This window comes from Bradyrhizobium frederickii, assembly GCF_004570865.1.
GTDB classification, from domain to species: domain Bacteria; phylum Pseudomonadota; class Alphaproteobacteria; order Rhizobiales; family Xanthobacteraceae; genus Bradyrhizobium; species Bradyrhizobium frederickii.
Map to the genome: position 1 here is coordinate 108690 of NZ_SPQS01000010.1, position 110732 is coordinate 219421.

General features: G+C 63.8%; 117 protein-coding genes, 3 tRNA genes and 1 pseudogene. 65 read left to right on the top strand and 56 right to left on the bottom strand.

Annotated features, from left to right (window positions below; all coding sequences use genetic code 11):
• Positions 1-189: 189 nt before the first annotated feature.
• Positions 190-387, bottom strand: coding sequence for a hypothetical protein (locus tag E4K64_RS41160; protein ID WP_135164869.1), 198 nt, complete (start codon positions 385-387; stop codon positions 190-192).
• A 114-nt stretch (positions 388-501) separates the two neighbouring features.
• Between E4K64_RS41160 and E4K64_RS18895 the strand changes: the two genes are divergently transcribed.
• The 3 genes from E4K64_RS18895 to hmuQ all read left to right on the top strand — a co-directional run bounded on the left by E4K64_RS18895 (position 502) and on the right by hmuQ (position 3743).
• Positions 502-2049, top strand: coding sequence for a DUF1800 domain-containing protein (locus E4K64_RS18895; RefSeq protein ID WP_135164870.1), 1548 nt, complete (start codon positions 502-504; stop codon positions 2047-2049).
• A gap of 2 nt (positions 2050-2051) precedes the next feature.
• Complete coding sequence (locus E4K64_RS18900; RefSeq protein WP_167772117.1) at positions 2052-3272, top strand: DUF1501 domain-containing protein; 1221 nt, start codon at positions 2052-2054, stop codon at positions 3270-3272.
• 147 nt (positions 3273-3419) lie between these two features.
• Complete coding sequence (gene hmuQ / locus E4K64_RS18905) at positions 3420-3743, top strand: heme-degrading protein HmuQ (protein ID WP_126259095.1); 324 nt, start codon at positions 3420-3422, stop codon at positions 3741-3743.
• A 187-nt stretch (positions 3744-3930) separates the two neighbouring features.
• Here hmuQ and E4K64_RS18910 read toward each other — a convergent pair whose 3' ends face one another.
• From E4K64_RS18910 to E4K64_RS18925, 5 genes are all read right to left on the bottom strand, one after another.
• Entirely contained in the window at positions 3931-4386 is a 456-nt protein-coding gene (locus E4K64_RS18910) for a GNAT family N-acetyltransferase (RefSeq protein ID WP_126259096.1), read from the bottom strand.
• A 277-nt stretch (positions 4387-4663) separates the two neighbouring features.
• Positions 4664-5473: a PAS-domain containing protein gene (locus E4K64_RS18915; RefSeq protein WP_135164872.1), complete on the bottom strand. Its 810-nt coding sequence runs from the start codon at positions 5471-5473 to the stop codon at positions 4664-4666.
• Between the two features lie 125 nt (positions 5474-5598).
• The gene (locus E4K64_RS18920; protein WP_167772103.1) at positions 5599-5745 is read right to left on the bottom strand and encodes a hypothetical protein; all 147 of its coding nucleotides are present in this window, start codon (positions 5743-5745) and stop codon (positions 5599-5601) included.
• 85 nt (positions 5746-5830) lie between these two features.
• Positions 5831-6007, bottom strand: a complete 177-nt coding sequence (locus tag E4K64_RS40390) for a hypothetical protein (protein ID WP_164718788.1) — start codon at positions 6005-6007, stop codon at positions 5831-5833.
• Between the two features lie 160 nt (positions 6008-6167).
• Positions 6168-6818, bottom strand: a complete 651-nt coding sequence (locus E4K64_RS18925) for a glutathione S-transferase family protein (protein ID WP_135164873.1) — start codon at positions 6816-6818, stop codon at positions 6168-6170.
• Between the two features lie 658 nt (positions 6819-7476).
• Between E4K64_RS18925 and E4K64_RS18935 the strand changes: the two genes are divergently transcribed.
• The 7 genes from E4K64_RS18935 (at position 7477) to E4K64_RS18970 (ending at position 15861) form a co-directional block, all read left to right on the top strand.
• A complete protein-coding gene (locus E4K64_RS18935; protein ID WP_135164874.1) occupies positions 7477-8679 on the top strand; it encodes a pyridoxal phosphate-dependent aminotransferase in 1203 nt (400 codons plus the stop codon).
• Between the two features lie 368 nt (positions 8680-9047).
• Positions 9048-9527, top strand: coding sequence for a DUF992 domain-containing protein (locus tag E4K64_RS18940; protein WP_135164875.1), 480 nt, complete (start codon positions 9048-9050; stop codon positions 9525-9527).
• Between the two features lie 198 nt (positions 9528-9725).
• Positions 9726-11774: an elongation factor G gene (locus E4K64_RS18945; RefSeq protein ID WP_135164876.1), complete on the top strand. Its 2049-nt coding sequence runs from the start codon at positions 9726-9728 to the stop codon at positions 11772-11774.
• A gap of 322 nt (positions 11775-12096) precedes the next feature.
• A complete protein-coding gene (locus E4K64_RS18955) occupies positions 12097-12369 on the top strand; it encodes a helix-turn-helix domain-containing protein (protein WP_135164878.1) in 273 nt (90 codons plus the stop codon).
• Between the two features lie 105 nt (positions 12370-12474).
• The gene (locus E4K64_RS18960) at positions 12475-14217 is read left to right on the top strand and encodes a SulP family inorganic anion transporter (protein WP_135164879.1); all 1743 of its coding nucleotides are present in this window, start codon (positions 12475-12477) and stop codon (positions 14215-14217) included.
• A gap of 112 nt (positions 14218-14329) precedes the next feature.
• Positions 14330-15169: a shikimate dehydrogenase gene (locus E4K64_RS18965; RefSeq protein ID WP_135164880.1), complete on the top strand. Its 840-nt coding sequence runs from the start codon at positions 14330-14332 to the stop codon at positions 15167-15169.
• Between the two features lie 65 nt (positions 15170-15234).
• Positions 15235-15861: a hypothetical protein gene (locus E4K64_RS18970; protein WP_135164881.1), complete on the top strand. Its 627-nt coding sequence runs from the start codon at positions 15235-15237 to the stop codon at positions 15859-15861.
• A 115-nt stretch (positions 15862-15976) separates the two neighbouring features.
• Here E4K64_RS18970 and E4K64_RS18975 read toward each other — a convergent pair whose 3' ends face one another.
• Positions 15977-17113 carry an alpha-hydroxy acid oxidase gene (locus tag E4K64_RS18975; RefSeq protein ID WP_135164882.1) on the bottom strand — a complete coding sequence of 379 codons (1137 nt, stop codon included), beginning with the start codon at positions 17111-17113 and terminating at the stop codon, positions 15977-15979.
• A gap of 133 nt (positions 17114-17246) precedes the next feature.
• Between E4K64_RS18975 and E4K64_RS40395 the strand changes: the two genes are divergently transcribed.
• From E4K64_RS40395 to E4K64_RS19025, 11 genes are all read left to right on the top strand, one after another.
• Entirely contained in the window at positions 17247-17414 is a 168-nt protein-coding gene (locus E4K64_RS40395; protein ID WP_167772118.1) for a hypothetical protein, read from the top strand.
• 220 nt (positions 17415-17634) lie between these two features.
• Entirely contained in the window at positions 17635-18978 is a 1344-nt protein-coding gene (gene glmM, locus E4K64_RS18980; RefSeq protein WP_135164883.1) for a phosphoglucosamine mutase, read from the top strand.
• 256 nt (positions 18979-19234) lie between these two features.
• Positions 19235-20482 carry an MFS transporter gene (locus E4K64_RS18985; RefSeq protein ID WP_135164884.1) on the top strand — a complete coding sequence of 416 codons (1248 nt, stop codon included), beginning with the start codon at positions 19235-19237 and terminating at the stop codon, positions 20480-20482.
• 237 nt (positions 20483-20719) lie between these two features.
• Positions 20720-21550 carry an outer membrane protein gene (locus tag E4K64_RS18990; RefSeq protein ID WP_135164885.1) on the top strand — a complete coding sequence of 277 codons (831 nt, stop codon included), beginning with the start codon at positions 20720-20722 and terminating at the stop codon, positions 21548-21550.
• 167 nt (positions 21551-21717) lie between these two features.
• Positions 21718-22545, top strand: a complete 828-nt coding sequence (locus tag E4K64_RS18995) for an outer membrane protein (RefSeq protein WP_209311972.1) — start codon at positions 21718-21720, stop codon at positions 22543-22545.
• 75 nt (positions 22546-22620) lie between these two features.
• Positions 22621-23211, top strand: a complete 591-nt coding sequence (locus tag E4K64_RS19000) for a glutathione S-transferase family protein (RefSeq protein WP_135164886.1) — start codon at positions 22621-22623, stop codon at positions 23209-23211.
• A gap of 16 nt (positions 23212-23227) precedes the next feature.
• The gene (locus tag E4K64_RS19005; protein WP_135164887.1) at positions 23228-23686 is read left to right on the top strand and encodes a GNAT family N-acetyltransferase; all 459 of its coding nucleotides are present in this window, start codon (positions 23228-23230) and stop codon (positions 23684-23686) included.
• 174 nt (positions 23687-23860) lie between these two features.
• On the top strand, positions 23861-24052 hold the full coding sequence (locus E4K64_RS19010) for a hypothetical protein (RefSeq protein ID WP_235884705.1): 192 nt from the start codon (positions 23861-23863) through the stop codon (positions 24050-24052).
• A gap of 79 nt (positions 24053-24131) precedes the next feature.
• Positions 24132-25304, top strand: a complete 1173-nt coding sequence (locus E4K64_RS19015) for a phosphoserine transaminase (protein ID WP_135164889.1) — start codon at positions 24132-24134, stop codon at positions 25302-25304.
• Between the two features lie 218 nt (positions 25305-25522).
• Positions 25523-27112, top strand: coding sequence for a phosphoglycerate dehydrogenase (gene serA / locus E4K64_RS19020; protein WP_135164890.1), 1590 nt, complete (start codon positions 25523-25525; stop codon positions 27110-27112).
• 307 nt (positions 27113-27419) lie between these two features.
• Entirely contained in the window at positions 27420-28592 is a 1173-nt protein-coding gene (locus E4K64_RS19025) for a thiolase family protein (RefSeq protein ID WP_135164891.1), read from the top strand.
• 50 nt (positions 28593-28642) lie between these two features.
• Here the strand turns inward: E4K64_RS19025 and E4K64_RS19030 are convergent, their stop codons facing one another.
• Positions 28643-29632: a LysR family transcriptional regulator gene (locus E4K64_RS19030; protein WP_135164892.1), complete on the bottom strand. Its 990-nt coding sequence runs from the start codon at positions 29630-29632 to the stop codon at positions 28643-28645.
• 170 nt (positions 29633-29802) lie between these two features.
• Between E4K64_RS19030 and E4K64_RS19035 the strand changes: the two genes are divergently transcribed.
• Entirely contained in the window at positions 29803-30282 is a 480-nt protein-coding gene (locus tag E4K64_RS19035) for a YybH family protein (RefSeq protein ID WP_235884706.1), read from the top strand.
• Positions 30283-30288: 6 nt separating this feature from the next.
• Here E4K64_RS19035 and E4K64_RS19040 read toward each other — a convergent pair whose 3' ends face one another.
• Entirely contained in the window at positions 30289-33774 is a 3486-nt protein-coding gene (locus E4K64_RS19040; RefSeq protein ID WP_135164893.1) for a PAS domain-containing sensor histidine kinase, read from the bottom strand.
• A gap of 613 nt (positions 33775-34387) precedes the next feature.
• On the opposite strand from E4K64_RS19040, the gene E4K64_RS19045 reads away from it, so the two are divergent.
• The 8 genes from E4K64_RS19045 (at position 34388) to E4K64_RS19080 (ending at position 40525) form a co-directional block, all read left to right on the top strand.
• Entirely contained in the window at positions 34388-34822 is a 435-nt protein-coding gene (locus E4K64_RS19045) for a phasin (protein ID WP_126259121.1), read from the top strand.
• 339 nt (positions 34823-35161) lie between these two features.
• Positions 35162-35238, top strand: a tRNA-His gene (locus E4K64_RS19050).
• A gap of 77 nt (positions 35239-35315) precedes the next feature.
• Positions 35316-35537 (top strand): hypothetical protein, encoded by a 222-nt coding sequence (locus tag E4K64_RS19055; RefSeq protein ID WP_135164894.1) that lies wholly within the window; start codon positions 35316-35318, stop codon positions 35535-35537.
• Positions 35538-35539: 2 nt separating this feature from the next.
• A complete protein-coding gene (locus tag E4K64_RS19060) occupies positions 35540-36025 on the top strand; it encodes a hypothetical protein (RefSeq protein ID WP_135164895.1) in 486 nt (161 codons plus the stop codon).
• A gap of 119 nt (positions 36026-36144) precedes the next feature.
• Positions 36145-36882, top strand: coding sequence for a DUF2924 domain-containing protein (locus E4K64_RS19065; protein WP_167772119.1), 738 nt, complete (start codon positions 36145-36147; stop codon positions 36880-36882).
• Positions 36883-36909: 27 nt separating this feature from the next.
• Entirely contained in the window at positions 36910-38004 is a 1095-nt protein-coding gene (locus tag E4K64_RS19070; RefSeq protein WP_235884707.1) for a DNA adenine methylase, read from the top strand.
• The gene (locus tag E4K64_RS19075) at positions 38004-38843 is read left to right on the top strand and encodes a DpnII family type II restriction endonuclease (RefSeq protein ID WP_135164897.1); all 840 of its coding nucleotides are present in this window, start codon (positions 38004-38006) and stop codon (positions 38841-38843) included. The genes E4K64_RS19070 and E4K64_RS19075 overlap by 1 nt, the downstream gene beginning before the upstream one ends.
• Positions 38840-40525, top strand: coding sequence for an AIPR family protein (locus E4K64_RS19080; RefSeq protein WP_135164898.1), 1686 nt, complete (start codon positions 38840-38842; stop codon positions 40523-40525). The genes E4K64_RS19075 and E4K64_RS19080 overlap by 4 nt, the downstream gene beginning before the upstream one ends.
• Before the next feature lie 31 nt (positions 40526-40556).
• Here E4K64_RS19080 and E4K64_RS19085 read toward each other — a convergent pair whose 3' ends face one another.
• Positions 40557-41204 carry an SLATT domain-containing protein gene (locus E4K64_RS19085; protein WP_135164899.1) on the bottom strand — a complete coding sequence of 216 codons (648 nt, stop codon included), beginning with the start codon at positions 41202-41204 and terminating at the stop codon, positions 40557-40559.
• A 28-nt stretch (positions 41205-41232) separates the two neighbouring features.
• Positions 41233-41454 carry a helix-turn-helix domain-containing protein gene (locus E4K64_RS19090; RefSeq protein ID WP_135164900.1) on the bottom strand — a complete coding sequence of 74 codons (222 nt, stop codon included), beginning with the start codon at positions 41452-41454 and terminating at the stop codon, positions 41233-41235.
• A 99-nt stretch (positions 41455-41553) separates the two neighbouring features.
• On the opposite strand from E4K64_RS19090, the gene E4K64_RS19095 reads away from it, so the two are divergent.
• Complete coding sequence (locus tag E4K64_RS19095; protein WP_135164901.1) at positions 41554-42402, top strand: hypothetical protein; 849 nt, start codon at positions 41554-41556, stop codon at positions 42400-42402.
• Positions 42403-42486: 84 nt separating this feature from the next.
• Here the strand turns inward: E4K64_RS19095 and E4K64_RS19100 are convergent, their stop codons facing one another.
• Complete coding sequence (locus E4K64_RS19100) at positions 42487-42795, bottom strand: hypothetical protein (RefSeq protein WP_135164902.1); 309 nt, start codon at positions 42793-42795, stop codon at positions 42487-42489.
• Between the two features lie 146 nt (positions 42796-42941).
• On the opposite strand from E4K64_RS19100, the gene E4K64_RS19105 reads away from it, so the two are divergent.
• Both E4K64_RS19105 and E4K64_RS19110 read left to right on the top strand, forming a co-directional pair.
• Positions 42942-43490, top strand: a complete 549-nt coding sequence (locus tag E4K64_RS19105; RefSeq protein ID WP_135164903.1) for a recombinase family protein — start codon at positions 42942-42944, stop codon at positions 43488-43490.
• A 60-nt stretch (positions 43491-43550) separates the two neighbouring features.
• Complete coding sequence (locus tag E4K64_RS19110) at positions 43551-44249, top strand: DNA-binding transcriptional response regulator (RefSeq protein ID WP_135164904.1); 699 nt, start codon at positions 43551-43553, stop codon at positions 44247-44249.
• Here E4K64_RS19110 and E4K64_RS19115 read toward each other — a convergent pair.
• The 11 genes from E4K64_RS19115 to E4K64_RS19165 all read right to left on the bottom strand — a co-directional run bounded on the left by E4K64_RS19115 (position 44246) and on the right by E4K64_RS19165 (position 51111).
• Entirely contained in the window at positions 44246-44572 is a 327-nt protein-coding gene (locus tag E4K64_RS19115; RefSeq protein ID WP_135164905.1) for a hypothetical protein, read from the bottom strand. The genes E4K64_RS19110 and E4K64_RS19115 overlap by 4 nt on opposite strands.
• 161 nt (positions 44573-44733) lie before the next feature.
• Positions 44734-46500: a DNA primase family protein gene (locus tag E4K64_RS19120; protein WP_135164906.1), complete on the bottom strand. Its 1767-nt coding sequence runs from the start codon at positions 46498-46500 to the stop codon at positions 44734-44736.
• 360 nt (positions 46501-46860) lie between these two features.
• Entirely contained in the window at positions 46861-47220 is a 360-nt protein-coding gene (locus E4K64_RS19125) for a hypothetical protein (protein ID WP_135164907.1), read from the bottom strand.
• Between the two features lie 6 nt (positions 47221-47226).
• Positions 47227-47505 carry a hypothetical protein gene (locus E4K64_RS19130; protein ID WP_135164908.1) on the bottom strand — a complete coding sequence of 93 codons (279 nt, stop codon included), beginning with the start codon at positions 47503-47505 and terminating at the stop codon, positions 47227-47229.
• Positions 47498-47683 (bottom strand): hypothetical protein, encoded by a 186-nt coding sequence (locus E4K64_RS19135; protein WP_135164909.1) that lies wholly within the window; start codon positions 47681-47683, stop codon positions 47498-47500. Before E4K64_RS19135 ends, E4K64_RS19130 begins: the two co-directional genes overlap by 8 nt.
• A 2-nt stretch (positions 47684-47685) precedes the next feature.
• Positions 47686-48141 (bottom strand): hypothetical protein, encoded by a 456-nt coding sequence (locus E4K64_RS19140; protein WP_135164910.1) that lies wholly within the window; start codon positions 48139-48141, stop codon positions 47686-47688.
• On the bottom strand, positions 48138-48365 hold the full coding sequence (locus E4K64_RS19145) for a hypothetical protein (RefSeq protein ID WP_135164911.1): 228 nt from the start codon (positions 48363-48365) through the stop codon (positions 48138-48140). The genes E4K64_RS19140 and E4K64_RS19145 overlap by 4 nt, the downstream gene beginning before the upstream one ends.
• The gene (locus E4K64_RS19150; RefSeq protein ID WP_135164912.1) at positions 48349-48714 is read right to left on the bottom strand and encodes a hypothetical protein; all 366 of its coding nucleotides are present in this window, start codon (positions 48712-48714) and stop codon (positions 48349-48351) included. Before E4K64_RS19150 ends, E4K64_RS19145 begins: the two co-directional genes overlap by 17 nt.
• Before the next feature lie 155 nt (positions 48715-48869).
• Positions 48870-49280, bottom strand: a complete 411-nt coding sequence (locus E4K64_RS19155; protein WP_135164913.1) for a DUF3102 domain-containing protein — start codon at positions 49278-49280, stop codon at positions 48870-48872.
• A gap of 223 nt (positions 49281-49503) precedes the next feature.
• Entirely contained in the window at positions 49504-49701 is a 198-nt protein-coding gene (locus E4K64_RS19160) for a helix-turn-helix transcriptional regulator (RefSeq protein WP_135164914.1), read from the bottom strand.
• A 153-nt stretch (positions 49702-49854) separates the two neighbouring features.
• On the bottom strand, positions 49855-51111 hold the full coding sequence (locus tag E4K64_RS19165; RefSeq protein WP_135164915.1) for a tyrosine-type recombinase/integrase: 1257 nt from the start codon (positions 51109-51111) through the stop codon (positions 49855-49857).
• Between the two features lie 364 nt (positions 51112-51475).
• Here E4K64_RS19165 and parS point away from each other — a divergent pair, with 364 nt between their 5' ends.
• From parS to E4K64_RS41170, 4 genes are all read left to right on the top strand, one after another.
• A complete protein-coding gene (gene parS / locus E4K64_RS19170) occupies positions 51476-52249 on the top strand; it encodes a type II RES/Xre toxin-antitoxin system antitoxin (RefSeq protein ID WP_135164916.1) in 774 nt (257 codons plus the stop codon).
• 9 nt (positions 52250-52258) lie between these two features.
• Positions 52259-52732, top strand: coding sequence for an RES family NAD+ phosphorylase (locus E4K64_RS19175; RefSeq protein WP_135164917.1), 474 nt, complete (start codon positions 52259-52261; stop codon positions 52730-52732).
• 62 nt (positions 52733-52794) lie between these two features.
• Positions 52795-53037 carry a GNAT family protein gene (locus tag E4K64_RS41165; protein WP_235884708.1) on the top strand — a complete coding sequence of 81 codons (243 nt, stop codon included), beginning with the start codon at positions 52795-52797 and terminating at the stop codon, positions 53035-53037.
• The gene (locus E4K64_RS41170; protein ID WP_235884709.1) at positions 53034-53243 is read left to right on the top strand and encodes a GNAT family N-acetyltransferase; all 210 of its coding nucleotides are present in this window, start codon (positions 53034-53036) and stop codon (positions 53241-53243) included. The genes E4K64_RS41165 and E4K64_RS41170 overlap by 4 nt, the downstream gene beginning before the upstream one ends.
• A gap of 75 nt (positions 53244-53318) precedes the next feature.
• On the opposite strand, the gene E4K64_RS19185 is transcribed toward E4K64_RS41170, so the two are convergent.
• Positions 53319-53621, bottom strand: a complete 303-nt coding sequence (locus E4K64_RS19185) for an AEC family transporter (protein WP_235884710.1) — start codon at positions 53619-53621, stop codon at positions 53319-53321.
• A gap of 205 nt (positions 53622-53826) precedes the next feature.
• On the opposite strand from E4K64_RS19185, the gene tenA reads away from it, so the two are divergent.
• Positions 53827-54501 carry a thiaminase II gene (gene tenA, locus E4K64_RS19190; protein ID WP_135164918.1) on the top strand — a complete coding sequence of 225 codons (675 nt, stop codon included), beginning with the start codon at positions 53827-53829 and terminating at the stop codon, positions 54499-54501.
• A gap of 362 nt (positions 54502-54863) precedes the next feature.
• On the opposite strand, the gene E4K64_RS41175 is transcribed toward tenA, so the two are convergent.
• From E4K64_RS41175 to E4K64_RS19205, 3 genes are read right to left on the bottom strand one after another with little or no spacing between them, the layout of a single operon-like run.
• On the bottom strand, positions 54864-55208 hold the full coding sequence (locus E4K64_RS41175) for a hypothetical protein (protein WP_235884711.1): 345 nt from the start codon (positions 55206-55208) through the stop codon (positions 54864-54866).
• Positions 55209-55214: 6 nt separating this feature from the next.
• Positions 55215-56138, bottom strand: a complete 924-nt coding sequence (locus E4K64_RS19200; protein WP_135164919.1) for an HpcH/HpaI aldolase/citrate lyase family protein — start codon at positions 56136-56138, stop codon at positions 55215-55217.
• A gap of 2 nt (positions 56139-56140) precedes the next feature.
• Entirely contained in the window at positions 56141-57307 is a 1167-nt protein-coding gene (locus tag E4K64_RS19205) for a CaiB/BaiF CoA transferase family protein (RefSeq protein ID WP_135164920.1), read from the bottom strand.
• 445 nt (positions 57308-57752) lie between these two features.
• On the opposite strand from E4K64_RS19205, the gene E4K64_RS19210 reads away from it, so the two are divergent.
• Together E4K64_RS19210 and E4K64_RS19215 are read left to right on the top strand one after the other, a co-directional pair.
• The gene (locus E4K64_RS19210) at positions 57753-58097 is read left to right on the top strand and encodes a hypothetical protein (RefSeq protein WP_135164921.1); all 345 of its coding nucleotides are present in this window, start codon (positions 57753-57755) and stop codon (positions 58095-58097) included.
• A gap of 354 nt (positions 58098-58451) precedes the next feature.
• Positions 58452-59129 (top strand): ParA family protein, encoded by a 678-nt coding sequence (locus E4K64_RS19215; RefSeq protein WP_025032179.1) that lies wholly within the window; start codon positions 58452-58454, stop codon positions 59127-59129.
• A gap of 75 nt (positions 59130-59204) precedes the next feature.
• Here the strand turns inward: E4K64_RS19215 and E4K64_RS19220 are convergent, their stop codons facing one another.
• The 5 genes from E4K64_RS19220 to trxB form a co-directional block, all read right to left on the bottom strand.
• A complete protein-coding gene (locus E4K64_RS19220) occupies positions 59205-59369 on the bottom strand; it encodes a hypothetical protein (protein WP_167772104.1) in 165 nt (54 codons plus the stop codon).
• Positions 59370-59502: 133 nt separating this feature from the next.
• Positions 59503-59649, bottom strand: coding sequence for a hypothetical protein (locus E4K64_RS40400; RefSeq protein ID WP_167772120.1), 147 nt, complete (start codon positions 59647-59649; stop codon positions 59503-59505).
• A 287-nt stretch (positions 59650-59936) separates the two neighbouring features.
• Positions 59937-60845: a 4-hydroxy-tetrahydrodipicolinate synthase gene (gene dapA / locus E4K64_RS19225; protein ID WP_135164922.1), complete on the bottom strand. Its 909-nt coding sequence runs from the start codon at positions 60843-60845 to the stop codon at positions 59937-59939.
• Between the two features lie 463 nt (positions 60846-61308).
• The gene (locus E4K64_RS19230) at positions 61309-62232 is read right to left on the bottom strand and encodes a LysR family transcriptional regulator (protein WP_063197141.1); all 924 of its coding nucleotides are present in this window, start codon (positions 62230-62232) and stop codon (positions 61309-61311) included.
• 5 nt (positions 62233-62237) lie between these two features.
• On the bottom strand, positions 62238-63203 hold the full coding sequence (gene trxB / locus E4K64_RS19235; protein WP_126259127.1) for a thioredoxin-disulfide reductase: 966 nt from the start codon (positions 63201-63203) through the stop codon (positions 62238-62240).
• Between the two features lie 264 nt (positions 63204-63467).
• Between trxB and E4K64_RS19240 the strand changes: the two genes are divergently transcribed.
• Complete coding sequence (locus E4K64_RS19240; protein WP_027547667.1) at positions 63468-63947, top strand: Lrp/AsnC family transcriptional regulator; 480 nt, start codon at positions 63468-63470, stop codon at positions 63945-63947.
• A gap of 344 nt (positions 63948-64291) precedes the next feature.
• On the opposite strand, the gene greA is transcribed toward E4K64_RS19240, so the two are convergent.
• The 4 genes from greA to E4K64_RS19255 all read right to left on the bottom strand — a co-directional run bounded on the left by greA (position 64292) and on the right by E4K64_RS19255 (position 69551).
• Positions 64292-64765 carry a transcription elongation factor GreA gene (gene greA, locus E4K64_RS19245; protein WP_018643807.1) on the bottom strand — a complete coding sequence of 158 codons (474 nt, stop codon included), beginning with the start codon at positions 64763-64765 and terminating at the stop codon, positions 64292-64294.
• A 204-nt stretch (positions 64766-64969) separates the two neighbouring features.
• The gene (gene carB, locus E4K64_RS19250) at positions 64970-68434 is read right to left on the bottom strand and encodes a carbamoyl-phosphate synthase large subunit (protein ID WP_126259129.1); all 3465 of its coding nucleotides are present in this window, start codon (positions 68432-68434) and stop codon (positions 64970-64972) included.
• 285 nt (positions 68435-68719) lie between these two features.
• Positions 68720-68795: transfer RNA gene (locus E4K64_RS40405), tRNA-OTHER, on the bottom strand.
• Between the two features lie 54 nt (positions 68796-68849).
• Complete coding sequence (locus tag E4K64_RS19255; RefSeq protein WP_135164923.1) at positions 68850-69551, bottom strand: class I SAM-dependent methyltransferase; 702 nt, start codon at positions 69549-69551, stop codon at positions 68850-68852.
• Positions 69552-69665: 114 nt separating this feature from the next.
• Here E4K64_RS19255 and E4K64_RS19260 point away from each other — a divergent pair, with 114 nt between their 5' ends.
• Positions 69666-70190 (top strand): Dps family protein, encoded by a 525-nt coding sequence (locus E4K64_RS19260; RefSeq protein WP_126259131.1) that lies wholly within the window; start codon positions 69666-69668, stop codon positions 70188-70190.
• A gap of 113 nt (positions 70191-70303) precedes the next feature.
• On the opposite strand, the gene E4K64_RS19265 is transcribed toward E4K64_RS19260, so the two are convergent.
• The gene (locus tag E4K64_RS19265) at positions 70304-70825 is read right to left on the bottom strand and encodes a cupin domain-containing protein (protein WP_135164924.1); all 522 of its coding nucleotides are present in this window, start codon (positions 70823-70825) and stop codon (positions 70304-70306) included.
• A gap of 145 nt (positions 70826-70970) precedes the next feature.
• On the opposite strand from E4K64_RS19265, the gene E4K64_RS19270 reads away from it, so the two are divergent.
• Positions 70971-71186 carry a hypothetical protein gene (locus tag E4K64_RS19270; protein WP_024340377.1) on the top strand — a complete coding sequence of 72 codons (216 nt, stop codon included), beginning with the start codon at positions 70971-70973 and terminating at the stop codon, positions 71184-71186.
• 46 nt (positions 71187-71232) lie between these two features.
• On the opposite strand, the gene carA is transcribed toward E4K64_RS19270, so the two are convergent.
• A complete protein-coding gene (gene carA, locus E4K64_RS19275; RefSeq protein WP_135164925.1) occupies positions 71233-72423 on the bottom strand; it encodes a glutamine-hydrolyzing carbamoyl-phosphate synthase small subunit in 1191 nt (396 codons plus the stop codon).
• Between the two features lie 146 nt (positions 72424-72569).
• Here carA and E4K64_RS19280 point away from each other — a divergent pair, with 146 nt between their 5' ends.
• The 7 genes from E4K64_RS19280 (at position 72570) to E4K64_RS19310 (ending at position 78156) form a co-directional block, all read left to right on the top strand.
• Complete coding sequence (locus tag E4K64_RS19280; protein ID WP_135164926.1) at positions 72570-73280, top strand: alpha/beta fold hydrolase; 711 nt, start codon at positions 72570-72572, stop codon at positions 73278-73280.
• Positions 73281-73331: 51 nt separating this feature from the next.
• Positions 73332-73787, top strand: a complete 456-nt coding sequence (locus E4K64_RS19285) for a GatB/YqeY domain-containing protein (RefSeq protein ID WP_135164927.1) — start codon at positions 73332-73334, stop codon at positions 73785-73787.
• 129 nt (positions 73788-73916) lie between these two features.
• Positions 73917-75053, top strand: coding sequence for an epoxide hydrolase family protein (locus E4K64_RS19290; protein ID WP_135164928.1), 1137 nt, complete (start codon positions 73917-73919; stop codon positions 75051-75053).
• 120 nt (positions 75054-75173) lie between these two features.
• Positions 75174-76784 (top strand): acyl-CoA synthetase, encoded by a 1611-nt coding sequence (locus tag E4K64_RS19295; protein WP_135164929.1) that lies wholly within the window; start codon positions 75174-75176, stop codon positions 76782-76784.
• Positions 76785-76792: 8 nt separating this feature from the next.
• Positions 76793-77260: a MarR family winged helix-turn-helix transcriptional regulator gene (locus E4K64_RS19300; RefSeq protein ID WP_135164930.1), complete on the top strand. Its 468-nt coding sequence runs from the start codon at positions 76793-76795 to the stop codon at positions 77258-77260.
• Positions 77261-77341: 81 nt separating this feature from the next.
• Positions 77342-77710 carry a nuclear transport factor 2 family protein gene (locus tag E4K64_RS19305; protein ID WP_135164931.1) on the top strand — a complete coding sequence of 123 codons (369 nt, stop codon included), beginning with the start codon at positions 77342-77344 and terminating at the stop codon, positions 77708-77710.
• Between the two features lie 2 nt (positions 77711-77712).
• Entirely contained in the window at positions 77713-78156 is a 444-nt protein-coding gene (locus tag E4K64_RS19310; protein ID WP_135164932.1) for a hypothetical protein, read from the top strand.
• On the opposite strand, the gene E4K64_RS19315 is transcribed toward E4K64_RS19310, so the two are convergent.
• Positions 78157-80382, bottom strand: coding sequence for an ATP-binding protein (locus E4K64_RS19315; RefSeq protein WP_135164933.1), 2226 nt, complete (start codon positions 80380-80382; stop codon positions 78157-78159).
• Positions 80383-80626: 244 nt separating this feature from the next.
• Here E4K64_RS19315 and E4K64_RS19320 point away from each other — a divergent pair, with 244 nt between their 5' ends.
• On the top strand, positions 80627-81397 hold the full coding sequence (locus E4K64_RS19320) for a DUF2189 domain-containing protein (protein WP_135164934.1): 771 nt from the start codon (positions 80627-80629) through the stop codon (positions 81395-81397).
• A gap of 145 nt (positions 81398-81542) precedes the next feature.
• On the opposite strand, the gene E4K64_RS19325 is transcribed toward E4K64_RS19320, so the two are convergent.
• The 3 genes from E4K64_RS19325 to E4K64_RS19335 are packed head-to-tail and all read right to left on the bottom strand — an operon-like array spanning position 81543 to position 82829.
• Positions 81543-82055 carry an SRPBCC family protein gene (locus E4K64_RS19325; protein WP_135164935.1) on the bottom strand — a complete coding sequence of 171 codons (513 nt, stop codon included), beginning with the start codon at positions 82053-82055 and terminating at the stop codon, positions 81543-81545.
• Positions 82052-82522: an SRPBCC family protein gene (locus E4K64_RS19330; RefSeq protein WP_135164936.1), complete on the bottom strand. Its 471-nt coding sequence runs from the start codon at positions 82520-82522 to the stop codon at positions 82052-82054. Before E4K64_RS19330 ends, E4K64_RS19325 begins: the two co-directional genes overlap by 4 nt.
• Positions 82515-82829 carry an ArsR/SmtB family transcription factor gene (locus E4K64_RS19335; protein WP_135165033.1) on the bottom strand — a complete coding sequence of 105 codons (315 nt, stop codon included), beginning with the start codon at positions 82827-82829 and terminating at the stop codon, positions 82515-82517. Before E4K64_RS19335 ends, E4K64_RS19330 begins: the two co-directional genes overlap by 8 nt.
• 116 nt (positions 82830-82945) lie before the next feature.
• On the opposite strand from E4K64_RS19335, the gene E4K64_RS19340 reads away from it, so the two are divergent.
• On the top strand, positions 82946-84391 hold the full coding sequence (locus tag E4K64_RS19340; RefSeq protein ID WP_135164937.1) for an LVIVD repeat-containing protein: 1446 nt from the start codon (positions 82946-82948) through the stop codon (positions 84389-84391).
• 250 nt (positions 84392-84641) lie between these two features.
• Positions 84642-85262, top strand: coding sequence for a LysE family translocator (locus tag E4K64_RS19350; RefSeq protein WP_209311973.1), 621 nt, complete (start codon positions 84642-84644; stop codon positions 85260-85262).
• Positions 85263-85265: 3 nt separating this feature from the next.
• Here E4K64_RS19350 and E4K64_RS19355 read toward each other — a convergent pair whose 3' ends face one another.
• Positions 85266-86081 carry an N-formylglutamate amidohydrolase gene (locus tag E4K64_RS19355; RefSeq protein WP_135164938.1) on the bottom strand — a complete coding sequence of 272 codons (816 nt, stop codon included), beginning with the start codon at positions 86079-86081 and terminating at the stop codon, positions 85266-85268.
• A 75-nt stretch (positions 86082-86156) separates the two neighbouring features.
• On the opposite strand from E4K64_RS19355, the gene E4K64_RS19360 reads away from it, so the two are divergent.
• Positions 86157-86555 carry a gamma-glutamylcyclotransferase family protein gene (locus tag E4K64_RS19360; RefSeq protein ID WP_135164939.1) on the top strand — a complete coding sequence of 133 codons (399 nt, stop codon included), beginning with the start codon at positions 86157-86159 and terminating at the stop codon, positions 86553-86555.
• 56 nt (positions 86556-86611) lie between these two features.
• Here the strand turns inward: E4K64_RS19360 and E4K64_RS19365 are convergent, their stop codons facing one another.
• Positions 86612-87175: a chlorite dismutase family protein gene (locus E4K64_RS19365; protein ID WP_135164940.1), complete on the bottom strand. Its 564-nt coding sequence runs from the start codon at positions 87173-87175 to the stop codon at positions 86612-86614.
• A gap of 250 nt (positions 87176-87425) precedes the next feature.
• Here E4K64_RS19365 and dnaG point away from each other — a divergent pair, with 250 nt between their 5' ends.
• Positions 87426-89441: a DNA primase gene (gene dnaG, locus E4K64_RS19370; protein WP_135164941.1), complete on the top strand. Its 2016-nt coding sequence runs from the start codon at positions 87426-87428 to the stop codon at positions 89439-89441.
• 377 nt (positions 89442-89818) lie between these two features.
• The gene (gene rpoD / locus E4K64_RS19375) at positions 89819-91954 is read left to right on the top strand and encodes an RNA polymerase sigma factor RpoD (protein WP_126259148.1); all 2136 of its coding nucleotides are present in this window, start codon (positions 89819-89821) and stop codon (positions 91952-91954) included.
• Positions 91955-92106: 152 nt separating this feature from the next.
• On the opposite strand, the gene E4K64_RS19380 is transcribed toward rpoD, so the two are convergent.
• The 3 genes from E4K64_RS19380 to E4K64_RS19390 all read right to left on the bottom strand — a co-directional run bounded on the left by E4K64_RS19380 (position 92107) and on the right by E4K64_RS19390 (position 93927).
• Positions 92107-92343 carry a hypothetical protein gene (locus E4K64_RS19380; protein WP_135164942.1) on the bottom strand — a complete coding sequence of 79 codons (237 nt, stop codon included), beginning with the start codon at positions 92341-92343 and terminating at the stop codon, positions 92107-92109.
• A 490-nt stretch (positions 92344-92833) separates the two neighbouring features.
• Complete coding sequence (locus E4K64_RS19385) at positions 92834-93175, bottom strand: hypothetical protein (RefSeq protein ID WP_135164943.1); 342 nt, start codon at positions 93173-93175, stop codon at positions 92834-92836.
• Positions 93176-93399: 224 nt separating this feature from the next.
• Positions 93400-93927 (bottom strand): hypothetical protein, encoded by a 528-nt coding sequence (locus tag E4K64_RS19390; RefSeq protein ID WP_135164944.1) that lies wholly within the window; start codon positions 93925-93927, stop codon positions 93400-93402.
• 160 nt (positions 93928-94087) lie between these two features.
• On the opposite strand from E4K64_RS19390, the gene E4K64_RS19395 reads away from it, so the two are divergent.
• Complete coding sequence (locus E4K64_RS19395) at positions 94088-94894, top strand: lytic murein transglycosylase (protein WP_135164945.1); 807 nt, start codon at positions 94088-94090, stop codon at positions 94892-94894.
• Between the two features lie 142 nt (positions 94895-95036).
• Here E4K64_RS19395 and E4K64_RS19400 read toward each other — a convergent pair whose 3' ends face one another.
• Positions 95037-95867 (bottom strand): SDR family NAD(P)-dependent oxidoreductase, encoded by an 831-nt coding sequence (locus tag E4K64_RS19400; protein WP_135164946.1) that lies wholly within the window; start codon positions 95865-95867, stop codon positions 95037-95039.
• A gap of 119 nt (positions 95868-95986) precedes the next feature.
• Between E4K64_RS19400 and E4K64_RS19405 the strand changes: the two genes are divergently transcribed.
• The 4 genes and pseudogenes from E4K64_RS19405 (at position 95987) to E4K64_RS19420 (ending at position 99686) form a co-directional block, all read left to right on the top strand.
• Positions 95987-96361: a response regulator gene (locus E4K64_RS19405; protein ID WP_135164947.1), complete on the top strand. Its 375-nt coding sequence runs from the start codon at positions 95987-95989 to the stop codon at positions 96359-96361.
• A 260-nt stretch (positions 96362-96621) separates the two neighbouring features.
• A pseudogene (locus tag E4K64_RS19410) lies at positions 96622-97232 on the top strand (LysE family translocator).
• A gap of 581 nt (positions 97233-97813) precedes the next feature.
• On the top strand, positions 97814-99025 hold the full coding sequence (locus tag E4K64_RS19415; RefSeq protein ID WP_167772121.1) for a GGDEF domain-containing protein: 1212 nt from the start codon (positions 97814-97816) through the stop codon (positions 99023-99025).
• A gap of 34 nt (positions 99026-99059) precedes the next feature.
• Positions 99060-99686 (top strand): peptidoglycan recognition protein family protein, encoded by a 627-nt coding sequence (locus E4K64_RS19420; RefSeq protein WP_135164949.1) that lies wholly within the window; start codon positions 99060-99062, stop codon positions 99684-99686.
• 9 nt (positions 99687-99695) lie between these two features.
• Here the strand turns inward: E4K64_RS19420 and E4K64_RS19425 are convergent, their stop codons facing one another.
• The 3 genes from E4K64_RS19425 to E4K64_RS19440 form a co-directional block, all read right to left on the bottom strand.
• Entirely contained in the window at positions 99696-100034 is a 339-nt protein-coding gene (locus tag E4K64_RS19425; protein WP_135164950.1) for a hypothetical protein, read from the bottom strand.
• 341 nt (positions 100035-100375) lie between these two features.
• Positions 100376-101275 carry an RNA polymerase sigma factor RpoH gene (rpoH, locus tag E4K64_RS19435; RefSeq protein WP_126259159.1) on the bottom strand — a complete coding sequence of 300 codons (900 nt, stop codon included), beginning with the start codon at positions 101273-101275 and terminating at the stop codon, positions 100376-100378.
• A gap of 216 nt (positions 101276-101491) precedes the next feature.
• Positions 101492-102622 carry an RluA family pseudouridine synthase gene (locus tag E4K64_RS19440; RefSeq protein WP_430642513.1) on the bottom strand — a complete coding sequence of 377 codons (1131 nt, stop codon included), beginning with the start codon at positions 102620-102622 and terminating at the stop codon, positions 101492-101494.
• Between E4K64_RS19440 and E4K64_RS19445 the strand changes: the two genes are divergently transcribed.
• Positions 102513-102857 (top strand): hypothetical protein, encoded by a 345-nt coding sequence (locus E4K64_RS19445; protein ID WP_135164953.1) that lies wholly within the window; start codon positions 102513-102515, stop codon positions 102855-102857. The genes E4K64_RS19440 and E4K64_RS19445 overlap by 110 nt on opposite strands.
• Positions 102858-102914: 57 nt before the next feature.
• Positions 102915-102989: transfer RNA gene (locus E4K64_RS19450), tRNA-Glu, on the top strand.
• A gap of 251 nt (positions 102990-103240) precedes the next feature.
• Here E4K64_RS19450 and E4K64_RS19455 read toward each other — a convergent pair.
• Positions 103241-103660 carry a CBS domain-containing protein gene (locus tag E4K64_RS19455; protein ID WP_135164954.1) on the bottom strand — a complete coding sequence of 140 codons (420 nt, stop codon included), beginning with the start codon at positions 103658-103660 and terminating at the stop codon, positions 103241-103243.
• 182 nt (positions 103661-103842) lie between these two features.
• Positions 103843-104313: an aminoacyl-tRNA deacylase gene (locus E4K64_RS19460; RefSeq protein WP_135164955.1), complete on the bottom strand. Its 471-nt coding sequence runs from the start codon at positions 104311-104313 to the stop codon at positions 103843-103845.
• Between the two features lie 545 nt (positions 104314-104858).
• Here E4K64_RS19460 and E4K64_RS19465 point away from each other — a divergent pair.
• Entirely contained in the window at positions 104859-107642 is a 2784-nt protein-coding gene (locus E4K64_RS19465; RefSeq protein ID WP_135164956.1) for a UPF0182 family membrane protein, read from the top strand.
• A 379-nt stretch (positions 107643-108021) separates the two neighbouring features.
• On the opposite strand, the gene E4K64_RS19470 is transcribed toward E4K64_RS19465, so the two are convergent.
• Entirely contained in the window at positions 108022-108267 is a 246-nt protein-coding gene (locus tag E4K64_RS19470; protein ID WP_135164957.1) for a hypothetical protein, read from the bottom strand.
• A gap of 344 nt (positions 108268-108611) precedes the next feature.
• Here E4K64_RS19470 and E4K64_RS19475 point away from each other — a divergent pair, with 344 nt between their 5' ends.
• Complete coding sequence (locus tag E4K64_RS19475) at positions 108612-109145, top strand: 2'-5' RNA ligase family protein (protein ID WP_135164958.1); 534 nt, start codon at positions 108612-108614, stop codon at positions 109143-109145.
• Positions 109146-109203: 58 nt separating this feature from the next.
• On the opposite strand, the gene E4K64_RS19480 is transcribed toward E4K64_RS19475, so the two are convergent.
• Positions 109204-110187 carry an alpha/beta hydrolase gene (locus E4K64_RS19480; RefSeq protein ID WP_209311974.1) on the bottom strand — a complete coding sequence of 328 codons (984 nt, stop codon included), beginning with the start codon at positions 110185-110187 and terminating at the stop codon, positions 109204-109206.
• 157 nt (positions 110188-110344) lie between these two features.
• Complete coding sequence (locus E4K64_RS19485) at positions 110345-110653, bottom strand: hypothetical protein (RefSeq protein ID WP_235884712.1); 309 nt, start codon at positions 110651-110653, stop codon at positions 110345-110347.
• Positions 110654-110732 lie beyond the last annotated feature (79 nt).

Below are 110732 nucleotides of genomic sequence, written 5' to 3' on the forward strand. Positions count from 1 at the left end.
GCTTCGTAGGGTGGGCAAAGGCGCCCTTGCGCCGTGCCCACCATCTCTCTCGATCGCAAAAATGCGTGGGCACGCTGGGCTTTGCCCACCCTACGGTACTGCCGTTGCCGCCGCCTTGCGCAAACACTTGCGGCCCAGGCAATCCTCGCCCGCGACCGATCGGCATCGTAGCGCTGCGCTTTGCCCACCCTACGATACTGCCGTTGCCGCCGCCTTGCGCAAACACTCGCGGCACAGACAATCCTCGCCCGCGACCGGCATCGGTAGTTTCGCAACTTCTTCCGCGCACCAGCATGTGCCCGAGAGATCGCAAGCAAACTCGGTGCCGCAGCGCGCGCAGGCCAGGCGGCGCGGTTCCGGCTTCGAGGATTCTTTCGGATTTGTCATGATTTGCGTCGAAGCTTCGCCGTGATTTTCATGTCGGGTTCATCGGTCGTTGCGGTATACTAGGCGTCGCGCGCGGACTCGGAAAGCGGCTCCCGGCACGCGAAGGACAAATTGATGGCCCGCGATTCGCAAGCCGCGCTCGTTGCGCTCAACCGTTTCGGCTTCGGTGCCCGCGGCGGCGCCTCGGGCGATCTCATCAACGCAAGCTCGGATCCGCGCGGCTTCGTGAAGGCGGAGCTCGCGCGCGCGAGCGGCGTGCTGCTGGAGGCGCCCGGTCTGCAATCGACGCAGCAGCTCGGGCAGGCCGTCTTCGCCTATCAGGATCAGGTCAAGCAGGCGCGCGAGGCGGCGAAGGCCGCCGCGCCCGCCGACATGCCGGCGCCGACCGAACAGAAGCCCGCGCTGCGCCGCAATCTCTCGCTGAATGCGGCCGCGACGGAGGTCGCCGGCCAGATGGCGGAGACCAAGCCCGCCGACAGTCCGGCGAAGGCTGAGACCATGCAGCAAGGCTCCACGCCGCCTTCAGCAAAGCCCGCGCCGCAGCCGCTCAACGTGATCCAAAAGACCTTCCGCGCTGAGGCCCTGGCGCGGTTGCAGCGCGCGACGCTGGCGGAGTGCGGCTTCACCGAACGGCTCGTCGTGTTCTGGTCCAACCATTTCTGCATCTCCGCGAGCAAGGGCGAGCTGGCGCGGATCTGGGCCGGCGCGTTCGAGCGCGAGGCGATCAGGCCGCACGTGCTCGGGCGCTTCGCCGACATGCTGAGGGCGGTCGAGCAGCATCCGGCGATGCTGTTCTTCCTCGACAACCAGCAATCGCTCGGCCCGGACTCGCGCGCAGGCCAGAATCGCAAGCGCGGCCTGAACGAAAATCTCGCGCGCGAGATCATGGAGCTGCATACGCTCGGCGTCGGTGGCGGCTATACGCAGGACGACGTCACCTCGCTCGCCCGCATCATCACCGGCTGGACCTTCGCCGGACGGCAGGGCCAGCTCGGGCCCCCCGGCTCCTTCGTGTTCAACGCCAATGCGCACCAGCCGGGGCCGCAGATGCTGCTCGGCAAGACCTACGAGCCGGCAGGGCTCGCGCAGGGCGAGGCCGCGCTCGCCGACATCGCGCGGCATCCCTCGACCGCGAACTTCATCGCCACCAAATTCGTTGGTCACTTCGTTGCCGACGATCCGCCGCCGGCGCTGGTTGCGCGGCTGCGCGACGTCTTCGTCAGGACCGACGGCGATCTCAAGGCGCTTGCGACCACGCTGGTCGATTCCGACGAGGCCTGGAAGGCGCCGCTGACCAAGATGCGCAGCCCGTACGATTTCCTTGTCGCGAGCGGACGGCTGCTCGCGCGGGTGCCGGAGGACCCCGGCGCCTATCTCAACAGTCTCAATCTGCTCGGACAGCCGCTGTGGTCGCCGGCAGGGCCGAACGGTTTCCCGGACACCAGCGCCGCCTGGGCCGCGCCCGAAGGGATCAAGCTCAGGCTCGATATCGCCGCGCAGCTCGGCGCGCGGCTCGGCAACAACATCGATCCGCTCGACCTCCTCGAATTCGCCGCGGCCGATGCGGCCTCGATCGAAACCCGCAGAACCGTCGAGCGGGCGGAGTCGCGGCAGCAGGCGCTGGCGCTGCTCTTGATGTCGCCGGAAATGCAGAGGAGATGATCATGATCGACTGTGTCGAGAACCGGCTCCTCACCTCGCGCCGCGGCCTCCTGCTCGGCGGCGCCTCGTTCGCGGCCTGGGCTTACCTGCCGAAATTCGCACGCGCAGCCGATGGGCGCGATCCCCGGCTGATCGTGGTGATCCTGCGCGGGGCGCTCGACGGACTTTCGACCGTCGCGCCGATCGGCGATCCCGACTATGCCGGCCTGCACGGTTCGATCGCGCTCGCCGCGGACGGCGCCCATCCCGCGATTCCGCTCGATTCCTTCTTCGCGCTGCATCCGGCCATGCCGGAATTCTCGCGCATGTATCGCGACAAGCACGCCGCGGTGATCCATGCGGTGTCGACTCCCTATCGCGATCGCTCGCATTTCGACGGTCAGGACGTGCTCGAAAGCGGCTATGCCGGGCCGGGCCGCGTGCAGTCCGGCTGGCTGAACCGTGCGCTGGACGCGCTGCCGCGCGGCGAGCGCGTATCGAGCGGTCTTGCGGTCGGGCCCACCACGCCGCTGGTGCTGCGCGGCAACGCCCCGACCGTGGGATGGGCGCCGGTGGCGCTGCCGCAGGCGGACGACGACACCGCGATGCGTCTCGTCGATCTCTACCGTCACCGCGATCCCGCACTGGCGACGGCGCTGTCGCAGGGCTTGCAACTCGACAAGGCCGCCAGCGGCGATGACATGAAACGCAAGCCCGGCAATGCGGTGGCGCAGATGCGCCAGGTCGCGCGCGGCGCGGCCAAGCTGATGGCGGCGGACGACGGCCCGCGCATCGCCGCGCTCGCCTTCGACGGCTGGGACACCCATGCCAATGAAGGCGGCCCGGTCGGTCGCCTCGCCTTCCTGCTCGGCGGGCTCGACGGCGCACTCGCCGAATTCGAAGGCGGCCTGGGAGAGCGCTGGCGCGACAGCGTCGTCGTCGTCGCCACCGAATTCGGCCGCACCGCGCGCATCAACGGCACCGACGGCACCGATCACGGCACCGGCACGATCGCGCTGCTCGCCGGCGGCGCCGTGAGGGGCGGCCGCGTCATCGCGGACTGGCCGGGCCTCAAGCTTGCGAACCTCCACGAAGGCCGCGACCTCAAGCCCACCACGGATCTGCGCTCGGTGATCAAGGGCGTGCTGCAAGGACAGTTCGGCCTGTCCGATCGCGTGCTGGCGGAAACCGTGTTCCCGGATAGCGCGAGCGCGAAGCCGATGCAGGGATTGGTGGCATCATAGCAGCGGCCGTCATTCCGGCGCGCGCAAGACGCGAGCCCGGAATCCATCTCACCATACTTTCTGCTGCAAAATGGATTCCGGGCCCGCGCCTTGCGGCGCGTCCCGGAATGACGACATGATGGGCCGAGCATCAGGAGAACCGCACCCATGTACATCGCCATGAATCGCTTCCGCGTCGCCAAGGGCTCCGAGGCCGCCTTCGAGCAGGTCTGGCTTTCGCGCGACACGCACCTGGACAAGGTGCCGGGCTTCGTCGAATTCCATCTGCTGCGCGGACCGGAAGCCGAGGACCATACGCTCTACGCCTCGCACACTGTCTGGGCGAACCACGCGGCGTTCGAGGCCTGGACCAAGTCGGAGGCATTTCGCGCCGCGCATCACAAAGCAGGCGACAACAAGCCGCTCTATCTCGGCCATCCCCAGTTCGAAGGTTTTGAGGTGATGCAGACGGTGGGACGCGGCGCCAGATAGCGCCGCGCTGCTGCCAGGCTGACGAGGCCGACAAAAAATGCGGCCCCAGTCAGACGCGGCGACTGACGGGGACCGCTTTGAGGCGCTTGACCGGTGACGGGGGGCCTGATCAGACGCAGCTGCACCGTAGTCCCGCTATGTTACGCGCGGGTGACAGGGGTAGTTATCCACAGGGTGTGCGCGGGGATCAGAAGATCTTGCGATAGACGATGAAGCCGGAGCGCTCTGCGACCTTGTCGTACAGGCGCTGCGCCGTGAGGTTGGTCTCGTGCGTCTGCCAATAGACGCGTGGCGATCCCGCCAGCTTTGCGCGTTCGTAGACGCCATGGATCAGGGCCGAGGCGACGCCCTTGCCGCGCGCGGATTCGAGCGTGAACAGGTCCTGCAGATAGCAGGATGGCTCGATCGCCGTGGTGCTGCGATGGAACAGGTAGTTCGTCATGCCGAGCAGCTTGCCGTCGCTCTCCGCGACGAGGCCATGCACAGGCTCATAGGCATCGAAGAAGCGCTGCCACGTCATGCGCGTGATCTCGGGAGCGAGCGCGGTCGGGCCGGAGCGGCCGTAGAAGGCGTTGTAGCCGTCCCACAGCGGCAGCCATTGATCATAGTCCTGCCTGGTGACGGAGCGAATGGTGAGCGACATGTGGATATCCGCGATCTCGGGGAAGGAGAACTTCGTGAGGGATGATCGGTGTGCCGACCGATTTCTCTTACCAGACGGAAGGATATTCAGTCTTGGCAAAAGCGTGCCATGCCACTCACCCGGATCGCTTGTGCGATCCAACCTCTCCCCGCAGAAGTGCGGGGAGAGGTTGAAGTCAGGGGCGCACCGCTCTCTCGCTCCCTCGCCCCGTTCTTACGGGGAGAGGGTGGGGTGAGGGGCTGTCTCCGCGACTTCGACTTACCTAACTCGGCAGGGACTACTCCGCGACGCGCAGATACCGGATCAGCCTGCGGCCGGTGGGATCGCGCAGCGAGCGGTAGTAGTCGGCGCGCGACGGCGCATCGGTGTGACGCACGAGGTCGGTCACCGGGGTGTAGCTGAGCATCCGTCCGCCGTCCGGCAGCGCCGCGCAGACGAAGCGCAGCACTTCGCCGCTGCGCAGGGCGATGTTGATCGGCGTGGCATCGCCGGTCCGCACCATCTCCATGCGCTGCGCGATGAAGGTGCCCAGTTCGTCTTCGGGCAGCTCGAACGCACCGGTGTCGCGGCCGTGATACATCAGTGCGACGAACGGCGGCTTGCCGTCGGCGATCTCGTCCGGCAAGGCGAAATAATCGCGAAACGCGCGGTTGATGAACTCGGCCCGTGTCTCGGCATCAAGCAGCACGATGCCGATATCGACCTGGTCGAGCGCGGCCGACAGCCGCGCGGCGGTGGCGTGGCTTCGGCGCTCGGCCGCGAACGTGCCGAGCAGCCGCTCGCGCATCAGGCCGGTGATGCCGGCGGTGCCGGCAGCGGTGATGGCCAGGACGCCGAGCTGGATCAGGTCTGCGATGGAGGCGGAAACGCCGTGGCGGCCGAGCACGAGCAGCGTTGCACCGATCACCGCGATGGCTGCGCTGGTGAGGGCGGAGGCGAGACCCGACAATGCGCCGGCGAGCGCCACGATGCCGACGAGCAGCGGCGCCGGCGAGGACGCGGGGATCAAGCGATCGAACAGCATCGCCAGCAGCAGGGTTGCTGCCGTCAGCACCGGACCGGAGATCGCACGCCATCCGAAGCGCATGGACAGTCTCGCCCTCACGAAGGAGGTAAGCCGCAAGTCTGACGGATCGTTGCACTGCTGCGATGCGTTTTCGTGCGGTATGCTTAGGGCGCGCTTGCTCGCAACCGTAAGGCTTTCGGATGATTTTAAGCCAAGTGCGCGTGCTTGAGCGGCTGTTGCAGCGCAGGCGCATTCAGCGTCGACGTCCCCGGACCCTTGCGGGTGCCGACGACGATCAACAATGACGCCGCGACCAGGATGGCCGCAGTCAATGTGATTGCAACGACTACCACAGGTGATTTCATCAACGTCCTGTCGCCATGCGGGCCGACGCGGGGCATGCGGCGCCTTGAAGACTGGACCGGGATGAAACGGGAATCAGACCGGCAGGCCCATCGCCATGGTCGCCTTGGTCGACAGCACCGTCAGGGTGACGATCAGGCACAGCGAGAGTGCGGCGACGGCGAGCGAGGCCGCAACCGCATTGGTCAGCCGGGAAGACGCGACGGTAGCGGGATGGCCCTGAAAGCCGGCCGTGCCGGACGCCCGTGTCATGGTCTAAATCCTTCAACGCGCGAGCGAATCACCCGCGACTTTCCACAATTTCCCAGTTTCAGCCGGCAAGATTGCGGCGGCTATCCTGCTGAAAATGGCCACATTGCGGCAAATAATACCTTTATACCCGCTATTCCCGGGAGCAGGGGGGCAGGGCCGGTCATGCACTGGCCGCGATGCTGGCGGGGGCGTCGACGTCGGCCGGCCGCCAGTCCATCGACACGAAGCCGGGCGCGGCTTCCACCCGCTTCAGCCAGTCCCGGATCGCCGGGAAGGTCGAAAGATCGAAGTCGCAGCGGTCGGCCAGGTGGGTGTAGCCGTACAGCGCGATGTCGGCGACCGTGAGCTGGCGCGCGGCGAAATAGGCGTTGGTCCTCAGGTGATTCTCCATCACCTGAAGCGCGCCATAGCCGCGCTCCATCCAGTCCTCCAGCGAATGGGTTTGCAGGTCGCGGCCGCCCTTGACCAGCGACAGCCAGAAATAGGCGGCACCGATATTCGGCTCGAGCGCGTGCTGCTCGAAGAACATCCATTGCAGCGCCTCGGCGCGGTCGATGCGATTCTCGGGCGCAAGCGGGGTGCCGACGGCGACGTACCAGAGGATGGCGTTGGACTCGGCGAGATAACGGTCGTCGCCAACCTCCAGCAGCGGCACCTGTCCCGACGGGTTCTTGCTCAGAAAGTCCGGGGTGCGGCTCTCGCCGCGCAGAATGTCCACCTCGATCGCTTCGTAAGGCAGGTTGAGCAGCGCCAGCGCAAGGCGGACCTTGTAGCTGTTGCCCGAGCGTTGCATCGAATAGAGCTTGTACATTCTGGAGTTCGATTCCGAAAGACGGGAGACGCGGCGCTCGTTGCCCCGCAGCGCGGCTAAACAATGATGCCGATGCGAATCCGCCGCAAGGGTCAGCCGATAGAAAAACTCGAAAACCCTACCGCATTGCAATGCGGCGGAAGATCATTTCCGCGTGGCCATGCAAATCAGTTCACGCTTGCGTCAACGCGAGGGCGCATCTTCGCGCGCGTTTGTGTGAATGGCTGAGCGGCAGTGATAAGGGCGCTGAAATCTGCCATCGTGATGGCCGGGCTTGACCCGGCCATCCACGTCTTCAACCGCGGCACGAGGAACGTGGGTGCCTTAGGACCCGGGTCACGCCAAGGTTGCGCCGGCCACTTGGTGTCGGGCCGGCGAAGCTCCAGCGAAGATGGCAAGCCCGGGCATCATGACCTTCTGCTCGATCGTGAACGGCCTGAAATTGCTCCGAGGACAAGCCTTGCCGGATATGAGGGGTTTGCGCGGCATGTTTGCGGAAAATTGCGGGAATCCTGCCTCGACCCGCTCCAGATCCGTAAACTTTCTCGGATCGGGCCGAAGTTTCTTGCGGTGCAGCGGCTCACGTTTTAGGGTGGCTGCATTCCCACAATCGGAGTCGTGAAGCGAATGGTTTCACGACGCTTGTCAGGAGATGACGATGTCCTTCCTTGCCGCTGCGCTCGACCGTGTGAAGCCGTCCGCGACCATCGCGGTCACGGATAAAGCACGCGCGCTGAAAGCGGCGGGCCGCAATGTCATCGGCCTCGGCGCCGGCGAGCCCGACTTCGACACGCCCGCCAACATCAAGCTGGCGGCGATCCGCGCCATCGAAGCCGGCAAGACCAAGTACACCGCGGTCGACGGCATTCCCGAGCTGAAGGAGGCGATCATCGCCAAGTTTCAGCGCGAGAACGGCGTCACCTACAAGCCGAACCAGATCATCGTCGGCACCGGCGGCAAGCAGGTGCTCTACAACGCACTGATGGCCACCATCAATCCGGGCGACGAGGTGATCATTCCCGCGCCGTATTGGGTCAGCTATCCCGAGATGGTGGCGCTCGCCGGCGGCGAGCCGGTGCCGGTGGTCTGCACCGCCGCGGCCGGTTTCAAGCTGCAGGCCGAGGCGCTCGAGCGCGCGATTACGCCGAAGACCAAATGGGTGATCCTGTGCTCGCCGTCGAACCCGACGGGAGCCGCCTACACGCGTTCGGAACTGAAGGCGCTCACCGACGTGCTGGTGAAGCATCCCCATGTCTGGGTGATGACCGACGACATGTACGAGCACCTCGTCTATGACGACTTCCAGTTCACTACGGTCGCGCAAGTGGAGCCGAAGCTCTACGACCGCACCCTCACCGTGAACGGCGTGTCGAAGGCCTATTGCATGACCGGCTGGCGGATCGGCTATGCCGGCGGCCCGGCGCAGCTGATCAAGGCGATGTCGACGATCCAGTCGCAGTCGACCTCGAACCCGTGCTCGATCGCGCAATGGGCCTCGGTCGAGGCGCTGAACGGTCCGCAGGACTTCATCCCCGCCAACAACAAGATGTTCAAGGAGCGGCGCGACCTCGTCGTCTCCATGCTCAACCAGGCCAAGGGGATCGAGTGCCCGCGTCCCGAGGGCGCCTTCTACGTCTATCCGTCCTGCGCCGGCACGATCGGCAAGACCGCGCCGTCGGGCAAGGTGATCGGCAATGACGAGGACTTCGTCACCGAGCTGCTCGAGACCGAGGGCGTCGCGGTGGTGCAGGGTTCGGCCTTCGGCCTCGGACCTGCGTTCCGCATCTCCTATGCGACCAAGACGTCGGACCTCGAAGACGCCTGCAAGCGCATCCAGCGCTTCTGCGGCAATCTGCGGTAAGCCTGTCGCGGCAATCGGTGTCCTCTTCTCGCTCTTGTGGGATGGGAGTTCTCTCCGCGAGTCTGGAATCGTAGGGTGGGCAAAGGCGCACTAGCGCCGTGCCCACCATCTCTCTCGATCGCAAAAACTCTCTCGATCGCAAAAAATGCGTGGGCACGCTTCCGCCGTCGCTCTTCGAGCTTTGGCGGACAAGTCGCTTTGCCCACCCTACGATATCTGCGAAAAGGCCCGCCACCGGCGGGCCTTTCATTGTTTGCACGCTAATCCCCCGTGCTCGATCTGGCACCTCCAGCACTCTTGTGGCATAGACGCGCAACGCGGGTGGGGCGCTCTCTCCGCTCGCATCATCATCGCCGGAGATATTTTTCATGCGCCGTTCATTCCTCCTCGCAGGGCTCACCGCCGTCAGCCTCCTTGCCTCCGTCGCGAACAGTGAAGCGCAGCAGCGGATGGCGCGGGTCGGCGTGCTCGAATGCCGCGGAGGCGCCAGCGTAGGCTTCATCGTGGGATCGGTGACCCATCTCGGCTGCGTGCTGCGCGCTGATGGCTTGCCCGAGGACCGCTACGTCGCGACGATCCGCAAGGTCGGCCTCGACATCGGCATCACCCAGGAGACGGCCTTGGCCTGGGGTGTGTTCGCACCGGTTGACCGGCTCGGCCCGGGCGACCTCGCCGGCAATTATGCCGGTGCGCAGGGCAGCGCTTCGGTCGGCGTCGGCCTGGGCGGCAACGTGCTGGTCGGCGGCTCCAACAATTCGATCGCGCTCCAGCCGCTCAGCGTGCAGGGCCAGGTCGGCCTCAACATCGCCGCCGGCCTCGAGAGCCTGGAACTCCGCCCGGGGCGTTGAGCGGCCAGCGGAGCGTGTTTGTTCGCCTCTCCCGCCGGGGAGAGGCGGAACACGGACTGCATCAGGCACTATAAGACTTGATCTAACTGCCGACGCAGCGCAGCGACGTTTGCTGCTTGCCAAATCTCGGGGAGGGGCAGAGCATCTGCGTTTGCCGACCCAATCATGGGCCGAGCTCCACATCAAAGGAGGCGGCGAATGGGACAAGACGTCAGAAGTCCCCGAGGTCCACGGTGCATCGCGCTGGTGGGCCCTTTCCAAAGCGGTAAAACCACACTTCTCGAAGCCATATTGGCGCGAACGGGCGCAATCCCGCGCGCCGGCAGCGTCGATGCCGGAACTTCCGTCGGCGACGCCACGCCAGAGGCCCGTCATCACAAGATGACCGTCGGGCTGACTGCCGCCACCACGAGTTTCATGGGCGACAGCTACACCTTCCTCGATTGTCCCGGGTCCGTCGAATTCGCCCACGACATGCGCGCCGCGCTGCCCGCGATCGATGCGGCGATCGTGGTCTGCGAGGCCGACGAGAAGAAGCTGCCGCAGCTTCAGATCATCCTGCGCGAGCTGGAGGAGCTGAAGATCCCGCGTTTCCTGTTCCTCAACAAGATCGACCGCGCCAGCCAGCGCATCCGCGAGACGCTCGCGATGCTGCAGCCCGCCTCCCGCGTGCCGCTGGTGCTGCGCCAGATTCCGATCTGGAAGGACGAACTGATCGAGGGCTTCGTCGATCTCGCGCTGGAGCGCGCCTTCATCTATCGCGAGCACAAAGCCTCCGAGGTGGTCGCGCTCGAAGGCGGCGATCTCGATCGCGAGAAGGAAGCCCGCTTCTCGATGCTGGAGAAGCTCGCCGATCACGACGATGCGCTGATGGAGCAACTGCTCGAAGACATCCAGCCGCCGCGCGATGCCGTGTTCGACGATCTCGCCCGCGAATTGCGCGACGGGCTGATCTGTCCGGTGCTGCTCGGCGCCGCCGCGCGCGAGAACGGCGTGCTGCGCCTGATGAAGGCGCTGCGTCACGAGGCGCCCGGCATCGCCGAGACCGCAAAGCGCCTCGGTGTGCCCGAGACCAAGGACGCGCTCGGCTATGTGTTCAAGACGCTGCATTCGCAGCATGGCGGAAAGCTGTCGCTGACGCGGCTGCTCGCCGGCCATCTCGACGACGGTGCCACGCTGCAATCGTCCTCCGGCGGCGTGGGGCGGATCTCAGGCATCCTCGCCGTCAACGGTGCCTACGACACCAAGCGCGCCGCGGCAGATGCCGGCGACACGGTGGCGCTTGCCAAGCTCGATCCGATCAAGACCGGCGACACGGTCTCGAACGGCAAGGCGCCGCCCGCGGCATTGATCACGATCGAGCCGACGCCGCCGGTGCTCGCGATTTCGATCGCGGCCACCGATCGCAAGGACGATGTCAAGCTCGGCCAGGCGATGGCGCGGCTGCACGAGGAGGATCCCTCCCTGGTCGTCGTGCAGAATGCCCAGACCCACGACACTGTCTTGTGGGGGCAGGGCGAAATGCATTTGCGCGTCGCCGGCGAACGGCTGCGCGACCGCTTCGGCGTCAAGGTCACCTCGCATCCGCCCGGGATCGGCTACCAGGAGACGATCCGCAAGTCGATCACCCAGCGCGGGCGTCACAAGAAGCAGTCCGGCGGCCACGGCCAGTTCGGCGATGTCGTGCTCGACATCAAGCCGCTGCCGCGCGGCGACGGCTTCAGGTTCGCCGAGAAGGTGGTGGGCGGCGCCGTGCCGCGCAACTACATCCCGGCGGTCGAAGAAGGCGTCGTCGACGGATTGGCGCGCGGTCCGCTCGGCTTCCCCGTCACCGACGTGGAGGTGACGCTGACGGACGGCTCCTATCACAGCGTCGACTCCTCCGACCTCGCCTTCCGCACGGCGGCGCGGATCGGGCTCAACGAAGGCCTGCCGCAATGCCAGCCGGTGCTGCTGGAGCCGATCCACGTGGTCGAGATCGTCTGCCCGACCGAAGCCACCGCCAAGATCAACGCGATCCTGTCGGCGCGGCGCGGCCAGATCCTCGGCTTCGACACCCGCGAGGGCTGGAGCGGCTGGGACTGCGTCCGCGCCATGATGCCGGAAGCCGAGATCGGCGAACTGATCGTGGAGCTGCGCTCGGCCACCGCTGGCGCCGGCAGCTTCACGCGCCAGTTCGATCACATGGCCGAAGTCACCGGCCGCGCCGCCGACCAGATTATCGCCGCGCATCAACACGCGGCGTGAAGCTGTCGCTCGCGCGGTGAGGACCGCGCATTAAGGGAGGCACCGCTCTCTCACGCCCTCTCCCCGTTCGTGCGGGGAGAGGGTGGGGTGAGGGGCTGCCTCCGCGAGCGCGGCGTCTCAATCAGGCCGGCGCCCAGACCACCGTCATTGCGAGCGAAGCGATCCCTCCGCGGAGAGACTCTGGATTGCTTCGTCGCAAGAGCGCCTCGCAATGACGGAGGAGTCAGACGGGCAGCCACTTGCGCTCGCCGCTGGATGATGTATTTTGTATCATTGTATACATCTCAGATATCATTTATAACTGCTGGTAAGTGAGGCCGCGGTGATCACGTCATTCCAGATGCGGGCAGCTCGCGCGCTGCTCGGCATTGACCAGAAAACCCTGGCCGAGCTTGCCGGTGTGTCGTTGCCGACCATCCAGCGGATGGAGGCCTCGACCGGCAATGTGCGTGGCGTGGTCGAGACCCTGATCAAGGTGGTCGAGGCGTTCGAGCGGGCCGGCGTCGAGCTGATCGGCGAGCAGGTTCGCAGCGACAGCGGCGGGCGTGGCGTTCGCCTGAAGGAGTCCGGACCGCCGCGCCGTGTCGGAGCATGATCGGGGCGTTGATCGTGCTCGGGATCAAGATCGGCTAGCGCAACGTCGCAACACGGGACGCACGATGCTTAGGAGCATCGAGGGGCAGCGGAGCAATTTGCTGAGATGAGCATCACAAGCGATCACGCGGGCCGGCTGCACCAGCCGCGTCAGCCGACCTTTGCCGAACTGTATCTGCCGAAGCTCGTCACCGTCTGGCGTGAAGGCTACGGCCTCGAGGATTTCCGCGCCGACGTCTTCGCGGGCCTGACGGTTGCGATCGTGGCGCTGCCGCTGTCGATGGCGATCGCGATCGCCTCGGGCGTGACGCCGGACCGCGGCCTCTACACCGCCGTGGTCGGCGGCTTCATCGCCTCGCTGCTCGGCGGCAGCCGGTTCCAGATCGGCGGCCCCGCCGGCGCGTTCATCGTATTGGTCGCCGCGACCGCGGAGCGCCATGGCGTCGACGGTGTCGTCCTCGCCACCATGATGGCGGGCCTGTTCCTGATCGCCGCGGGCCTGTTGCGGATCGGCACCTACATCAAATTCATTCCCTATCCGGTGACGGTCGGCTTCACCGCCGGCATCGCCGTGATCATCTTCGCCAGCCAGCTCCGCGACCTCTCGGGCATCACGCTCGCGGGCAAGGAGCCCAGCGAATTCGTGCCGAAGCTGCTCGCGCTCGCCGGCGGCCTCGATACCCTCAATCCATCCGCGGTCGCGGTCGCCGTCGTCAGTATCGCCATGATCGCGGCCTTGCGGATCTGGCGGCCGTCCTGGCCCGGTATCCTGATCGCGGTCGTGTTCGCGGCCGTCGCGTGCGCGGTGTTCTCGCTGCCGGTCGAGACCATCGGCTCGCGCTTCGGCGGCATTCCGCGCGAATTGCCCTCGCCAGCCTTGCCCGCGTTCTCGGTTGCGAAGGCGACCGCCGTGCTGCCGGACGCGATCGCGTTCGCGCTGCTGGCCGCGATCGAATCGCTGCTGTCTGCGGTGGTCGCCGACGGCATGACCGGACGCCGTCACCGCTCCAATTGCGAGCTGGTGGCGCAAGGCGCGGCCAATATCGGCTCGGCGCTGTTCGGCGGCATCTGCGTCACCGGCCTGATCGCGCGCACCGCCACCAACATCCGCGCCGGCGCCCGCGGGCCGCTCGCGGGCATGCTGCACGCGGTCTTCCTGCTGCTGTTCATGCTGATTGCGGCGCCGCTTGCGAGCTACATCCCGCTCGCCGCGCTCGCCTCGGTGCTGGTCGTGGTGGCCTGGACCATGGCGGAGAAGCATGAGTTCGGCACTTTGCTGCGCTCGTCATGGGGCGATGCCGTCGTGCTGCTCGCGACCTTCCTGCTGACGATCTTCCGCGACCTGACCGAAGGCATCCTGGTCGGCTTCGCGCTCGGCGCGGTGCTGTTCATCCATCGCATGGCGGAGATGGCGGGCATCGAGGAACGCACGCCGCTGGCTGCGGCCGATCGTCCCGACGACGGCAATGGCGACCGCGTTCCCTACGATTCCGCGCTTGCGGTCGACCGCGACGTGCTGGTCTATCGCATCACCGGTGCGTTCTTCTTCGGCGCGGCCTCCGCGATCGGAGAGGTGCTCGACGCCGTCGCCGACAAGCGCAAGGCCTTTGTGGTCGACTTCGCCGCGGTGCCGTTCCTGGATTCGACGGCGGCCAATGTGCTCGGCCGCGTCGCCGCCAAGGCGCACCGCGAGGGCATCAAGCTGTTCATCACGGGCGCTTCGCCCGCGGTCCGCCGCGTGCTGCTCACCCATGGCGTGACGCCGCCGCGTGCGCGCTATCGCACGAGCCTCGAGCGCGCCATCGCCGACATCAAGGGCGGCGCAAGCGCGGAGGCTGCCGCGAGCTGACGGCACGCCGTTCCCGCGCCGGCCGGCCTGAGCGGCGCTGTGGCGCCCGTGCGCTTGACAGAGCGGGCGCGACGCGAAATGGATCGCTTCGGAATACGACCCCGAGGGAAAAATGACCGCGCCCAGGACGCCTGCAGCCTGTCTGATCGGATGGCCGGCCGCGCATTCGCGCTCGCCGCTGATCCATCGTTACTGGCTGCGCACGCTGGGCATCGAAGGCGGCTACGTCATCGAGGCGGTTCCGCCCGAGGACCTGCGCGATTTCGTGCTGCGGCTGTCGCTGCGCGGCTTCGTCGGCGCCAACGTCACCATCCCGCACAAGGAGGGTGTGCTGGCGCTGTCGACGCCCGACGCCCGCGCCAGGGCCGTGGGCGCGGCCAACACGCTGTGGTTTGCCGATGGCGAGCTGCGCTCGACCAATACCGACGTCGAAGGCTTCATTGGCAATCTCGACGCCAGCGCGCCCGGCTGGGAGGCGGCCGAGGAGGCGCTGGTGCTGGGCGCCGGCGGCTCCTCGCGTGCGGTCGTGTTCGGGTTGCTCGAACGCGGCATCAATCGCGTGCATCTTGCCAATCGCACCGTCGCGCGGGCCGAGGCGCTGGCAAGGCAGTTCGGGCCCAACGTGCATGCCGTAAAATGGGATGGCATCAACGACGTCCTGCCGCGCGCAAAACTTCTCGTGAACACGACCTCGCTCGGCATGCACGGCCAGCCGTCACTCGATGTCGATGTCGCGCGCCTGCCGCAGGTGGCCGTCGTTGCCGACCTCGTCTATGTCCCGCTGGTGACGCCGCTGCTCGCTGCCGCAGCAGCGCGCGGCCTGAGGACCGCCGACGGGCTCGGCATGCTGCTGCATCAGGCGGTGCGCGGCTTCGAACTGTGGTTCGGCCGGAGGCCCGAGGTCACGGCCGAGCTGCGCGCGTTGGTCGAGGCCGATCTCACAAAGACTTGAGAGGGACGCAGCGAATAGCACCCCATCTCCGGAGTTCCACCCCGTAGGGACAATCGGAGACCGAAATGACCATTCAACGCGCAACCTTCACCCGTCCGCTGATCGCCGTCGCGATGGTGGCCATATCGACTTACTGCGCCTTCGCCCAGAGGGCGCCGGTGCCGACGCGGGTGCGCGGCACCATCGAAGCCGTCAACGGCGACACGATGCAGGTCAAGTCGCGCAGCGGCGAGGACGTCAAGCTCCGCATCGCTCCCGACCTGAAGGTGTCAGGGATCACGAAGATCTCGCTCGCCGACATCAAGGTCGGCTCCTTCGTCGGCGCGACCACGGTGCCGGGACCGGACGGCGGCCAGAACGCCGTCGAGGTGCATGTGTTTCCGGAGAGCATGCGCGGCACCGGCGAGGGCTCGCGGCCCTATGACCTCAAGCCCAACTCCAGCATGACCAATGCGACGGTGGCGGAAAGCGTCGTCGGCAATGACGGTCATACGCTGCTGGTCAAGTACAAGGACGGCGAGAAGAAGGTGTTCGTCGCCGACGGCACACCGGTGGTGACCTTCGTGCCCGGTGACAAATCCGACCTGAAGGCCGGAGCCAAGGTCATCGCCTTCGTGCAGCAATTGCCGGATGGCTCGTTCGAGACCAACCGCGTCAGCGTCGGCCGCGACGGCCTGACGCCGCCGATGTGAGAGGGGGCAATCGTAGGGTGGGCAAAGGCGCGCCAGCGCCGTGCCCACGTCTTTCTTGTTCGGCGAAAGGTGGTGGGCACGCTTTCGCTTTGCCCACCCTACGGCACCGTCGCGCTCACACCGCAATGATATGATCGTCGATCTCGTCGATCCGGTTGACGCCGCACAGGCCCATGGTGGTGAGCAGCTCCTTCTGGATGATGTCGATCGCCTTGGCGACGCCGGCCTGGCCGCCGGCGCCGAGGCCATAGGCATAGGCGCGGCCGATCATGCAGGATTTTGCGCCGAGCGCGAGCGCGCGCATCACGTCCTGGCCGGAGCGGATGCCGCCGTCGAACATGATCTCCATCTTGTCGCCGACCGCATCGGCGATCTCGGGCAGCACCTCGATCGAGGACGGCGCGCCGTCGAGCTGACGGCCGCCATGGTTGGACACGACGAGGGCCTGCGCGCCGGTCTTGGCGGCTTCCTCGGCGTCCTCGACGTCGAGGATGCCCTTGATGATCAGCTTGCCCGGCCAGATGCTGCGGACCCACTCGACGTCCTTCCAGCTCAGCGACGTGTCGAACTGCGAGGCGGTCCATTCGGCAAGGCGGTTGAGATCCTCGGTGTTCTTCACGTGACCTGCAATGTTGCCGAAGGTGCGGCGCTTGCCCTGCAGCACGCCGGAGACCCAGCTGGGCTTGCTGGCGAAATCCAGCAGCTTCGACAGCGACCATTCGGGGGGCACCGTCATACCGTTCTTGATGTCGGCGTGGCGCTGGCCGATCACCTGCAGGTCCACGGTCAGCACCAGCGCGCTGCACTTGGCCGCGACCGCACGCTGGATCAATTCCTTGATGAAGCCGCGGTCCTTCATGACGTAGAGCTGAAACCAGAACGGCTTCTCGACGCTGGCGGCGATGTCCTCGATCGAGCAGATCGACATGGTCGATTGCGTGAACGGGATACCGGCGGCCTGTGCGGCGCGGCAGGCGTGGATCTCGCCGTCGCCGTGCTGCATGCCGAGCAGGCCGACGGGCGCGAGCATCAGCGGCATGGTCGAGGGCTCGCCGAGGATCGTGGTCGAGGTGTCGCGCTTGGAGACGTCGACCAGGATGCGCTGGCGGAACTTGATCGCCTGCATGTCCTCGCGGTTGGCGCGCAGCGTCTCCTCGGCATAGGAGCCGCGGTCGCAATAGTCGAAGAATGCCTTCGGCACGCGGCGCTTATGCAGGGCGCGAAGATCGTCGATACAGGTGATATGTTTCATGCTCGTTTCCCCGGCCCGTCTTGTATCCAAAAGTCTTGCTACCTAAGAGGCTTGCATCGGAAGATTTCGAGGTCATCTAGCATGGTTGGATGCACAGCCAAATCGTTTGCGGAAGGTTTTGCAGGAGGCCGCCATGACCAAGCCGCACGCCGGACCTTCACCGGAAGAGATCAAGGAAAAGCATGATCTCGAGGAAGCGCTGGAAGAGGGGCTGGAAGAGACCTTTCCGGGCTCCGACCCCGTCAACGTCACCCAGCCGGCGCCGAGCCGGGAGGATGGCCACGTCAAACGCAGCAGCTAGCGCCGGTTCCGCCTTGTCGGCACTCTCTCGGGAACTGGAGTGTTAACAAGACGTTATTGGAATCGCGGCGGGCCTGGTTCCGTAATGATTTATCATATTTCTTGAAGCCAAGTTAGCCGTGCAGGCATTATAAGACCCCAGCAAATCAGGGATGCGGGGCCTGTTCGGGCAGCCCGTGGTTGTCGAGGGGACTCCCTGATCGTTGCGTTGGGGGACGATTATGAGCCGCAAATATTTCGGGACTGACGGGATTCGGGGCCGCGCCAACGGACTGATCACGCCGGAGCTCGCGCTCAAGGTCGGCCAGGCCGCAGGCCTTGCGTTTCAGCGCGGTGACCACCGCCACCGTGTCGTGATCGGCAAGGACACCCGCCTCTCGGGCTACATGATCGAATACGCGATGGTCGCCGGCTTCACCTCGGTCGGCATGGACGTGCTGCTGGTCGGCCCGATGCCGACGCCGGCGGTCGCGATGCTGACCAAGTCGATGCGCGCCGATCTCGGCGTCATGATCTCGGCGTCGCACAATCTGTTCGAGGACAACGGCATCAAGCTGTTCGGCCCGCAGGGCTTCAAGCTCTCCGACGACGTCGAGAGGCAGATCGAGCAGCTGCTCGACGAATCGCTCGACAAGAGGCTGGCACAGAGTGCGAGCTTGGGCCGCGCCCGCCGTATCGACGGCGTGCACGACCGCTACATCGAATTCGCCAAGCGCACGCTGCCGCGCGATCTGTCGCTCGACGGCCTGCGCGTCGTGGTCGATTGCGCCAACGGCGCCGCCTACAAGGTGGTGCCGGAAGCGCTGTGGGAGCTCGGCGCCGACGTCGTGCCGATCGGTGTCGAGCCCGATGGCTTCAACATCAACAAGGAATGCGGCTCGACCTCGCCGGAAGCGCTGTCGAAGAAGGTGCGGGAGATGCGCGCCGACATCGGCATCGCGCTCGACGGCGATGCCGATCGCGTCATCCTGGTCGATGAGCGCGGCCATATCGTCGACGGCGACCAGCTGCTCGCGGTCATTGCACAGAGCTGGAAGGAAGACGGCCGGCTGTCGCGGCCGGGTATCGTCGCCACCGTGATGTCCAATCTCGGGCTCGAGCGCTTCCTGAACGGGCAGGGGCTCGATCTCGTCCGCACGCCGGTCGGCGACCGCTACGTGCTCGAGCAGATGCTGAGCGGCGGCTACAATCTCGGCGGCGAGCAGTCCGGCCACATCATCCTGTCCGACTACGCCACCACCGGCGACGGCTTCGTGGCGGCGTTGCAGGTGCTGGCGGTGGTGCAGAAGCTGCGCCGCCCCGTGTCCGAGGTCTGCCACCGCTTCGATCCGCTGCCGCAGATCCTCAAGAACGTCCGCCACAAGGGCGGCAAGCCGCTCGACGATTCCGACGTCAAGTCGGCGATCTCCGACGGCGAGAAGCGGCTCAACGGCCACGGCCGCCTGCTGATCCGCTCCTCCGGCACCGAGCCGGTGATCCGCGTCATGGGCGAGGGCGAGGATCGCAACCTGGTCGAGGACGTCGTCGACACCATCGTCTCCGCGCTGGGCCAGGCCGCGGCGTAAGCCACATATCGCAGGGTGGGCAAAGCGACTTGTCCGCCGTAGCTCGAAGAGCGAAGGCGGAAGCGTGCCCACGCTTCTGTTTCCGTATCGGACAGATGGTGGGCACGGCGCGTTGCGCCTTTGCCTATCCTACGATAGCGGACTCGCGGAGAAGGTAGGACGCGCGCATCCCAGCTATCGAGGATTGGTGGTGGTTCGGCCGCCGTCGGCATCGTAGTTAGGCGTTGCGGCGGTTCGCCGCGCCGGGATCGCTGCATTGAACAAGCCTGTCGTCGTCTCAGAGGAAACGCTGACCGAGCCCGTCGTCGTCGCTGAGATGGCGCCGGCCGCCAAGGCCGCGGGGCCGGCTTATATCGTGCTCGCCGGCATCAGCTTCTCGCACTTCCTCAACGACACCATGCAGTCGCTGATCGCCTCGGTGTATCCGATCCTGAAGGACACCTACGCGCTCGATTTCGCGCAGATCGGCATGATCACGCTCGCCTTCCAGTTCACGGCCTCGCTGCTGCAGCCCGTGGTCGGGCACTACACCGACAAGAAGGCGCAGCCTTACTCGCTGGCGATCGGCATGGCCTCGACCTTCTTCGGCCTGCTGCTGCTCAGCGCCGCGCAGCAATATCTCGTCATCCTCGTCGCCGCCGCGCTGGTTGGCCTCGGCTCGGCGGTGTTTCACCCGGAGTCCGCGCGCATCGCGCGGCTCGCCTCCGGCGGCCGCTACGGCTTTGCGCAATCGGTGTTCCAGCTCGGCGGCAGCTTCGGCACCTCGATGGGGCCGGTGCTGGCGGCGCTGATCGTGGTGCCGTTCGGGCAGGGCAGCATCGCCTGGTTCTCCTCGATCGCGTTCCTGGCGATCCTCATCCTGTGGCGCATCGGCCGCTGGTACGCGCCGCAGATCAAGGCGAAGAAGATGGCGGCGGTTCAAGCCCATCCCGACGCGCCGAGCTCGCGCCGCGTCGCCGTCGCGCTGCTCGTGCTGGTGGCGCTGCTGTTCTCGAAACAGCTCTACGTCTCGAGCCTGTCGAGCTACTACATCTTCTATTTGATCGACCGCTTCGGCGTGTCGACGCAGGCCGCGCAGATCTACCTGTTCATCTTCCTGGCGGCGAACGCGGTCGGCGCGTTTCTCGGTGGCCCGCTCGGCGATCGCTTCGGCCGCAAGATCGTGATCTGGATGTCGATCCTCGGCGCGCTGCCGTTCACGCTGGCATTGCCCCATGCCGGGCTCGCTGCCAGCGCGGTGCTCAGTATCGTCATCGGCCTGATCATCTCCTCGACGACGTCGTCGATCATCGTGTTCGCGCAGGAGCTGGTGCCGCATCGCTTCGGCATGATCTCCGGCGTGTTCTTCGGCGTTGCCTTCGGCATCGGGGGCCTTGGGGCCGCCGTGCTCGGCAAGCTCGCCGACCACACCTCGATCGAGTTCGTCTACCAGGTCTGCGCTTATCTGCCGGCGATCGGCCTGCTTGCGGTGTTCCTGCCCAAGCTGCCGCGGCACACGCGTTAACGCGCCCTCTCTCGCTGCAGCGCACGTTCACGGATCGTTAGCAATTGCGGCCAAGTCGCCGCACTTGATGCGGCATTCCTGCAACGCTCACGCGCCGTGCACGCGAGCGGTGAGAAAAAATCAACCTTAAAAATTAGGGTTAAGTGGCGCTTAAACATTTGCTGGCATCGTCCGCTCCGTGAGTTTCCAGAACGTGAGGCCTGCGTATTTGCCTCACCGGCCAAAAGGACGAAGCCAATGCGTAGCGTTAAGTCTCTCCTTGCCGCGGGTGCGGCAACCCTGATCTCGTCGATGGCTTTCGGCGCGGACATGCCGATCGCGGCGCCCCCGCCCATGTACGCGCCGCCCGCTCCGCCGGCCGACTTCGGCGGCTGGTATCTGCGCGGCGACATCGGCATGACCAACCAGAGCGCCAAGCGCATCGAGAGCGCCCTGCCGGCCGGGTATTCGAAGACGACGGAAGGCATCGGCTTCGACTCCTCGCCGCTGTTCGGTCTCGGCGTCGGCTATCGCTTCAACAACTGGTTCCGCGGCGACGTGATCGGGCAGTATCGCGGCAAGGCCAACCTGCACGGTGCCGACAACGTCATCGGGCCCGGCTTCGTCGGCTCCAACAATTACAGCGGCAGCAAGTCCGAATGGGTCGTCATGGCCAACGCCTATGTCGATCTCGGCACCTGGTGGTGCATCACTCCGTTCATCGGCGCGGGTGTCGGCGGTTCCTATAACAAGATCAGCGGCTTCCGCGACGACGGCGTGTCGTACAGCCCGTTGCTCAACAACAGCGTCGCCTACTTCGCCGACAACGGAAAGTGGAATTTTGCCTGGGCCGCTCACGCGGGCCTCGCCTACAAGGTCAATCCCGGGTTCACGGTCGAACTGGCCTACAGCTACATGAACCTCGGCGACGCAGCGCCCGGCAATTACCGCCTTTTCGACAACAGCGCCTCGGGCCCGACCACGATCAAGATCAAGGAGCTCACCTCGCACGACGTCAAGCTCGGCGTGCGCTGGGATCTCAACAGCCCGCCGGTCTACGCGCCGCCGCCGCTCGTCACCAAAGGCTGATCGCAAGCCTCATCACTTAAGCTTTCTTAACGGCGCGGGAGCAACCCGCGCCGTTTTGCTTTGCGTATTTTTCATGGCGAGCAGCGGCGAAGGCGGCTCACGCAACCATTGGTTAAGGTTAACGGGCCATGATCATCGCAACAGTTCGAGTCCGATGGAGCGTTGCGATGCGTGGGCTTTTGTTGGCGGCAGCGATGTTGGGGACGGTGTCTGCCGCGCACGCGGCCGATATGCCTGACCTGCCGATCCTGCGCGGCAGCTTCACCGACGGGCTGACGAGATCGGCCGTCAACTGGCAGGGCTCGTATATCGGAGCGCAGGCCGGCTATGGCTCGTCCGACGAGAACTTCAACGGCTCGACCAGCAACATGATGGCCGCCTTGTTGGCGGATACGCTGATCGAGAGCTCGATGGGCGTGTCCCAGTGGAATCTCGGACTGGGCAAAGCCTCGCAGCGCACGACCGGTTACGGCGCCTTCGTCGGCTACAACGCGCAATGGGACGATGTCGTGATGGGCATCGAAGTGAGCTGGCTGCACGGCAAGTTCGGGGGGATGACGTCGGCCAGCGAAAGGCGCGTCAGCGCCACCGCTCTGTCAGACGGCAATTTCCATGATGTCACGGCGACGTCCACGTCTTCGATCAGCATCAGCGACATCGGAACGTTCCGCGGCCGCGCCGCTTACGCATGGGGATGCTTCCTGCCCTACATGTTCGGGGGTCTCGCGCTCGGCAATGCCGATATCATACGTACCGTCAACGTGCAGGATCGCGTCAGTCCGACCCAGTTTGGGATTTACACGCCGCTGGCGCCGTTGAGCTCGACCGATGCCCAGCATAGTCACCTGATCTACGGCTACACGGCCGGTGTCGGTGTCGATGTCAATCTGGTCGGCGGCCTGTTCGTGCGCGCGGAGTATGAATACATTCGCTTCGCCGCCCAGGTCGACACCAGCATCAACACCGTCCGCGCCGGCCTCGGCTACAAGTTCTGACGCAAGGTCGCCGCGCCGCAGTTGACAGTTTCGCTCCGTCCTGATGCTCTGTCGCTCCATAGCGGGGCGGCGGCGATGAAGGTCTACGGCGACAGCAATTCCGGAAACTGTCTGAAGGTGAAGTGGGTCTGCGATCATCTCGCATTGCCCTACCAGTGGGTCGAGATCGACACCCGCAAGGGCGAGACGCGCACGGCGCAATTCCTCGAGATGAACGGCGCCGGCCAGGTGCCCACGGTCGCGTTCGACGACGGCCGCACGCTGGCGCAGTCCAACGCCATCATCCGCTATCTCGCCCGCGACAGCGCGCTCGTTCCGCGCGACGCCTTTGTGGCCGCGAAGATGGATGAATGGCTGTTCTGGGAGCAGTACAGCCACGAGCCCTATATCGCGGTGTGCCGCTTCCTGCTCGTCTATCTCGGCAAGGACGCATCCGAGCTCGACCCCGAGAAGGTCAAGCGCGGCTATGCGGCACTCGACCGCATGGAGCAGCATCTGGCGGCCAGCCGTTTCTTCGCCGGCGAAGCGGTTTCGCTCGCCGACGTCTCGCTGCTCGCTTATACCCGCGTGGCGCACGAAGGCGGCTTCGACCTCGACCGCTATGCTTCCGTCCGCCGCTGGATCGGCGACGTCGAAGCGTTTCTTGGTCTTCCGCCGGCGCGCTGAGGTTGGAGTTTTCGACATGAGCACCGTCTCGATTCGCGGCGCCCGCCGCGACGACGTTCCCGCGATCGTGGCGATGCTGGCCGACGATCATCTCGGCCGCGCGCGCGAGCGCGTCGAGGATCCGTTGCCCGCCGCTTATTACGACGCGTTCGCGCGGATCGAGCGCGATCCGAACCTCGCGCTCGTGGTGGCCGAGAGCGAGGGCAGGGTGGTCGGCTGCCTGCAACTCGCGATCCTGCCGGGCATCAGCTCGCAAGGCGGCAGTCGCGGTCTGCTCGAGGACGTGCGCGTTGCCACCGATTGTCGCAGCCGCGGCATCGGCGAGCAATTGGTGCAATGGGCGGTGGCGGAGGCCAAGGCACGCGGCTGCAATCTGGTTGAATTGCTGACGCACCACACGCGAACCGACGCGCAGCGCTTCTACAAGCGGCTTGGATTCACGGCGAGTCACGTCGGTATGACCGTCCGCTTTTGAGGCAGCATCGCGCGCGAGCGTTGCACAATCAGTAAATTCAGAGCGCGCATTCGTTCGTGTTAAGAGCCGGTAAACTACCCGCCGGTCGTTCACGTTGATGAAGGAACGAACGGTGCTAGGCAGCGTCAGAAACCGGGCTCGGTCGGTTCGGGGATTTCGATGACAAGCTATTCCATGATCAAGGTCGGCAACGATTACGTCGTGCAGGCCAACGACAAATGCATTTTGAAAGTCGGCAGCCGCCGCCGGGCCGCGCAATTGATCAGCGAGGCCACGGACTTGCTGAATGCGCTCGCGGTCGTGGAATCCCCCGATATCGCACCGGAAGCGCCTACACCCCAGCGTGAGACGCCGGAACTTCCTTGACTGCTCTGCCCGATTCCCGTATCAGCCGCGGCGGGACACCTCCCCCCAACGGGAGGCTTACTATCTGGAAGGGTAGACGATGACTGTAGCGAAGCCCGCTTCGCGGCCGACCGTGCCGCATTTCTCCTCCGGCCCCTGTGCCAAGCGCCCCGGCTGGAACGCCCAAAATCTCAAGGAGGCAGCGCTCGGCCGCTCGCATCGCGCGAAGGTCGGCAAGGCCAAGCTCAAGCTCGCGATCGATCTGACGCGCGAAGTGCTCGAGGTGCCCGCCGATTACCGCATCGGCATCGTGCCGGCCTCGGATACCGGCGCGGTCGAGATGGCGTTGTGGTCGCTGCTCGGAGCAAAGCCCGTCACCACGCTCGCCTGGGAATCCTTCGGCGAAGGCTGGGTCAGCGACATCGTCAAGGAATTGAAGCTCAAGGACGTCACCAAGCTCAACGCAGCCTATGGTGAAATCCCCGATCTCTCCAAGGTCGATCCCAAGAGCGACGTCGTCTTCACCTGGAACGGCACCACCTCCGGCGTACGGGTGCCGAACGCCGACTGGATCAGCGCGACCCGCGAAGGCCTGACCATCTGCGACGCGACGTCCGCAGCCTTTGCGCAGCCGCTCGACTGGGCCAAGCTCGACGTCGTCACCTTCTCCTGGCAGAAGGCGCTCGGCGGTGAAGCCGCGCACGGCATGCTGATCCTGTCGCCCCGCGCGGTGGAACGGCTCGAGACCTACAAGCCGGCCTGGCCGCTGCCGAAGATCTTCCGCATGACCAAGGGCGGCAAGATCAACGAGGGCATCTTCGTCGGCGAGACCATCAACACGCCGTCGATGCTCTGCGTCGAGGATTATCTCGATGCGCTGAACTGGGCCAAGTCGATCGGCGGCCTCAAGGCGCTGATCGCGCGTGCCGACGCCAACACCAAGGTGCTCGCCGACTGGAAGGCGAAGACGCCCTGGATCGACTTCCTGGCCAAGGACGCTTCGATCCGCTCCAACACCTCGGTGTGCCTCAAGTTCACCGATCCCGCGATCACCTCGCTGTCCGAGGACGCGCAAGCCGAGTTCTCCAAGAAGCTGGTCGCCCTCGTCGAGAAGGAAGGCGCCGGTTACGACTTCGCCTATTACCGCGATGCGCCGGCCGGCCTGCGCATCTGGTGCGGCGCCACGGTCGAAGCAAAGGACGTCGAACTGCTGACGCAGTGGATCGACTGGGCCTTCGCCGAGACCAAGGCCGCTCTGCCCAAGGCGGCGTGAGTTCTCTTCGCCTCTCCCCGTTCTTACGGGGAGAGGCCGGGTCGCGCAGCGATCCGGGTGAGGGGCTCTCTCCACGAGCACTTCGCCTGTGGCTGCCCCTCACCCCAGCCCTCTCCCCGTAAGAACGGGGAGAGGGAGAGCAAGACGCTTCCAAGTCACTCAGGCATTTCCGGCCCTCGGGCCGATCCTCTCTCAGGGACGGTGAAGGACACATCCCCATGACCAAACCCAAAGTTCTCATCTCCGACGCGCTCTCGCCCGCTGCCGTTCAGATCTTCAAAGACCGCGGTGTCGAGGTCGATTTCCAGCCCAATCTCGGCAAGGACAAGGACAAGCTCGCCGAGATCATCGGCAATTATGACGGGCTTGCGATCCGCTCGGCGACCAAGGCGACCGCCAAGATCCTGGAGAGGGCGACCAACCTCAAGGTGATCGGCCGCGCCGGCATCGGCGTCGACAACGTCGAGATCCCCGCCGCCACGGCCAAGGGCATCATCGTGATGAACACGCCGTTCGGCAATTCGATCACGACCGCCGAGCACGCCATCACCCTGATGCTGGCGCTCGCCCGCGAGATCCCGCAGGCCGATGCCTCGACCCAGGCCGGCAAGTGGGAGAAGAACCGCTTCATGGGCGTCGAGATCACCGGCAAGGTGCTGGGCGTCGTCGGCTGCGGCAATATCGGCTCGATCGTCGCCGACCGCGCGCTCGGCCTGCGCATGAAGGTGATCGCGTTCGACCCGTTCCTGTCGCCGGAGCGCGCCAAGGACATCGGCGTCGAGAAGGTCGAGCTCGACGACCTGCTCAGGCGCGCCGACTTCATCACGCTGCACACGCCGCTGACCGAGAAGACCAGGAACATCATCGACGCGGCGGCGATCGCCAAGATGAAGAAGGGCGTGCGCCTGATCAACTGCGCCCGCGGCGGTCTCGTCGACGAGCAGGCGGTGGTCGATGCGCTCAACTCCAAGCACATCGCCGGTGCCGCCTTCGACGTCTTCGTCGAGGAGCCCGCGAGCAAGAACGTGCTGTTCGGCCATCCCAACGTGATCTGCACGCCGCATCTCGGCGCCTCCACCACCGAGGCGCAGGAGAACGTCGCGCTGCAGGTCGCCGAGCAGATGTCGGATTATCTGCTCACCGGCGCGATCTCGAACGCGGTCAACTTCCCCTCGATCACGGCGGAAGAAGCGCCGAAGCTGAAGCCGTTCATCTCGCTCGCCGAGAAGCTCGGCTCGTTCGCCGGCCAGCTCACCGAGAGCGGCATCCTCAAGGTCGAGATCACCTATGAGGGCCACGTCGCCGAGATGAAGATCAAAGCGATCACCTCGGCCGTGCTGTCCGGCCTGCTGCGCCCGATGCTGGGCGAGGTCAACGTCGTGTCCGCGCCCGTCGTCGCCAAGGAGCGCGGCATGGTGGTGGACGAGATCGTGCGCGCCGCCCAGAGCGACTATGAGAGCCTGATCACCGTCACCGTCACCACCGAGCGGCAGGAGCGGTCGGTCTCGGGCACCGTCTATGCCGACGGCAAGCCGCGCCTCGTCGACATCAAGGGCATCCGGGTCGACGCCGAGTTCGGCAAGTCGATGATCTACGTGACCAACGAGGACAAGCCGGGCTTTATCGGCAGGTTCGCGAGCCTGCTCGGCGACGCCAAGCTCAACATCGCCACCTTCCATCTCGGCCGCGTCGCGCCCGGCAGCGATGCCATCGCCCTCGTCGAGGTCGACGGCGCGGTGCCGGCCGACCTGCTCGCCAAGGTGCAGGCGCTGCCGCAGGTCAAGCAGGTCAAGGCGCTGACGTTCTGAACGCTCACCGTCGTCATGGCCGGGCTTGTCCCGGCCATCCACGCCTTCCCACGCATGACCAAGAACGTGGATGCCCGGGCCTTCGCCGCGCCGAAGCGGCTACGGCCGCGCAGGCGGGACAAGCCCGGGCATGACGTGTGGATAGAGTGGCGCTCACATTGATATTCCGACCCGCGGAACAACGCCGCCTCCGTCACCGGGGGCGGCGTTTTTATTTTCCCGCGATCTGCTGACTTTGTGTACCAATGGCGCCCAGAACGCCTCGTAACTACGCTCCGTTCAAAATCGTTCGATCAGGGAGAAACACATGCGTGAAGCCGTCATCGTTTCCTATGCGCGCACGGGCCTCGCAAAATCCGGCCGCGGCGGGTTCAACATCACGCCGCCGATGTCGCTGGCGGCCCACGCCATCAAGCACGCGGTCGACCGCGCCGGCGTCGACAAGGACTATGTCGAGGATTGCTATCTCGGCAATTGCGCCCATGGCGCGCCCAACATCGGGCGCCAGGCCGCGCTGCTCGCCGGCCTGCCGAAGACCACGGCCGGCGTCTCGGTCAACCGCTTCTGCTCCTCGGGGCTGCAGACCATCGCGATGGCCGCCAACTCGATCCGCTCCGACGGTGCCGACTGCATCGTCGCCGGCGGGGCCGAGAGCATCTCGATCCCCGGCGGCGGCACGCCGAAGGAATCGGTCGATCCTGATCTGCTCAAGGTCGCTCCCGATATCTTCATGGCGATGATCGACACCGCCGACATCGTCGCCGAGCGCTACAAGCTCAGCCGCGAATACCAGGACGAGTTCTCGCTGGAATCGCAGCGCCGCATGGCCTCCGCGCAGCAGGCGGGCAAGTTCAAGGACGAGATCGTCCCGATGAAGACCAGGATGAAGGTCGTCGACAAGCAGACCAAGGCCGAGAGCATCGTCGACTACGTCGTCGACCGCGACGAGTGCAACCGGCCCGAGACCACGCTGGAAGGTCTCGCCAAGCTGGAGCCGGTGAAGGGGCCCGGCAAGTTCGTCACCGCCGGCAATGCCAGCCAGCTCTCCGACGGCGCCGCCGCCGTGGTGCTGATGGAAGCCAAGGACGCGGAGAAGCGCGGGCTGAAGCCGCTCGGCCGCTTCGTCGCCTGGGCCACCGCCGGCTGCGAGCCAGACGAGATGGGCATCGGCCCGGTGTTCGCGATTCCGAAGCTGTTGAAGCGCACCGGCCTGAAGATCGACGACATCGATCTGTGGGAGCTCAACGAAGCCTTTGCCAGCCAGTGCCTGTACTGCCGCGACCAGCTCGGCATCGATCCCGCCAAGTACAACGTCAACGGCGGCTCGATTGCGATCGGCCATCCCTTCGGCATGACCGGCGCCCGTCTCACCGGCCACCTCTTGCAGGAAGGCGCCCGCCGCAAGGCCAAGTGGGGCGTCGTCACCATGTGCATCGGCGGCGGCCAGGGCGGCGCCGGCCTGTTCGAGATCTACAGCTGAGACCAGGCGACAGGAATGCGAAAGGGCACGGCGCAAGCCGTGCCCTTTCGTTATCGGGCATAGGCGGAGACGCGACGCCTGGGCGCTGTCGGCGTCGGCGGACCCAAGCAGCGCGCCACTGTCTCGAACAGCCAGGCGACACCGGCATCCGCCATCGCGGCTTGTGAGGCGACGACACGCACAGGGTCGGGCGTCCACGGAAACGGCACGGGACGCATCACCAGGTCGAAACGCGCGGCATGGCGTTCGACCAGATGACGCGGCAAGGTCGCAATGAAATCGCTCTCGGCGAGCTGCGCGAGGGCCATCATGAAGTTGGGCACGGTCAGCGCCACGCGCCGGGGATGGCCCCGTTCGGCAAGCCTGACGTCGACGATCCCGAGCGCATCACCGGTCGCCGAGACCAGCATGTGCCGTGCCGCCAGATAGGTCGCGAGCGTGACCTTGCGGGCCATCGTGTGGCCCTTGCGCATGGCGACGACGAAGTCTTCCTCGAACAGCAAACGTTCGGCGTAGCGTGACGGCAACGGACCGACCGGCAGCACGGCGAGGTCGAGCCGGTGCGAATCGAGCTCGGAGAGCGTCTCCTGCCACACCTCGCCCGACGCCTTGCCATGACGTTGCGGCATCAGCTGCAGCAGCCGGATGTCGATTCCCGGGCCTTCCCGGGCCAGCATCTCGAGGAGAGAAGCGAGAAACACCGCGGCCAGCGCATCCGGTGTGCCGATCGTGAACGAGCGCCTCGCCGTTCGCGCGTCAAAGGGCCCGGCGGCCGACACGATCGCATCGAGGCGCGACAGGAGTTCGGCGACGGGACCTGCAAGCGCGAGCGCACGCTCCGTCGGCTTCACGCCGCTCGGCGTCTTCAGAAACAGCGGATCGTGGAAGATGCGCCGCAGCCGGGCCAATCCGTGGCTCACCGCCGAGGGCGTGAGCTTGAGCTTGTCCGCCGCACGCGAGACCTGACGCTCCTCCAGCACGGTGCTGAACACGACGAGGAGGCTGACGTCGACCCGGGCAAGCTGAGCAGGATTCAGCATGGTCTTGAGATCTTATCACTGGATTCATCACGGTCAAAGCGGCATGCAGCGACCTGTGCAACCGCATGAACCGTCAACACCGGAGCCCTCGGATGAAGAACGATCAAGACTCTCGCGCAGCCGCACCCGCGGCGGTGTCCAGGCGTCACACGCTCGCAGGGATGGCATGCATGCCGCTCGTCGTCGCCGAGGCGGCCACGGCCGACGACGTGATCGCGAAACTCATCGACCATACGCAGCAATCGAATGCGGCGCTGATGCGCGGCGACGTCGGCACCTACCGGCAGATGGTCTCCCTCACCGACGATTTCGTGCTGATGTCGCCGTTCGGCGGTGTCCCGTCAAAGGCCGCGGAGTACACGCCCGAAAGGTGGGAGCGGATGGGCCGGTTCTTCAGGAACGGCACGCACAGGCAGGAGGTCGTGCAGACCTATGGCTCGCAGGACATGGTCGTCCTGGCACTGATCGAGCGCGACAGCGTCGAGGTCGGAGGGCTGCCGGCGCAGGAATGGGCTCTGCGCGTGACGCTCGTCTACCGGCGCGTGGGCACCGAGTGGCGCCTGGCGCATCGCCACGCCGACCCGCTGGCCAACGGCATCAGCCTGCAGCAGGCGGCGGCGCTGGCGCGCGGCCTGCCCGCAAGCCAGTGAGCGGCCTCACGCCCCCGCCAGCGCCGGTGCGAACACCACTTCGATCAGCGTGCCGTGGCCCGCGCTCTTGATGTTGAAGCGGGCGCGGTTGGCCTCGACCAGGGCCTTGGTCAGCGACAGGTTCAGCGCCGCGCTGTCCGCGGCATCGCCCGGCGGCGGGGTGCGGAACGGCTCCATCGCCGCGGCGACCTCGCGCTCGGACAGGCCATGGCCGGTGTCGCGGATGCGTAACGCGATCTCGCCGCGGTCGGTCGTGGCGGTGGAGACGATGACCTGGCCGCCGGCGCTGGCGAGCCGGATCGAGTTCGAGATCAGGTTCATGGCGATCTGTCGCATCGCGCGCGCGTCGGCCGTGACCTGCGGCAGCGCATGCGCGAGCGAGGTGCGGATGATGATGCGCTCGCGATTGGCCTGCGGCTGCATCACCGTCACGCAGGCTTCGACGAGGTCGTTGAGGTTGAGGTCGGCGAAGGTGAGGTCGAGCTTGCCGGTCTCGATCCGCGACAGCTCCAGCAAATCGTCGATGATGGCGATGACGCGCTCGCCGGAGGCGCGGATGTCCTTCATGTATTCGCCGTAGCGCTCGTTGCCGAGCGCGCCGAAGCGCTCCGAGATCATCACCTCGGCAAAGCCGATGATGGCGTTGAGCGGCGTGCGGATCTCGTGGCTGATCCGCGCCAGCATGTCGGCCTTGGCGTTGGCCGCGCTGTGGACGAGGCGGCGGGCCTGCGCCAGCTCGCTCTCGCCCGCCTTGCTCTGGGAGAGGTCGCGGAACACGGCGAAGAAGTTGGGCCCGTCGGGCCGCGTGCGGCCCATGATCATCGCGAGCGGAATGACGCCGCCCTTCTTCTCGCGCCCCAGCACCTCGCGGCCGTGGTCGAGCAGGCTCGCAATGTCCTGGCTCTTGAGGCTTTCGAGATAGTCGACGACGACCTGCTGGCTCTCGGGCGCGAACAGCGTCAAGAGATTCTGCTCCAGCAGCGCCGCGCCGTCATAGCCGAACAGCGCCTCGGCGCTGCGGTTGCAGGCGTGGATGTTGCCTTCGGCATCGAACATGACGATGCCCTCGGCCGTGGTGTCGAGGATGGCGGCGAGATCTTCCGCCTCGGCTTCGCCGACCGCGGGCTCGAGTTCGGGAGCGTAAGCGAAGGGCTCCGGGTCAATGGTCTCGGCGACGACCATCTCCGCGACAGCCGTCTCCGCGATGACAGGCTCGGCAATGCCAGGCGCGGCGATGGCGGCTGGCGGCTGCGGCAGCGCGCAGATCAGCGCATGCGCGCTCTCGCCGTCCCAGTCGATCGTGTGCAGATGCGCGACTGTGGTCCGAAGCGGCGTGTCGCCGTTCGCGACCGTCGCGCTGATCGTGACAGGCGTGCCGCCTTGCGAGGTGCTGCTCGCCGAGGACACGCCGGGCTCGACATAGAGCGCATCCAGCCCGCCGGCATCCTCCAGCGCATGGATGTCGGCATGGCCCATGCGCGCGAGAAACGCGGGATTGGCGTAGAGCAGGCGGTCGAGCCGATAGATCAGGATGCCTGTCGGCAGCAGGTCGAGCAGCGCGCGGTCGCGCGCGCTGGCGCCGCGCGGCGGCGGCGCCGGCTCGGTCAGCCATTCGGCCGCCGCCTGCTGTGGCGTGGGCTCCGGCGCCGGCGGTTCGGTCGTGATCTCCGTCGCGGGCTCGGACGCGTCCGCGATCGTCTCGCGATCGCGCTCGAGCCGTTCGGACAATTGCCTGGCGAGCTCGTTGAACGCGCTGTTCTCGACCGGCGTCAGCGTCGGCGATCTCTGATCACTGAGTGATCTGACATCGCCGGCCGGTCGGAACGGCACGACATTGGGAGGGGTTTCGACGGGCGTTTCCACTGGGATGTCCGGATCTTTTGGCTGTGAAGTCGCGTCGCAGGCGAGGTCGGGTCGTTCGGCTTCGGCGGTCGGCTCGGGCCCGGGCTCAGGATCGGGCTCCGCCGGCGCGGGCTGTTCCACTGTTTCGGCCTCTTCCACTGGCTCGGCGTCGGGCTCGACCGCATCGGCGGTCAGATCATGCTGCGCCGGCGGCGCGGTGAGCTGCTCGAAGCGCCTCAGCGCATCGAGCCGGTTGAGGGCGTCGAGATCGCGGCAGACGCCGAAGCCCTTGAAGCCGGCGAAATTGCGCGCGGCATCGTAAGTCGGCAGGCCGGCAAGCTCGACCGGAAGCTGCGCGCCGCCGTCGGTCGGCCAGTTCACGGTGATGCCGGCCCAGGTGTCGTGGCTTGCCAGCGCCTGCGCGATGCGCCCCTCGGGGTCGAGCGAGAATGCCTCGGCGATCGCGTGCCAGGGACGGCCGAAGCCGCTCGCCGTGTCCGCGCCGATCAGGTGGATGAATTCGTCGGTGAGCAGCACAAAGCGGCCCTCTGCATCCGTCTGCCAGAGAAAGCGCAGCGGATGCTGGCGCGGTGCGGGCGGCTCCTGGCCCGACGATTCTTTGCCTGAAGCTTCCTGGTCCGACGGCGGCTCGACCATGCCGGATCTGATCGGCGCAGCCTGCGGCGACACAATGGCTTGAAGCGGGTTTTCAACCGGAGTCTTTGCCGCGACGTCGGCGGCCTGGCCGGCCACCTCATGCGCCGGATCTTGCCGGGTCGGTTCGACCGTCTCCTGCGGTTGGGGCGCGATGGTCCCGGTGGCGGTGGGCGCCTCGATCGGCTCGGCGAACGCATCGAACAAGGAGATCCCGGCCGAGCCGTGCTGCGACGGCGGCGGCTCGCTCGGCATGGTCGCGGCCTGCTGTGCGGGCTCGGCAGGCAAGGACTCGGCAGGCTTTTGCTCGGCCGGCATAGGCTCGGCGGGCCTGGCCTGCGCGGCGGCAGCCGGCTCGATCAGCGCGACCAAGCCGACATCGGCGCCTCGGCCGACCCGTTGCAGCACCATCTGGCCGATCCCGATCGGCGTCTCCGCGCGGCCGTCGCGCAGCGCGTCGCTGCGCGCCTTCTCGAGCCCGGCCTCGCCGAGATCGCGGAAGCCGAGCAGGGCGCGGGCGGCATCGCTGGCGCCGACGAACAGGCCGTCGGGCGCGAACGCCGCCATCGGCATTTTCGCGCCGTCCACCAGGCGATGCAGCCGCTCGATCAGCGGCATGCTGCGCAGGCTCGGATCCATCGCGGTGACGAGCACGGCATGGCTGCCGTCGGCAAAGTCGAGCCGGCTGCAGGCGCAGGTCATCAGCGTGCCGAGCCTTGCGCCGAAGCCGCGCAGCCGTTCGAGCCGCACGCTGCCGTTCGCCGGCAGCTGGCGCGCGAGCCGGGCGACCTGGCGGCGATGCGGGTCCGCCGGGCCGAACACCTTCTCCGCCAGCGCCGCGCCATGCGCCGCGCCGAACAGTCTTGCGCCGACCGGATTGGCCCACAGCACCCGCGTGCCGTCGAGCGACCACAGCCAGGCCGGCCAAGGGGAGGTCGCATGCACGGCCAGCCGCGGATCGCCCACCCCTCGCAACTGGAAATCCGAACTCGTCATCCGACCGGCTTAGTCTCACGCTAGACGCTGGCGGCTGCCGGGAATGACAGCCTTAAGAAAGGGTTAGTATCGCGCGCGCCCGCGCGCAGGTCCACGGCTCGCCCCTCCGCAGGTACCCTAAAGCCGCGATAACCTTAATCCCGCCACCCCCGCAAGCCGCAGCCCGGTTCATCCAAGGGATTCGGGGGGCTTTTAGAGCAATCGGTTGTAACGCAAGATGCCAGCCTCCCCGCAGCTCGTCATTCCGGGGCGCGCGCAGCGCGAACCCGGAATCCATCCATCCTCCGTCTCTGCGGCCTGATGGATTCCGGGCTCCCTCGCTTTCGCTCGGGCCCCGGAATGACGGCGGCAGGGCTGGACCTTCTCAACTCCCGGTTCCCCCACCGGGGAACCTCACCCTCCCCGAGATTAAATTATCGCAGCGCACCGTGATGGCGCGTTGCGCTGCACAATGTTGACATGATAGGCAGCCATAGTGCTCGGCACTGGGCGAGCCATCTCATTTCGTTTCGTGTTTCCAGACTTCGTACCCGCTGAATGCGAGGGCCCGACAGGGGCCGGCGGGCGCGCCAGAAGGCTCACTCCATTTTTTCAATTAGCGTGAGGGACAACCATGACAGGTGCGACTGATCCGTTTTCTGCCTCGATCATTCCGTTCGAGGTTCCCGAGCAGATGCGTGCGTTCGCCGAAAAGGGCGTGTCGCAGGCCCGCGAAAACTACGCCAAGTTCAAGGACGCGGCCGAGACCCATAACGGCACCGTCGAGGCCGTGTTCACCTCGGCCTCCAAGGGCGCGAGCGAATACACCGCCAAGCTGGTCGAGTTCATGAAGGCCAATTCCAGCGCGCAGCTCGACTTCGCCCAGCAGCTGTTCGGCGCCAAGTCGCCGTCGGAAGCGCTGGAGCTGTGGACCGGCCACACCCGCAAGCAGTTCGAGACCCTGCAGTCCCAGGCCAAGGAGCTGGTCGAGCTGACCCAGCGCGTTGCCGCCCAGACCGCCGAGCCGATCAAGGCCTCTGCCTCCAAGTACTATCCGCCCGCCGCCTGAGCGGTACGGCCGGAGTGAATCGAGAAACCCGGGCCCAACGGCCCGGGTTTTTTCTTCGCCTCTCTCGCGCGCGGGAGAGGCCGGCGCCGAGCGATGCGAAGCATCGCGGGGGCGACGGGTGAGGGCTCTCTCCGCCCGGGGAGTGCCCCATAAGGCAGAGACCGCGCAACGCCTTGATGGCCGCCATCAGGTCCAATTTCGTCGCACCGAACGTGATCTCAGCCGGTTTTTCACCCCATTGCGGCCTTGCCAAACCGGGCCGTTGCACCTAGTTTCCGCCCCGTCCAGCCCCCCTAGGTCGACCTTTTCAGGCACCCCTTGAGGGCGGCTCGCCAGGATGCAGTTGTAGCTCAGTTGGTTAGAGCGCCTGTCTGTGGAACAGGAGGTCGGTGGTTCGAGCCCACCCAACTGTACCAATTAAATCAAGTGCTTAGTTTAAATCACCGTTTTTCGAATGGTTCTGTAGCTACCAGCTAGCTACCACGGGGTGGCAATGAGCGACAAATACGAAGCTTGGTTTGTCGATGTTGCAACCCTTGAGCACCCCTTGGCAGAAACAACCATCGCGGCAACGAGCGAAAATGAAGCCATAGTCAGGGCCGAGGAGTGGGCCAAGAAAGTGTGCCAAGAGGTGGGGGAAGGTGTGCTGATCCTCAAGCGTCCGGGTGAACCCGGTAACATCCACAGCAAACGATTCGACCCGTTGGCGAAATAATCGTGGCTGCATCGGACACATCATTGTGGCCCGTTGTGGTCGGCGGGCTTTTGACCCTAGCGGGTACTGCTGCCGGTTCGGTCGTGACGATCATTCGCGATGTCGCGCAACACCGGCGGGATGCGAAGAAACGACGCGCGGACAAGCTCGAAGAGCTGGTTGCGGCCATTTTTGATTTTAACCATTGGCTGGAATGCGAGCGAAAACGAAAAGTGTATGGCGAAGACATCCCGGCGACAATGACGCCCTTCGCCAAGGTGCAATCCATCACATCAATCTATTTTCCGCGCTTCTCCAATTTGGTCACCGAGTTAGACCTTGCTGCAAGTAAGATAGAGATTTGGATTGCTAAAGGCGCGCATAAACGGCTCAACAAAGACGTCGCCGGTTTGAACGATGGGTGGGTGGAGGCGTATGAACCATATGTGGAGAAGCGCGAGGACCTGCTCTCGGCACTTGGGAAGTATGCCCGCGAAGAACTCCAATAGCCGAAATTCCGGAATTTTCTACGTCGTGCCAGCGGCCGGCCTTCGGCCCGTCGGCCAAGTGTCCCAGCCAGTAGCTACCTATGGTTACAATAGCCCGGGAAGCTGATTCGGGGGGGGACATGGTGCAGACGAAAGCCAAGAGGCCACGCCGCCTCAAACGCGAGGCACTGGTCTTTGCGCACCTTGAGAGGGTCTCAAAGGACCTCCTTCTCGATCATCCCGATATCGTTCGGGAGTTGATCGGCCGCAACGCGGGGGTCTACGCCCTATATCGAAAGAACAAGCTGTACTACGTCGGTCTTGCTAGTGCGTTGCGTAACCGACTGACGGCTCATGGAAAGAATCGGCACGGAAATTCCTGGGACCACTTTTCGGTTTATCTGACCATCCGCGATCAGCACCTAAGAGAAATTGAGGCTCTACTACTGCGGATCACGCGCCCCCCAGGAGCCAGGCAGACCGGGAAGCTCGCGCAATCGCGAGACATGAAGCGGCAGATAATGCGCGCTATACGTACCAAACAAGCAAAGCACCTCTCCTCTCTATTTGATTGGCGGCAGGCCCGGGACGAATCTGCCGACCCCAAGAACGTTCGTGGCGACTCAGAACTGGTCCGTCTACTACCTTCCGGAGCGAAGCTGCGGGCCGACTATAAAGGTAAGGTGTACCGGGCCCGTGCACGCAGGGACGGAACCGTTCGATATCGAGGCGTGAATTATGAATCACTGAGCCAAGCGGGAAAGGCAGTCGTGCGGCGGGCTGTGAATGGCTGGTGGTTATGGAAGATCGAACGTGGCAAGGGCAATTGGGTTCGGCTAACAACGATCAGACGTGCTGGTACGCCGGTCTATAAGTGACTAAGCGACAGCATCGGGGAGTGAGCAATGAGCAATGTTATTGCACTCAAGAGATCGGACGAGAAGAGCATCGTCAGCGCCCCCGCGGCGGATTTGTCGTTCCTGCGCGCATCGAACTACCCTGAACTTCGCTACATGGGATCCAAGAAGCGGTTACTTCCGTGGATTGGCCAAGTCCTAAGCACCATCGACTTTGAAAGCGCACTTGATCCCTTCTCGGGCACTGGCTCGGTAGGCTATCTTATCAAAACGATGGAGCGGCGCGTCGTAGCTTCAGACTTCTTGACCTTTTCTTCGCTTATCGCTCGCGCGACGATCGAGAACAACTCAAGGCAACTCGACGGGAGCCACATCAAAACGCTTTTAAGTGCGCGGAGATCGACCCCCAGCTTCATTGAGAGGACCTTTCGGGGCATCTTTTATACGCCTGATGATCTTAAGTTTCTTGACCGAGTTTCTTCCAATATTCGTCGGCTCGTTGATCCGCACCATCAGGCTCTCGCATATGCAGCGCTCTTTCGGGCCTGTCTTAAGCGTCAACCGCGAGGAGTCTTTACCGTCTCGGGCGATCTCTCGCGTTACGACGATGGTCGCCGCGATCTGCGCCTCTCGATTGAAGAGCACTTCATCGAGCAAATCGAGGTGTTCAACCAAGCAGTGTTCAACAACGGTCGGCGCAACAAGGCCATGCGCGGGGACGTCTTTGAGGCCCCATCTCGCGGAGTTGATCTTGTCTATCTTGATCCCCCCTATGTGCCGCGGTCCGACGACAATTGCTACATCAAGAGGTATCACTTCATCGAAGGGCTGGCTTCCTATTGGGACGGGCTACCGGTCGATATGTCGACCAAAGTTCGCAAGATCGAGAAGAAATATACCCCCTTCAGCTATCGCAAAACGGCGATTGAAGCTTTCGATCGGCTATTTGCTCGCTTTTCCAAGAGCATCATTGTGCTGTCCTACAGTTCTAATGGATTTCCCGATCTCGAGCATCTCGAAGCTTTGATGCGACGTTACAAGAAGTCAGTACGCCTCTTTGAAAGACAGCATCGCTATCACTTCGGCACCCATGAGAACGTCGAGCGCGCCAAGGTTACCGAATACTTGATCGTGGGCCAGTAATGCAGCGCGTCGTTCAATCGCTCAGCGACATATTGGCAAACCTCAAACCTCTCACAGTAGATTGGCAGGACCCCACCGCTATTCGTGTGATTGAGAAACTTAAGTCCTTGCCGGTCTCCGATAATTATTCGCTGGATGATATTGGACGCCTTCTCGACAACGACTTTGAAGACGGACTTCTCATCTGCCGATTGTTTCTTGGTCTCTCGAAAGATCAGTTTACTGCCAGCCTAGCAGAAGCACTTGGAGACACTGGAGCCGGCAAGTCCCGCTTCAAGCGCGACCGCGCGGGATTCCTTGCAGGCCTAGCCGCGCTTGGCATCGCGGATGCCATGGTAGCAGAGGTAAAACGAAAAGCACACTGGAGCGATACACTCGTTGAACGGCTCAGAAGCGGTCGTGGGAGCGCAATCAGTGGGCAGCGTCGAGGCCGTGGGCTCGAAGACTTCGCCGAAGAGAAGGTCCAAGAAGTATTTGGGGAACGCTTTGCTTCCCGGTCCAACTTCATGGGAGTGCGCGGTCAGCTTGCAAAATGTGACATCGCGATTCCGTCCATGCAAGACCCTCGCATTGTAATTGAGTCCAAAGCCTACGGCGCAACCGGATCGAAGATGACAGACGTCATTGGCGACATTGAAAAAATCATTTCGGCCAAACGCTCGGACACTGCGTTCCTCTTCGTCACCGACGGACTGTCTTGGCGCCAGCGTCAAAGCGACTTGAAAAAGATTGTCGCCTATCAGAACAACGGCGATATCACTCGGATCTATACTCTTGCGACAGCCGATATGTTCGTCGCAGATCTCAAGACTTTAAAAACCGAGATGGGAATCATATGAGCGTCCTTCATGTGAAGCAAATCGAGGGCGCTTTGCGAAAGGTATTCGGCCCGCTTGTTGACGTAACAGACGTTAACCAAGCAGCGGGGGACAAAGACAAGACTTTTCTATCCCGCGCCCTCGCAGCATTCGCAATCCTCCAGTTGAGTGGCACGACGCCTTCCGAGGCAGCAGCTTCGGTCACTGACGGCACAAGTGATAATGGTGTCGATGCAATCTACTACGACTCAAGTGGGAAGCTGCTCTATATCGTCCAGGCTAAATGGCACAGCGACGGCAATGGCTCCTTCAGCCGTTCGGACGTCATGAAGTTCACGACAGGTTTCGATGATTTAGCGAACCTGAGATTCGACCGCTTCAACGAGAAAGTGAAACGGCGCGAGCAATTGATACGGCAAGCCTTAAACGATAGTCAGGCGACGTTTCTCCTCGTTTTGGTGCATACTGGCACCAATGACCTCGCTGCTGAACCCGCTCGAGACCTCCAGGACAAGCTCGACTACTACAACGACAGCGAAAATCCGGAAGCGATTGAGCTATTGAAAGCTCGAGTTCTTAAGCAATCCGAAATCCATTCGATGCTCGCACGAGGCACACAGGGGGTGCCGATAGACTTAGAAGTGGCGTTGCAGAATTGGGGCGAGGCGTCCTCCCCGTACGCCGTCTATGGCCAGGTTGCCGCATCGGATGTCGCGCGCTGGTGGGCTGACCACTATCCCCAGATAGTTTCGCAGAATATTCGAATGTTTCTTGGGAGTGACACCGAAGTAAATCTCGGCCTTCAACAGACCTTGTTCACGGAGCCTGAACATTTTTGGCATTTCAACAACGGCATTACGGTTCTCTGCCGTGAAATCCGACCGAAACTACTGGGTGGAAAGAGCAAAGAGACAGGCTTCTTCACTTGCACAGATGTGAGAATAGTAAACGGCGCCCAGACGGCAGGGTCCATAAAGGCCGCGTTTGACAAGAAACCGGAGCATGTCGAGCAAGCCAAGGTTCAAGTTCGCTTTATCGCTGTAGCTGATTCCGAGCCGGTAACGCTTAGAGATGCAATCACCAAAGCGACTAACACTCAGAATCGCATCAATCGCCAAGACTTTGTTGCGCTCGACCCAGAACAGCAAAGGTTGAGAACCGAGTTAGCAATTGAGGGGCTTACATACTCTTACAAATCAAGTGAGACCACGGGTCGCGATGCTAAGACGACTGACCTGGAAGAGGCCACGATCGCACTTGCGTGCTCCAGCCAAGAGCTTTCCTATTCGACGCTAGCCAAACGAGAGATTGGTCGGCTTTGGGAGGACACAAGCAAGGCCCCCTACAAAGCGCTTTTCAACGCTCAGCTAAGCGGCTCGCGACTTTGGCGCGCCGTGCAGCTTATGCGAGTCATCGATTCGGTGCTGGCGAAGAAAGTCAAATCGTTAAGCGGGCGTGAAGAGGGCTTCCTTGTTCACGGAAATCGATTCTTAGCTCACCAGATTTTTCAAAGACTGCCGCCCGAGTGGCTAGCTACGACTGCTCCGCTACCAGCGAATATCAATGATATAGTTGAAGCCAATCTAGAAGCTGCCTTCATTGATGTCGCAGCTCGCACCGACAGACTCTACCCCCAGGCATATCTTGCCCAGCTATTTAAGAATCAGACGAAGTTATCGACCATCCTAAGTTTAGAAGCATAAGCCAAGGGTTCAAGCCGGCATTTGCCGAATCTCATCGCTCGCCAGGAACCACTGTACTTGGCACAGGGGTTGTTTCGGTGGCAAGCCTCACAGGCAATACATGATGAAAGAGTAGCACAAAGAAGAAACCAACAATAATTAGCATAAGCCCGTTCGGCCACTGTGCAACAATGAATGACCGCACTCTAACGAGTACGCGCTCTAACAGAGTGAGCGGATATTTTTCTGGGTGCTCCAATCGATATTGATCGAAATCCAACCCTTCGTGGTTGACGCTGTAGCGATCCAGAATCCGTGCATAGCGCTCGGAAAACCTTTGCAGCTCGGCGCTGTCCAGCGTTTCCCCCTTGGCAGCAAGCTCTCCTCGCAATTCATTTATCTCAAGTCCGCATCGGTGATGTTGTTCGGCGTTGACTGCGTCATTGTTGCTATACTGAACAAGAGACACCGCTAGGATCAACACCGAAGCAAGCATCGTCACTACGCTTAAATCGGCGATGACCACCTTTGGCAATTGATAGGCGAAGGGAACGAACGTTAACGCGATTACCAATGCGGATGCGAGCGCCACGAGCAAAGCCATCTTCCGATCGCGTCCTTCAAGCCGACGAGCGGCGTTGAATCTAGCCCCCTTGGTGACGTTCATCCGGTGGAGTAAGTCGTCGATCTGTGCACGCATGACTAAGTTATGTTGGCTCTGTCTACAATTATCGCCGCTTCCTCGGAGGAACGATTAGCTCGTATGGCTCTACGCCAAGCGGCTTCGCAAGCTTCTCAAGTATTTTCAGACTAGCGTAGAACGCCCCTTTTTCAAGCTGGCTAAGATAGCTGCGGCTCACCTCGGCTTCATAGGCCAAATCGTCCTGCGCAAGTCCCTTTTCATTGCGCAAGCGGCGTAGGTTGGCGGCGAGTATGTCGCGGAGGTCCATTTTGAGAATGGACCCGGTCTGTCCAAAATACGCACCTCGATATATTGAGCAAAATCGCCTACTGTAGTGTGGTTCGCCATTGCCTAAATGGGGTGACTAATGGTTTGGCTGGTTAGGACGCTTGTTGTTTGTGCTTTTGCTTTGGCCGCTCCTATCATTCTGGCGGCAAATCGCTATTCCATATTCGCCGATGTCGTCGGTGGTCTTTTGACGGGCCTGTTGGCTATTTGGCTAGCATCACTCGTCGGCAGAAAACTTCGCGCCACCTATCCTTGGGGCGTGAAACGTGTCGGCATTGCGCTGTACGTGATAGGCACGGCGCTAGCGGCGCTCTGCATAGGGCTTGCCGCATTTGCTGCCTATTCGAGTGCTGGCCGAGAGTTGATCGTGATCTCCGCAAGCATGTCCATAGTCTATTGGGCTGCCGGCTGGGGACTGTACCGTTCACTGCTTCATAATGCCGATACAAGACCGGCCGGCCGAAAGGACGGCGAAATCGCGGATGGGTTGGCTTCCCGGACCGATTGGGCTCCGCTCGCACCCGTCGGTACAAGGCGTCTTCGGAAGATCGCACTATCGCTTGGAGTCGTAGGGGCATTGGCGGCTCCGTTCGCCTTCGGAACATACAAGGCGCGCCCGACATATTCGGTATGGGTGCCGTTGACCGCGCAGCAAAAGGAAAACCTCGCTGCTCGGTTCGAAAGGAGCGACTCCTGTCGTAGGGAAATTGACGCTCTGGACAAAATTGTTTGCAACCGATGGAGGGAGCAATATGAGCAGGGCGGAGACCATGAATATTACCCGGACTTGCCAAAATACTTGGTGCTCAATGGAGGCATGGCAGCCGTAACGTTTGCGGGCGTTGTTATGCTCGCCCTCCTATTTCCGATGGTGGTCCGCGGCTTCGCCTACTCGTTCCGACGCTATTGGCAATGGCTCAACGCGTAACGCAAATTCCAGAATTGTCTACGTAGTGTCGGAGGGCCCTCAGCCCGAGCCGCGCGAGCGAATTTTGGGGCCGCCCCCGGACTGCTACTGCGCAACAAGCCAAAGGCCCCCCCACACGAGGGCAACGACAAGAATTCCAGATAGAAACATGATCAGGCGGGTGGCTCCGCTGACACCGACGGCAGGTCTATCCGGCTCCTGACCGGAAATGGCGGCAGAGAACGAGATGTACGCGCCGTTGAGAGCGGCAAATCCGACTATGTGGACCCAAACCTTGCCTATCAGATTGTAGTGATGAGGATGACCGAGAAGGAACGACACAGCTAGCCCAAGAGCTGTCACGCCGATTAAAGCGATCACGAACAGCCAAGCTGCTTCTGATGCCTTTTCCATAAACGCTACCAATCAAAGCCCATAGTTTAGCCGAATTCACTTGCGGCGCACTGAACGAAAGTTAGGACTTACGCACAATCTCGTTGAGGTTGATTCGTCAATGCGTTACACTGTGCGAAAGTCTTGCACGAAAGTGGAGCGCCACCATGACTGTCTATGGCTATGCGAGGGTAAGCACTGAGGGCCAGACGCTTGCGGTGCAGGAGGCCCAGCTGGCGGAGGCCGGTGCAATCAAGGTGTTCTCGGAGAAGATCAGCGGGGCGAGCGCGGGGAATAGGAATGCGTTGGCTAAGGCTCTCGCCGCTCTGAAAGCTGGAGACGTGTTGGTGGTGACCCGGTTGGACCGGTTGGCCCGATCAACCAGGGACCTGCTGAATGTCCTGGATACAATTGCTAAGGCGGGTGCAGGATTCAGGAGCCTTGCGGATACCTGGGCCGATACCACGACCCCGCATGGGCGACTCATGCTGACGGTGCTAGGCGGGCTTGCGGAATTCGAGCGCGAGTTGATCAAGGCTCGCACTGGCGAAGGCCGCAAGCGGGCGAAAGCACGTGGGGTGCATATGGGGAGGCCATCGGCACTGACGGCTCATCAGCAGCGAGAAGCACTTGAGCGTCGTAGGGCTGGCGAAGCGTTAACGGATATCGCTCGGACATTCGGGGTAAGCCACACCACGATCAGCAGGCTTCGGTAGATCATAGCTCATCTGCTCTCTAGTTTACTCCGTAACTGGTCTTGAACTGAGGCATCGAACATGACCGACAAGGTTGTTAAGGGTGGAGAGCCGATATGGCTACAGTCTCTGAAGGCAACTCCTTCACTATTGTGGGTCTTGATCGCGATCGTGGTGTTATTTGCAATCGGGCCGGACATAAAGCGGCTGGTGAAAATAGGTGCGATAACTAAGATCGGAATAGGTACCATCAATCTTGAACTCGCTCAGAGGCGCCTAGCTGAAGCTAAAGGCCTAAACGCCGCAGGTTTAACCAAGTCGGAACAAAAGCAGCTAAAGCGACGATTTGCCAATATTGCGGACTATGCAAATGAGGCCAGAATTCTTTGGGTTGACGATTCGAATCCACAACAAAACGTGCCGCTCAGGCGAGTGCTCGCCACGCTGTCGGTTCCGATTGACCTCGCAAATAGCACCGACGAAGCCTTGAAATGGCTTGATAGCGCAGACTACGACATCGTGATAACTGACCTTAAGCGCTCGGAAGACAAAGACGCTCCATGCCCGGGTAATCCAAGCGTAAGTCGTGCTGGCTGTGATCTAATCAGGCAAGTGAGAGAGCGCTGGTCCAAGCCGCCGATGTTTATCGTTTATGCCGGCGACATTTCGGCAATCTCGCCTAGCAAGGGATTGCAGGTCACGAATAATCCAGCTGATCTCCTTAACGCGGTCATCGATGCTATCGAACGGATCGAACCGAAAACTCCGGAAGACAACTAGGAGAAGCCCTCGTCTTTCCGAAGTTCGATCGCCTTAGCAGCCCGTTCGCGCGCTGCTTCTAATTTCTTTGCGAAGCCTTCGGCGTCCCCTACCATCGCGGTGACTGCGAGCTTCGGATGCTCGAACGGCAGTGCGGCCACAGCGGCCCGCATCCGGCGGTGCATGGGTTGGTCCGCGGAGCGATAGACCGCTTGAAGGAAATCCAGCGAAGTATTGCCCTGCACTTCGGGCGCGGTGTCGTCCATCACCTCCACCACGGGCCGATCTAGTTGGGGCTTGTACCGAAACCGGTGCCCCGGGTCGTCATCGTCCATCATCGTCAACGTTACTTCTCCCTCTTTCTTCTCTCTGAACCTGCCGAACCAACTGAACCACCAAAACCATGTGGTTCACCAACTCCCATTCCATATGTCTCCCTATGGAATTGATGTTGGTGAACCACGCGAAAAACCTGGTTCAAGCCGGTTCAGGTGGTTCAGCAAAGTCATTCCCTTTCGGACTTCGGACGCAAGCGGAGGCCGGCGACGGCGCGAGGCTGGCCGTGGGGGCGCGGGGCATCGGCGATGTGTTCGAAACCGACCACGCCACGGACCCGGCCAACGATGTTATTGGTGCGAATGCGCGCCGCTTCGTCCGGGCGACCGATGGCACGGAGCCAACCTTGCGCGGCCTCCACCATTGCTTGGCGAACCGCCGTGCCCTCGAAATCGGGCACGAAGCACGATTGCACCATGGCGGTGAATGGATCGCTGGCGGTGAGCACTTCCCGCTCAAGTGCCCCGGCGCTCGCCGGCTGGATGAAGTGCCCCCGCGCACAGAGATCGCCATAGGCGCGGACGCAGCGCACGGCGATGCCGGGCAATTCCCTCCGAAGCTTGTTCTTTAGGTCCACATCCTCGCGGCCGTAGAAGCTAATGGGGAAATGAAGCTTGATGAACCGCGTGGGCAGCACACCGCTGGTGTCGTTCAAGTTCGGGACTTCGTTGGAGATCAGCATCAGCTTTAGCCGCAACTGCCCGTGCCAAGGCGTTTTGTATTTCCGCCCAATCGTCACGGTGTCCTCACCGATCACGTTGAGCAGGAATTCCGCGCTGGTATGGGTGATGCCGCCCGGGTCGTAGTTCTGGCCGTATTGCTTGCCGGGCTTAAACCGAACATCGGCGAACACCCCCACTCGCTTGCCCACAAGGCACTCTTTCGAGTTCTCGCTTTGAATCCAGGTGTTGAAGCTGAGCCCAACATAACCCGGGTCCCCGACTAGCTGTTGCAACACGCGCGAGATGGTGCCCTTGCCCGAACGCTTCGGCCCAATCAGCATCGCCCCCTTTTGGAACTTGGTTTCCTCCGTCATGCAGTAGCCCATGAACTCCTCGAGAAACTGGACGCTTTCTTCGTCCACCCCATCGGCGCCGGGGAACACTTGCGCAAGGAATGTTTCCCACGTCGGACACTCTGCATCCGGGTCCCAATTGAAACTGAGGGCGGAGTGCACCCAAAGGTCTGGGGTCAACTCGCGGGTTTCTTCGGTCAGCACATTGACCACTCGATTCTGAAACACGATCCAGTCAGTTGCGCTCTTGCGCCCCTCTAGCCACATAGGCGGTTGGCATTCCGTCCCCAGCGCCAACCGGCTCTTGAGCGCATCTATCACCTCGTTCACATGACGCGGGGTTGGCTGGAACGGGTGCAGCACCTCGCCGGCCTTCTTCACAGCCTCATTTAGGAAGCTGTAGATTTGCCCCCGCATCAATTCGTCGGGGACCGCTTCGTACACTCGGCCGCCCCAGCGATAGAACTGCCCTTGCCAGTGCCACAGCACGCAGGCATCGCCGATCATGCAATGCCGGTGGATGTATTCGCCCGCGATGGCATAAGGCGCGCTGGGGTTAAGCAGCGGACGCGCATCAGCGGGCCGCGCCTTTGGTTCGGGCTTCGGCGTCGGTTTTGGCGGCGGCTCAGGGGCGAGCGCAGGCGGTGCCGGCTCAGCGGCCGGAGGCAGCGCGGGCGCCAGCTTGCTTAGCATCTGCTCCCGTGCGACCCGAGCCGCTGTCGCCTTTTGCTCTCGCTCCGCCGCTCGGGCCGCAAAGCGGGTCTGTGCCTCGCTCGCGGCGCCCTCGCCATAGAGTTCGGCGATACTCTCAATCGCCAACTTCTGCTCATCCGTGCCGGCCTCCGCGAACTCGCGGACGATCCGTTCAAGGGCCAAATCGGATAGCTTGGGGGCCGCGCTGGGGGCCGCGCTCTCACTCATCACGCGGCCCCCAATGGCCGTAGTCGAACGGATCAAGCTGGCGCCGCCGCGCACGATCCGCGAGCCTGTCCGCGCGATCAATCTCCCATTGGAGTTGGGCGCGGCTCATATCGATCCGGACTTCGCCCGGTCTCATTGGGGGCAATGGTGGTTCGGCCCCCGTTGGTGTCGCCCGGCGGACTCGCACCCCCATATCCCCCCGGTGCTTCGCGTTGGGATCAGCGGGGCTCACGACCACATCGGCGTCCCGCACCACTACATCGTCCGCGACGACTACCTTTGGCCTCTGCGGCTGGGGCTTGGGGCGCGGCCCAAGGATCTCATCAATCCGCGCCTGCACTTCTGCCTTTCGCTCTGGGGTCATCGCTTGCCCCCATTGAGCGGCAGCCGGTTGAAGCGCCGCACCGCTTCGGCCCGATCGATGGCGTCCTGTGCATCCATCATTCGATCCATCACGTTGAGACCCGGCGGCTTCCAATCCGCAACCGATGGCGGATCAATCCAGCCGCCTTTGCCGATCGGCGGCTTCGCTGGTGCAGGCGGTGCATCGGGCAGCATGCCCGCCCGATCATGGACATTGCGCAGGTTGTCGCGGACGATGCTCCGCAGGGTATCGTCCCCAACCGCTTCAATCATCCGCTGTGCGAACGGCTCTCGGCCCTGCCGACGGGCGCGGGTTTCAAGATCACGTTGGGCTTTGGCTTCGTCTTGAATGCTCATTGTGAATTACTCCTTCGCTCCGTGGCGGCGTTGGCTTCCGCACGAGTGCACTGTGCGTCCGACACCGGGGCCGCCCTTGCCTACGTTCGTTGTGAGTTCGTTGCCCAGCGGGACCGATTTTGGATTTCCCACCTTGGGCTCGCGGTAGCCGCTGGTGGTCACCCGTTGCAGTCCGATGGTGCCGCAAGGTGCGATCCCCTTGGCTGGTTTTCCGCCGCGAACGCCGACCGACACATTCTTGTTCATGCTGGGGCCGCCGCCCCCGCCGCCACTGCGCTTAGCCATTGCTGCCCTCCTTCGATTGATTGCCATGTTGGCTCTGCGAACCGCTGCGATAGACGGTCGTAACCGTGCGCAGTGGTTGGGTTGTCACCACTGCGGCGGGCTCGCGGCCCAGCGGCGCGGTGCGTAGTCGATCGTTGATCTTCGCCGCTTCTGTCTTCGTCTGCCTTACGTCGGCCATGGCTATGCTCCTTTTGGTTTGACGTTGCTGGGGTCGTACTGAATGAGGCGCGCGCATTGATCGCCCTGGGGGGCGTACAGGCTGACCATTGCGTCATAAGCCGGCTGGTCTAGGCACCTCGCAGTGAGCGGCATCGGCATCGGGAGCCGAATCCCGTTCCACTGCGGATCGATGGCGGTGGCCCCGGACCCGGCCCCGGAGGTCGAGACCTGAGCTATCGGCTTCGCGTACACCCCCGAGCTAACCGAGCCGGGAGTGGCGACCTTCCAAGCTGTGACCGCGCCTTTGGTTACAGCCTCAACCGTGAGAACAACTCGGTTCGGGAAGGTAACCGCGTCGCCAACGGCATAACCCGAGCCGCCCGCGCCAACCGTGGGGGTCCCATCGATCACGGTGCCATTCGGCACCAACATCGCGCCGCCGTTCACTGGCCAATCGCCCAGTAACTGAAACATCATTGCAGCCGCTCCTTCCATTCGGAAAAGATTGGATTGAGCAACTGCACGGCAGCGTGCGCCCGGAAACGAGGATCAGGACACCGCGCGCTAACGCATGCCAATGTTGCCGCTATGATCGGCTCGGCCTCTGCGAAGGCTTCGGTTGGTGCATCTTGAAAAAAGGACCACTTCTCGCCGCAGATGCACGCGGGCCAGCGGTGGCATCGATCAAGCTGCTTCGCCATCTTCCACCTCCAAGTTCTGGCCGCCGATGCCGCTGCAATCGGGCAGTGCGTTCACGTCATCGCCAAGGGGCGGCTCCTTCGGGAGCGCGGCAAGATCGCGGGACCATTGGGGGGCGGCGAGCGGCGGCGGGGTGGCTGAGCCGATTAAGGTCGCATTCGCGTCAAGGCGTGCGGCTTCCATCGCGAAGTAGGACTGGGGGGCTTCATCGCCCGCGCTCTCACGCAACCGACGCACGGCCGTTCTGCGCTCTTCGGCGAACCACGCATCCGAACATTCGCGGCAACAAAATCGCTGCCGTCCCATGTAGGGGGTGAAGTCTTCGCCGCACTGTTGGCATCTCTTGGTCATACACATCCTCCGATTGTGCATACGATTCGAGACAACTCTGCCAGAGAAGTAAACAGTTTTGACGATCCGCGCCGCGAGCCGAACACGCGTTGCCAAATGAAAAGGGCGCCAGAGCGGATTGCCCCAGCGCCCTCTTCAGCGGTGATCGATTGTAACTAGCGGCGTTTCTTCGCGGCGACTGCGTTGAGATATTTCAGCGCCTCTTTGATGCTCAAATGCGAACCCAGCTTCGCTTTTGCTTCAACCAGTTCTTGCAATTTGGGTTCTTGCTTTGCCAGCCGCATGTAAGACTGTGCAGTGCGGATGGTGAACGGGAAATGGGCCGCGACGAAATCTTCAAAGCTACCGTGGGGCAGTTGCTCTTTGATTATCGTCAGGGCTTTGCCGCATTCCATCGCCTTCAAGACCGCATTGAGTGCAGCGGCCTCCACTGCGTTGTGGGCCCGTAACGCAGTTGCAGCCAAGTCGGTAACGCTGGGCAAGGTCAGCTCGCCCTTCGATGCTGGCGCATCTGGCGTTGTGATCGGCATCGCAGAGCCGATGAAGCGCTTTAGGGTTTCGTTCACGGCTGGCCCTCCGGTGGATTCGGGATCGGCGCCCAGTGCGTAGCGACCAGCGTTTCCTGTGCGTTCAAGTTCTCTGGGGCAACTTTCCAGCGCGTAATAGCCGAGTGCCAAAAGCCAACGATGGGAAAGTGATCGTTTGGCTCTGGCGGATAGCTGCTAAGTCTGGCCCAGAGCAACACCGGGCGGCCATCTTTTGGCGCGGTCTCCATAGGGTGCCAATCAATCATCGTGCAGCCTCCTCGCTGGTGCTGATGCGAATACGCGTAGCGATCCAAGCGTCGATATCTGCCGGGCGGTAGAGGACCCGACGCCCAGCTTTGACGAATGGCGGGCCATCACCCGTCACCCGCATCCGTTCCAAGGTTCGTTCACTGAGGCGCAACAACGCAGCCGCCTCCCGCTGCACTAGACATGCAGACATGATCGTTCTCCAACGATGTTAAGGGAAGCTGGCAGGCGGACCCTACCCTTGTCGGGATCGCTGGGCCTATCGGGGACGTTACCCCGCCTTCTAAGTTTTAGTCCCCATTGGGAACGCCAGTGCGCGCAGTATAGCGCCAGAGGCCGCCAATTGCTACCCGACAGGAGCCGACACTATCCGCCGCAGGGTGACAGACTTCGGTCGCCTGACCACGGCCACATGATCCGCCCATCGCTGCAACGCGTCGCGCATCTCGGTAGAATATTTCGCGAGGTTGTAGACGCCGGCCACACCGGATTTGTGGCCGCTTACGTGGTTCAAGATTGCTTCCACGATATGGGGCAGCACGCCCAGCCGATCGGCCATCGCAGTGGCGGCCGATCTGCGGAGGTCGTGCAGCCGCCAACCGGGCAGGGGCTTTGCGTCCGAGCCGGCTTCCTTTCGTGCCGCCAGAATGCGAGCATCTAGCGCGGCCTTTGATTTCGACCAACCGGAGAAGCCGCGCGGCTGATCGCCCTCACGGCGCGGGCCATCGCCAAAGACGTGATTGCGATCGTTGCGCCGGGCCGGTAGCAGGGCCAGGGCGGTGGGGACGAGGGGCAGCACGTGCTCCCGGTGGTTCTTTGTGCGGTTGCCGGGGAGGGTCCACGTTCCGCCCACGGTGTCTAGCTCGGGCCACCGCATCCCGCCGATTTCATCCCGACGCTGGGCGGTCAAGATCAGAAGCCGCACAATCCGCCCATAGTCGTCATCGCCACACGCGCGCCAAATCTCGGCTAGCTCAGCATCGGTCAACACGCGGTCCCGCGACTTCGGCTGTGCCGGGCGGTTGCTGCCGAGTACGGGGTTAGCCGCGATCTCATATCCCTCCGCGATCGCCCAGTTGAACAAAGTGCAGAGCGCTGCGCGGGCTCTTGTAGCGCTCACGTCCCCATGTGCTTCGGCAATCTTGGCGACCCGGGCCGTGACTTGGCGGCGGGTTATCGCGAACACCGAAACGGAGTGAAGGGGCTTCCACACCTTTGTGAGATAGCGCTTGATCTCGGAATGGGTGGCGGGGCGCTGCTTCGGCTTCACCGCCTTTAAGTAGTCGACCGTGATCTTGCCGAGGGTGTCAGCGGCTTCAAGTCGGGCTTGGGCCTTGGCTTCGGCCGGGTCCTTTCCGCCAGCCACTTGACCCAGCAACTTCTTAGCCTCGCGGCGCGCCTGCTCAGGCGTTAGCCGTCCGTGCTTATCAATGGTGAGGAAACGCTGCCGGCCGTGGACCCGGTACTTGATGACATAGGCCACCTTGTCGCGCTGGCGGCGTGCTCCGAAGCCGGGCACCGCCTCATTGTGCCCGCCGTCCCAAAGGGTGTTGCCCGGGGCAAGTGCTTTCACAGCGCTGATGGTGATGGTGCCTACAGACATGTTGGTGGCGCTCCCGGTTGCTTGGTAGCTAGGACTAGCTACCGTATAGCTACCACGGTATCACGAATTACCGAAAAGAGCAGCGTAGTCATGGCGGGGTAGGTAATTGAAGTTCTTTCGGAATTAGTAGTTCTGCGAAGCCCGGCGCAATCATGGCGACCGTTCGGCTCTGTCTGTGGAACAGGAGGTCGGTGGTTCGAGCCCACCCAACTGTACCAACGTCCCATTGGTGAGCGGCAGCAGGGACCATCGCCGCCAACATTCCGATCTTTTCGTCATCAGTTTTCAAAGCGGATGACCCCTGGGGCAGGAGCGCTTAAATCCCTCGGAAATCTCACTTGAAGGCACCGGCCCATATGCTTAAATGTCAGTTGGCCGAATTTGTCAGGCATTTGGCACAGAGCCATTTGAGCGGGCGCCGATGGGAAAGAATGAGCGTACCGGCAAAGGCGTTGGTTCAATCGTTTCGCGAGGACCTCGTGCCCCCGGCTCGTCAACAGATAAGCAAATTAAGTCGATTGCGGCGTCAGCCCTGACGCAGCGACCTGGCCGCACGTCGTCGTCAAGGCCTGCGCACAAATCCCCTCCCGGCAAGCGCCGGCCGGCAGAGCCTGCACACCTGTCCGCCGCCGAGCCGGAGCAGACCTATCAAGCGCAGCCGGGCGCCACCGTCGTGCGTGGGCATTTCGATGCGGTGACCGGCCTCTCGACCGTCACCGATGCGCCTTCGCTCCGGTTTGGCGGGCGTACGGACGAAACGGGGCCCTCGGCCGAGCTGTTCAATGTCGTCATCGACGCCAACCATCTGTTTCGCATCGAGCCCGCCGCGCTGAAGCGTCTCGCCAACTACAGCGACGACGAAATTTTCGCGCTTGTCGTGCCGAAGCGGACGCTCGCGCGGCGACTGTCGGATGGCGAGCCACTGACGGTCGAGGAGACCGACAAGGCGGTGCGGTTGGCGAGGGTCGATCGTCTCGCCGCCAACGTGTTCGGCGAGCCCCAGAAGGCACACCGCTGGCTGCGCAAGCCCAAGAAAGCGCTTCGCGGGGAGACGCCGCTTGCTTACCTCGCGACGGAGGCAGGCGCACGTGTCGTCGAGGAGATGTTGCAACGGATCGATCACGGCATCCTCAGTTGAGGATCTGGTGTGAGGATCTGGCGGATCTCCAATTTCGACGATCTATCGGGCATCGGCGGTTTGAAGGCCGACGGACGCTGGCATGATCGCGGCCGACATGTGGTCTACGCCGCGGATCATCCGGCTGCGGCGCTGCTCGAAGTGATGGTGCATCTGGAAATCGATTTCGAGGATTTGCCGACGAGCTACCAACTGCTTGGCATCGACGTGCCAGATGACCTTGCTGTCGAAACGGTAAGCCTGGTCGACATCGAGAAGATTTCACAGGATTGGGCCGATGATCCCAGGATGACACGTGGTATGTTGCGGCCCTGGTTTGACGAGGCGCGCAGCGCGGTGGTGTCGGTGCCATCGGTCATTGTGCCGTTCGCGCAAAATTATCTCATCAATCCCAGACACAAGGACGCAGCGCACATCCGCATCGCACATGTCGGGCGCTATCCCCACGACCTGCGGCTGTTCGGACAAAGGACGGGTGTCTAAGTGTATCTGGCCGTAGCATCTGATAACATGCCAGATAAGGGAAATGCCCCCGGTGTCCGTCCATGATCGAAGTCATTGTCCGCTCCGCGGCGGAACGCGATCTGCCTGAGGTGTTGAACCTTTACCGGTATCTTCACCCGCACGATCCTCCGCTGGAGACCGCTACTGCCGAGCGCGTCTGGACGACGCTGCTGTCCTCCAACTTCATGACTGTGATCGTGGCGCAGGCAGCCGAAGCGCTTGTAGCTTCGTGTACGCTCGCGATCGTACCCAATCTGTCTCGCGGGCGCGGTCATACGGGGTGATTGAGAATGTCGTCACCCATGCCGATTACCGCAGGCTCGGCCTCGGCCGACGGGTTCTCGCGCACGCGCTCGATCTTGCCTGGCAAGTGGACTGCTACAAGGTTCTGCTAGCGACAGGTTCGAAACGGGAGACGACGCTGCGCTTCTATGAGAAGGCGGGCTTTCTTCGTGGCGGCAAGACGTATTTCGAAGTGCGCCGTCCTTAGTCAGGTTGGGCTTCTCGCCGCCTCAAGCGGGAGGTCGTCCAGCCCCCTCTTATCACCCGTCAGGCAATCATTGCCTTAATCTGCGCCGTGTCCGCCAGCAAAGGCAAAATCATCGGGATCATAGTGGCAGGTGCTCACCCCGCCACCACCCACACCACCCACCGGCAACGTCACCGCCGCCAGCAGCGTGCCCAGCGCCACCGCGCCCGACACCGGGTTCACCAGCCGCTGATACTGCACCGCGAAGATGTAGGCATTGGCGCCGGTCGGCATCGCCGCGAACAGCACGACGACGCCGGCGGCCAGCGGCGGCAGGTCGAGCAGCTTTGCCAGCACGAACGCCGCCGCCGGCATCACCGCAAGCTTGAGCGCGCACATCACCAGGATGCTCAGCTTCTCGCCCCCACTTCGAAGTGGAACAGGTTGATGCCGAGCGCGATCAGCGCGGCTCGAAGCGGGGGGCCTATCCGCAACGCTGCTCAAAGCCAATTTTGTCCGCTGTCACCGTGGCTCCTCGGTTCGCAATGCGCTATCGGTAGCGAGCCACGGACGTTCATGGACAAGCAAGCAGGCGAAAAACATCGTGAGTTTCTTCGAGCGTCTCAAGACAGAAGCATCCACTGAGTGGCGGGCATATACCGAGCATCCCTTCACGAACGGATTGGCAGACGGCTCGCTCCCCGAAGCGGCGTTTCGTCACTACCTCGTTCAGGACTATTTGTTCCTCATCGAGTTTGCTCGCGCCTACGCGCTCGCGGTCTACAAGTCGCCCAGACTTACCGACATGCGTGAAGCAGCGGCCGGCCTTTCGGCCATCCTTGATGTCGAGATGAACCTGCATGTGAAGCTCTGTGCCGAATGGGGCCTATCCCCGAGCGATCTTGAACAGGCCCCTCCGGCGGCCGAGATGCTGGCCTATACGCGCTACGTGTTAGATGCGGGAATGCGCGGCGATCTGCTGGCACTCAAGGTGGCGCTTGCGCCTTGCGTGATCGGGTACGCGGAGATCGCGACGCGGCTCGCCTCGCGTCCCGCTGCCGACGCGGCGAGCAACGCCTATCGCGTCTGGATCGCCGAGTACGCCGGCGTGCCGTACCAGGAGGTCGCTGCCAAGGCTCTAGCGCATATGGAGCAGCTCGCCGATCTCTACGCCACGCCGGCCCGCGAGGCCGAGCTGATTGCGATCTTCAAGGAAGCCACCCGCCTCGAGGCAGACTTCTGGGAGATGGCCTGGCGCACGGGCCAAGCTGTCGCATAGCGGTGTCGGCAATCGTCAGGCGCCCCTACTTCCTCCCGCCACCATCCACACCACCACCGCAATAAGTCTCCATGCGCTCTCCTGAACGCTTATATCCAAGCCGCGCGAGCGAATTGTGGGCCTGCGTTCGACTGGACAAATTCGCCATTTGGAGTAGCCTTTTCAGATACAGCAACATGTTAGCGGAGGTTCTCCGTGGAACATCGCGGCGTAAGCTTCTCAATCGTTGAAATGAGCTACCCGGCTGGTTGGAAGTGGACTGTCGGAAAGGACCGAACAGTGTCGGTCGGTGTCTGTGCGACGAGGCTCGACGCGATCCGCCAGGCTCAGACCTTCATCGACGCGATCATGGACTGGGCTGCCTAGGCTAAAGTCAAAATGCTCGCCTTCGATTGGTCATGCCGAGCACCGTAAACCCAGCAGCTGAGTTTCTGTCGGCGCGGCGCTACCTCCCGCCACCACCCACACACCACCACCGGCAACGTCGCCGCCGCCAGCAGCGTCCCCACTGCCACCGCGCCCGACACCGGGTTCATCAGCCCCTGATACTGGACCGCGAGGATGTCCGCGTTCGCTCGGTCGGCATCGCCGCGAACAGCACGATGACGCCGGCGGCAGACCGAGCAGCTTTGCCAGCACGCCGCCGCCGGCATCATGCCGGCCGCGATCAGCGCGACCACCGGCGCGACGATCAGCGATATGGCCATGCGCAGCTACGACCCCAGCTCGATGATCCGGCGCGCCATGCGCACATTGGCATAGTCGATCATCTTGCCGTCCAGCGTCACCGCACCCTGGCCTTGCGCCTCCGCCTGCTCCATGGCCTCGACGATCCGCCGCGCCTCTTCCAGCTCCTGCTCAGACGGCATGAACGCGCGCAGCGTCGGCTCGATCTGATCAGGATGGATGACCTGCTTGCCGTCGAACCCCATCGCCGCGGCCTTCTGCGCGCTGCTTTCGGTCAGCCTCGCGTCGCGGAACGCGCCGCAGGGGCCGTCGATCGCGATCAGGCCGCGCGCGCGGGCGGCCACCAGCAGGCGCATCATGGGATAGGCGAACAGGTCGAGCGGGGCTGTGGCATAGCCGCTTTGCGCCGATCCGACATGGCGGTAGCCGTCCGGCGACACGCCGATGTCGGAGGAGCGGGCGCCGATCGAGGCGGCGAAATCGCCGACGCCGAGATGCAGCGCGGCGACGCTGTCGTGGCACGCGGCGAGCGCGTCGACATTGACGAGGCCGAGCGCGGTCTCGATCAGCAATTCCAGCGCGACCGGCGCGGCGCGCTCGCCGGCTCCGGCCCGCAGCTGATCGGCAATGGCGACGATGTCGCCGGCGCGCTCCGCCTTCGGCACGATCAAGGCATCCAGCCGCGGAAGCGCCGCCAGCGCGCGGATCTCTTCAGTGATGAACGGGCTGTCGACCGCGTTGATCCGCACCGTGACGCGTTTGTTGCCCCAGTCGAGCGCGGCGAGGGCTTGCACGGCCTCGCCAAGGGCAAGGCTCTTCTCGGACGGCGGCACCGCGTCCTCGAGATCCATGAACACCGCGTCCGCCATTGAGGCCGCCGCCTTGGCGACGAGACGGGTGCGATGCGCGGGAACGGCAAGGTAGGCCCGCGTGGGCCGCTGATGCGCCATCGTCACGGCTCCTTCCCCAGGCCAAGTTCGCCGAGGATGGCCTCGTTGTGCTGCCCCACATCCGGCACCGGATCCATCCGCGGCTTCATTCCGGGAATGGTCAGCGCGGGCAGGAAGCTCATCACCGGGCCGCACGGTGACCCCACGCTATGCACCCGCGAGCGCGCATGCAGCTGCTCATGCGCCAGGAACGCCTCGACCGAGTTCAGGTGCGCGTTGGCGACCCCGGCCTCGTCCAGCAGCCGCAGCGCCTCCTCGCCGGTCATGGAAGCAAATCGTTGCTCGATATGCGCCTGCAGATCGTCGCGGTTCTGCATCCGCAGCGGATTGGTGCGGAAGCGCAGGTCGTCGGCGAAGCCGGCGTCGCCGAGCACGATCCAGCACAGCGAGCGCCATTCCCGGTCGTTCTGGATGCCGAAGAAGATGGTGCTGCCGTCGCCGACCCGGAACGGGCCGTAAGGTGCGATCGTGGCGTGCTTCGCGCCGGTGCGCGGCAGCGGCCGGCCCGTGCTGTGCGTGTAGAAGGCGGGATAGCTCATCCAGTCGGTGATGGAATCGAACAGCGAGGCCTGGAACGCGGTGCCCTTGCCGGTCCGCTCGCGGCGGTACAGTGCCATCAAGACGCCGCTCAGGATATACATGCCGGTGGCGATGTCGACCACGGACAGCCCGACCTTGGCCGGCTCCGCCTCGGTGCCGTTGATGGCGAGCACGCCGGCCTCGCACTGGACCAGCAGGTCATAGGCTTTCTTGTCGCTGTAGGGGCCGCCGCTGCCATAGCCCGAGACGTCGCAGGCGATGATGCGCGGATACCTTTGGAGGAGCGATGCGGCATCGAGGCCGAGTCGCTCCGCCGCGCCCGGCGCGAGGTTCTGGATGAACACGTCGGCCTGCGGCAGCAGGGCGTCGAGCACCTTGCGGCCTTCAGGGCTCTTGATGTCGATGGCAAGGCTTTCCTTGGAGCGGTTGGTCCAGACGAACTGGCTCGACATGCCGTTCATCACGTTGTCGTAGTCCCGGCAGAAATCGCCGGTGCCCGGCCGCTCGATCTTGATCACCCGCGCGCCCCAATCCGCCAGGTGCCGGCTCGCCAGCGGCGCCGCGATCGCCTGCTCGAGCGAGACCACTTTGACGCCCGACAGCGGCAGCTCCGCCTCATTCCCCTCCATGCGACTTCCTCCTCGCGTGCGCTTTTCGACCGGCGCAGGAGACAAGCCGGCCACCCCACGCGCATCTTCTTGATGCTGCCATGATGCCCCCGTTTTGCCCGACAAGTCAAACCCGGTTTCGTCAAATCCTAAGACAGAAAAGGCTGTGGGATTACCGTGACTTGGCTACTGTGCATGGGGTTGTTTTCGCGGTTTTTGTGGGGGAGGCCGTCTTTCCCCGCGCAGCTGTCATCCTCCGCGAAAGCGGGGGATCCAGTACGCCGCAGCTTCTCGGGGAACGTCCGGCGTCTCTGGAATACTGGGTCACCCGCCTTCGCGGGTGACGACAGCGGTGGAGATGGCCTGTTGCCGAGACCGCACAGCGTCCGGCTTTCGCATCTGCCTCCGTTGCCAACGAACAGCGGTTCACCCACTATCCGCTTCTGTTCGACACGTGGGGGATTCCATGCCGGCGCTTCGCTTCAAGACATCCTTGGCTGCTGCAACCCTCGCCATGGCCCTCGCCGTGCTGGTCCAGCCCGGCACCGGCTTCGCCTACACCCAGGAGGAGCAGCAGGCCTGCTCGCCGGATGCGATGCGGCTATGCGGCGAGTTCGTTCCGAACGTCGATGCCATCACCGCCTGCATGATCCGGAAGAAGGCGCAGCTCTCGCCGCAATGCCGGGTGTTCTTCCGTCCTGGACCCGAGCCGGGCGAGCAGCGCGCCGACAAGCCAACCAACATCGCGCCCAAAACCGCGAAGAAGAGCGCCAAGCCGGCGGCCAAGAAGAAAAAGACCAGCGAGGGCTGAGCGCCTCGCGCCTCGTTCCTCTTTCGAAACTTCGTAATGTAACGGACTCCTTTTGTTCGCGCGGCCTGGCGCGAGGCTTGCGGCGATGCCGGGCAAACATCACGGAAAAGAGTCGGGTGTCGATTTGCGCGGCGAAGTTGCATTCCGCTTTGGTCCCGAACGAATGCTCAAGAAACGCACACAACACAGCGTTTGACTGCAGCTGGTGTGGCGCCTCGCACATTGCAGTGTGACTCAAAAGCCAGCACGCCTTGTTATTTCGTGACCGGTGCGCAACTCTCGATAAATTTATCTTTCACGAATCAGCGCGGTGATTCATTTTCGCGGCCTGGGGTCAATCTGGAGGCCGAAGGTATGAACGTCATTGTTTTTGCATCGCGTAAAGGCGGCTCGGGCAAGAGTACCCTCGCCGCACATCTTGCCGCACAGATCAAGGCGAGCAAGCAGGTCATGCTCGTGGACGCGGACCCGCAGGGCTCGCTGACGCTGTGGCACAAGCTGCGCGGCACCAACGAACCGCCGATCAAGGCGGCCGTGAACTCGGTCAGCGGCATCGTCTCCGCTGCCAAGCGCGACGGTTATGAATGGGTGTTGATCGACACGCCGCCGAACCTCTCGGCCGTGGTCGACGACGCGATCAAGAACGCCACCATGGTGGTGATTCCCGCCCGTCCCGGCGTGTTCGACGTCAACGCGGTGCAGGAGACCATCCAGATGTGCCGCGCCGCGCGCAAGCCCTATGCGGTCGTGCTCAACGGTGCGCCGGCCAAGCGCGACGAGGCCGAAAGCCCGATCGTCACCATCGCCCGCGAAGCCCTGGCGAAATTCCGTGCGCCAGTGTGGGGCGGCCAGATCACCAACCGTTCGGATTTGCTGATGGCGCTGAGCCATGGCGAGGGCGCGCGGGAGTATCAGGCCGAGAGCCGTGCGGCCCAAGAGATCGCAAGGCTGTGGGCGGCGATCGAGCGTTCAGTGAAGGCCATTCGCGGCACGGCGTCGGCATCCGGCGCAATGCACAAGCAGGCAGCCTAATTTTTTAAAATCATTCCCCGGACGGAAAACGCGCGGTGTCCGCGCGTTTTGCGTTTTTGGACCGACGGAAATGAATTACGCCACCATCAGCATGTAGAACACGATGACCGGCGACAGCGTGAGGATCACCGACCAGATGCCGACGGCCCAGAGAATGTCCTCGGTGGTAAAGCTCTGCTCGGTGGCCAGCTTCTCGTATCCGGCGTCGAAATGCGACGCCATTTCATTCTGACTATTCACAAAACGCCCCCGCGATTTCTTCGCTTATGGGCGTGAACGATACCCGGGATGTTTTAAGAATCCGGCTTGCAAGCTGCCGCGCATTTTGAACGCATTTGTCACGGCCGTTTAACCATCCGCGCGAGCTGCCGCCTTAGGTCAGCCAGATCCGAAACAGCAGCACCGGCATCAGGCCGAGCATCACCGCCCAGAACCCGAACGACGAAACGACGAGAATTCCCTGCAAAAGATCGGCCGGCGCGAATTGCCGGGCGGCCGTCGGCCGGATGCGATGCCCCATGGTCATTCCCCCTATGAGAAGCCTTTCGAGGACAACGATAGGCACCGGAACGTAAACGAGACGTGGATGCGCCATGCCGCGGCTGCGAAGGCCGTTCGCGCGATGTTAACCACGAGGCTTGCCCGGCCATATCCGCCAGCGTCATTCCGGGGCGCGCATAGCGCGAACCCGGAATCCATTCATCCACCAACTCTGCCGCGCCATGGATTCTCAGATGCGCAATTGCGCATCCTAGTTCGCGACTTCGTCGCGCCCCGGAATGACATGCGGGTGGAGTGAGAGGGCTGCTACGCCGCGACCTTCGTCCGCCGCTCGATCTCGCGATCGATGGCGGCGGCGAGCTCGCTGCTGACTTCCACCATCGGCAGGCGCACTTCGGGGCTGTCGATCAGGCCGCATCGCCACAGCCAGTACTTCGCCGGCGCCGGGCTCGGCTCGGTGAACAGCAGGCGTGTCAGCTCGGCAACCTCCTGCCAGCGCGCCTGCGCCGCCTCGTGGTTGCCGCGCTTCAGCTCGGTATGCACCGCCGCAAAGGTCGCGGTCTCGACATGGGCCGACAGCACGATGCCGCCGTCGGCCCCGTCGGTGAGCGCCTCGAAATAGTTCGCATCCTCGCCGGTGAGCACGCGAAATTCCTTCGGGCGGTCGCGCAAGAGCGCGATCGATTGCTCGCGGCTCGCGCCGCAATCCTTCAGGCCCACGATGTTCCTGTGCTCGGCGAGCCGCAGCATGGTCTGGTTGGTGATGTTCACCGAGGTGCGATAGGGAATGTTGTAGAGCGCGAGCGGCCAGGCGGCGTGGTCGGCGAGCGCCTCGAAATGCGCCAAGAGGCCGCGCTGCGAGGGTCGCACGTAGTAAGGGCTCGCGATCAGATAACCGTCGATCGGCCAGTCCGCGGTCTCGTCGAGACGTTCCTGCAGCCGCGCGGTGTCGGCGCCCGACACCCCAAGGCAGACCGGCAAGGTGCGGCGGCTGGCCGCCATCTCCTCGCTCACGACGGTGACGAGACGTTCGAGCTCGGTCTCGCGCAGCGTCATGCCTTCGCCGGAGGTCGCGCCCAGGATGAAGCCGTCGATGCCTTGCGCGCTGTAGTGCCGCGTCAGCCGCCGCAGCGACCGCTCGTCGAGGGCGCCGTTCTGGAACGGCGTCACCAGCGGCAGCCACAGCCCGTGCAATTGTTCCTGTAGACCAGTCATGTTTCCATCTCCTTCTCGGGAAAAAAACCTGAGACGGAGGGCACATGAAAAAACCCCGTCCAGGCGGCGGGGTTTTCGAAGATTTGCAGCGATGACGAAGCTTAGCTAGTGCGCGCAAACATCCGAGGCCCCGGGATGGGGGCCTTTTTTCGAGGCGATGGCCTCGAACGAGATTGCGCACGACTTCGTGATCATTTGCGAATGATGCGGGGTACGCGTGGAACTGTCAATACACGCGGAGGGCGAGGGTTGATTTGACAGAAAAAAAGCCGGACCCAAAGGGCCCGGCTTAGGTATTGGCCACGTGAGGCCGACACAATCACCTTCCAAGAGGGATTACTGAACTCCCGCGCCACTGGAGGAGGGGGACAAATGCGCAACGCGAAGGCTCAGCGTGCAAACAGTATGGGCTTGACGAGCGGCCCGCAGCAACAGCCGAGGCCGCATGTCAGTCATGCGGAAATTAGGACGGCCAGCGCTGCGCCTTGCTGACCACGAAGTCGCGGAACACCTGCACGCGCGCCACCGTTTTCAGCTCCTCGGGATAGACGAAATAGGTATCGAGCTGGATCGAATCCGACTCGCCGAACAGTTGCACGAGTTTGCTTTGTTCCTCGACGAGGTAGTCGGGCAGGGCGGCGATGCCGAGGCCCTGCTGACAGGCGCGCACCAGACCGAGGATATTGTTCACCCTGAAATAGGCTTCGCGCGGACCGGAGCCGTTGCGCCCGGCTTCGACCAGCCAGTTACGGTTCTGCAGATGCGGCGCGAAGTTGCCGTCGGCGAGCGTGATGATGCGGTGGGAGTCGAGCTCCTCCAGCGTGCGCGGCGTGCCGAAGCGCTTGATGTATTCCGGCGAGCAATAGGCGTGGAAGCCCATCGCGAACAGCTTGCGCTGGATCAGATCCGGCTGCGTCGGCTTGCGGGTGCGGATCGCGACATCCGCCTCGCGCATCGACAGATCGAGCTCCTCGTCGGTGACGATCAGCGAGATCCGGATCTCGGGATAGAGCGCGGTGAACTCGCCGAGCCGCGGGATCAGCCAGTTGATGCCGACGCCGGGCGTGGTGGTGATCTTGAGGTCGCCGCTCGGCCGCTCGCGGCTGTCGGTGAGTTTCGCGCGCGCCGCCTGCAGCTGCATGAACACGTCATGCGCGGTGCGGAACAGGAGGTCGCCCTGCTCGGTGAGGATCAGGCCGCGGGCGTGGCGGTGGAACAGCGAGACCGAAAGCTCCTGCTCCAGCGCCGAGACCTGGCGCGACACCGCCGATTGCGACAGGCCGAGCTGCTCGCCCGCATGCGTGAAGCTGCCCGCCTCCGCCGCTGCGTGAAACACCTTCAGCTTGTCCCAGTCCATATCCGTAAATCCGTCGCGTGTTCGAGGCATGATCGTTATTCCGCTGCCGCGCGCTCGCTGGCGCGAAGGGCCAAGAAACGTTCGGCCTCGAGCGCGGCCATGCAGCCGAGGCCTGCGGCCGTCACGGCCTGGCGATAGGTCTCGTCGGCGACGTCGCCGGCGGCGAACAGGCCGGGCACCGAGGTGGCGGTCGAGTTCGGGGCGACCTCGACATAGCCCGACGGTTTCAGCTTGATCTGGTCTTTCACGAGCTCGGTCGCCGGCGCGTGGCCGATGGCGATGAAAATGCCGTCGGTCTTCACATCGGTCAGCGCGCCGGTCTTGACGTTCTTCAGGCGCACATGGGTGACCTTGTTCGGGTTCTCGGTGCCGCAGATTTCGTCGACTGCCGAATCCCAGATCACCTTGATCTTCGGATGCTTGAACAGGCGCTCCTGCAGGATGCGCTCGGCGCGGAAATGATCGCGGCGATGCACGATCGTGACCTGCGAGGCATGGTTGGTGAGGTAGAGCGCTTCCTCGACCGCGGTATTGCCGCCGCCGACCACGACGACGTCCTTGTTGCGGTAAAAGAAACCGTCGCAGGTGGCGCAGGCCGACACGCCGCCGCCCTGGAACTTGGCTTCGGACGGCAGCCCGAGCCAGCGCGCTTGCGCGCCGGTGGCGAGGATCACGCTGTCGGCGAGATAGACGTCGCCAGAGTCGCAGGTAAGGCGGAACGGCCGGTGCGCCGTCTCCAGCTTGGTGACCAGGTCGGTGACGATCCTGGTGCCGACATGGACCGCCTGCTTCTCCATCTGCTCCATCAGCCAGGGGCCCTGGATCACGTCGGCGAAGCCCGGATAGTTCTCGACGTCGGTGGTGATGGTGAGCTGGCCGCCGGGCTGGATGCCCTGGATCAGGATCGGCTCGAGCATCGCCCGCGCGGCGTAGATCGCCGCCGTGTAACCGGCGGGGCCGGAGCCGATAATGACGACCTTTGCATGAACGGGAGCGGACATTCCGATGGACGCCTTTCACGGGGGATTTGCAGCGCGGGCGCGGAACATGCCGGGAGGCGTTGCGGGGCGCTGAAATGTCAGAGCTAATCTAAGCCTTCTGGTGAGCTATGCAAGAATTGCATTCCCTCTCGGCGGATTTTTCCAACAGGGAACAAAAGTCGATTGCGATGCACGCGCAATAAAATTGCGCTGACGTTGCAGACTGGTTATGAGGATTGCGACAACCCACCCAATACCGCCGTAAAGGCCAGGAGTTCCAATCACGTGTCGCGGAACCTAGACGAGATCGACCTGAAAATTCTCACCGAGATTCAGGCCGACGGTCGAATCACGAATGTCGAGCTGGCCAAGCGAGTCGGCATCTCGCCGCCGCCCTGCCTGCGCCGCGTCCGGGCGCTGGAGGAGGAGGGCTATATCCACGGCTACCGCGGCCTGTTGGATGCCCGCAAGCTCGGCTTCGACGTGACCGTGTTCGCCGCCGTGCACCTGTCCAGCCAGGCCGAGGCGGATTTGCGTGCCTTCGAGGAATTCGTCCGCGCCGAACCGCTGGTGCGGGAGTGCTGGATGCTTTCGGGCGAGGTCGATTTCATCCTCAAATGCGTCGCCCCCGACATGGCGACCTTTCAGGATTTCGTGACGCATCTGACGGCGGCGCCGCACGTCCGCAACGTGCGGACCTCGCTGGTGCTGCATAATTCGAAATATGAAGCCGCGGTGCCGCTGGATGTGAAGGGGCGGAGGTAGGGGCCGGCGTAGCGGCGCGGTCAGTCCCGTCATCCTGAGGTGTGAGCCATGGGATGCAACGCGTCCCATGGCGAGCCTCGAAGGATGCTCGGCCGAGATGCAGCAGCAGCCGGGCCGTCGCCCCTTCGAGGCTCGCCGAAGAGGCGAGCACCTCAGGGTGACGGTGATGGAGTGATGCTCGCTGCTCCTGCCGCGTCATTGCGAGGAGATTGCTCCGCTACGCTCGCCATGACGCGTGGTGAGCGCGCGCGCTCCACTCACGCAGGCACTCAACATCACCCCGAAACAAAAAGGCCGCGCGGATCGCGCGGCCTTTTTCAAACGGCACATGCAGCGGCAAATCCTTACCGCCACTCCACCTTGGTGATCTCATACGCCTTGGCGCCGCCGGGTGCGTTGACTTCGACGGTCGATCCCTTCTTCTTGCCGATCAGCGCGCGCGCCAGCGGCGAGGTGATGGAGATGCGGCCCTTCTTGGCGTCGGCCTCGACCTCGCCGACGATCTGCCACACCGTCTTCTTCTCGGTGTCCTCGTCGACCAAGGTCACGGTGGCGCCGAACTTGATGGTGTCGCCGGACAGCTTCGAGATGTCGATGATGTCGGCGCGCGCCAGCTTGTCCTCGAGCTCGGCGATGCGGCCTTCGTTATGCGACTGCTCTTCCTTCGCGGCATGATATTCCGCGTTTTCCGACAGGTCTCCGTGCGAGCGCGCTTCCGCGATATGCTCGATAATGCGCGGACGATCTTCCGACTGGCGCTTCTTCAATTCTTCCCCGAGCGCGACAAAGCCGGCCTGGGTCATCGGAACCTTTTCCATCTCTTCTCTCGTCCTTCAGCTGCGCGCCCGCCAAGACCGGGCGCGGCAACCTTGATTCGTCGGTATTCCCGGGCTGAACACGCGCCCACCGGGAGTTATGTGGGTCTGGCGCCGGAACAGAACAACCCACATGGCCGGACAGTTCCTCCGGCCATTGTGGCTTCATTGCCAATCACTTAGCGGCGGTTTCACCGCCGCTAGCGATCAGGTTTCCGAAAAGTAGCTCTGCAGGGTACGAACCTCAAGGTCCCCGCCCAGATAGGCCCGGATGCCCTGCGCGGCCGCCACGGCCCCGGAAAGAGTGGTGTAATACGGCACTTTATGCAAGAGGGCCGCGCGCCGCAGCGAACGGCTGTCGGCCAGCGCCTGCGGGCCTTCCGTGGTGTTGAAGACGAGCTGGACGTCGCCATTGGTGATGGCATCGACGATGTGCGGCCGTCCTTCCAGCACCTTGTTCACCTTCTCGGTCGGGATGCCCTGGTCGGTCAGGAAGCGCTGCGTGCCGGAGGTCGCCAGCACCTTGAAGCCGAGCGAATGCAGTTCGCGGACCGCCTCGGCGATACGCGTCTTGTCGCTCTCACGCACCGAGACGAACACCGTGCCCTTGCGCGGTACCCGCGTGCCGCCGCCGAGCTGGCTCTTGGCGAAGGCGACCTCGAAGTTGCGGTCGATGCCCATGACCTCGCCGGTCGAGCGCATCTCGGGGCCGAGCACCGTGTCGACGCCGGGAAAGCGCGCGAAGGGGAAGACCGATTCCTTGACGCCGACGTGCTTGAGCTTCGCCTTCTTCAGCTTGAAATCGGCGAGCTTCTCGCCCGCCATGATGCGCGCGGCGATCTTGGCGACCGGCGTGCCGACCACCTTGGCGACGAAGGGCACGGTGCGCGAGGCGCGCGGATTGACCTCGAGCACGTAGATCTCGCCGTCCTTGATGGCGTATTGCACGTTCATCAGGCCGACCACGTCGAGGCCGAGCGCGAGCTCGCGGGTCTGACGCTCCAGCTCCTCGATCATCTCGGGCTCGAGCGAGTGCGGCGGCAACGAGCAGGCGCTATCGCCGGAATGGATGCCGGCTTCCTCGATGTGCTCCATGATGCCGACGATGAAGGTGTCCTTGCCGTCGCAGAGGCAGTCGACGTCGATCTCGGTGGCATCAGACAGATAGCGGTCGAACAGCAGCGGGTTCTTGCCGAGCACGGTGTTGATCTGCCCGGTCTTGTCGTTCGGATAGCGCGCCTTGACGTCGGCCGGCACCAGCTCCGGCAGCGTGCCGAGCAGGTAGTCGTTGAGCTGATTCTCCTCGCGGATGATCTGCATCGCGCGGCCACCGAGCACGTAGGACGGCCGCACCACCAGCGGCAGGCCGAGATCGGCGGAGACGAGCCTTGCCTGCTCCACCGAATAGGCGATGCCGTTCTTCGGCTGCTTGAGGCGAAGCTTGTCGAGCACGCGCTTGAAGCGGTCACGGTCCTCGGCAAGGTCGATCGCATCGGGCGAGGTGCCGAGGATCGGCACTTCGGCGGCTTCCAGCGCGCGGGCCAGCTTCAGCGGCGTCTGGCCGCCGAACTGCACGATCACGCCGTGCAGCGTGCCGTTGCTGCGCTCCGTGGCGATGATCTCCAGCACGTCCTCGGCGGTCAGCGGCTCGAAATAGAGCCGGTCGGCAGTGTCGTAGTCGGTCGACACCGTCTCCGGATTGCAGTTGACCATGATGGATTCGTAGCCGGCATCATGCAGCGCGAAGCAGGCGTGACAGCAGCAATAGTCGAACTCGATGCCCTGGCCGATGCGGTTGGGCCCGCCGCCGAGAATGATGACCTTCTTCTTGTCGGACGGGGCGCTCTCGTCCGCCGGCGCGCCCGCAAACGGCGCCTCGTAGGTCGAATACATGTAGGCGGTGGGCGAGGCGAATTCGGCCGCGCAGGTGTCGATGCGCTTGTAGACGGGGCGAACGCCGAGCGCATGACGCTTCGCGGTGACCTCGGCCTCCGTCGTGTGAGCGAGCACCGCAAGCCGCGCGTCGGAGAAGCCCATGGCCTTGAGCGTGCGCATGCCGAAGGCGTTGCCGGGCAGGCCGTTCTTCCTGACCTTCTCCTCCATGTCGACGATGCCGCGCATCTCGCCGAGGAACCACGGGTCGATCTTGCAGGAGTTGAAGATGTCCTCGTTTGACCAGCCGAGCCGCATGGCCTGGGCGACCTGCAGAATGCGGTTCGGCGTCGGCGTACCGAGCGCGGCACGGATCGCGTTCTTGTCGTCGTCGCGGCCGAGACCCTCGATCTCGATCTCGTCGAGGCCGGTGAGGCCGGTCTCGAGCCCGCGCAGGGCCTTCTGCAGGCTTTCCTGGAAGGTGCGGCCGATCGCCATGACTTCGCCGACCGATTTCATCGACGTCGTCAGCGTGGTGGAGGCGCCGGGGAATTTCTCGAAGGCGAAGCGCGGCACCTTGGTGACGACGTAGTCGATGGTCGGCTCGAACGAGGCCGGCGTGGCGCCGCCGGTGATGTCGTTGGCGATCTCGTCCAGGGTGTAGCCGACCGCGAGCTTGGCGGCGACCTTGGCGATCGGGAAGCCGGTGGCCTTGGACGCCAGCGCGGAGGAGCGCGACACGCGCGGATTCATCTCGATGACGACCATGCGGCCGTCTTCCGGATTGACGCCGAATTGCACGTTGGAGCCGCCGGTCTCGACGCCGATCTCGCGCAGCACCGCCAGCGAGGCGTCGCGCATGATCTGGTATTCCTTGTCGGTCAGCGTCAGCGCCGGCGCCACGGTGATGGAATCGCCGGTGTGCACGCCCATCGGATCGAGGTTCTCGATCGAGCAGACGATGATGCAATTGTCGTTCTTGTCGCGCACCACCTCCATCTCGTACTCTTTCCAGCCGAGCACGGATTCTTCGATCAGCACTTCGTTGGTCGGAGACGCATCGAGGCCGCGCTCGATGATGTCGAGGAACTCTTCCTTGTTGTAGGCGATGCCGCCGCCGGTGCCGCCCATTGTGAAGGAGGGACGGATGATCGCGGGGAGGCCGATCTCGGACAGCGCCATCATTGCCTGTCCGAGCGCGTATTCCTGATAGCGCTTGCGGCGATCGCTCTCGCCCAGCGTCCACTGCCGCTCATGCTCCTCGAGCGCGGCACCGGAGAGCTTTTCGCGCTCGGCGAGGTACTTGTCGCGGAACGACTTCTTCAAGGCCGACGCGTTGGCGAGCCGCGACTTCGGCGTCTCGAGCCCGATCTTGGTCATGGCCTCGCGGAACAGCTGGCGGTCCTCGGCCTTGTCGATGGCGTCGGCGGTCGCGCCGATCATCTCGACGTCGAACTTGTCCAGCGTGCCCTGGCGGCGCAGCGACAGCGCGCAGTTCAGCGCGGTCTGTCCGCCCATGGTCGGCAGCAGCGCGAAGCCGCCGGGAATGACGTGACGTTCCTTCTCGATGATCTTGGCGACGATCTCGGGCGTGATCGGCTCGATATAGGTCGCATCGGCCAATTCCGGGTCGGTCATGATGGTGGCCGGGTTGGAATTGACGAGGACGATGCGGTAGCCCTCTTCCTTCAGCGTCTTCACCGCCTGCGTGCCGGAATAGTCGAACTCGCAGGCCTGGCCGATCACGATGGGACCGGCGCCGATGATCAGGATGGTGGTGATGTCTGTACGTTTGGGCATCAACTCTCGCCGAAGTGGAATTTGGGCACAAAAAAAGGGCGCGCTGCTGCGCGTCCCTGTGGCCGAGAGCGCGGTGGTCTCCCTCGCGCGCGGGTGGGTCTTAGACCAGTTTTCGGGGCGGCGAAACCCCGAAAAATGCCCATCAACCGCCAATTTTGCAGGTTTTGGGCAGGTTGCGGCGCGGGCGGTCCGTCTTCGCTTGCGCTTCGCTCCAGCTACGCCGGACACGCTTCGCCCCTGCGGGCCTTGCGCGGCTGCCACGCGCAGCCCCGCAGGGGCGAAGCGTGGAGACCCGGCCTGGATTTGAACCAGGATGAAGAGCGTTGCACCGCCCTCGCGTAGACGCTTCCGCCACCGGGCCGCGGCGATCATGACCGATTGCAGTGCGACAGGCTACAACGGCTAATTGTTATGCTTAACGAAGCAGAGGCGGCCGGGCGATGAAGGTCATGCGCCAGCGATTGTGGCCGATATTGGTATGGGCGCGCTGGACCGCGAACCCGGCGCCCCTCAGCTTGGCGGTGATCTCGTCCTCGCTGTAGCGCTGCAGCCCGATGCGCGTGCGCAGTTGACGGTAATCCGACAGCGCGGTGCTGATCAGTCCGATCAGCGCGTCCTTCAGGAAGCCGTGGCGGAGGCCGAAGCCGAGCAGCGCCATGACGTCCCTGAACATGCCGACATTGGGCTGCAGGATGTCCCCCAGCACCAGCTTGCCGGAAGGCTTCAGGATACGGCGGATGTTGAGCAGCGCGGCATCGAGCTCGTCCGGCGTCATGTATTGCGCGACCGAGTTCATCACCACGAGGTCGATCGACTGGTCCTGCATCTTGCGGACGTCGTCGAGCGAGCGGACGCGGATCCTGGTGTTCGGGGCAAAGCGCGCAATCAGCCGGCCCCGCACCCCTGGCGCGGGCTCGGCCAGGATCAGCTGGCCGCAGGCGGCCGCCACCTGGTTCGCCGACAGCGCCTCGCCGCAGGCATAGTCGAGAACGACCGCGTCGGGCGAGGAGATGTAGCCGATGATGTCCCGCGCGATGATCTGGAAGTGCAAGTCGCGATGCAGCCTGCTGACATAGATCGTATGCGTGGAGTCGTAATAATCGATCCAATCGTCCATGGTATCCGAAGGTCCCGGCCAAATGGTTCCTGATCAGGAACCGGCGCTGCCGCCCTTGCGTTAGGGGTGCGACGGCGCGCCGTCAATGTCCGCGTCCTAACAGGAAGGTCTCCCGTGAGCAAAACCAACAACAAGGTCTCGCCCGATCTCGATACCCCCACTGATCTGTCGCCCGACGGGGTCAAGAAGGTCTCGGAGGCGCTCAACGTGCTTCTGGCCGACGCCTTCGCGCTGTACCTAAAGACCAAGAATTTCCACTGGCACATCAGCGGGCGGCACTTCCGGGACTACCATCTGCTGCTCGACGAGCAGTCCGACCAGATCTTTGCCACCACCGACCAGCTTGCCGAGCGCGTCCGCAAGATCGGCGGCACCACGCTGAAGTCGATCGGCCAGGTCGCAAAGCTCCAGACCATCAAGGACAACAACGAGGACTACGTCCCGCCGCGCGAGATGCTGCGCGAGCTGATGCAGGACAACAAGCACGTCGCCGCCGCGATGCGCAAAGCGCATGAGGTCTGCGACGACGCCGGCGATGTCGCCAGCGCCAGCATTCTGGAAAATTTCATCGATGAGACCGAGCGCCGCACCTGGTTCCTGTTCGAGGCGACCCGGCAGGAAGGCAGCAACGCGGCGTAGGCCGAGCTGCCGTAGGTCTCGTAGGGTGGGCAAAGCGCAGCGTGCCCACCAATTCGGGGGGGTGGGCACGGCGCAAGTGCGCCTTTGCCCACCCTACGCATCTTCGCTTCTGTCTACCGCCACAACCGCATCAACGCGCCGTCCTTCCCCGTGACGGGATCGGCCGGCGGCAGCGCGACTTGGGGAATCGTCTTCAGCGCCGTGGCGTGGTTCTCCGGCGTCGCGCGCGTGATCTCCATCTTTGCGCCCGGCGGATAGGCCCCGATCACGCAAAAATCATCGCTCGCCTTGATGCATTGATGCCCAGTGCCGGCGGGCAGGATCGCGACATCGCCGGCCTTGATGTCCAGCTCCTGGCCGTGGTCGCCGCCGAAGCGGACCAGGGCACGGCCGCGCGCGACGCCGAGCACCTCATGCACCGTCGCGTGATAATGCAGATAATCGTAGACGCCGTTGCGCCATGTGCCGCCCCAGCCGTTGGCTTCGAACAGATTTTCGATCGTCGCTTCCGGCTGCTTCGGATCGAGCTTCACCGCGCTTTGGTAGACCAGGAACGGGAGGATGTTGTTCGGCACCAGCCCGTCGTCCTCGAAAACGATGGCGAGCGGCTCGGCAGGGTTGCGGACGACGGTCATGGGGGCTCTCACTGGCAACGGACCGGAATCAAGCGGGCGCAAGCCCTCTTGTTCCTGACGACACTCCATACGCCGGATTGACCGAGATCAAGGCGCTGGCGGCCGTTGGCGGCCACGCCAGTTCGAGCGAAGAGGAGGGAACGCCATGTACGCATCCGACGTTGCGCAGCGTCATTTCTCGGCGGCCGTCGACGAGGCGGAGACTGCCGGCCTCGGGCACGAAGCCGTCTGCCGGGCATTGCTCAATTTGGTGATTTCGAAATATCTGGAGACGAGGTCGGTCGCCGACATCCAGGCAGAGCTGCGCTTCATCGCCGAGAACTGCGATCCGGACACGGACTTCATGTTCATGCGTCCGTGAGGGAGCCGGGCCCCGGCGGACTTATCCGCCGGGCGGTCTTGTCGCCTTACGCGCTCTTCTTCTGCCGCATCAGGTCGGCGAAGCGCTGGAACAGATAGTGCGAGTCGCGCGGGCCGGGCGAGGCCTCGGGGTGGTACTGCACCGAGAACACCGGCTTGCCGTCGAGCTGGATGCCGCAATTGGAGCCGTCGAACAGCGAGATGTGGGTCTGCGTCGCGCCCTTCGGCAGCGTCGTCTCGTCCACGGCAAAGCCGTGGTTCATCGAGGTGATCTCGACCTTGCCGGTGGTCTCGTCCTTCACGGGATGGTTGGCGCCGTGATGGCCCTGATGCATCTTCTTCGTCCTGGCGCCGACGGCAAGGCCGAGCATCTGGTGGCCGAGGCAGATGCCGAAGGTCGGCGTGCCCGACTTGATGACGTCCCGGATCACAGGCACGGCATATTTGCCGGTCGCGGCCGGATCGCCCGGACCGTTGGACAGGAAAACGCCGTCCGGCTTCATCGCCAAGATGTCTTCGGACGAGGTCGTCGCCGGCACCACCGTAACCTTGCAGCCGACGCCGGCGAGCAGGCGCAGGATGTTACGCTTGATGCCGTAGTCGATGGCGACGACATTGAACTCCGCCTTGTCCTGCCGGCCAAAGCCCTTGTCCCAGGCCCAAGGCGTCTCGTCCCAGGTGAAGCGCTGGCCGCTGGTGACCATCGGCACGAGGTCCATGCCCTCGAGACCGGGCCATTCGCGCGCCTCTTCCTTCAGGCCATGCAGGTCGAACTCGCCGGTCCTGGAATGCGCGATCACGGCATTGGGCATGCCCTTGCTGCGGATCAGCGCGGTCAGCGCGCGGGTGTCGATGCCGGAGAGGCCGATGATGCCGCGGGCCTTCAGCCACTGGTCGAGATGCTTGGTGGCGCGGTAGTTCGAGGGATCGGTGATCGCGGTGCGCAGAATCACGCCGCGCGCGCCCGGCGTCGCCGCCATGTTCACCGTCTCGATGTCTTCCTCGTTGGTACCGACATTGCCGATATGCGGGAAGGTGAAGGTGATGAGCTGGCCGGCATAGGAGGGATCGGTGAGGATCTCCTCATAGCCGGTCATCGCGGTGTTGAAGCAGACCTCGCCGACGGCGTGGCCTTCGGCACCGAGACCAAAGCCTTCGAGCACCGTGCCGTCGGCGAGCACGAGGAGCGCGGTCGGTTTGTGGTCCGGCCAGGCGGGATCGTTGTCATGTTGTGTCATGAGCGCGTTTCATAGTCCCCGCGGGCGCCGCCGTCAAAGCGCCAGACGCCGGATTCACATGCGTTTTTGCATATTTGACAGGCCTCCTCGGGCCCTTAAGCTCGGCCGCATAATTTCCGGCAATTTGAGGGGCTTGCGAGGCAATAATGGACCAGACCACCCCGATTGTGCTGGTTCCGGGGCTGGCCTCCTCGGCCCGGATCTACGCCCCCGTCATCCCGGCGCTGTGGCGGTTCGGTCCCGTGATGATCGCCAACCATGTCCGCGACGACAGCATGGCGGCGATCGCGGCCCGGGTGCTGAGCGAGGCGCCGCCGCGCTTCGCGCTCGCCGGCCATTCGATGGGCGGCTACATCGCGCTCGAGATCATGCGCCAGGCGCCCGAGCGGGTGGCCAGGCTCGCGCTGATCAACACCCAGGCCGGGCCCGATACCCCCGAGGCGACCGCGCGCCGCCTGGGCCTGATGGCGCGCGCCAGGCGCGGCGAGCTCCGCGCCATTCGCGACGAGAGCTTTCTGGAGCTGGTCCATCCGTCGCGGCGCGATGATGCCGAGATTCTCAAGCTCGTGCATGCGCAGGACGAGGATGTCGGCGTCGAGGGCTATCTGCGGCAGCAGGCCGCGATCATCGCAAGGGTGGATTCGCGTCCGACGCTGTCCGCCATCAGCTGCCCGACATTGGTGCTGACGGGCGATGCCGACAACACGATTCCGAACGCGTTCGCGAAGGAGATGGCCGAGGGCATCGCCGGCGCAAGGCTCGTGGTGCTCGAGCGCTGCGGACATCTACCGCAAGCCGAGCAGCCGGACGCGACCGTGCGCGCGCTGACCGAATGGCTCGCAACCGAGGTTGTCTAGGGGCCGCGAACGGCCTAGATCAGGCGTCAGATATTCGAAGGGATCACGGTCATGCTGCGCGACGACATCAACAATGCGGTCAAGGAGGCCATGAAGGCCAAGGACGAGCGCAAGCTGTCCACGCTGCGCATGGTCAACTCGACCATCAAGAACGCCGACATCGATGCCCGCGGCAACGGCAAGCCGCCGCTGTCGGACGCCGACCTGCTCGGTGTGCTGCAGAAGATGATCAAGCAGCGCCAGGAGGCGGTCGAGCTCTACGACAAGGGCGGCCGCGCCGAGCTCGCAGCCCAGGAGCGCGAGGAGATCGCGGTGATCTCGGCCTACCTGCCGAAGCAGATGGCCGACGACGAGGTGAAGAAGGCGATCACGGATGCGATCGCCGAGACCGGCGCTGCCGGCATGAAGGACATGGGCAAGGTGATTGCGGTGCTGCGCGCGAAGTACGCAGGCCAGATGGATTTCGGCAAGGCATCGGGCCTGGTGAAGACCGCGCTGTCGGGCTGACCTGTCATTCCGGGGCGACGCGGAAGCGTCGAGCCCGGAATCTATTGGGCCGCCAACCCCGTTGCGAAATGGATTCCGGGCTCGCGCCCTGCGCGCCCCGGAATGACAACAAGAACAAGGGAGGCCGCCATGACCGCCATCAAACCGTTCCGCATCGCCGTCAGCGACGACATCCTCACGGACCTCAAATCGCGCCTCGCGCGCACGCGCTGGCCCGAGGCCGAGCTGGTCGACGACTGGAGCCAGGGCGCGCCGCTGAAGTGGATCCGGGAGATCTGCGCCTATTGGGCCAACGATTACGACTGGCGCGCCCGCGAGGCGAAGCTCAACCGCTTCGAGCAGTTCACCACCGAGATCGACGGGCTCGACATCCATTTCATCCACGCGCGCTCGAAGGAGCCCTCGGCGCTGCCGCTGATCGTCACCCATGGCTGGCCGGGCTCGATCGTCGAGTTCCAGAAGGTGATCGCGCCGCTCACCGATCCCGTCGCGCATGGCGGCAATCCTGCCGATGCCTTCCACGTGGTCTGTCCCTCGCTGCCGGGCTTCGGCTTCTCGGCCAAGCCGAAGACCACCGGCTGGGGCGTCGATCGCATCGCCGCGGCCTGGGCGAAGCTGATGGACCGGCTCGGCTATATCAGCTACGGCGCGCAAGGCGGCGATTGGGGCTCGGCGGTGACGACCTCGCTCGGCGCACAGGATGCCGAGCATTGCGCCGGCATCCACATCACGCTCGCCTTCAATGCGGCGCCCAAGGTCGAGGGCGAGCCGACGGCGGAAGAGAAGCGCGCGCTGGCCGGCCTCAAGCACTATGTCGATCTCGACTCCGGCTATTCCAAGCAGCAGTCGACGCGCCCGCAGACGCTCGGCTATGGCCTCACGGATTCGCCGAGCGGGCAGGCGGCCTGGATCCTGGAAAAATTCTGGGCCTGGACCGATTGCAACGGCCATCCCGAGAACATCTTCAGCAAGGACGAGCTGCTCGACAACGTCATGCTCTATTGGGCGACGGAGACGGCGACCTCCTCGGCGCGGCTCTACTGGGAAAGTTTCGGCAAGCGTCGCACCACGCCTGTCGTCAAGGTGCCGACCGGCGTCGCCGCGTTCCCCAAGGAGATCATCACGCCGGTGCGGCGCTGGATGGAGCCGAGCTTTCCCAACATCACCCATTGGAGCGAGATGGAGAAGGGCGGCCATTTCGCCGCGTTCGAGCAGCCCGAGCTGTTCGTGCGCGATGTCAGGAAATTCTTCGCGACGGTGCGGTAGCCCCCACCGTCATGCCCGGGCTTGTCCCGGGCATCCACGGCCTTAGACTGGTCCCGAGAAGAACGTGGATGGCCGGAACAAGTCCGGCCATGACGCGAGAGCGCGGAAACGACCGAGCCCATGCTGACCGAAGCCGCAACCTATGACGAACTCGTCCGCTACTTCCGCTGGGACATCCCGGCGCGCTTCAACATGGCGCAGGCGTGCTGCGATCGCCATGCCGACGGCACCGGCCGGCTCGCGCTGATTTATCTCGACGAGAACGGCGTGACCAGCCGCACCTCCTTCGACGAGGTCGCCGAGATGTCGCGCCGCTTTGCCAATGTGCTGAAGGCGGACGGGCTGGCGCGCGGCGACCGCGTCGCGGTGTTCCTGTCGCAATCGCTGGAATTGCCGATCGCGCATATGGCGGCGTTCCGCTCCGGCCTGATCTCGATCCCGCTGTTCGCGCTGTTCGGCGAGGACGCGCTGGAGTTTCGCCTGTCCAACTCCGAGGCCAAGGCCATCGTTACCGACGAGGGCGGCTGGGAGAAGCTTGCGAAGATCCGCGATCGCCTGCCGGAGCTGAAGAATGTCTATATCGTCGGCACACGTGCACCCGCGGGCACGACATCGTTCTGGGATGCAGTGAAGGCCGCATCACCCGACTACGCCGGGGTCGACACCTCGTGCGATGACCCCGCGCTGATCATCTACACCTCGGGCACCACGGGAAACCCCAAGGGTGCGCTGCATGCGCACCGCGTCGTGCTCGGCCATCTGCCCAACGTCGAGATGTGCCACAACTTCCTGCCCAGGCCCGGCGATCTCATGTGGACGCCGGCGGATTGGGCCTGGATCGGCGGCCTCATCAACGGTCTGCTCGCGTTCTGGTATCACGGCATCCCCCTGGTCGGCTATCGTGCGCGCAAGTTCGAGCCGCAGGCGGCGATGCAGATGATGGCCGACCTCGGCGTCCGCAACGTCTTCCTGCCGCCGACCGCGCTGAAGCTGATGCGGCAGGCCGGCGTGAAGCATACGGGCGTCAAGCTGCGCAGCATCTTCACCGGCGGGGAATCGCTCGGCGGCGAGCTGCTCGGCTGGGTGCGCGAGACTTTCGGCATCGATGCGCACGAGGTGTTCGGCCAGACCGAGTGCAATCTCGTGATCGGCAGCAACGCCAACCTGTTTCCGATCCGCCCGGGTTCGATGGGCAAGGCGACGCCGGGTTTCGACGTCCGCATCGTCAACGACAAGGGCGAGGAATTGCCGCGCGGCGAGCGCGGCATCATCGGCGTGCGCCAGCCGTGCCCCGTCACCATGCTCGAATATTGGCGCAATCCGGAGGCGACGGCGAAGAAATATGCCGGCGCGTTCCTGCTCACCGGCGATCTCGGCGTGCAGGACGAGGACGGCTATTTCTGGTATGTCAGCCGCGAGGACGACGTCATCACCACCGCCGGCTATCGCGTCGGTCCGTCCGAGATCGAGCACACGCTGATGAAGCATCCCTCGGTGGCAATGGCCGCGGTCGTGGGCATCCCCGATCCGATCCGTACCGAATCGATCAAGGCGTGGATCGTGCTGCGTCCCGGCTTTACCGGCACCGACGCGCTCGCCCGCGAAATCCAGGAGTTCGTCAAGGTGCAGCTCGCCGCGCACGAATACCCGCGCTTCGTCGAATTCGCCGCGACGCTGCCGATGACGGCCACCGGCAAGGTGCTGCGGCGCGAGCTGCGGGCCAAGGGCTGACGTTCACCATGGCAAAGGCGCCTCAAGCCGCGGGACTTCACCGCGCCTCGCCCGACAAGCTGCACGATCTGGATACGGCGCTCGAGCTCATGTACTACGGCTGGCGCGGGATGACGCTGGAGGCCGACGCATATCTTGCCAAGCAGGGCCTGTCGCGGCCGCACCATCGCATCCTCTACGTGGTGGCGCGCCGGCCCGATATCGCGATCGGCGCGCTGATCGAGGTCCTCGGCATATCCAAACAGGCGTTGAACCGGCCGCTCAATCTGCTGCTGGAGCGCAAGCTCGTGACGTCGAAACGCTCGCCCGAGCAGCATCGCTCGAAGCTGTTGCGCCTGACGGGCGCCGGGCAGCGCATCGAGCAACGGGCCTCGGACCACGAGCGCAAGGTCATGCGCGAGGCGTTCGATCGCGTCGGGGCGCCTGGGGCCGCGGCCTGGATGGCCGTCATGGAGGCGATCGCCGACAACAACTGACAGTTTCTCAAGTCAACGTAGTTGACATGAGGAGCCGACTTTGCCACTTTCCTGGCCAACGAGCGAGGGGAGGGCCGTCTCATGGGCGGACAGACGATGAATCGCGCGGCCGCCGAGCCCTTCGTTGCGGCATGGTGCGCGAGCTGGCGCAAGGTCGATATCGACGCCGTCGTCGCGCATTTTGCCGCCGATGCGCAGATGCGCAGTCCTCTGGCGTTGACGCTGACCGGCTCTCCGGTCGTAGCGGGGGACGAGAACATCCGCGCCTATTGGCAGAAGGCCTATGGTCACATCGAAAGCGCGGACCTGAAGATATTGAGCTGGAGCTGGGACGATACGATCGCGCGGCTGACGGTGTGGTGGCAGCTTGGCGACACCCGCGCCAGCGAGTTCATGGATTTCGACGATGCCGGCCGCGTCGTCCGCAGCGAAGCCTTCTACGGAAAATGACCATGCGTCTTTCGGATATCGTCCTGCTCCTCAACACGCTCTGGTTCGTCGGCGCCTTCATCCAGTTCAGCATCGCGCAAACCAACACGCTGAAGATATTGCTGCCGCGGGAAGAGCGCAGCAATCCGATCGCGCCGACCCTGGCCGCCAGCGTCGCGTTCCTCGGCGGCATGAATCTGCCAATCGGGCTGCTGTCGCTCTATCTGCTGGCCGCCCGTCCGGCTTTCTTCCAGCCGGTCGAAGCCCAGCTCGCGCTGTTCCTGTTCTTCGCCGCCTGCCATTTCAGCCAGTTCGCCTACAATCTTCCGGTGCTGATGCGCGGCGGCCGGGTCGGGGTCGCCTACTGGCCGGTGCTGAAGGGCCCGATGCTGCGGATCTTCGTCATCGACGCGGGTCTGTTCGCGGCCAATCTCGCAGTGGCGCTTCTGCTCACATCGCGCTTCTAACTATCGCGGCGGCGCTGCCAGGGCGGACCGCAGCATCGCGGCAAGATCCTGCCTTCGGAACGGCTTGGTCAGAATGCGGGCGTTGATCCCGTCCGGCGTCTTGACGGGATCCTGGCTGTAGCCTGAGGTGAAGAGCACCTTGAGATCGGGCCGCAGCGCCACGGCTTGTCTTGCGAGCTCGGGCCCGAACATGCCGCCGGGCATCACGACGTCGGTTAACAGCAACTGGATGTCTCTGCTCTGGTGCAGCAATTCCAGCGCTGCGGGCCCATTCGACGCCGTGATGACGCGGTAGCCGAGCGCCTTCAACTCGTTCTCCACATAGGCGCGCACCATGTCGTCGTCTTCGACGAGGAGAATGGTTTCGTGGTCCGCCTGCGTGACGGTCCGCTCCGCGGGCGGCGGATCTTCGCTCGGCGGTGCTGCGAGACGGGGAAAGAACAGCCTGACGACACTGCCTTGTCCCGGCTCCGACTGCATCTGCACGAGTCCGCCGGATTGTTGTGCGAACCCGTAGACCATGCTCAGGCCGAGGCCGGTCCCCTTGCCGACCTCCTTGGTCGTGAAGAACGGCTCGAACGCGCGGGTCGCCACTTCGTAGCTCATGCCGCTGCCGGTATCCGTGACAGCCACCATGACGTAGTCGCCGGGCCGCGGCTCGCCGTTGACGTCGAGGTCCGATTGGCCGAGCGATGCGTTGCGGACCTCGACCGTCAGCCTGCCGCCTTCCGGCATCGCGTCGCGCGCGTTGAGCACGAGGTTGAGAACGGCGGTTGCCAATTGGCCGGGATCGACGCTGGCCAGCCATAAACCCGGCGCGAACGTGAAGTTGCACTCGATGTGCTCGCCCAGGGTCCTGCGCAGCAGCTGCTCCATGCCCAGGATCTTTTCGGCGATGTTGACCTCTCTTGGCCGGAGCGGCTGCTTGCGCGCGAAGGCGAGCAGGCTGCGTGTCAGGTCGGAGCCGCGCTCGGCGGCGGTCGCTATGTCGCTGGCGATCCGCTGCAATTCCCTGTTGGTCGCCAGGCTGTCGGCGAGATGCTCCGAATTGCCGAGGATGACGGTCAACAGATTGTTGAAGTCATGCGCCACGCCGCCGGTGAGCTGGCCCATGGCTTCCATCTTCTGGGACTGGCTGAGCTTGTGGCTGAGGTCGGCGATGGCGGCGCGTTGCTGCTCGAGCGACTCGGCCGTGCCGTTGAGCAGGGTCATCAATCCGCCGAGCTCGCCGCGCGGATGGGGCGGCGGAATTCGTGCGCTGAGATCGCCGCGCCCGAGTCTTTTCGCCATGACGGCGAGCCGCCCGACCTGGCGCCCGATGCTCACGGTGGTGAGGATCCACAGGCCGGCCAGGAGCAGCAGTGAGGCCACCGCGAGAATCGCCATGTCCTCGTAGAGCCGGCGGTTTGCCGCCGCGACCAGCCCGTTCTTGGAACGTCCGACCAGGATGTAGAGGCCGGCCTTGCGGATCAAGGGCGAGCGGGCAACGCCCCAGATCTGCGTGTGGCCCCCGCGATCGGTGACCTCCCGAAATGGCGCGCCATCGGGCGCTGCCGCGAAGCGGAACAGGTCGGAGCCCGCAATGGATCCGCCGACGGGCTCGCTCCAGCCGCCCTTGGGGGCGACCAGGACCGCTCCCTTGGCGTCGACGAAGAGAATGTCCTTTTCGGCGAGCAGCCGCTTGTCATGAAATTCCGCGAATTTGTTCAGGTTGAAGGACGCGAGCAGCACGAACTTCAGCGCGCCCGCCTCTGATCGCACGGGATAGGCGATTTGGAGCACCGACAATCCGGTGAGGCGGCCGAACACCGGCTCTACCGCGACTTTGCCTTGAAGATTCTTGACCTCTTTGAAATAGCCGCGGTCGTTCAGGTCGAGCGCGCGGTTGGTCCGCAGCGAGTCGCAGAACAGTCTGCCGTCGGGATCGATGGTCAGGATACCCGTGAACTGCGGATATTCCTCGCGGACATCCGCCAGAAACGCCGAGCACGCCGTCTTGTCGCGCGTGTCGAGATCGCGGGCACGGGCGAGCCCGTAGTGGAGCTGGGCGGTGCCCTGGATCTTCTCGCCCAGATCGGCCGCGATGTCGTCGGCGGATGCGGCCAGATTGGCAAGCGCCGCGTCGATCTCGCTGGCCCGGTTCTGCATGAAGCGCAGGCCGACCAGAATCGCCGGTACGAGCATGGCCGCGATGACGAGAATCAGTAACCGGGTACGCAGGCTCATCGGTGGGACGGTCCGCTCTCGGGCGAGGGTGCTCGGAGGTACAATTTGCGGCACGATCAACCGCCCCGTCCATAGCCTCAGCGCGAAAATCGCACCAAAGGCCAGGATTTCGCATCGCGAGCATTGTTGCGTCGCCGCTGCTCGTCGCACCGGCCCGCATTAAGTTGCGCCTGCGCGCGGCGGCGCTAGTATCGCGCTCAACCCGCGCGCGACGAAAGATCGCGCCGATCTGTGGAGGATGCTGATGTCCATCTCAGGCAAGGTCGATCCGGTGGTGCGTCCCGTCGCGGCGACCGACATCGCCGAGGCGCTGGTCGAGGGGCTGCGTGATTTCCAGGCACTGCCGCTTTACGGACTGTGCTTCGGCGCGCTTTACGCCGCCGGCGGCATTGCCATCATGCTGTGCCTCACCGCCTTCGGCATGGTCTATCTGGTCTATCCCCTGGCGGCAGGCTTCGCGCTGATCGGACCGTTCGTGGCGATCGGCCTCTACGAGGTCAGCCGCCGCCGCGAGCGTGGCGAGCCGGTTTCCTTCGGCGCGATCTGGTCGGCCGTGCGCTCGCGCAGCGAGATCGGCTGGATGGCGTTCGTTACGCTGTTCGTGTTCGTGGTCTGGATGTACCAGGTGCGGCTCCTGATCGCGCTCCTGCTCGGCCTGCACGCCTCGTTCTCGAGCCTTCAGGAATTCATGACTGTGGTGCTGACGACCAACGAGGGCCTGCTGTTCCTCGGCATCGGCAATGCGGTCGGTGCCGTGCTGTCGCTGATCCTGTTCTCGCTGACCGTGGTGTCGTTTCCGCTGCTGCTCGACCGCGAGGTCGATTTCGTCACGGCGATGGTGACGAGCGTGCGCGCTGTGGTGACGAGCCCGCTGCCGATGATCTCGTGGGCCGCCGTGATCGTGATGCTGCTGATCGTCTCGGCGCTGCCCTACTTTCTCGGACTGATCGTGACCCTGCCGGTGCTTGGGCATGCGACCTGGCATCTCTACCGGCGGCTGGTGGCGCCGTTGTAGCTCGCCGCCTTCGTCCCTTGGGGCAGTGCATAGGGTGGGCAAAGCGGAGCGTGCCGACGCATCTGTTGCGATGTTGGGTTGGTCGTGGGCACGGCGCAAGTGCGCCTTTGCCCCCCTACGATAGTTTCGCTGCAACGACGAACGCCTACGGCGTCTTGATCCCCATCGCCTTCAGCGCTTCCAGCATCTTCACGGGCGGGGACATCTTGATTTGCGGCGCCTTGCCTGTCTCCAGCAGGCTCTTCAATCCGGAAAGGATCGCGGGCCAGCCGGTGCGGCCGCCGGAAAGGATGTCGTCGCTGAGCTCGCGGTCGTGGCGTTCGCTCATCGTGAGACGGACGGCTTCGCCGGCTGTCTCGATCTCGTAGGTGACGAGCGTGGAGCCGAGCTTGTCGACGAGGTCGGGCCAATTGACGTTCCAGCTCACCGTGAGCTTCCTCGGCGGATCGTATTCGAACACTTCGCCGGAGATGTGCTCGGAGCCGTCGGGTGCGCGCACGATGAAACTGCCGCCGAGCTTCGGCTCCATCTCCACCGCAAAGCCGGAGAAATATTTTCGGCTGAACTCCGCCGAGGTCAGCGCCTCCCACACCTTCTCGGGCGTCGAGGCGATGTAGATGGTGTAGACGGTCAGCGGCTTGAATTGATCGATATTCATTTTGCGTCAAATCCCTTGTTGAGCGCCGCGCGCGGGATGTCGAGAATTTTTCCTCTCTCCAGCAGGCTCTTGAGCGCGGACAGGATCGCCGGCCAGCCGTTGGAGACGGCGCCGAGATATTTGCCGCCTTCGACGAAGCCGTCATGCAGCACGGTCAAACGCACGAGCGAGCCGAACGGTTCGATCGTGAAGACGACGCGCGAGATCGGCTCGTTGCGCAGCTCCTCGAATTTGTGGTGCTTGAAACTGTAGGACAATCGCCGCGGCGGATCGGATTCCAGGATCTCGCCGGAATCGGTGACCTCACCGTCGAGCAGAAGCGCGAAGGGCGAACCGACCTTCCAGTCCGAGCGAACCTCGGCGCCGAACCAGTATTGCCGGGTGAACTCGCTTGACGTCAGCGCCTCCCACAGCTTGTCCGGCGTGGTCTCGATATAGATCACGTAGACGAATTGCGGCTTACTCATCGCGCTTCTCCAACTGACGTTTCAACTCGCCGAGCGCGGCGAGCTTGCCGCGCTCGAATTTCTTGATCCAGCGTTCGCCGATCTGATGGATCGGCACCGGGTTGAGGTAGTGCAGCTTCTCGCGGCCATGCCTGATGGTCGTGACGAGATTGGCCTCCTCCAGAATCGCAAGGTGCTTGGTCACGGCCTGCCGCGTCATCGCAAGGCCCTCGCAGAGCTGGTTCAGCGTCTGGCCGTTCCTGGCGTGAAGCCGGTCCAACAGCGAGCGTCGCGATGCGTCGGCGAGCGCTTTGAAGACCTCATCCATGGCAATGATAATAGGCAACCAAATGGTTGCATGTCAAGATGATGTTTTTGGCGCGCGCAATCGGCCGTGCTAGCTTTTCATCTCAGCCAGCACAGATTGGTTCCGGGAGGACATTGATGTTCCGTTGCGTTCTGACTGCTGCCGCCGTCGTCCTCTTCGCTTGCAGCACCGCGGTCCACGCCCAGAGGCAAACCGTCGGCGCGCCGCCTGAAGCGTCCAACATGAAGCTCGTCGGCTACAATGACCTGCAGGCCCGCAGCGCCTATCAACCGACCATCCATCACCAGGGCGATCGCTGGATCGCCTATATCGGCCATCACGGCGGCACCGACGACGTGCCCGCGCCCGTCAATCCGATGACGGGCAAGGCCGAGCCGAACGGAACGTCCATTGTCGACGTCACCGATCCCGCGCGTCCGAAATATCTGCGCCATCTGCCGGGGCAGGAGGGCAAGTACGATTCCGGCGGCGCGCAAATGGTGCGGGTCTGCGACGGCAAGGCGTTGCCGAAGGGCGATCCCAATGCAGTCTACATGCTTAGGACCTTCGGCAACGAGGCGCATGAGATCTGGAACGTCACCGACCCCGCCAGCCCGGTGCTCATCACGCGCATCGGCGGCTTGAAGGACACGCACAAGAGCTGGTGGGAATGCGACACCGGCATTGCCTATCTCGTCTCGGGAGCGCCGGACTGGCGCACGCGGCGCATGACGCAAGTTTACGATCTCTCCGATCCCGCGCGTCCGCAGAAGATTCGCGACTTTGGTCTGCCGGGTCAGGAGCCCGGTTCGACCGGCGCGGTGCCGACCGAGCTGCACGGGCCGATCTCGACCGGGCCCAAAGGCAACCGCGTCTATTTCGGCTACGGCACCAACAAGGGCGGCATCTTGCAGATTGTCGACCGCGACAAGCTCCTGAGCGGGGCAAAGGAGCCGACGCCCGACAATTTGCGCTATCCCGAGATTGCGCGGCTGCCGATGTCCGCCTTCAACGGCGCGCACACCACGTTTCCGATGCTTGACATGCCGATCGCGGAATTTTCTGAGGACAAGGACGGCAAGACCCGCGACATCGTCATGATCGTGAATGAAGCGATCCTCAATGAATGCGGCGAGGCGCGGCAGATGGTGTGGTTCGCCGACGTCACCACCGAGACGCGTCCGATGATGATCTCGAGCTACACCGTGCCGGAGGCGAGCGGGCAGTTCTGCCAGCGCGGCGGCCGGTTCGGCGCGCATTCCTCGAACGAGAGCATGGCGCCGGTCTATCACAAGAAGCTGGCCTTCATCGCCTTCTTCAATGCCGGCGTGCGCGCGCTCGACATCCGCGATCCCTATCATCCCAGGGAAGTCGGCTATTTCATTCCGTCGATCACCGCTGCGACCGACAAGCGCTGTATTCCCATCGAAGGCGGCGAGCGCTGCAAGGTCGCGATCCAGACCAACAATGTCGAGACAGACGACCGCGGCTACATCTACATCGTCGACCGCGCCAATACCGGCCTGCACATCCTCGATCTGACCGGTCCCGCGCGCACGGTCGCCGGCCTGCCGAAGAACTGACGATGCGGCGCGTGACGATGCGGCGCGGGTGCCCACGATCTCCCCTCATTCTCCGCTGTCATCACCCGCGAAAGCGGGTGATCCAGTACGCCGCGGCGGTCGTGAAATACGGAAAGGCCGCGGCGTACTGGATACCCGCCTTCGCGGGTATGACACCGGCTGTCGGACGCAGACGTTGCGCTCATCCGGCTTCCGTTTCCGCCTTTCGCATGCATTAATGTCCCCAACCGCTTTCAGCCGAGTCCCTCCCATGATGTCCATGCAAGCCTATCTCGCCTTCGTCGCCGCCTGCATTGCGCTGGCGCTGCTGCCGGGGCCGATCGTGACCCTCGTCATCGCCAACGGCCTGCGCCACGGCACGCGTGCCGCGCTCACCAACGTCGCCGGTGCGCAAGCCGGACTCGCCATCGTCATCGGCATCGTCGCGGTCGGCCTGACATCGCTGATGGCGACCATGGGCTATTGGTTCGACTGGGTGCGCTTTGCCGGCGCCGCCTATCTGGTCTGGCTCGGCATCAAGCTGATCTGGGCGCCGGTCGAAGGCGTCGATGTCGACGCGCCGCCTCCGCCGCCGCGCGGCGGCTTCTTCCTGCAAGGGTTTCTGGTGCTGCTGTCGAACCCGAAGGTGCTGGTGTTCTTCGGCGCCTTCATCCCGCAATTCATGGACATGAACCAGCCGCACTTTCCGCAAGTCGCGCTGCTGGGCGCCACCTTCATGGTCACCGCCGTGATGACGGACGCGCTCTACGCCATCGCCGCCGGCCGCGCGCGAAAGTTCTTCTCGGCGCGCCGCACGCGGATGATGTCGCGCATCTCCGGCGGCTTCATGATCGGCGGCGGCATCTGGCTGGCGCTGACGCGGGCGAAGTGAGCCCTACACCAGCCGCTCCGGGGTCAGCTCGACCGCGATCTCGCCAAGGATCCCTGCCAGTATCCCTGCCAGCCGTTCGGCCCATTGCTGCTGGCCGGACTGGTCCGCGATCAGGTCCTGCCGGATCTCGATGCCGGTGTTGACGAGGCCGCGCCCTTCGCCGTGCACGGGGATGGTGTAGTCGGTGAGGTCGCTGACCGCATAAGGCTCGTTGTCGCCGACGACGAGGTCGCCGGCCGCGCGCAGATGCTTCAGCAGCAGCTGCGGCAGCACGGTGTCGCGATTGTAGAGCGCGCCGATGTGCCAGGGCCGCGCGACGCCGGCATAGACGGGCGTGAAGCTGTGCAGCGACACCAGCACGGTCGGCCGACCGGCGCGCAGGCGGTGATTGATCACAGCATCGATGCGACGATGGTAGGGCTCGAAGATCTCGCGCCGCCGCGCCGCACGCTCCTCATCCGAAATGCCGTCGTTGCGCGGGATCGCGGTTGCTTCGGAGATGACGGGAATCGAGCTTGCCGCTTCGGGCGGGCGGTTGCAGTCGATCACGAGCCGCGAATAGCGCTGCGCGATCAGATGGGCATCCAGCAGCGCCGCGAGGTGCTCGGCGACGCCGGCAATGCCGATGTCCCGGGCGATGTGCCGCGTCAGCTCGGCCTCGGCGACGCCGAGGTCGCCAAGCGCACGCGGTAGCACCCGTCCGTAATGATCCGAGGTGAGCAGGAAAGGCGACGTCCCCCGCGCATTCACCTCATGCACGGGCGGAATGTCGCCCTCGCCGAGCAGTTGATCGGTTGCCTCGGCCGTATGCAGGTCCATCCTGATTGCCTATGAAACGATTACGTGTGTAAACCGAGTAACGATATTGCCCCGACATCGCAACGTTAGAACAGCATGACCTCCGATCGCCTCTTCGTCTACGGCACCCTGATGCGCGGTTTCGACCATCCGATGGCGCGTCTGCTGGCGGGACACGCGGATTTTCTGGGTGAAGCGACCTGCCGGGGCCGGCTCGTTCTGGTGAAGCATTATCCGGGCCTGCTGCTGTCGGAGGCGGCCTCCGAGCTCGTCCATGGCGAGCTCTTTCGGATGCGCGTGCCGGACGAGTTGCTGCGCGAGCTCGACATGTACGAAGCCTGCGGCGAAGGCTTTCCCGAGCCGACCGAATATCTGCGCCAGCTGGTCGACGTGACCTTGCCCGACGGCACCGCGGAGAAGGCCTGGACCTATGTCTACAACTGGCCCGTCACCGGTCTGCCCCGCATCGAGTCCGGGCGTTTCCTGCAGCACTAGATATCTTCGAGCATGATCTTATCGGAAAACCGCTGCGCACTTTTCCGGATCATGCTCTAGGCCGACAGCACTTCCTTCACCACGCGTACGTCGACCTCGCGCTCGACGTACGCCCACTCCTCGGTCCGCCGCAATATCCCGACCAGCTCCTCGAACAGCGGGGCATGCGCCGGCGCGAATTCGAACCAGGTGAGGAAATCGAAGGGCTCGCCGAGGTCGCGGCAATGATAGAGCTGGCGCGCAATCGCGGGCAGAAAACGAAGGCTGTTCGCGATATGCTGCGATCTGTCCTCGAAGATCTTGCGCCGCTCCTCCTGCGTCAGCTCCCACCAGGCCTGCGACTTGCGGATCGGGATCAGCGCCGCGGAGGTCGCTTCCATCCGGCCGAGGCCGGCCTGCACGGCGACGAGCTTCTCCTTCTCGGCCCGCTCGGTGTAGCGCAGGCTGCTGGCAACGCCGACCAGCCGCCACGCATTGCGCGAGGGCACCAGCGGCAACGACACGGCCTCGCTGTCGGTCACCGACAGCGCTGGGACGAAGGGCAGGGGCTCGCCCGTAACCGGTGCAATCGAGGTCACACGCCAGCCCCCGCTCTGGCCGCCTCGAAAGGTCCTGAACATGCCCCATGGAAGCGTGGAACCAGGCCGGGTTCAAGCTTTTCCCGTCATTCCGGGGCGATGCGTAGCATCGAACCCGGAATCTCGAGATTCCGGGTTCGCCCTGCGGGCGCCCCGGAATGACCGAAGGAAGGCAGGCTGTGAACAGCGCGCATAATCCTGACAAACCTAACTTTTCGGTTCGCCGCACCTATATCCCTAATCCCAGCCCGACTCACTTTGGATTGCCTTTGGATTGCGCTAGACACACACCATGCGCTTCACGCCTCAATTCCTCGACGAGCTTCGTGCCCGGCTTTCGGTCTCCGAAGTCGTGGGCAAGCGCGTGAAGCTGAAGAAGGCGGGGCGGGAGTGGAAGGGGCTGTCGCCGTTCCAGCAGGAGAAGACGCCGTCCTTCTACGTCAACGACCAGAAGGGTTTTTACCACGACTTCTCCTCCGGCAAGCACGGCGACATCATCAGCTTCGTGATGGAGACCGACGGCCTGCCGTTCGCGGAGGCTGTGGAGCGGCTCGCCGGCATGGCCGGCCTGGCGCTGCCGGCGGTGACGCCGGATGCGGCCCGGCAGGAGCAGCGCCGCCGCACGCTGCATGACGTCATGGACCTCGCCGCGACCTATTTCGCGGAGACGCTGGCCTCGCGCTTGGGTGCCAAGGCGCGCGGCTATCTCGCCGATCGTGCCATCTCGCCGGCGACGCAATTGCAGTTCCGCCTCGGCTATGCCTCGCCCGATCGCTTCGCGTTGAAGGAGCACCTCGGCAAGCTCGGCGTCTCCGTCGACGACATGGTTGAGACCGGCCTGCTCGTGGCCGGCAACGACATTCCCGTGCCTTATGACCGCTTCCGCGATCGCGTGATGTTTCCGATCACGGATCTCCGCGGCCGCGTCATCGCCTTCGGCGGACGCGCGCTGGAGAAGGACGTTCCCGCAAAATACCTGAACTCGCCGGAGACGCCGCTCTTCCACAAGGGCGACAATCTCTACAACCACCAGACCGCGCGCAAAGCCACGCATGATGGCGCGCCGCTGATCGTGGTCGAAGGCTATGTCGACGTCATCGCCATGGTCACCGCGGGTTTTGCCGGCAGCGTCGCGCCGCTCGGTACCGCGCTCACCGAGAGCCAGCTCGGGCTGCTCTGGAAGATGGCGGACGAGCCGATCCTCTGCTTCGACGGCGACCGCGCCGGCCAGAAGGCGGCCTATCGCGCCGCGGATCTTGCGCTGCCATTCCTCGCGCCCGGCAAGAGCCTTCGTTTCGCGCTGCTGCCGGAAGGGCAGGACCCCGACGATCTCGCGCGCTCCGGCGGGCGCGGCGCGGTCGAAGAGGTGATTGGAGCTGCCCGCCCGCTTGCCGACATGATCTGGTCGCGCGAGCTTGAAGGCGGCAATTTCGCCACGCCCGAGCGCCGCGCCGCGCTGGAGGCGCGCATCAAGGAGCTGACGAACGGCATCCGCGACGAGGTGGTGCGGCGCTATTACCGCGACGAGTTCGCCGAGCGGCTGCAGCGCACCTTCGCCCCCGACGGCGGCCGCGGCGGCTTCAATGGCCGGGGCAATTTCCGCCAAGGCCAAGGCGGTGGCGGCCGCCCATTCCAGCCCAGGGGCGGAGCGGCGAATCGATTCGGCGGCCAGGGCTTCAGAGGCGGCGGCCGCGGCGCGTTCGCCCCCACCCCGCTACCGTCAGGCCCCTACCAGGCGGCCAGCCCCCAGCTGGCGGCGAGCCCGATCATGAAGGGCCAGCGCAGCGCCATCTCCCGCCGGGAGGCCCTGATCCTGCAATGCCTGATCAACCACCCCTGGCTGCTGCACGACCACCTCGAGGAGGTCGCGGCCCTGGAGCTGGCCCATCCCGAGGCCCACAAGCTCAGGGCGGGCATCATTGCCGCCTTCGCCAACGACCATCACCATTCGCCCGACCCCGAGGAGCAGGCCGAGAAAATGCGGTCGGACCTCGCGAAGGGTGGATTTTCGCAAGTCCTTCAAAGGGTTGAGAACGGCATCACCACCGCCGCGGTGTGGGGCGCGCGCGAGGGCGCGGCGCGGGACGACGTTCTTGCCACATGGCATCAGCTGGTTGCCTTGCATCGGCAATGGCATTCACTACTTAGGGAGCTGAAGGACGCCGAGCTGGCCTTGGGGGAAGACCCCAGCGAGGCCAATTTGGCGTGGCTGCGTGACGTCAAGGCTCGGATAGGCGAAGTCGACGGTACCGAAGCCCTGATCGAGGGTTTTGGCGAGCTGTCGGGTCGGTTCCAGAAGAGCATGTGATGAAAAGAATCATGCGGACGGCCGGGGCCGGAACCGCTAAAAGACTCGCCAAATCCAAGGTTTGGCGGCAAAAACAGGGTTAATCGAGGCTTAACGGTCTTGTAGCACTTTGGCCATTAGGCGGCCGCAGGCAGAACAGACGCGTCAGGAATGAATCCGCGCAATCGCTGTTGGCACTACACCTGCATCCGCTGCGACAAAGAGGCTGACGAAGCGTTAGGCAATTCCGGCGAGAGAAAGTTGGGGGTGGCGAGAGACATGTGCGCCGCCCTTTCCGTGTCGAGAGCTGCCGAAGCGAGAGCGTCGAGCAACAGGTTCATGTGAATTCAGGCAGGCGCTGCGAAGCGCCTCGCGTGAAGCGCGTTTAGGAGCAATGGATGGCCACCAAGGCAAAGACGCTGCAGGCGAAGGACAAGGAAAAAGACGACAAGGCAGCGGACGCGCCGGAGAAGGACTCCCAGGACGCGCCGTCGCCCTTGCTCGACCTGTCCGACGCCGCCGTGAAGAAGATGATCAAGCAGGCCAAGAAGCGCGGCTTCGTGACCTTCGATCAGCTCAATGAAGTCTTGCCGTCGGACCAGACCTCGCCCGAACAGATCGAGGACATCATGTCGATGCTCTCGGACATGGGCATCAACGTCACCGAAGCCGACGACACCGAAGGCGAGGAAGAGAAGGACGAGGGCGAGGACGAGACCGACAACGAGCTCGTCGAGGTCACTCAGAAGGCCGTCACCGAGGTCAAGAAGAGCGAGCCGGGCGAGCGCACCGACGATCCCGTGCGCATGTATCTGCGCGAGATGGGCACGGTCGAGCTGCTCTCCCGCGAAGGCGAAATCGCGATCGCCAAGCGCATCGAGGCCGGCCGCGAGGCGATGATCGCAGGGCTGTGCGAAAGTCCGCTGACCTTCCAGGCCATCATCATCTGGCGCGACGAGCTCAACGAGGGCAAGATCTTCCTCCGCGACATCATCGATCTCGAAGCCACCTATGCCGGCCCCGACGCCAAGGCCGGCATGAACAATGCGATGATCGCCGGCCCCACCGGCGAGGCCGGCGAAGCAACGGCTGAAGGCGGTGATGTCGCCTCTGTTGCCGCGCCCGCGCATGTCGCCCCGCCGGCCGCGCCGCCGGCGCCGACCCCGTTCCGTGCCGCCGCTGCGCCAGGTGCCGCCGAAGCCGAGGAAAAGGATCCCGCCGAGGCCGCCGCCGAATCCGACATCGACGACGACGAGTTCGAGAACCAGATGTCGCTCGCGGCCATCGAGGCCGAGCTCAAGCCGAAGGTGGTCGAGATCTTCGACAAGATCGCCGACAGCTACAAGAAGCTGCGCAAGCTTCAGGAGCAGGACATCCAGAACCAGCTCCAGAACGAGTCGCTCTCGCCGCACCAGGAGCGCAAGTACAAGAAGCTGAAGGACGAGATCATCGTCGAGGTGAAGTCGCTGCGCCTCAACCAGGCGCGTATCGACTCACTCGTCGAGCAGCTCTACGACATCAACAAGCGCCTCGTCTCGCATGAGGGCCGATTGATGCGCCTTGCCGACAGCCACGGCGTCGCGCGCGAGGACTTTTTGCGCAACTACACCGGCTCGGAGCTCGATCCGCGCTGGCTGAACCGCGTCTCGAAGCTGTCGGCCAAGGGCTGGAAGAACTTCGTCCATCACGAGAAGGACCGCATCAAGGACCTCCGCCACGAGGTGCATCAGCTCGCCGCCCTGACCGGCCTCGAGATCGTCGAGTTCCGCAAGATCGTGCACTCCGTGCAGAAGGGCGAGCGCGAAGCACGCCAGGCCAAGAAGGAGATGGTGGAAGCCAACCTCCGTCTGGTGATCTCGATCGCCAAGAAATACACCAACCGCGGCCTGCAGTTCCTCGACCTGATCCAGGAAGGCAACATCGGCCTGATGAAGGCGGTCGACAAGTTCGAGTACCGCCGCGGCTACAAGTTCTCGACCTACGCCACGTGGTGGATCAGGCAGGCGATCACCCGCTCGATCGCCGACCAGGCCCGCACCATCCGCATCCCCGTGCACATGATCGAGACGATCAACAAGATCGTGCGCACGAGCCGGCAGATGCTCAACGAGATCGGCCGCGAGCCGACCCCGGAAGAGCTCGCCGAGAAGCTCGGCATGCCCTTGGAGAAGGTCCGCAAGGTCCTCAAGATCGCCAAGGAGCCGCTTTCGCTCGAAACCCCGGTCGGTGACGAGGAGGATTCGCATCTCGGCGATTTCATCGAGGACAAGAACGCGATCCTGCCGATCGACGCCGCGATCCAGTCCAACCTGCGCGAGACCACCACGCGCGTGCTGGCCTCGCTCACCCCGCGCGAAGAACGCGTCCTGCGCATGCGCTTCGGCATCGGCATGAACACCGACCACACGCTGGAAGAAGTCGGCCAGCAGTTCAGCGTGACCCGCGAGCGTATCCGCCAGATCGAGGCGAAGGCGCTGCGGAAGTTGAAGCATCCGTCAAGGTCAAGGAAGCTGCGGAGCTTCTTGGACAATTGATTGGAGACGGCGATCGAAAGCAAAACGGCGGGCCTTGGCCCGCCGTTTTTGTCTTGTCGTCAATGCGAGCGCAGCGAAGCAATCCAGAGTCTTTCCGCGGAAGCGATTCTGGATTGCTTCGCTGCGCTCGCAATGACGTGGAGATTGGAGGCCTATTTCTTCTTCACCCCGACCCGCTCGAGCCGCTTGATCTCCAGCGCCGGGCGGCCGCTCTTTTCGGCGATCTCGCGGTCCTGTTCCATGATGAAGCCGCGCGCGGGCTCGTCGCCGTCGAGGCCGCCGAGCAGTTCTGCGGGCACGCGGCGGTTCGAGCGTTGGGAATCGTCCTCATAGACGACGTTGAAAAAGGCAAATTCGCCTTTGGGATTGGTTCCGGGTTTCTTGGCCATGGCGGCTTGTCGTCGATAGAGGCGCCATAGTCAAATGACTTTGCGCGCCTGCGGGGTCTGTGCGGAGCGGGGGCCGCGGACCCGCTGCATCGGAAGCCCCAGTCTCATGAACGCTTCTCAAGAACGCTCGCCTCAATAAACGGCGGGCCGGGCCCGCCGTTTATCCCGGGTCTTCAGTGTCGCCTGGGGCTGGCGGGGCGACAACCTAAAATAGAAGGCTATAGAAGACGCCCTGCGATGGCAAGGCAAATCGGGGCGGCGTCGATGTCGCAGCGAGCGCATCAGATATGCGTTGGCTCCGATGTGTGATGTTGCGCCACGTCGAAGCAATTGTTTGGGTTGGCAAACCACTTTGTTCATCTTCACGTCCTCGCGTCGCACGCGTGTGGGCCGCGCTGTTGTCGGGAAGGTGCGCTGGCCTGCATGTCCTCCCGCTTGCGTGCAGATGACGTGATCGAATGTGCCAAGCGAGTTCCATCGCGCACAAGTCTCACTGCGTGCGTATGCACTGCGCCACCTCCTGCACGGCGAGTCGCGATCCGTGTCCGCCGCCTTTGCCGCTGTCCTCCTTCCGCCCCTGCGCCATGATCGCGCTGCCCATCGCAGCCGAGCCGAAGGTGATCAGGAAGGAGGCCAGCAGCAGCGCCAGCGCGATGCCGGGCGAGCTGTCGGCGAAGATCAGCTCGCGCAGATGTCCGGGATTGAGCCAGAGCAGCCCGCCGACGAGAAGCGCCGCGGCGCAGGCCCCGATCGCGAGGTTGATGGCGAGCAGGCGGAACAGGGGGATGCGGAGCAGGGAGCGGGTTGGTTGAGGCTGCTGGCGGTGGGGCATGGGTGATTGCTTCATACGGGCTGAAAGCGGCGATCGCGCGGCGCTAGCAGCGATATCATAGCGGCAACTCTCTCGTCCGTCATTCCGGGGCGCGACGAAGTCGCGAGCTATGGTGCGCAATTGCGCACCTGAGAATCCATCGAGCGTCAGAGACGGTGGAGGAATGGATTCCGGGCTCGCGCTGCGCGCGCCCCGGAATGACGAGGGGAGAGTATCGCCTCACCTCACGCCGCCGGTGCAGCCCGGCCGGCGGCCGCGCGCTGCTGCGCTGCCTGCTGGCGTTCCATCATGGTCTGCCACAGCGTTGCGATGCTCGTTTGCGTCTGCGGTGCGATCAGGCAATGGCCTTCATTGTCGAAGCCGCAGAACCGAACGAGAGGATCCTTCTTCACCTCGATCAGCGCCTGGTTGATCATCTCGAGGCAGGTGAAGACCTCGCTGACGTCGTGCAGGCGGGTGTGGTGCAGGATGTCCATCAGGCGGAACGTCATCACCGCGGGCTGGCCGAAGCTGATGCCGGGACGGCCGAGCTCGAGCAGCACGTTGACCGCCGGCAGCACGCCCCTGATGTGCTCGAGCACGCCGGCGACGTCCTCCACGCTGCAGGCGACGAGATGGGACGCCTGGGGCGGGATCGTCACGGGCGCGCGCGGCGCAAGCCCGAGCGAGCTGATCACCTCCTGCTCGATCCATTGCCGCACCGCTGCGGGCGCATTGCGGATCTGCTCGGCGGTCAGGGTAATTCCGGTCATGGACGCGTCTCCTGGGCGGGCGCTGCTGTCTGCTGCAATCTAGGAAAGATAGCGTGAGACGGTTTGATGCGGATCAAGCTTGCTGCTTTGACGCTCGCTGCTTTCCCGGGCATGATCCGCGCGCTGCTTCGCGCCAAGTTTCTTTAGGGGATTGCTCCATATGCTGAGACTGCTTCTCGCCGCCGCGTCGGTGCTTTGTCTGGCCGGCGGCTCGGCGCAGGCCGCGCGCTGCGGCGGCGACTTCAACAGCTTCGTCGCGGCGATGGCGCAGGAGGCCCAGGCGGCCGGCGTCTCGGCGAGCGTGACCAACGCGGCGCTCAGCGGCGTGACACCTGACGCTGCGGTGCTCGCCTTCGACCGCCGCCAGCGCTACACCTTCAACAAGAGTTTTGAGCAATACGTCTCGACCCGCGTCGGCCCGGGCCGCATCAATGGCGGCCGCGCGCTGCTCCAGCGCCACGCCGCGCTGCTCTCGCGCATCGAGCAGCAGTTCGGCGTGCCGCGCTACATCCTGGTCGCGATCTGGGGCCTGGAGAGCGATTTCGGCAAGGGCGACATCGGCAAGATGCCGGTGGTCCGCACGCTGGCGACGCTGGCGCATGATTGCCGCCGCACCGATTTGTTCCAGGGCGAGCTGCTCGCTGCGCTGAAGATCGTGCAGCGCGGCGACCTGCCGCTGCGCGACCTCATCGGCGCCTTTGCCGGCGAGATCGGCCAGACCCAGTTCCTGCCGTCGTCCTACATCAAGTACGGCGTCGATTTCGACGGCGACGGCCATGTCGACCTCCGCCACAGCGTCCCCGACGTGCTCGCCTCGACCGCGAACCTCCTGCACACGAGCGGCTTCAAGATGGGCCAGCCCTACGGCGAGGGCACCGCCAATTTCGAGGCGATGCGCGAGTGGAACAGGGCGGTGGTGTATCGCAAGACGATCGGCTATTTCGCGGACCGGCTGGCGGGGCAGTGAGGGCGCTGAACTCGTAGGGTGGGCAAAGGCGCACTTGCGCCGTGCCCACCATCTCGCGCCGTCGTAAGAAGTCGTTGGCACGCTTTCGCTTTGCCCACCCTACGACAGCGGCGCGCGGGGTGACGCCATCGCGTCCCTGGCCTCACGTCCCCTTCGCCATCCTCTCCAGCTTCCGCTGCAGCGGCGCCCAATAGGTGCCCGGACGGAAGCGCTGCAGCAGATCCATGAAGCGGGCGTCGTTGCCGATCAGGATGCGCGGCGCGTTGCTCTCGATGCCCTTGATGATGCGCAGCGCGGCGTCCTTCGGCGTGGTCCTGGCCGCGTTCTCGAACCGCTCGATCGACTGCGCGCGGCGGGCATTGTCGGTGACGCCGACGCCGGTGCGGGAATTGCGCGCGATCGCGGTGGCGACGCCGCCGGGATGCACGACCGACAGCCTGACCGGGCTGCCCGCGACGCTGAGCTCATGCCGCACGCACTCGGAAAAGCCGCGCACCGCGAACTTCGCCGCCGCATAGGCCGATTGTCCGGGCGGGGCGATGATGCCGAAGATCGAGGAGAGGTTGACGATATGCGCCTCGCTCCTGGTCTTCAGGTGCGGCAGGAAGGCGCGCGTGCCGTGCACCACGCCCCAGAAATTGATGTCGAACAGCCAGTCCATCTGCGCCTGGTCGATCTCCTCGAACGAGCCCATCAGCGCCACGCCGGCATTGTTGACGACGATGCCGAGCTCCGGATGCGCGGAAATCGCCTCGGCCGCGAACTGCGCGATATCGGCGGGCTCCCCGACGTCGACGCGATGGACGCTGACCTTGCGGTCGCGCCCGATCTCCGCAGCAACCGTCTTCAGCCCGGCCTCGTCGCGATCGGCGAGCGCGAGATCGCAGCCGCGCCGCGCAAGCTCGATGGCCAGCGCCCGGCCGATGCCGCTGGCCGCTCCCGTGATGGCGGCGGCGCCGCGAATTGCTGTCATGATGTTCCCCCTCAGGTCTCCCAGATGGAACTATGCTTTACATTTTTTCACAATGGAACCGAACCCTGGGCGTATTGGCTCCTTAACATGCGTTACGCAAGCGAGCATTGGAGACGCCGATGGGACAAGCGCAACCATTCCCCGCCACCGCGCTGATCGTGGAAGACGACGTCATGCAGCGTGAGATGCTGTGTCTTCTGCTGGAAGAGAGCGGCTACCAGGTGATCCAATGCGAGAGTGCCGAGGCCGCCGAGCGCGTGCTCGAGACGAGCGCCGGCGCGCTCTGCCTGATGATGACAGACGTGCAGCTTGCCGGCCGCATGAACGGGGTCGAGCTCGCCCACGTCGCCAAGGATCGCAATCCCAGGCTCGACGTCGTCGTCACCTCCGGCCGCCCGCTGAAGCAGCCCTTACCCCAGGGTGCGAAGTTCTGGGCCAAACCCTGGGCGCCGCTCGACGTGCTGCGCGAAGCCGAACTCGCGCAGCTGTCCTGATCCTCCTCGACCCGTCATCCTGAGGTGCGCGCGCTGCGGCGCGTAGCGCCGTGGCGCAAGCCTCGAAGGATGCGCGACCCCGATGCAGCCGGGCCGTCGCCCTTCGAGGCTTGCTCTGCAGCGCTGCGCGCAGCAGAGCGCGCACCTCAGGGTGACGGTGTCAAAATTGCTTGGTTTGCGGGACAGGGCAGTTCTCAGCCCGCGTTCTTGAGGTTGAGACCTCGCTTTCGCGCCCCGAGGCGGGCTGCTATGGTCCGGCCATGTCGTGGTCCTTCCTGCTCACCTCGCTCATCGTCGTCGCCTCGCCCGGCACCGGCGTGCTCTACACGCTGGCCCGGCGCTGACGCGCGGCTCGCGCGCCAGCCTCGCCGCCGCGTTGGGCTGCACGCTCGGGATCGTGCCGCATATGTGTGCCGCGATGCTGGGGCTCGCCGCCGTGCTCCACACCAGCGCGCTCGCCTTCGCCGCGCTGAAATGGGGCGGCGTCGCCTATCTGCTCTACATGTCCTGGCAGGCGTTGCGTGAGAGCGGGGCGCTTTCGGTCGAGGGCAAGATCAGCGAGCGTTCGAGCGGCCGCGTCGTTGTCACCGGCTTTCTGATCAACATCCTCAATCCCAAGCTGTCGATCTTCTTCCTCGCCTTCCTGCCGCAGTTCATCGCCGCGGACGAGGCCCATGTGCTGGCGCGCATGCTGGAATTGAGCGGCGCCTTCATGGCGATGACCTTCGCGGTGTTCGTCGTCTACGGCCTCTGTGCCGCCTCGGTGCGCGAGCGCGTCATCTCCCGCCCGCACGTCATGGCCTGGCTGCGCCGCAGCTTCGCCGCCGGTTTTGCCGCACTCGGCGCCAAGCTGGCGTTTGCGGAGCGGTAGCCCTCCGGCCAAACAAAACGCGGGCTCGCGCCCGCCACATCAAAACCCTCAACCCGACCCGACGCCCGGGCGGAGCGAGGCTCCACCCGGGCAAAGAACAAGCCTCGTTACTTCTTCTTCGCCTTCTTGGCCTTCTTCGCCTTCTTCTTCGTCGCCTTCTTCGCTTTCTTAGCCATAGGATCCTCTTAAGGGTTAATGGTGAAACGCGACTCGAGGGATGCTCGGCGGAGGGCCAGCCTCGCAACATCCTCGACGACAAACTCAGCAGATTCGCAGCTCTCTGCCCCGCGCTGTCACATCCATGTCATCGCGTTATCCACAGCTCAGATGCATTTTCGGATGATTTTGCCGCGCGAATCCGCCTCGCCACGTCGGCGATGCCGTCGCCGGCAACAGACTTAACGATCCGACAACAGCCCCGCGCCATTCATGAATCCAAAACCAAAGGCGTACTTTTGAAGGTCGCAGTGAGACTCCATTAAGCCCAACCCGCGCAATGTCTCCGCAAGAAAGCGGGGATGGGTCATGGACGGACGGCTGCCAGGGACGGGAGGCGCGACGCTGCGCGTGCCGCACGCGCCATGCTGAACGTGCCTACATTGTGGACCGTCTTCGTCGTCAACTTCCTCGCGCTCGGCCTGATCTGGGCCTATGTGACGCGTTCGTATCCGAAATTCCTGGCGGCGCGGTTCTGGATGGGATCGGCCTTCGTCGGCGCCGCCGGCGGGATGGCCGCGCTGCTTCGCCTGTTCATCGCCTCGCCCGTGCCGACCGTCGTCGGCGCGGCCGGTGTCCTCGCTGCCTGCTGTTTCGCCACGATGGGCATCCAGCGCTTCTACGACCGGCCGGTGTCCTGGCGCCTCATGTCCGCGACCACGCTGCTGAGCCTCGCCGCCATCTTGATCTTCCTGTTCGGCTTCGATCAGATGCAGTTGCGCATGGTGAGCTACACGCTCGGCCAGGCAGTGCCGCTGTTGCTGGCGTTACCCTTGTTGCTGTCTCCGCCCGAGGGCCGCGTCAGTCCGGGGGCTCGGCTGTCCGCCATCGTCATCCTCACTATCATCGGGATGTTCGTGGTGCGCACCGCGGGCAATCTGCTCGGCTACGATTTCTCGGCGCAGGGCGGCGGTCAGGTCCATGGCTTCCTGGTGCTGGTTCTGCTGTTCCTGTCGATGACGCTCAATTTCGGCTTCCTGCTGATGGCGATGGATCGGCTGCGCAACGAGGTCGCCGACCTCGCGCTGCTCGACGACCTCACCGGCGTCGCCAACCGGCGGCATCTCTTGCAGCGCCTGACCGAGGAATGCGCCCGCTCCGAGCGCAGTCATCGGCCGTTCTCGCTGCTGGTGATCGATCTCGACGGCTTCAAGACCATCAACGACACCCACGGCCATGCCGCCGGCGATGCCTGCCTGAAGCACTTCACCCTGATGGCGCAGACCCGGCTTCGGCCCGGCGACATGCTCGCCCGCACCGGCGGCGACGAGTTCTGCATCGTGCTGCCGTCCTCGTCCCTGCGCGAGGCCGCGATGATCGCCCGCCGCGTGCTCGAGATCTGCCGCCAGGATGCCGAGGCCTGCACCGGCAACGACATCCCGATCGCGATCTCGATCGGCGTCGCGCAGTGGGATCACGACATCGGCGCGTTCCCGGACCGCCTCATGGCCAATGCCGACCACGCGCTCTACGCCGCCAAGAAGAACGGCAAGAACGACTTCGCCGTCTACGATCCGGCGCCGCCGCTGTCGCCCGAGCCGGCCGGTTCGCGGGAGGTCTCGCCCTATTTCGCCTGAGGCCATGCTAGATTGCGGTCCCCGTTGGACCCGCATGATGATTGCTCGCCTGCTCGCGGCCGCTCTCGCCGCTCTCTGTCTGATCGTCCCTGGGAATGCCGAGGACGCCGAACCGACAAAACTCGCGCGCGCCTCCGGCACGCCCGAGATTCCCGGCCTGAAGATTGTCTGGCTGGCGCCGTGGGGTGACGTCCGCGACGCAAGGCCCTGGCGCAACATCATCGTGCACCAGACCGAAGGGCCGGCGGGCTCGGCGCGCGGCGGCGCGCAGGCGCAGGCGAAGGCCCCGACGCGCCGCGGCGTCACGGTGTGGGTCGAGACCGACGGCACGGTCTATTGGGCGGTCGCCGAAAACCTGGTGCCGACCCATGGCGACGGCGCCAACCGCAACGACAACAAGTACATCGACAATCGCTCGACCTACCGCCAGGTCGTGCGCGACAATTCGATCGGCGTCGAGTTCGCCGGCAATTATCCCGACGTCGCCGCAGGTCCAACCGAGGCGCAGGTCGCAGCGTGGAAGATCCTGGTGAAGGTGCTGCGCACGCGCTACGACATTCCTCTCGACCGCGTCTATGCGCACAACTGGATCGACTACAAGGACGCGCGCTATTGCGAAGGCTGCTGGCTCGCGACCCTGGCGCGGATGTGGGGGGAATGACGGCGGAGCTCACACCGTCTGCGACATCCAGCCGAACAGCCGCGCCATCAGTCCCGGCCGGCGCGGCAAGTCCGGCTCGTCCACTGCCAGCACGCGCTTGAAGAAGTAATCCAGGAACACCATGTCGTTCGGCTCGGTGACGGTGAACGACTCCTCGCCGAAGAACACGCTGTAGCTATAGAAGAACGGGCCCATCAGCGGGATCGTCGCCGTGCCGGCATAATCCTTCGAAATCACGAACTCCGACGGCTCCAGCCCATGCTCGCGCATCGCCTGCTCGACCAGCGGCAGCTTGCGGATGAACTGGGCCGAGAAGCCGCCGACGGTGGATTGCAGAATGATCGACACGGCGTCCGTCCACTCGCTGCTATCGGTCCGATCATTCTGGGTCGGTCGATTGGCAGCGCGGGTTCAAGGCAGGCCGGTTCTATGACGGCGAACCATAACCACCGCTGTCATCGCCCGGCTCGACCGAGCGATCCAGTATTCCAGAGGTGTGCGTTGAAGATCTCGCTGCCGCTACGGGGGCCGCGGCGTGCTGGATGTCCCGGTCAAGCCGGGGCATGACAGCGAGGGTGGGCTGGCTTCGCGTCCAAACGATGCTCATCCCCACAAACAAAAAGCCGGCGTCGCCGCCGGCTTTCTGTCTCTTTCGATCCGCCAATCTCTCTGTCGCGGCAAAGCCCCGCTCAATGCGCGGCTTCCAGCGCGGCCTGTTCGGCCCTCGCGATCGTGCCCTTGACCGCGGACTGCACCTTCTCGAAGGCGCGGACCTCGATCTGGCGGACGCGCTCGCGCGACACGCCGAACTCGGCGGCAAGGTCTTCCAGCGTCATCGGCTCATCGGCGAGGCGTCGGGCCTCGAAGATGCGGCGTTCGCGCGGGTTGAGCACGCCCATGGCGCCGTTCAGCGCCTCACGGCGGTGATCGTACTCCTCGTGCTCCGCCATCATGGCTTCCTGGTTGGGCGTGTTGTCGACCAGCCAGTCCTGCCATTCGCCGGCCTCGCCGTCGTCGCGGATCGGCGCGTTGAGCGACGCGTCGCCACCGAGGCGGCGGTTCATGTCGATCACGTCCTGATCGGTGACGCCGAGGCGCTTGGCAATGACCTTCACCTGGTCGGGGCGCAGATCGCCTTCGTCCAGCGCGTTGATCTTGCTCTTCGCCTTGCGCAGGTTGAAGAACAGCTTCTTCTGGTTCGCGGTGGTGCCCATCTTCACGAGCGACCAGGAACGCAGGATGTACTCTTGAATCGACGCCTTGATCCACCACATGGCGTAGGTGGCGAGACGGAATCCCTTCTCGGGTTCGAAACGCTTCACCGCCTGCATCAGGCCGACATTGCCTTCCGAGACGACCTCGGAGATCGGCAAGCCGTAGCCGCGATAGCCCATGGCGATCTTGGCCACGAGCCGGAGATGGCTGGTGACGAGTTGGTGCGCCGCGTCGCGATCGTCATGCTCGCGCCAACGCTTGGCGAGCATGTATTCCTGCTGGGGTTCCAGCATCGGGAATTTGCGGATCTCGGCGAGGTAGCGAGATAGGCCGGATTCTCCATTGAGGACCGGCAAAGCAGCGGTACGGGCCATAGTGCGCCCTCCAAAGGTTCAGGCCCCCGATAGCGGCGGGCCAGGCAGACGACCGCTGTGTCAAAGCCGGCCGGGCTGCGATGTTCCGCGTCGGTCATTCCAACGCAGGCGCAATATACTCCATCGGGGGGCAAAAAGGGAAGGATTGCTGACGTCACGTCCCCGTGTGGCAGCTATAACTTTTTGTAATGTAACGACTTTCTTAAAACGGCTGCGTCATAGCGCCGCTTTCAGGGTGCTCTCCAGGAGAAGCAAATCCTCCGGTAGAGGCGCCTCCCAGTGCAGTAATTCTCCCGTCCTCGGGTGCTCCAGTACCAGCAGGTAAGCATGGAGCGCCTGCCGTCCGAGCGCGGCGAGGGCGGCTTGCGACTCCGGGCCGAGCTGGTTCGCCTTGGTCTTGAAGTGCGGGCCATAGACCGCATCGCCCATCAGGGGATGGCCGATATGGGCGAGATGGACGCGGATCTGGTGGGTGCGTCCGGTCTCGAGCTCGCAGGCGAGCAGCGACGCCACGCCCTTGCCGTCGCGCCCGGCAAAGCTCTCCAGGATTTCCCAATGCGTCACCGCCTCGCGGCCGCCCTGGCGCACCGCCATCTTCTCGCGGGCATGCGGATGGCGGTCGATCGGCGCATCGACGGTGCCGCGGTGCCGGCCGGGCACGCCCCAGGCAAAGGCCATGTAGCCGCGCCGCATCTCGCCGATGCGGCCGTGATCGGCGAACTGCGCCGACAGCGAGGCGTGGGCCATGTCGTTCTTGGCGACCACCATCAGCCCCGTGGTGTCCTTGTCGAGCCGGTGCACGATGCCGGGCCGGCGCACCCCGCCGATGCCCGAGAGCGAAGCGCCGCAATGGGCGATCAGGGCGTTGACCAGCGTGCCGGTCTCGTGGCCGGCGGCGGGATGCACCACCAGCCCCTTCGGCTTGTTGATCACGACGATGTCGTCGTCCTCGAACACGATGTCGAGGGCGATCTCCTCGCCCTTGGGCTCGGCGGGCGCCGCCTCCGGCACGTCGATTGTGATCGTATCGCCGGATGCGACGTGATAAGCGGGGTCGCGGACCGGGGCCGCCTTCAGGCTCACCGCTCCCGCCAGGATCAGGGTTTTGAGCCTTGATCGCGACAGCTCCGGCAGGCGAGCCGCCAGCACGCGGTCGAGCCGGGCCGAGCCCTCGTCGCCGGCGACCACGACCTCTAACCTCTGCGCTGAACCAAGACCCTTGGGGCCAAGACTTTCCATGACGACGTCTGATACCGCTGTTCCCGAACCGACCCCCGAGCAGGCCGCGCTGTTCGCGCGGGTGCGGCGGATGATGCTGATCGCGGGGTTGACCACGGCGCTGGCGATCTGCGCCGTTTTGATCGCGGTGGGCTACCGCCTTTTCAAGTCGGAGGGAAGGGCGGCCGAACCCGTCGGCGACATCACCGCAACCCTGCCCAAGGGCGCCAAGATCGTCTCGACCGGGGCCGCCGGCGACCGGCTCGTGGTCACGGTGGACCTCGGCGGGGTGATCGAGATCCGGACCTTCGATGCCCATACCCTGAAGCCGGCCGGACGGCTCAAATTTGCCAATGAGCCGTAAAAGGCCCGCCGGGGTCCTTGCGGCGGACAAATTTCGAGGCTATTGGCTAGCCCTCACGCTCCCTTCGTCTAGCGGTTAGGACGCGGCCCTCTCAAGGCTGAAACAGGGGTTCGATTCCCCTAGGGAGCGCCAAATCCGCGATATTCCTCGACTTTTTTCTGCGACCCCCGCCGATGGCGTCCCCGTCCGGCCGCGCGATCTCGCTCGGTCATAGGTTGCGCGCCGCAGCGTCGACGCTGATGCTGATGAAGCGATCGAGCGAACTCGCCCTGACATTCACTCCGGCGCAAAGCAAGCCACATCGCGGCGTCGCTGCTGTGCCGCGCGATGGTTGCATGACGAGCGCGTGGCTCGGGCTCGCGAGAGGGGCCCTGGCCGCAAGTTCAATGATGCGCCGAAATGCTCCTGACAGTCTCGGTGAGCACATCACCGGACGCGGAATGGCCGACGTCGCCCAGGCTGATGATGCCGACCATCCGCTTGCTCTTGTTGATCACCGGCAGCCTGCGGACCTGCAGCTTCTCCATGTGATGCATCGCCTTGGCGAGGTCATCGTCCTCGCGGCAGCAATGGATGCCCTCGGTCATCACGTCGCGCGCCGTCGCGCGGCCGGCATCGAAGCTGTGGCTCGCGAGCCCTTTGCAGACGATATCGCGGTCGGTCACCATTCCGACCAGCTTGTCATCCTCGCCGATCGGAATGCAGCCGATGTCATGCGCCCGCATCAGTTTGGCAATCTCGGTGATTGGGGTGTTGGGGCTGACCCAGTCGACACCCTTGTGCATCACGTCTTTGACTTTCATGGCGAGCCTCCGTTCGTGGGTTTCAAGTGCGTTGATGCAATGCAGCGGCACCCCCAATCGAACTCCGACCAGACAAGCGCAGACACTCTCGCCGCCACCCTGCGGAACAGTATGACGGAAACCTCGCGGTCAGAGTTCCCGCCCTAGGTCGCAACGGCGGCAATGGGCGGCCTACAAAATTCTCAGTCATGCGCGCTGAAGCGTCCGTGCGGTGCGTTGGCCATCAGGCGCGCAAACTGCGCGTGACCCATATGGAGCAGCGTTTCATGATCGCCGGCTTCCATATAGATGTCTGGCTGTGCCTCGATGCTGTCGTCGACGATCATTTCCAATCCGTAGCATTTGCCGACGGCGGGAACCGCACCGTGTGCACAGTCGCTGAACAGCCGATTGACCTCGGTCTCATTGGCCATGTGGACATTGTCGCCGAGGCTTGTCCTCAGGTCCGACAGGCGGAGGTGATGCGATGCGGGCAAGATGGCCAGCATGTATCCGCCGTCGCGCCGCAACACGATGCCCTTGGCGAGGCGGTCGCCCGAGATATGGCAGGCCTCGGCCGTTCGAGCGGATGTCATGCTGAGTTCGTGCGGGATCACCTCGTACTGGACGTTCTCAGCGGCGAGGTATTTCTGGAGCGTGGGAGCAATGGCCATGGCATTACCTCCGATGCGGAATGCAAACCATCCACCGTAAGGTCGACCCTGCAGACTCTCGCCATACGATGGGCGGCTGCCTGATTATAGGCCCAACATAAGTCTTCCGTCAGCAAGCTGCAATTCGTCGTCGTTGACCAACTCCATGGCGAGATAGTCGGGATGCGCGTGCTGTCGGTGGTAGAGAGTACGCGAGCGCCGCAATGCGCTTCTTCTTCCGAATGGGTTCTGGCTGCTCTTCGTCTGAGCATATGCGAGATCACATGAGGTGAGAGGTGCCGTTGAAGTTATACAGCGATTTCAATTACATAAGAGCTCTCAATCTAGTCTGGGTGGCCCGCCAAGTCTGACCATGTCGTTCGATAGCTGATTTAGCGCCGACTGCATCAGCCGAGCTTGCCGCCTTGAGCTGTTTCGAATTGCCCCTTTGCGCCGTTCTGCGATCTTTTTGACCGAGTTTCGAGCGTCCGCGTCCCCCACTTTGAGGCGGAGTCCCGACCGCGAATCAAGCGGCGGGCGTCCCTCATTTCCACTATAATCAAGCCATGACGATCGGGATTACCGGACCCGAACGGAAGGTACCAAGGCAAAGTGCCGTGGTCGGGCTCATTGTTGCGGCCGTCCTCATCGGGATTTGCCTGTTCCTGCTCTGGCTCGCGAGCGACCTCCTGGTCGACTGGCTGTGGTTTTCCTCGATCGGTTATCTGCAGGTTTTTTGGACGACGATCGGCGCCAAAGCTGTCGTCTTTCTTGCGGTCTGGACCGGAACCACCGTCGTACTTTGGTTGAACGGATGGTTTGCCCTGCGCTTTGCCCGACGGCGGTCGACACAGCTTGTCACCGCTTCGGTGTGGGACTTCGCGGGCAGCGCGCCGCCAGATCTGCGTGCGCTTGTACGCGATCGACTGCCGTGGCCCCGGTTGATCGCAGGCGGGGCAGCTTTGCTCGCTCTGCTTGTCGCCGCCGCAAAAGTCGGCAATTGGGGCGTCCTCTTGCGGTTTGTCTATCAGGTGCCCTATGGCGCAGACGATCCGCTCTACAACAAGGACATCGGCTTCTATCTCTTCTCGCTGCCCGCCTACATCCTCATCAAGAACTGGATGATGCTCGCGCTCGTTCTAAGCGCGCTTTTCGCCGCGGCGATCTACTGGGTGCACGGCGATATCGAATACGGCAGTCATCGCCGATCAATGTCTTCGACGGTGATTGCCCACGGCTCGGCGCTGCTCGGTCTTCTCTTTGCGGTAAAGGCCTGGTCCTACGGTCTTGATCGCTATCTACTGCTCTACGGCGATAACGGCGTGGTCGTCGGCGCAAGCTACACCGATGTCCACGTGGGGCTGCCGGCCTTGTGGTTGATGATCGGACTTTCGGTCATCGCGGCGTTCGCCGCGTGGGCAAACCTGCGGGTGCGCACCTACCGGCTTCCTGCCGTCGCGTTCCTGCTTGTCGTGATCGGGTCTTTCGCGCTGTCAGGTGTAATACCCTTGCTGTTCGAGCAGTTCTTCGTCAAGCCAAGCGAATTGGAGCTGGAAAGGCCCTATATCCAACGCAACATCGCGCTTACCCGGCAGGCATACAATCTCGATCAGATCGCAGCCAAGCCGTTTGCCGCCGAACAGAAGCTTAGCTTCAAGACGCTCGACGCCAACAAGGCGACGATCGACAATATCAGGTTGTGGGACTGGCTGCCCTTGTCGGACACCTACGCGCAGTTGCAGGAGATCCGCACTTATTACAAATTCCACGATCTTGACGTCGATCGCTACTGGCTCGATGGCTCCTACCAAAGCGTAATGCTCTCGGCTCGCGAACTGCGGCCCTCCTTGCTGCCGCCGAATGCCCAGACGTGGGTCAATCGACACGTGCTGTTTACGCACGGCACCGGCGCGGTGATGAGTCCGGTCACGCGCAAGAGCTCCGAAGGGCTGCCCTTCTTCTATTTGCGCGACATACCTCCTGTGGCGGACGGAGGCCCCCAGATCCATGAACCGCGCATCTACTATGGCGAGGAGCCCGACAGCTACGTCATCGTCAAGGGGAGCGCACCTGAGTTCGATTATCCGAAGGGGAAAGACAATGCCTACGCGGCTTATGAGGGTACCGGTGGCGTTCCGATAGGAGCGATGGTGTGGAGAGGCCTATTTGCTTACTACTTCAACGATCCTAACCTGCTGCTCTCAAGCTACATCACCACCGACAGCCGGATCATGATCCGCCGCAATATCCAGGAAAGGGTACGAACGATCGCTCCGTTCCTGAGGCTCGATCACGATCCTTATCTGGTCATCAGCAATGGGCGGATGTTCTGGATGCAGGACGCCTACACGGTAAGTTCCTACTTCCCCTCCGCGCAGCCGGCGCAAGACCAAGATATCAACTACATCCGCAATTCAGTGAAGGTCATCATCGATGCCTATAACGGGACCGTCGACTTTTATCTGATGGACACTGGCGATCCGGTTGCCGCGACCTACCGGCGTATCTTTCCGAATTTGTTAAAGCCATTCTCGGCCATGCCGACGGATCTGCGGAGGCACATTCGCTATCCGGAGGACCTGTTCCTGATTCAGGCGCAGCTCTATCAGAGCTATCACATGGAGGCGGCCGACGTTTTCTATAACCGGGAAGATCTCTGGCAGTTCCCGCGCCAGCCGGGCGGCGGCGGCGTTGCGACGATGGCCCCATATTACATCATCATGCGGCTGCCCGGCGAGCCGCAGGCCGAGTTCTTCCTCATGCTTCCCATGGTGCCTAGCCGCCGCGACAATATGATCGCGTGGCTCGCCGCGCGTTGCGACGCGCCCGACTATGGCAAGCTGATCGTCTACGAGTTTCCCAAGGAGAAGCTCGTCTATGGACCGTTCCAGATCGAAGCGCGGATCAATCAGAGCACCGAGATATCCCAACAAATCACGCTGTGGAACCAGATGGGTTCGCGGGTGATACGCGGTGCGAACTTGCTTGTGATCCCGATCGAGAACTCGATCCTTTATGTAACGCCGCTCTATCTGCGAGCGGAGCAAGGGCACCTGCCGGAGCTGAAACGCGTGATCGCAGCCTACGGTGAACATGTGGTGATGAAGGAGACGCTCGGCGAGGCCTTGTCAGCACTGTTCATCGAGCCTAGCGCGGTGGGGCCGGTCTCGAGCCCGAAGGAGGAAATGCCTGTCACTCGCCCGTCGGCAAGTCAGGCCCGGGAGACGCTCGACCGCTACAATCAGGCCGTTGAACGATTGAAGTCCGGCGACTGGAAAGGCTTTGGCACGCAGTTCGACGCAATGCGCGAGCTCCTGGAGGAAATGAACCGACACTCCGCCGACCGCTAGGGCCTCCAACGACTTAAGTTTAGCCCGGTCTCCAACCCGGAAATTGCGTACGCGGCACGGCGCGTGAGCTCCGCTCCAAATCAGATCGCGACTTCAACAACATAAGAGTTCGCAGTTTTATTCTGAGTGGTGCGCCACAACGCCCTTCTCTCCTCCGCCACTTTTTTTCTAAGCCTTTGTTTTTAAAACTAAATGCAATTTTCATGTTGGGAAAACGTCTAACAAAACGTCCAACAGTGCCGTCTTACAAAAGCGATCCAATAATCAGGAAAATCAAATTTCTAACGTATTCTGGTCCGCCAAGTAGTGGCCGCGCTAAATTAGAGTGCAAGACGTCGTGCAACTGCGAGCAAGACGTATACGATGCTCAAGTCGGCGGTTAGTAAACGACCTGGGCTCGTTGGGGAGCGATCTGAGTTGCAATGGATTGCACGAGCTCTTCGATTGCGCGGACCGCGATGGGATACTGTGCAACCATCCGCGCTTGAGCGGCCTGGTGCTGCTCTTTGGTGGCCCTTGAGCGACCGAGCGTAATCCTGCCAAATCTGGCAAATTCCATCGGCCCAGCGGCGAAATAGTCGTCAGGCGCTATTTTTCTGGCTTTTCGTTTCTTCGGCTTGGCCACGCTAGTTGCTCCTCGCTGCCAGGATAGTAGCGAAGGTTGTGAAAGGAGCGAACCAAAGAAACGCCTGCTCGATAATCGGGGCGTGATGCACTTAAGACTGCCCCCAAGCTAAGCCGAAATGGCTTCCGATTTCGTCCAACAGAGACGTCCAACATCGCGTCACACAATTCAGAAATTTCTTAGCAAAGCGAAAAGTCTTGGTCGGCAATAGTTGAAGTTGTGAAGGAAACCCGGCATTATCTCTAGCGGCGGAGATCAACCCAAAGGCTCCTAGGGCGCCACTGTCTTGAAGCCAGCCTTTCCCCTGTATCTCGATTTGATTGTTCCACGCCTGAGGTGAACCTGTGGCAGTGGCGATCAATATCCGGGCCGACAACGATTCAGCAGGCGAGATCGAGCGGCTGTGGGATCAGGTTGCGATGTTCGAGGCCGAGCCCTCGATGCGCGCCCTCGGCTATCGGCCCCATTTCACATTTGCCATCTACGACTCGCCGGCAGTTGACGAGAAGGCCGCGTGGGATGCGATGCTGGCAGCTGTTGCCGGTGAGACGCAACTGCGGATCGAGTTCAAACGAATTCGCTGGTTCGAAGGTTCTCCGCTCGTTCTCTGGGCGGAGCCGGAGGCCAATGAAACCCTGGCTCGCATCCATGCCGCCATCAGCGCGGCAATTGATCCAGCGCATTGTCGTCCTCATTACCGGCCCGGCGCCTGGACCCCCCATTGCACGCTCGGCACTGCCGTTGCCGATGAGCGGCGCGATGAGGCGATTGCCTTTGCACGCGCGTTTGATCGCAACATCGAAGTGCTGTTCGACGTGGCGGATTGCGTCGTCTTTCCTCCGGTGCGGATCATCGCCGAACGGAGATTGCCGCAATAGTTGGTGGTCGCTTCGGCGTCATTGATTGCAATGCATCAACTGGCGCCCCAACGCCCCCTCACGCCGTCGTGCCGTCGATCGACCGCCGGATCACCTGCTGCACTTGCCCATTCGACAGGAACAGATCGTGGTTGACGATGCCCCAGCCTTCCGCTGACGCATCGATCACGCGCACGCCGAGCCGCGCGATGGCGGCTTTCTCGGCGGCGCCGACCCGCGTCATGCCGCCTGCGAGCTGTCCCGACAGCGCCAGCGCACGGTCGTTGGTCGCGGCGATCACGGTGATCTTGCCGGCGAGCGGGCCGATGCGCTGGACCGCCGACGAGAACACGTCCATGTCGATGTCGGGGGCGGCAAACACCACCGCGCCGATCTTGCTCGTGACCGTCTCGCCGTATCGCGCATGGAGCTGACGCAGGCTTTCGAGCGTCAGCATGGTTCCCATGCTGTGCGCAACGATGTGCACCCGGCCAGCGCCCGGCGCCGATACCAGCGTCGAGAGCACGCGCTCGAAATCGTCGCGCGACCACATCGCGCTGTCGCGGTCATAGGCGTAGTCGAACAGCCCGGCCTTGGAAGGCCAGGCGAACACCATGGTGCGGCCGCGGAACTTGATCGCATCGGAGAGATAGGCGCCATCCAGCACCGCCGTCTCGAACGTCTGCTTGAAGCCGTGCACATAGATCAGCACGTCGCCGCCGCCGGCCTGCGCGGCGAGGTCGCCGGCGTCGGCCGGCACCGGTTCGATCCGATCAAGACGCCAGCTGCCAAGCCCAACCGAGGCGAGCGACAGGCGGCTCTCGTCGGGCGCCACCAGCTTGGCCCGCGCAACCGTCATGCTCGTTGCGCGCTCCGGCCCGAACCAGGGTTTGGCGCGAGCCCCATTCACGGGCTTGCGCGTGGTGGCGACAAGCAATGTGGAGTCGACGGAGAGCGACGAGGCATCGAAGCGCGCGCCGGTCGCGCCCAGGCCGGCGCATCCGCCGAGCGCGAGGGCGCTGCCCGCCGACAGAAGTCCGCCGAGCAAAGTTCGGCGCGACATGGAATGGTCGCGTTGCGGAAGATCTTGGACGATCACACGGAACCTTTGGGAACTTTGCCCACCTTAACGCCGCCCCGCCTAGTCCCTGAATGACAATGGGGGCGAGAAGACGGCGAAGGAGCCTTGCGTACCTCGTGACGTTCGAACGCGTGTCAGGTCAGTCGGCGATTTCGATGGAATGGAGCTCGCACCAATTGCGCAACGCCCGCTCTGTCGCCTCATTCTCGAAGGCATGCCAGCGCTCGATCGATCCTCGCCGGGCTAGCAGGGACTTGAATTTCGGGTAAGCGCCGCGCTTCCTGAAGAAATGGCAGACGTCGTCGAAATCATCAGGCAGGAACTCGCGGACAAAGGCCAGCGCCAGGGGCTTGCCGAGGCCGAGATCTCGTTTGTCCGGGAGCGGGAGATATTTCTCCCGGTCGTCGATGTCATCGGGCAGTTCGTCGTTGAACTCTTCCCCGTCCATGAAGTCGCTGATAGAAGATATTTCCGGTCTGTTTGCAGACGAAGGCGCGAAACTCTCCCATGTCGCCGTTGGTGTTGGC

Bases quoted from the DNA above. Each gene is read 5' to 3' on its own strand.
- E4K64_RS41160 (WP_135164869.1), bottom strand. From the start codon at position 387: ATGACAAATCCGAAAGAATCCTCGAAGCCGGAACCGCGCCGCCTGGCC.
- E4K64_RS18895 (WP_135164870.1), top strand. From the start codon at position 502: ATGGCCCGCGATTCGCAAGCCGCGCTCGTTGCGCTCAACCGTTTCGGC.
- E4K64_RS18900 (WP_167772117.1), top strand. From the start codon at position 2,052: ATGATCGACTGTGTCGAGAACCGGCTCCTCACCTCGCGCCGCGGCCTC.
- hmuQ (WP_126259095.1), top strand. From the start codon at position 3,420: ATGTACATCGCCATGAATCGCTTCCGCGTCGCCAAGGGCTCCGAGGCC.
- E4K64_RS18910 (WP_126259096.1), bottom strand. From the start codon at position 4,386: ATGTCGCTCACCATTCGCTCCGTCACCAGGCAGGACTATGATCAATGG.
- E4K64_RS18915 (WP_135164872.1), bottom strand. From the start codon at position 5,473: ATGCGCTTCGGATGGCGTGCGATCTCCGGTCCGGTGCTGACGGCAGCA.
- E4K64_RS40390 (WP_164718788.1), bottom strand. From the start codon at position 6,007: ATGACACGGGCGTCCGGCACGGCCGGCTTTCAGGGCCATCCCGCTACC.
- E4K64_RS18925 (WP_135164873.1), bottom strand. From the start codon at position 6,818: ATGTACAAGCTCTATTCGATGCAACGCTCGGGCAACAGCTACAAGGTC.
- E4K64_RS18935 (WP_135164874.1), top strand. From the start codon at position 7,477: ATGTCCTTCCTTGCCGCTGCGCTCGACCGTGTGAAGCCGTCCGCGACC.
- E4K64_RS18940 (WP_135164875.1), top strand. From the start codon at position 9,048: ATGCGCCGTTCATTCCTCCTCGCAGGGCTCACCGCCGTCAGCCTCCTT.
- E4K64_RS18945 (WP_135164876.1), top strand. From the start codon at position 9,726: ATGGGACAAGACGTCAGAAGTCCCCGAGGTCCACGGTGCATCGCGCTG.
- E4K64_RS18960 (WP_135164879.1), top strand. From the start codon at position 12,475: ATGAGCATCACAAGCGATCACGCGGGCCGGCTGCACCAGCCGCGTCAG.
- E4K64_RS18965 (WP_135164880.1), top strand. From the start codon at position 14,330: ATGACCGCGCCCAGGACGCCTGCAGCCTGTCTGATCGGATGGCCGGCC.
- E4K64_RS18970 (WP_135164881.1), top strand. From the start codon at position 15,235: ATGACCATTCAACGCGCAACCTTCACCCGTCCGCTGATCGCCGTCGCG.
- E4K64_RS18975 (WP_135164882.1), bottom strand. From the start codon at position 17,113: ATGAAACATATCACCTGTATCGACGATCTTCGCGCCCTGCATAAGCGC.
- E4K64_RS40395 (WP_167772118.1), top strand. From the start codon at position 17,247: ATGACCAAGCCGCACGCCGGACCTTCACCGGAAGAGATCAAGGAAAAG.
- glmM (WP_135164883.1), top strand. From the start codon at position 17,635: ATGAGCCGCAAATATTTCGGGACTGACGGGATTCGGGGCCGCGCCAAC.
- E4K64_RS18990 (WP_135164885.1), top strand. From the start codon at position 20,720: ATGCGTAGCGTTAAGTCTCTCCTTGCCGCGGGTGCGGCAACCCTGATC.
- E4K64_RS18995 (WP_209311972.1), top strand. From the start codon at position 21,718: ATGCGTGGGCTTTTGTTGGCGGCAGCGATGTTGGGGACGGTGTCTGCC.
- E4K64_RS19000 (WP_135164886.1), top strand. From the start codon at position 22,621: ATGAAGGTCTACGGCGACAGCAATTCCGGAAACTGTCTGAAGGTGAAG.
- E4K64_RS19005 (WP_135164887.1), top strand. From the start codon at position 23,228: ATGAGCACCGTCTCGATTCGCGGCGCCCGCCGCGACGACGTTCCCGCG.
- E4K64_RS19010 (WP_235884705.1), top strand. From the start codon at position 23,861: ATGATCAAGGTCGGCAACGATTACGTCGTGCAGGCCAACGACAAATGC.
- E4K64_RS19015 (WP_135164889.1), top strand. From the start codon at position 24,132: ATGACTGTAGCGAAGCCCGCTTCGCGGCCGACCGTGCCGCATTTCTCC.
- serA (WP_135164890.1), top strand. From the start codon at position 25,523: ATGACCAAACCCAAAGTTCTCATCTCCGACGCGCTCTCGCCCGCTGCC.
- E4K64_RS19025 (WP_135164891.1), top strand. From the start codon at position 27,420: ATGCGTGAAGCCGTCATCGTTTCCTATGCGCGCACGGGCCTCGCAAAA.
- E4K64_RS19030 (WP_135164892.1), bottom strand. From the start codon at position 29,632: ATGCTGAATCCTGCTCAGCTTGCCCGGGTCGACGTCAGCCTCCTCGTC.
- E4K64_RS19035 (WP_235884706.1), top strand. From the start codon at position 29,803: ATGCCGCTCGTCGTCGCCGAGGCGGCCACGGCCGACGACGTGATCGCG.
- E4K64_RS19040 (WP_135164893.1), bottom strand. From the start codon at position 33,774: ATGACGAGTTCGGATTTCCAGTTGCGAGGGGTGGGCGATCCGCGGCTG.
- E4K64_RS19045 (WP_126259121.1), top strand. From the start codon at position 34,388: ATGACAGGTGCGACTGATCCGTTTTCTGCCTCGATCATTCCGTTCGAG.
- E4K64_RS19055 (WP_135164894.1), top strand. From the start codon at position 35,316: ATGAGCGACAAATACGAAGCTTGGTTTGTCGATGTTGCAACCCTTGAG.
- E4K64_RS19065 (WP_167772119.1), top strand. From the start codon at position 36,145: ATGGTGCAGACGAAAGCCAAGAGGCCACGCCGCCTCAAACGCGAGGCA.
- E4K64_RS19070 (WP_235884707.1), top strand. From the start codon at position 36,910: ATGAGCAATGTTATTGCACTCAAGAGATCGGACGAGAAGAGCATCGTC.
- E4K64_RS19075 (WP_135164897.1), top strand. From the start codon at position 38,004: ATGCAGCGCGTCGTTCAATCGCTCAGCGACATATTGGCAAACCTCAAA.
- E4K64_RS19080 (WP_135164898.1), top strand. From the start codon at position 38,840: ATGAGCGTCCTTCATGTGAAGCAAATCGAGGGCGCTTTGCGAAAGGTA.
- E4K64_RS19085 (WP_135164899.1), bottom strand. From the start codon at position 41,204: ATGCGTGCACAGATCGACGACTTACTCCACCGGATGAACGTCACCAAG.
- E4K64_RS19090 (WP_135164900.1), bottom strand. From the start codon at position 41,454: ATGGACCTCCGCGACATACTCGCCGCCAACCTACGCCGCTTGCGCAAT.
- E4K64_RS19095 (WP_135164901.1), top strand. From the start codon at position 41,554: ATGGTTTGGCTGGTTAGGACGCTTGTTGTTTGTGCTTTTGCTTTGGCC.
- E4K64_RS19100 (WP_135164902.1), bottom strand. From the start codon at position 42,795: ATGGAAAAGGCATCAGAAGCAGCTTGGCTGTTCGTGATCGCTTTAATC.
- E4K64_RS19105 (WP_135164903.1), top strand. From the start codon at position 42,942: ATGACTGTCTATGGCTATGCGAGGGTAAGCACTGAGGGCCAGACGCTT.
- E4K64_RS19110 (WP_135164904.1), top strand. From the start codon at position 43,551: ATGACCGACAAGGTTGTTAAGGGTGGAGAGCCGATATGGCTACAGTCT.
- E4K64_RS19120 (WP_135164906.1), bottom strand. From the start codon at position 46,500: ATGAGTGAGAGCGCGGCCCCCAGCGCGGCCCCCAAGCTATCCGATTTG.
- E4K64_RS19125 (WP_135164907.1), bottom strand. From the start codon at position 47,220: ATGAGCATTCAAGACGAAGCCAAAGCCCAACGTGATCTTGAAACCCGC.
- E4K64_RS19130 (WP_135164908.1), bottom strand. From the start codon at position 47,505: ATGGCTAAGCGCAGTGGCGGCGGGGGCGGCGGCCCCAGCATGAACAAG.
- E4K64_RS19135 (WP_135164909.1), bottom strand. From the start codon at position 47,683: ATGGCCGACGTAAGGCAGACGAAGACAGAAGCGGCGAAGATCAACGAT.
- E4K64_RS19140 (WP_135164910.1), bottom strand. From the start codon at position 48,141: ATGATGTTTCAGTTACTGGGCGATTGGCCAGTGAACGGCGGCGCGATG.
- E4K64_RS19145 (WP_135164911.1), bottom strand. From the start codon at position 48,365: ATGGCGAAGCAGCTTGATCGATGCCACCGCTGGCCCGCGTGCATCTGC.
- E4K64_RS19150 (WP_135164912.1), bottom strand. From the start codon at position 48,714: ATGACCAAGAGATGCCAACAGTGCGGCGAAGACTTCACCCCCTACATG.
- E4K64_RS19160 (WP_135164914.1), bottom strand. From the start codon at position 49,701: ATGTCTGCATGTCTAGTGCAGCGGGAGGCGGCTGCGTTGTTGCGCCTC.
- E4K64_RS19165 (WP_135164915.1), bottom strand. From the start codon at position 51,111: ATGTCTGTAGGCACCATCACCATCAGCGCTGTGAAAGCACTTGCCCCG.
- parS (WP_135164916.1), top strand. From the start codon at position 51,476: ATGTCAGTTGGCCGAATTTGTCAGGCATTTGGCACAGAGCCATTTGAG.
- E4K64_RS41165 (WP_235884708.1), top strand. From the start codon at position 52,795: ATGATCGAAGTCATTGTCCGCTCCGCGGCGGAACGCGATCTGCCTGAG.
- E4K64_RS19185 (WP_235884710.1), bottom strand. From the start codon at position 53,621: ATGTGCGCGCTCAAGCTTGCGGTGATGCCGGCGGCGGCGTTCGTGCTG.
- E4K64_RS41175 (WP_235884711.1), bottom strand. From the start codon at position 55,208: ATGGCCATATCGCTGATCGTCGCGCCGGTGGTCGCGCTGATCGCGGCC.
- E4K64_RS19200 (WP_135164919.1), bottom strand. From the start codon at position 56,138: ATGGCGCATCAGCGGCCCACGCGGGCCTACCTTGCCGTTCCCGCGCAT.
- E4K64_RS19205 (WP_135164920.1), bottom strand. From the start codon at position 57,307: ATGGAGGGGAATGAGGCGGAGCTGCCGCTGTCGGGCGTCAAAGTGGTC.
- E4K64_RS19210 (WP_135164921.1), top strand. From the start codon at position 57,753: ATGCCGGCGCTTCGCTTCAAGACATCCTTGGCTGCTGCAACCCTCGCC.
- E4K64_RS19215 (WP_025032179.1), top strand. From the start codon at position 58,452: ATGAACGTCATTGTTTTTGCATCGCGTAAAGGCGGCTCGGGCAAGAGT.
- E4K64_RS40400 (WP_167772120.1), bottom strand. From the start codon at position 59,649: ATGGGGCATCGCATCCGGCCGACGGCCGCCCGGCAATTCGCGCCGGCC.
- dapA (WP_135164922.1), bottom strand. From the start codon at position 60,845: ATGACTGGTCTACAGGAACAATTGCACGGGCTGTGGCTGCCGCTGGTG.
- E4K64_RS19230 (WP_063197141.1), bottom strand. From the start codon at position 62,232: ATGCCTCGAACACGCGACGGATTTACGGATATGGACTGGGACAAGCTG.
- trxB (WP_126259127.1), bottom strand. From the start codon at position 63,203: ATGTCCGCTCCCGTTCATGCAAAGGTCGTCATTATCGGCTCCGGCCCC.
- greA (WP_018643807.1), bottom strand. From the start codon at position 64,765: ATGGAAAAGGTTCCGATGACCCAGGCCGGCTTTGTCGCGCTCGGGGAA.
- carB (WP_126259129.1), bottom strand. From the start codon at position 68,434: ATGCCCAAACGTACAGACATCACCACCATCCTGATCATCGGCGCCGGT.
- E4K64_RS19255 (WP_135164923.1), bottom strand. From the start codon at position 69,551: ATGGACGATTGGATCGATTATTACGACTCCACGCATACGATCTATGTC.
- E4K64_RS19265 (WP_135164924.1), bottom strand. From the start codon at position 70,825: ATGACCGTCGTCCGCAACCCTGCCGAGCCGCTCGCCATCGTTTTCGAG.
- E4K64_RS19270 (WP_024340377.1), top strand. From the start codon at position 70,971: ATGTACGCATCCGACGTTGCGCAGCGTCATTTCTCGGCGGCCGTCGAC.
- carA (WP_135164925.1), bottom strand. From the start codon at position 72,423: ATGACACAACATGACAACGATCCCGCCTGGCCGGACCACAAACCGACC.
- E4K64_RS19280 (WP_135164926.1), top strand. From the start codon at position 72,570: ATGGACCAGACCACCCCGATTGTGCTGGTTCCGGGGCTGGCCTCCTCG.
- E4K64_RS19285 (WP_135164927.1), top strand. From the start codon at position 73,332: ATGCTGCGCGACGACATCAACAATGCGGTCAAGGAGGCCATGAAGGCC.
- E4K64_RS19290 (WP_135164928.1), top strand. From the start codon at position 73,917: ATGACCGCCATCAAACCGTTCCGCATCGCCGTCAGCGACGACATCCTC.
- E4K64_RS19295 (WP_135164929.1), top strand. From the start codon at position 75,174: ATGCTGACCGAAGCCGCAACCTATGACGAACTCGTCCGCTACTTCCGC.
- E4K64_RS19300 (WP_135164930.1), top strand. From the start codon at position 76,793: ATGGCAAAGGCGCCTCAAGCCGCGGGACTTCACCGCGCCTCGCCCGAC.
- E4K64_RS19305 (WP_135164931.1), top strand. From the start codon at position 77,342: ATGGGCGGACAGACGATGAATCGCGCGGCCGCCGAGCCCTTCGTTGCG.
- E4K64_RS19310 (WP_135164932.1), top strand. From the start codon at position 77,713: ATGCGTCTTTCGGATATCGTCCTGCTCCTCAACACGCTCTGGTTCGTC.
- E4K64_RS19315 (WP_135164933.1), bottom strand. From the start codon at position 80,382: ATGAGCCTGCGTACCCGGTTACTGATTCTCGTCATCGCGGCCATGCTC.
- E4K64_RS19320 (WP_135164934.1), top strand. From the start codon at position 80,627: ATGTCCATCTCAGGCAAGGTCGATCCGGTGGTGCGTCCCGTCGCGGCG.
- E4K64_RS19325 (WP_135164935.1), bottom strand. From the start codon at position 82,055: ATGAATATCGATCAATTCAAGCCGCTGACCGTCTACACCATCTACATC.
- E4K64_RS19330 (WP_135164936.1), bottom strand. From the start codon at position 82,522: ATGAGTAAGCCGCAATTCGTCTACGTGATCTATATCGAGACCACGCCG.
- E4K64_RS19335 (WP_135165033.1), bottom strand. From the start codon at position 82,829: ATGGATGAGGTCTTCAAAGCGCTCGCCGACGCATCGCGACGCTCGCTG.
- E4K64_RS19340 (WP_135164937.1), top strand. From the start codon at position 82,946: ATGTTCCGTTGCGTTCTGACTGCTGCCGCCGTCGTCCTCTTCGCTTGC.
- E4K64_RS19350 (WP_209311973.1), top strand. From the start codon at position 84,642: ATGATGTCCATGCAAGCCTATCTCGCCTTCGTCGCCGCCTGCATTGCG.
- E4K64_RS19355 (WP_135164938.1), bottom strand. From the start codon at position 86,081: ATGGACCTGCATACGGCCGAGGCAACCGATCAACTGCTCGGCGAGGGC.
- E4K64_RS19360 (WP_135164939.1), top strand. From the start codon at position 86,157: ATGACCTCCGATCGCCTCTTCGTCTACGGCACCCTGATGCGCGGTTTC.
- E4K64_RS19365 (WP_135164940.1), bottom strand. From the start codon at position 87,175: ATGTTCAGGACCTTTCGAGGCGGCCAGAGCGGGGGCTGGCGTGTGACC.
- dnaG (WP_135164941.1), top strand. From the start codon at position 87,426: ATGCGCTTCACGCCTCAATTCCTCGACGAGCTTCGTGCCCGGCTTTCG.
- rpoD (WP_126259148.1), top strand. From the start codon at position 89,819: ATGGCCACCAAGGCAAAGACGCTGCAGGCGAAGGACAAGGAAAAAGAC.
- E4K64_RS19380 (WP_135164942.1), bottom strand. From the start codon at position 92,343: ATGGCCAAGAAACCCGGAACCAATCCCAAAGGCGAATTTGCCTTTTTC.
- E4K64_RS19385 (WP_135164943.1), bottom strand. From the start codon at position 93,175: ATGCCCCACCGCCAGCAGCCTCAACCAACCCGCTCCCTGCTCCGCATC.
- E4K64_RS19390 (WP_135164944.1), bottom strand. From the start codon at position 93,927: ATGACCGGAATTACCCTGACCGCCGAGCAGATCCGCAATGCGCCCGCA.
- E4K64_RS19395 (WP_135164945.1), top strand. From the start codon at position 94,088: ATGCTGAGACTGCTTCTCGCCGCCGCGTCGGTGCTTTGTCTGGCCGGC.
- E4K64_RS19400 (WP_135164946.1), bottom strand. From the start codon at position 95,867: ATGACAGCAATTCGCGGCGCCGCCGCCATCACGGGAGCGGCCAGCGGC.
- E4K64_RS19405 (WP_135164947.1), top strand. From the start codon at position 95,987: ATGGGACAAGCGCAACCATTCCCCGCCACCGCGCTGATCGTGGAAGAC.
- E4K64_RS19415 (WP_167772121.1), top strand. From the start codon at position 97,814: ATGCTGAACGTGCCTACATTGTGGACCGTCTTCGTCGTCAACTTCCTC.
- E4K64_RS19420 (WP_135164949.1), top strand. From the start codon at position 99,060: ATGATGATTGCTCGCCTGCTCGCGGCCGCTCTCGCCGCTCTCTGTCTG.
- rpoH (WP_126259159.1), bottom strand. From the start codon at position 101,275: ATGGCCCGTACCGCTGCTTTGCCGGTCCTCAATGGAGAATCCGGCCTA.
- E4K64_RS19445 (WP_135164953.1), top strand. From the start codon at position 102,513: ATGACGACGTCTGATACCGCTGTTCCCGAACCGACCCCCGAGCAGGCC.
- E4K64_RS19455 (WP_135164954.1), bottom strand. From the start codon at position 103,660: ATGAAAGTCAAAGACGTGATGCACAAGGGTGTCGACTGGGTCAGCCCC.
- E4K64_RS19460 (WP_135164955.1), bottom strand. From the start codon at position 104,313: ATGGCCATTGCTCCCACGCTCCAGAAATACCTCGCCGCTGAGAACGTC.
- E4K64_RS19465 (WP_135164956.1), top strand. From the start codon at position 104,859: ATGACGATCGGGATTACCGGACCCGAACGGAAGGTACCAAGGCAAAGT.
- E4K64_RS19480 (WP_209311974.1), bottom strand. From the start codon at position 110,187: ATGTCGCGCCGAACTTTGCTCGGCGGACTTCTGTCGGCGGGCAGCGCC.
- E4K64_RS19485 (WP_235884712.1), bottom strand. From the start codon at position 110,653: ATGGACGGGGAAGAGTTCAACGACGAACTGCCCGATGACATCGACGAC.